Annotated in this window: 67 protein-coding genes and 1 pseudogene (2 of these 68 running past the window's edge); 38 read left to right on the forward strand and 30 right to left on the reverse strand. The window is 56.5% G+C overall.

Annotated features, from left to right (window positions below):
• Nucleotides 1–966, forward strand: the 3' portion of a protein-coding gene (holA, locus tag Pla52nx_RS28710; protein ID WP_146521389.1) for a DNA polymerase III subunit delta. The gene continues 78 nt to the left of window position 1, outside the view; 966 of the gene's 1,044 nt are visible here — the last part of the coding sequence; its start codon lies beyond the left edge, outside the window; the stop codon is at nucleotides 964–966.
• A 237-nt stretch (nucleotides 967–1,203) separates the two neighbouring features.
• On the opposite strand, the gene Pla52nx_RS28715 is transcribed toward holA, so the two are convergent.
• The 4 genes from Pla52nx_RS28715 to Pla52nx_RS28730 all read right to left on the reverse strand — a co-directional run bounded on the left by Pla52nx_RS28715 (nucleotide 1,204) and on the right by Pla52nx_RS28730 (nucleotide 7,152).
• Nucleotides 1,204–3,261 (reverse strand): suppressor of fused domain protein, encoded by a 2,058-nt coding sequence (locus Pla52nx_RS28715; protein WP_146521390.1) that lies wholly within the window; start codon nucleotides 3,259–3,261, stop codon nucleotides 1,204–1,206.
• A 265-nt stretch (nucleotides 3,262–3,526) separates the two neighbouring features.
• A complete protein-coding gene (locus tag Pla52nx_RS28720) occupies nucleotides 3,527–4,465 on the reverse strand; it encodes an ABC transporter ATP-binding protein (protein ID WP_146521391.1) in 939 nt (312 codons plus the stop codon).
• Between the two features lie 66 nt (nucleotides 4,466–4,531).
• The gene (locus tag Pla52nx_RS28725) at nucleotides 4,532–6,790 is read right to left on the reverse strand and encodes a hypothetical protein (protein WP_146521392.1); all 2,259 of its coding nucleotides are present in this window, start codon (nucleotides 6,788–6,790) and stop codon (nucleotides 4,532–4,534) included.
• A 44-nt stretch (nucleotides 6,791–6,834) separates the two neighbouring features.
• The gene (locus tag Pla52nx_RS28730) at nucleotides 6,835–7,152 is read right to left on the reverse strand and encodes a MazG nucleotide pyrophosphohydrolase domain-containing protein (protein ID WP_146521393.1); all 318 of its coding nucleotides are present in this window, start codon (nucleotides 7,150–7,152) and stop codon (nucleotides 6,835–6,837) included.
• Nucleotides 7,153–7,447: 295 nt separating this feature from the next.
• Between Pla52nx_RS28730 and Pla52nx_RS28735 the strand changes: the two genes are divergently transcribed.
• From Pla52nx_RS28735 to Pla52nx_RS28745, 3 genes are read left to right on the forward strand one after another with little or no spacing between them, the layout of a single operon-like run.
• Nucleotides 7,448–8,710: a sulfotransferase family protein gene (locus tag Pla52nx_RS28735; RefSeq protein WP_146521394.1), complete on the forward strand. Its 1,263-nt coding sequence runs from the start codon at nucleotides 7,448–7,450 to the stop codon at nucleotides 8,708–8,710.
• Nucleotides 8,711–8,722: 12 nt separating this feature from the next.
• Nucleotides 8,723–10,048: a 3-keto-disaccharide hydrolase gene (locus tag Pla52nx_RS28740; RefSeq protein ID WP_231742141.1), complete on the forward strand. Its 1,326-nt coding sequence runs from the start codon at nucleotides 8,723–8,725 to the stop codon at nucleotides 10,046–10,048.
• A gap of 20 nt (nucleotides 10,049–10,068) precedes the next feature.
• Nucleotides 10,069–11,400, forward strand: a complete 1,332-nt coding sequence (locus tag Pla52nx_RS28745; RefSeq protein ID WP_146521396.1) for an MBL fold metallo-hydrolase — start codon at nucleotides 10,069–10,071, stop codon at nucleotides 11,398–11,400.
• Nucleotides 11,401–11,678: 278 nt separating this feature from the next.
• Here Pla52nx_RS28745 and Pla52nx_RS28750 read toward each other — a convergent pair whose 3' ends face one another.
• From Pla52nx_RS28750 to ispH, 3 genes are all read right to left on the reverse strand, one after another.
• Nucleotides 11,679–12,326 (reverse strand): metallophosphoesterase family protein, encoded by a 648-nt coding sequence (locus Pla52nx_RS28750; RefSeq protein WP_197454782.1) that lies wholly within the window; start codon nucleotides 12,324–12,326, stop codon nucleotides 11,679–11,681.
• A gap of 181 nt (nucleotides 12,327–12,507) precedes the next feature.
• Entirely contained in the window at nucleotides 12,508–13,986 is a 1,479-nt protein-coding gene (locus tag Pla52nx_RS28755) for an RtcB family protein (protein ID WP_231742142.1), read from the reverse strand.
• 80 nt (nucleotides 13,987–14,066) lie between these two features.
• The gene (gene ispH, locus Pla52nx_RS28760) at nucleotides 14,067–15,035 is read right to left on the reverse strand and encodes a 4-hydroxy-3-methylbut-2-enyl diphosphate reductase (protein ID WP_146521398.1); all 969 of its coding nucleotides are present in this window, start codon (nucleotides 15,033–15,035) and stop codon (nucleotides 14,067–14,069) included.
• Nucleotides 15,036–15,125: 90 nt separating this feature from the next.
• Between ispH and hpnC the strand changes: the two genes are divergently transcribed.
• The 9 genes from hpnC (at nucleotide 15,126) to Pla52nx_RS28805 (ending at nucleotide 28,913) form a co-directional block, all read left to right on the forward strand.
• Complete coding sequence (gene hpnC, locus Pla52nx_RS28765) at nucleotides 15,126–16,061, forward strand: squalene synthase HpnC (protein WP_146521399.1); 936 nt, start codon at nucleotides 15,126–15,128, stop codon at nucleotides 16,059–16,061.
• Between the two features lie 43 nt (nucleotides 16,062–16,104).
• Entirely contained in the window at nucleotides 16,105–17,109 is a 1,005-nt protein-coding gene (locus tag Pla52nx_RS28770; RefSeq protein WP_146521400.1) for a phytoene/squalene synthase family protein, read from the forward strand.
• The gene (hpnE, locus tag Pla52nx_RS28775; protein ID WP_146521401.1) at nucleotides 17,106–18,560 is read left to right on the forward strand and encodes a hydroxysqualene dehydroxylase HpnE; all 1,455 of its coding nucleotides are present in this window, start codon (nucleotides 17,106–17,108) and stop codon (nucleotides 18,558–18,560) included. The genes Pla52nx_RS28770 and hpnE overlap by 4 nt, the downstream gene beginning before the upstream one ends.
• Before the next feature lie 134 nt (nucleotides 18,561–18,694).
• On the forward strand, nucleotides 18,695–21,136 hold the full coding sequence (locus Pla52nx_RS28780) for an FAD-dependent oxidoreductase (protein ID WP_231742143.1): 2,442 nt from the start codon (nucleotides 18,695–18,697) through the stop codon (nucleotides 21,134–21,136).
• A gap of 113 nt (nucleotides 21,137–21,249) precedes the next feature.
• Complete coding sequence (locus tag Pla52nx_RS28785; RefSeq protein WP_197454783.1) at nucleotides 21,250–22,077, forward strand: TylF/MycF/NovP-related O-methyltransferase; 828 nt, start codon at nucleotides 21,250–21,252, stop codon at nucleotides 22,075–22,077.
• A 78-nt stretch (nucleotides 22,078–22,155) separates the two neighbouring features.
• Nucleotides 22,156–23,025: a hypothetical protein gene (locus tag Pla52nx_RS28790; RefSeq protein ID WP_146521402.1), complete on the forward strand. Its 870-nt coding sequence runs from the start codon at nucleotides 22,156–22,158 to the stop codon at nucleotides 23,023–23,025.
• 275 nt (nucleotides 23,026–23,300) lie between these two features.
• Complete coding sequence (locus Pla52nx_RS28795; protein ID WP_146521783.1) at nucleotides 23,301–24,911, forward strand: glycine--tRNA ligase; 1,611 nt, start codon at nucleotides 23,301–23,303, stop codon at nucleotides 24,909–24,911.
• Between the two features lie 42 nt (nucleotides 24,912–24,953).
• On the forward strand, nucleotides 24,954–26,246 hold the full coding sequence (locus tag Pla52nx_RS28800) for a VWA domain-containing protein (RefSeq protein WP_146521403.1): 1,293 nt from the start codon (nucleotides 24,954–24,956) through the stop codon (nucleotides 26,244–26,246).
• Nucleotides 26,247–26,363: 117 nt separating this feature from the next.
• Nucleotides 26,364–28,913, forward strand: coding sequence for a CehA/McbA family metallohydrolase (locus Pla52nx_RS28805; protein ID WP_146521404.1), 2,550 nt, complete (start codon nucleotides 26,364–26,366; stop codon nucleotides 28,911–28,913).
• 394 nt (nucleotides 28,914–29,307) lie between these two features.
• Here the strand turns inward: Pla52nx_RS28805 and Pla52nx_RS28810 are convergent, their stop codons facing one another.
• Together Pla52nx_RS28810 and Pla52nx_RS28815 are read right to left on the reverse strand one after the other, a co-directional pair.
• Complete coding sequence (locus tag Pla52nx_RS28810) at nucleotides 29,308–29,637, reverse strand: Uma2 family endonuclease (protein ID WP_197454784.1); 330 nt, start codon at nucleotides 29,635–29,637, stop codon at nucleotides 29,308–29,310.
• 193 nt (nucleotides 29,638–29,830) lie between these two features.
• Nucleotides 29,831–33,811, reverse strand: a complete 3,981-nt coding sequence (locus Pla52nx_RS28815) for a tetratricopeptide repeat protein (RefSeq protein WP_146521406.1) — start codon at nucleotides 33,809–33,811, stop codon at nucleotides 29,831–29,833.
• Nucleotides 33,812–34,272: 461 nt separating this feature from the next.
• Here Pla52nx_RS28815 and Pla52nx_RS28820 point away from each other — a divergent pair, with 461 nt between their 5' ends.
• Nucleotides 34,273–35,211, forward strand: coding sequence for a DNA adenine methylase (locus Pla52nx_RS28820; protein WP_146521407.1), 939 nt, complete (start codon nucleotides 34,273–34,275; stop codon nucleotides 35,209–35,211).
• A gap of 1,200 nt (nucleotides 35,212–36,411) precedes the next feature.
• Here Pla52nx_RS28820 and Pla52nx_RS28825 read toward each other — a convergent pair.
• The gene (locus Pla52nx_RS28825) at nucleotides 36,412–36,537 is read right to left on the reverse strand and encodes a hypothetical protein (protein WP_261344262.1); all 126 of its coding nucleotides are present in this window, start codon (nucleotides 36,535–36,537) and stop codon (nucleotides 36,412–36,414) included.
• Between Pla52nx_RS28825 and Pla52nx_RS28830 the strand changes: the two genes are divergently transcribed.
• A complete protein-coding gene (locus Pla52nx_RS28830; RefSeq protein ID WP_146521408.1) occupies nucleotides 36,526–36,909 on the forward strand; it encodes a hypothetical protein in 384 nt (127 codons plus the stop codon). The genes Pla52nx_RS28825 and Pla52nx_RS28830 overlap by 12 nt on opposite strands.
• A 697-nt stretch (nucleotides 36,910–37,606) precedes the next feature.
• Here the strand turns inward: Pla52nx_RS28830 and Pla52nx_RS28835 are convergent.
• The 4 genes from Pla52nx_RS28835 to Pla52nx_RS28850 form a co-directional block, all read right to left on the reverse strand.
• Complete coding sequence (locus tag Pla52nx_RS28835) at nucleotides 37,607–38,827, reverse strand: hypothetical protein (protein WP_146521409.1); 1,221 nt, start codon at nucleotides 38,825–38,827, stop codon at nucleotides 37,607–37,609.
• Between the two features lie 396 nt (nucleotides 38,828–39,223).
• Nucleotides 39,224–43,270, reverse strand: coding sequence for a cadherin-like domain-containing protein (locus Pla52nx_RS28840; protein ID WP_146521410.1), 4,047 nt, complete (start codon nucleotides 43,268–43,270; stop codon nucleotides 39,224–39,226).
• A gap of 253 nt (nucleotides 43,271–43,523) precedes the next feature.
• Nucleotides 43,524–46,142 (reverse strand): dockerin type I domain-containing protein, encoded by a 2,619-nt coding sequence (locus tag Pla52nx_RS28845; protein WP_231742220.1) that lies wholly within the window; start codon nucleotides 46,140–46,142, stop codon nucleotides 43,524–43,526.
• A 143-nt stretch (nucleotides 46,143–46,285) separates the two neighbouring features.
• Entirely contained in the window at nucleotides 46,286–62,911 is a 16,626-nt protein-coding gene (locus Pla52nx_RS28850; RefSeq protein WP_146521411.1) for a GEVED domain-containing protein, read from the reverse strand.
• Between the two features lie 432 nt (nucleotides 62,912–63,343).
• On the opposite strand from Pla52nx_RS28850, the gene Pla52nx_RS28855 reads away from it, so the two are divergent.
• Both Pla52nx_RS28855 and Pla52nx_RS28860 read left to right on the forward strand, forming a co-directional pair.
• Nucleotides 63,344–64,159, forward strand: coding sequence for a tetratricopeptide repeat protein (locus tag Pla52nx_RS28855; RefSeq protein ID WP_146521412.1), 816 nt, complete (start codon nucleotides 63,344–63,346; stop codon nucleotides 64,157–64,159).
• A 59-nt stretch (nucleotides 64,160–64,218) separates the two neighbouring features.
• On the forward strand, nucleotides 64,219–65,055 hold the full coding sequence (locus tag Pla52nx_RS28860) for an alpha/beta hydrolase (RefSeq protein WP_197454785.1): 837 nt from the start codon (nucleotides 64,219–64,221) through the stop codon (nucleotides 65,053–65,055).
• Between the two features lie 254 nt (nucleotides 65,056–65,309).
• Here Pla52nx_RS28860 and Pla52nx_RS28865 read toward each other — a convergent pair whose 3' ends face one another.
• The 4 genes from Pla52nx_RS28865 to Pla52nx_RS28880 form a co-directional block, all read right to left on the reverse strand.
• Nucleotides 65,310–67,766, reverse strand: coding sequence for a DUF1592 domain-containing protein (locus Pla52nx_RS28865; RefSeq protein WP_146521413.1), 2,457 nt, complete (start codon nucleotides 67,764–67,766; stop codon nucleotides 65,310–65,312).
• 4 nt (nucleotides 67,767–67,770) lie between these two features.
• Entirely contained in the window at nucleotides 67,771–69,060 is a 1,290-nt protein-coding gene (locus Pla52nx_RS28870; protein ID WP_146521414.1) for a DUF1552 domain-containing protein, read from the reverse strand.
• A gap of 252 nt (nucleotides 69,061–69,312) precedes the next feature.
• Complete coding sequence (rlmKL, locus tag Pla52nx_RS28875; RefSeq protein WP_146521415.1) at nucleotides 69,313–71,571, reverse strand: bifunctional 23S rRNA (guanine(2069)-N(7))-methyltransferase RlmK/23S rRNA (guanine(2445)-N(2))-methyltransferase RlmL; 2,259 nt, start codon at nucleotides 71,569–71,571, stop codon at nucleotides 69,313–69,315.
• Nucleotides 71,572–71,601: 30 nt separating this feature from the next.
• Entirely contained in the window at nucleotides 71,602–72,849 is a 1,248-nt protein-coding gene (locus tag Pla52nx_RS28880; RefSeq protein ID WP_146521416.1) for a rhomboid family intramembrane serine protease, read from the reverse strand.
• A 194-nt stretch (nucleotides 72,850–73,043) separates the two neighbouring features.
• Between Pla52nx_RS28880 and Pla52nx_RS28885 the strand changes: the two genes are divergently transcribed.
• A complete protein-coding gene (locus Pla52nx_RS28885; RefSeq protein WP_146521417.1) occupies nucleotides 73,044–73,427 on the forward strand; it encodes a hypothetical protein in 384 nt (127 codons plus the stop codon).
• 306 nt (nucleotides 73,428–73,733) lie between these two features.
• Here Pla52nx_RS28885 and Pla52nx_RS28890 read toward each other — a convergent pair whose 3' ends face one another.
• The 3 genes from Pla52nx_RS28890 to Pla52nx_RS28900 all read right to left on the reverse strand — a co-directional run bounded on the left by Pla52nx_RS28890 (nucleotide 73,734) and on the right by Pla52nx_RS28900 (nucleotide 78,111).
• On the reverse strand, nucleotides 73,734–75,110 hold the full coding sequence (locus Pla52nx_RS28890; RefSeq protein ID WP_146521418.1) for a DUF1559 domain-containing protein: 1,377 nt from the start codon (nucleotides 75,108–75,110) through the stop codon (nucleotides 73,734–73,736).
• A gap of 51 nt (nucleotides 75,111–75,161) precedes the next feature.
• Entirely contained in the window at nucleotides 75,162–76,940 is a 1,779-nt protein-coding gene (locus tag Pla52nx_RS28895; RefSeq protein WP_146521419.1) for a DUF1559 domain-containing protein, read from the reverse strand.
• 151 nt (nucleotides 76,941–77,091) lie between these two features.
• A complete protein-coding gene (locus tag Pla52nx_RS28900) occupies nucleotides 77,092–78,111 on the reverse strand; it encodes an oxidoreductase family protein (RefSeq protein ID WP_146521420.1) in 1,020 nt (339 codons plus the stop codon).
• A gap of 250 nt (nucleotides 78,112–78,361) precedes the next feature.
• On the opposite strand from Pla52nx_RS28900, the gene Pla52nx_RS28905 reads away from it, so the two are divergent.
• Complete coding sequence (locus Pla52nx_RS28905; protein WP_146521421.1) at nucleotides 78,362–80,686, forward strand: PSD1 and planctomycete cytochrome C domain-containing protein; 2,325 nt, start codon at nucleotides 78,362–78,364, stop codon at nucleotides 80,684–80,686.
• Nucleotides 80,687–80,691: 5 nt separating this feature from the next.
• Nucleotides 80,692–82,125 (forward strand): DUF1501 domain-containing protein, encoded by a 1,434-nt coding sequence (locus tag Pla52nx_RS28910; RefSeq protein ID WP_146521422.1) that lies wholly within the window; start codon nucleotides 80,692–80,694, stop codon nucleotides 82,123–82,125.
• 174 nt (nucleotides 82,126–82,299) lie between these two features.
• Here Pla52nx_RS28910 and Pla52nx_RS33055 read toward each other — a convergent pair.
• Nucleotides 82,300–82,754, reverse strand: a pseudogene (locus Pla52nx_RS33055) (IS200/IS605 family transposase).
• A gap of 319 nt (nucleotides 82,755–83,073) precedes the next feature.
• Nucleotides 83,074–84,501, reverse strand: a complete 1,428-nt coding sequence (pyk, locus tag Pla52nx_RS28925) for a pyruvate kinase (RefSeq protein WP_146521423.1) — start codon at nucleotides 84,499–84,501, stop codon at nucleotides 83,074–83,076.
• 305 nt (nucleotides 84,502–84,806) lie between these two features.
• On the opposite strand from pyk, the gene Pla52nx_RS28930 reads away from it, so the two are divergent.
• The 4 genes from Pla52nx_RS28930 to Pla52nx_RS28945 all read left to right on the forward strand — a co-directional run bounded on the left by Pla52nx_RS28930 (nucleotide 84,807) and on the right by Pla52nx_RS28945 (nucleotide 89,218).
• Entirely contained in the window at nucleotides 84,807–85,628 is an 822-nt protein-coding gene (locus tag Pla52nx_RS28930) for an SDR family NAD(P)-dependent oxidoreductase (protein WP_197454787.1), read from the forward strand.
• Nucleotides 85,629–85,690: 62 nt separating this feature from the next.
• Nucleotides 85,691–87,103 carry a sulfatase family protein gene (locus Pla52nx_RS28935; RefSeq protein ID WP_146521425.1) on the forward strand — a complete coding sequence of 471 codons (1,413 nt, stop codon included), beginning with the start codon at nucleotides 85,691–85,693 and terminating at the stop codon, nucleotides 87,101–87,103.
• Between the two features lie 124 nt (nucleotides 87,104–87,227).
• On the forward strand, nucleotides 87,228–88,547 hold the full coding sequence (gene xylA / locus Pla52nx_RS28940) for a xylose isomerase (protein WP_146521426.1): 1,320 nt from the start codon (nucleotides 87,228–87,230) through the stop codon (nucleotides 88,545–88,547).
• An 89-nt stretch (nucleotides 88,548–88,636) separates the two neighbouring features.
• Nucleotides 88,637–89,218 carry a Uma2 family endonuclease gene (locus Pla52nx_RS28945; protein ID WP_146521427.1) on the forward strand — a complete coding sequence of 194 codons (582 nt, stop codon included), beginning with the start codon at nucleotides 88,637–88,639 and terminating at the stop codon, nucleotides 89,216–89,218.
• 185 nt (nucleotides 89,219–89,403) lie between these two features.
• Here the strand turns inward: Pla52nx_RS28945 and Pla52nx_RS28950 are convergent, their stop codons facing one another.
• The gene (locus tag Pla52nx_RS28950) at nucleotides 89,404–90,387 is read right to left on the reverse strand and encodes an ROK family protein (protein ID WP_146521428.1); all 984 of its coding nucleotides are present in this window, start codon (nucleotides 90,385–90,387) and stop codon (nucleotides 89,404–89,406) included.
• 177 nt (nucleotides 90,388–90,564) lie between these two features.
• Between Pla52nx_RS28950 and Pla52nx_RS28955 the strand changes: the two genes are divergently transcribed.
• The 8 genes from Pla52nx_RS28955 (at nucleotide 90,565) to Pla52nx_RS28990 (ending at nucleotide 99,579) form a co-directional block, all read left to right on the forward strand.
• Entirely contained in the window at nucleotides 90,565–91,122 is a 558-nt protein-coding gene (locus tag Pla52nx_RS28955; RefSeq protein WP_146521429.1) for an RNA polymerase sigma factor, read from the forward strand.
• 31 nt (nucleotides 91,123–91,153) lie between these two features.
• Complete coding sequence (locus Pla52nx_RS28960; RefSeq protein ID WP_146521430.1) at nucleotides 91,154–91,729, forward strand: hypothetical protein; 576 nt, start codon at nucleotides 91,154–91,156, stop codon at nucleotides 91,727–91,729.
• Nucleotides 91,722–92,417 (forward strand): hypothetical protein, encoded by a 696-nt coding sequence (locus tag Pla52nx_RS28965; protein ID WP_146521431.1) that lies wholly within the window; start codon nucleotides 91,722–91,724, stop codon nucleotides 92,415–92,417. The genes Pla52nx_RS28960 and Pla52nx_RS28965 overlap by 8 nt, the downstream gene beginning before the upstream one ends.
• Nucleotides 92,418–92,488: 71 nt before the next feature.
• Nucleotides 92,489–95,332 carry a DUF1549 and DUF1553 domain-containing protein gene (locus Pla52nx_RS28970; protein WP_146521432.1) on the forward strand — a complete coding sequence of 948 codons (2,844 nt, stop codon included), beginning with the start codon at nucleotides 92,489–92,491 and terminating at the stop codon, nucleotides 95,330–95,332.
• 166 nt (nucleotides 95,333–95,498) lie between these two features.
• On the forward strand, nucleotides 95,499–96,803 hold the full coding sequence (locus Pla52nx_RS28975; RefSeq protein WP_146521433.1) for a DUF1501 domain-containing protein: 1,305 nt from the start codon (nucleotides 95,499–95,501) through the stop codon (nucleotides 96,801–96,803).
• Nucleotides 96,804–96,896: 93 nt separating this feature from the next.
• Nucleotides 96,897–97,514, forward strand: a complete 618-nt coding sequence (locus tag Pla52nx_RS28980) for an FkbM family methyltransferase (protein WP_146521434.1) — start codon at nucleotides 96,897–96,899, stop codon at nucleotides 97,512–97,514.
• Nucleotides 97,515–97,532: 18 nt separating this feature from the next.
• Nucleotides 97,533–98,219 carry a hypothetical protein gene (locus Pla52nx_RS28985; RefSeq protein ID WP_146521435.1) on the forward strand — a complete coding sequence of 229 codons (687 nt, stop codon included), beginning with the start codon at nucleotides 97,533–97,535 and terminating at the stop codon, nucleotides 98,217–98,219.
• Nucleotides 98,220–98,322: 103 nt separating this feature from the next.
• Nucleotides 98,323–99,579: a hypothetical protein gene (locus tag Pla52nx_RS28990; protein ID WP_146521436.1), complete on the forward strand. Its 1,257-nt coding sequence runs from the start codon at nucleotides 98,323–98,325 to the stop codon at nucleotides 99,577–99,579.
• A gap of 265 nt (nucleotides 99,580–99,844) precedes the next feature.
• Here Pla52nx_RS28990 and Pla52nx_RS28995 read toward each other — a convergent pair whose 3' ends face one another.
• The 4 genes from Pla52nx_RS28995 to Pla52nx_RS29010 all read right to left on the reverse strand — a co-directional run bounded on the left by Pla52nx_RS28995 (nucleotide 99,845) and on the right by Pla52nx_RS29010 (nucleotide 104,528).
• Nucleotides 99,845–100,528 carry a hypothetical protein gene (locus tag Pla52nx_RS28995; protein WP_146521437.1) on the reverse strand — a complete coding sequence of 228 codons (684 nt, stop codon included), beginning with the start codon at nucleotides 100,526–100,528 and terminating at the stop codon, nucleotides 99,845–99,847.
• A 231-nt stretch (nucleotides 100,529–100,759) separates the two neighbouring features.
• Entirely contained in the window at nucleotides 100,760–103,390 is a 2,631-nt protein-coding gene (gene glnD, locus Pla52nx_RS29000; RefSeq protein ID WP_146521438.1) for a [protein-PII] uridylyltransferase, read from the reverse strand.
• Nucleotides 103,391–103,429: 39 nt separating this feature from the next.
• Entirely contained in the window at nucleotides 103,430–103,768 is a 339-nt protein-coding gene (locus tag Pla52nx_RS29005; RefSeq protein WP_146521439.1) for a P-II family nitrogen regulator, read from the reverse strand.
• A 211-nt stretch (nucleotides 103,769–103,979) separates the two neighbouring features.
• Nucleotides 103,980–104,528, reverse strand: coding sequence for a cob(I)yrinic acid a,c-diamide adenosyltransferase (locus Pla52nx_RS29010; protein WP_146521440.1), 549 nt, complete (start codon nucleotides 104,526–104,528; stop codon nucleotides 103,980–103,982).
• A 72-nt stretch (nucleotides 104,529–104,600) separates the two neighbouring features.
• On the opposite strand from Pla52nx_RS29010, the gene Pla52nx_RS29015 reads away from it, so the two are divergent.
• Complete coding sequence (locus tag Pla52nx_RS29015) at nucleotides 104,601–105,059, forward strand: bis(5'-nucleosyl)-tetraphosphatase (protein ID WP_146521441.1); 459 nt, start codon at nucleotides 104,601–104,603, stop codon at nucleotides 105,057–105,059.
• Nucleotides 105,060–105,063: 4 nt separating this feature from the next.
• Here the strand turns inward: Pla52nx_RS29015 and Pla52nx_RS29020 are convergent, their stop codons facing one another.
• Nucleotides 105,064–106,824 carry a transglutaminase domain-containing protein gene (locus tag Pla52nx_RS29020; protein WP_231742146.1) on the reverse strand — a complete coding sequence of 587 codons (1,761 nt, stop codon included), beginning with the start codon at nucleotides 106,822–106,824 and terminating at the stop codon, nucleotides 105,064–105,066.
• 418 nt (nucleotides 106,825–107,242) lie between these two features.
• Between Pla52nx_RS29020 and Pla52nx_RS29025 the strand changes: the two genes are divergently transcribed.
• Nucleotides 107,243–107,947: a hypothetical protein gene (locus Pla52nx_RS29025; protein ID WP_146521443.1), complete on the forward strand. Its 705-nt coding sequence runs from the start codon at nucleotides 107,243–107,245 to the stop codon at nucleotides 107,945–107,947.
• A gap of 138 nt (nucleotides 107,948–108,085) precedes the next feature.
• The gene (locus Pla52nx_RS29030; RefSeq protein ID WP_146521444.1) at nucleotides 108,086–108,616 is read left to right on the forward strand and encodes an NADPH-dependent FMN reductase; all 531 of its coding nucleotides are present in this window, start codon (nucleotides 108,086–108,088) and stop codon (nucleotides 108,614–108,616) included.
• A 116-nt stretch (nucleotides 108,617–108,732) separates the two neighbouring features.
• Here Pla52nx_RS29030 and nadD read toward each other — a convergent pair whose 3' ends face one another.
• Entirely contained in the window at nucleotides 108,733–109,356 is a 624-nt protein-coding gene (nadD, locus tag Pla52nx_RS29035) for a nicotinate (nicotinamide) nucleotide adenylyltransferase (RefSeq protein ID WP_146521445.1), read from the reverse strand.
• 267 nt (nucleotides 109,357–109,623) lie between these two features.
• Here nadD and priA point away from each other — a divergent pair, with 267 nt between their 5' ends.
• The 3 genes from priA to Pla52nx_RS29050 form a co-directional block, all read left to right on the forward strand.
• The gene (gene priA, locus Pla52nx_RS29040) at nucleotides 109,624–112,038 is read left to right on the forward strand and encodes a replication restart helicase PriA (protein WP_315855008.1); all 2,415 of its coding nucleotides are present in this window, start codon (nucleotides 109,624–109,626) and stop codon (nucleotides 112,036–112,038) included.
• A gap of 113 nt (nucleotides 112,039–112,151) precedes the next feature.
• Complete coding sequence (locus Pla52nx_RS29045) at nucleotides 112,152–114,125, forward strand: WD40 repeat domain-containing protein (RefSeq protein WP_197454789.1); 1,974 nt, start codon at nucleotides 112,152–112,154, stop codon at nucleotides 114,123–114,125.
• A 121-nt stretch (nucleotides 114,126–114,246) separates the two neighbouring features.
• On the forward strand, nucleotides 114,247–115,343 hold the 5' portion of the coding sequence (locus tag Pla52nx_RS29050) for a tetratricopeptide repeat protein (protein WP_197454790.1). The gene runs 5,095 nt beyond the window's last position; the window shows 1,097 of its 6,192 coding nt (coding positions 1–1,097); it begins with the start codon at nucleotides 114,247–114,249; its stop codon lies beyond the right edge, outside the window.

Consider the following 115,343-nt stretch of genomic DNA (forward strand, 5'->3'; position numbering starts at 1 on the left):
GGCCCTGATGCCACCTTGGCCTCTTGGGTGGCTGGACGTTTGATCGGCGACGCCGATGTCACTCAAGTCGATGGGGACACGGCGCGGTGGAGCGACATTCGCGACGACTTAGCCACGGCGTCTCTGTTCGACATGGGCGAAAAACGCACGATCATCATTCGCGGCGCGGACAAATTTCTGTCTGCCAATCGTCCTGAGATCGAAGCCTACCTTGCCAAGCCCGGCTCGGCCGCACGTTTGATCTTGCTGTTGGAATCGTTTCCATCAAACACAAAAGCCTACAAGATGATCGACAAGTCACACTTGTTGATCGTCTGCAGTTGCGAAGTGGAAAAGAAGTACGGCGTGACCGCCGCATCACGTCGAAAATTCTTGACCGACTACGTTGCCCCACGCCATCAAACCAAACTGACCGGCGGGGCCGCCGATGCGTTGATCGAGATGCTCGGCGCCGACACCGGCTTCATCGACACTGAGATCGCCAAGCTGGCTCTGTACAAGCAACCAGGCGAAACGGTCGACGAAGCTTTGGTGCGTGACATCGTTTCCGGATGGCAAGGAAAAACGATTTGGCAGATCATCGAAGCCATCAATGCCGGAGACGCGGCCGAAGCGATTCGGCAACTCGACAAACTGATGGAAGGCGGCCAACCCCCGATCGCCCTGCTGCCACAGATCGCGTGGTCGCTCAGACGACTGGGATTGGCAACGGCCGCCATCGAACACGCCGAACGCACAGGCAAACCTTGGCGAATGGACGAAGCGTTGACCAAGGCTGGCATCAAACCCTTTGAAGCGGCGAAGGCCGGCGCCAGTTTGAAACGGATCGGACGCGTCAAAGCTCGCCAGTTGTTGCCATGGCTTCTCGATGCCGACTTGCGACTCAAAGGCACCCACAGCGCCGACGGCCGCGATCGATTTCTACTGGAGCAATTCGTTCTCCGCCTGGCAAAACCACCGGCGTAGCCACTCATTCCAATTCCAACGGAGTCAAGGTCAAGTCAAAATCGCAACACTAGCCACGGGCTTCGAAGGTGGGGGCGGTCATCATAAGGCTGGGCGAATGCGAGGAAGGGGGCCTGTCTGCGCAAGTCAATGCGCTGGAAATGGCAAAACGCTTGGCGGGGCACGCTATCGACTTGGAAAGTCGAGCGACAATAGTCATTCGACTTTCCAAGTCGAAAACGAACACCACCATCCGCCCTAACGCCGGAACCAACCTTTTCGTTTGACGTAGCATTCTCTCGTCGCGTCATAATAGATTGGATGGTGATGCTTTTCCAACAACGGCAAGAATTTATGGATGCCGCTGAAATCGATCAGTTTTCGTTCGGCACTGGTGATCGGGACCAACCAGAACGGCTGAATGGAGTTGGCACCGGAGCGTAACCCCGGCATCGGCTTGGAATCGTTGTCGATCACCGGCAGCATATAAACGCAGTTATCCAGCGCACTGCCTTCCACTCCCGATCCCGGTATGTCCGCAAGCGATGTCGTGGATCCGAACGTCAAACCGTTCTTGCGTATGTAGGGTAACATCGCGGCGCTGCGCAGCAATGCGATGCTGTTGTGATCCACATGGGTCACGTACAGCAGCAACTCGCCCAGCACCGATCGCTGACCGTGAGGCATGGCCACGGGATAATCGCTCATGCCATTGGTCGCCAAAGTCGTGAAGTCGCGTTCTTCGTGCGGGGGAAAAACAAGCACATCGATCTTCATTCGGTCGTCCTGCAGTGGCGGTTCGACCATCGAACAAGGACCGAAGCGAGACTCAAACTCTCGCATGCGATGCTTCCAAAGTAGACGGCTCGTGTCCTCCGACGGTTGACCGACACCGCGTTGATCTACCGCCCGAGAGTCGGCGTTGAATTGCTGTGTTGCTCGCGTGTCAGCAGAGTGATGACTGACTGCGAATGACGCCGACGAATCGGACCCGATGGGTTGACGATTCGACCGTCCACTTCGCTCATCCGTTCGAACAACCACGGTTGGCGGCAGCGCCGATCGGACATCGACGACCGGAACGTCGTACTGATTTGCACCGATCGACGGTTGTCCCAAAATGGATTGATCCAGCGGTGTCTTGATTTGAGCTGACAAGTAGGATGAACTGTGGGTCGAGCCCGAGACGCTGCCGGTTCCCCGGCGAACGAAATCGGATTCTCGATCCAGCAACTCACGTTCGCGTCGCGCTAATTCTTCTTCACGATTGGCCATCGACAGCAACAACGCTTGCTTCTCACTGAAAACGGACTCCTGTCGTTGTCTCAGCGTCGCGATCTGCTTCAGCAACACCTGCTCTCGCGCCATCATCTCGGCATCACGTTTGGCCAAGATCTCCTTCAATTCTTCTTCATCAATCCCCATCAACGCCATGTCGTCTAACTGATCTTCACGACGTTTGACCTCTTCCTCACGAGCGACGAGGTGATCACTACGCAACTGCGTTTCGTTCTCCAACGTCTCCAATTGTGATTCACGCTCCGCAAGGGCACGTTGCGAGTTCTCCAACTCAGTCTGCTGACGCATCATCTCGCGTTCACGCTGATCCAGTCGCTGCTCCAACCCCTCCAACTCTCGCTGACGTGTGGCAAGCTGCGATGACCTAGCCTGCATCTCCTGTTCGCCCACACGTACGGCTTCGGCACGGCCCGCGAGATCCTTTTTCCGCTCGTCCATCCCATCGGTGGATGCCTTGAAAGCTTTCAGCTTTTCCTCCAAAGCCGCTTTCTCATGCTGCAAACTCACCTTCAACTCATTGAGCTCACAACTGCGTTGCTGCAAAGCATTCTCTTGCTGTTGAAGCTCGGACGCGCGTTGCTCCAGTGTTGCGGCTCTGCCCTCCAATGCTGCTTGCTCAGCGGTCAGCCGATTGCGTAGCTCCTCGACCTCCAACCGCCGCTGCTCGGCTTGTTGCAGTATCTTCTTCGAATCCGCTTCAGCCCGTTGCCGCGTCTGCTGGGCTTGCAACATCAACGCGTCCGCGTTGGCCTTGACTGCCCCACCGGTACGCGAGGATTGCGGCCCGTGACCATTGACGGGTGCATTGACGACTTTGGCTTGTTTGTGACCGACAGACGGATCATCGTCCGAGAAAACCAAACCAGGTATCTCTGAGGCACTCCGCCAGTTGTCTTCGCCTGATCCGATGGCAACATTCGCATGGATCGCACCACGATCTGCGAACGCCTGCAACTGGTCCATCGTAAACGGTCCGCGTTTTCCAGACTTCGTTCGAATGAACCACTCTTGAGGCATCGCGAATGAACACGGTTCTGAACAAACCGCTCTTTGAGAGATCGAGGACTGAATGACGAGTCGATTGATGCCGCGTATTTGAGCATCCTGACCCGCACTTGACCACCATTTTATCGGGTGGATCGGCGATCGAATCGAAGACTGCCCCCTCGGCAATGCGGATCAGCGGGCACCCACACAAGCATCATCGTTTACGCAAGCCCCCCAAAGCAACATCGCTGAGCAACATCGCTGAGCAACATCGCTGAGCAACATCGCTGAGCGTCTACATTCGAGTGCTGGTTCCCTTGGTCAACGCCATGAATGCCGACTCCAGATCCAGCTCTTCTTCGTTGAACCGTTTCAGATCGACTCCATTCTCGATCAACAGCTTGGGCAAATCACTGTAGTCGTCGACCTCTTGTTTCAACACCACTCGAATCGCATCGTCACCGGGCTCGCAGCCTTGGACTTTTTCGTGACCGCTGAGCAACTGTGAGATGCGTTCAAGCTGTTCACGTTTGCCCGGCTGAATGACGAGCACGGTGTGTTGACGAACCATCCGGATCACTTCGGTGACCTTTGCATTCTGTTTGAGTTCGCCGCGATCAATGATGCCGACTTTGTTACACACGTCGGCCAACTCGGGCAAAATGTGACTGCTGACGATCACCGTTTTTCCCATTTCGCCGAGCCGTCGCAGCAGGTTCCGCATTTCGATCCGCGCCCTCGGATCGAGCCCCGAGAGAGGTTCGTCCAACAACAGGACCTGTGGATCATGCAGCAATGTGCGTGCGAGTCCCAACCGCTGCGTTTGACCTCGCGACAGCGTGTTGGCGAAGGCATCCCTCTTGAAATCCAAGTCGACGATCTCCAGCATCTCGTCGACACGTTTGCGTCGATCCACTCCATTGATTCGATAGGCGGCGGCAAAGAACTCCAGGTACTCCACGACGGTCATGTCGTCGTAGACGCCAAAGAAGTCGGGCATGTAGCCCACCAACCGGCGAATCTCTTTGGGCGCCGTATGTACGCTGTAGTCGCACACGTAGGCTTCGCCCCAACTGGGCTCCAACAACGTGGCGATGATTCGCATCGTGGTTGTCTTGCCCGCGCCGTTGGGTCCGATGAAGCCGAACAAGTCGCCTGCTTGCAAGTCCAGATCGATGCTGCGGATGGCAAACGCATCTCCGTACTTTTTCGTCAAATCAACAGTCTTAATCACTTGGACAGTGTGCTTTACAAAGGGGGGCTGAGAGAATGGATGAGGATGTGATCAAGCCGATGCAACTCAATCCAAACGTGTGACGCGAACGGGGACCACCAAACGAATGATCGACAGCGTTTCGCCGGTTAACGCAACGGCCGGCCCCACGTCATCGGTGCCTCCGGTCTGCACTCGTTCGGCCGAGGTTTCGATCAAAGGTTCTTCCGTGCGACCGACCAACAAACACTGGTCTTCGACCAACGCATGACTGAGGTCCAACATCGATAGTGGATCGTCCGTCAGACCGGTATAAACTTGGCCGCCGGCGACTTGATAGAACATCAGTATCTCGGCGATGCGCTGCGGTGAACGGAAGTCCCCAGGTGCCCAGATCTCCGTTTCGGTTTGGTTCTGTTCGAACGATTGTTGTCGCGTCAACTGACGTCGAAAACTCTTCTGGCGAACGGAATCGATCGACGCAATTCGGCTGCCCGCCTGCAATCGCTTGGGCAACAAGTAAACCGAGTTTTGATACACGAGCATCCCATCGAGCAAATCGAACGGAAATGGATTGATCAGTTCGCCTCGCAACTGATCGCTACCCGGTCGACGCAGCATTTCCAGACTCTCCGGAAACTCGCAACGAATGCTCATCCGCGTCGCAATCGACTTGCTCCCTCGCGGCGGCAGCGACAATCCGTCCACCTTGGTCGCTGAATCCGCTGCGGCAAACGCGGGCGTAACCGAGTACGGCGGCATCAGAGTGTTTTCGCCGGCCAACTGGATCCCGCCGAACTCGCGTCCTGGATGTCCGAACGGTGCCGTCTGCGCCCACTGAATACCACGAGTGATTTTCTTCAGACTTTCGGACGGACCACTCAGCACTCTCAGGCGAGTCGCGTCGTGCGAATACAAATAACTCCAAGTGAACGCCCGGCCACCTTGATCGACCACGTTGAGATCAATGATCTGCACCTGATTGAGCGACACCTGTTGCTGAGTCGAATCTCTACTTGTCGTAGACTGCCCATCGCTGGAATCGACTGAATCCGCATTCGTATGACGCGGCGCCGCTTGGGTGATCAAAACCACCGACAGCCCGATCGCCATCAGTGGAAACGTCAACCAGCCCAGCAACGGCTTGCCCAGCACGCGATTGACCAAGAAGTAATCGATCGGGCCGATCGCTGCAATCAAGGCCAGCAGGACGATTGCCAAGAAAGAAAATCCAAAGGATCGCTTCACGTCAAACTGATCGAGAGCACCTCGCATTTGACCGGCCAAGTCATCGTAGGATGTGACTCGATTGCCTGCTCTGACCGATTCGTTCTTCAAACGAAAATCGTTGCCGACCAACTTGTAGATCAAGTCCATCCGGCTGGGCCACTGCGTAAACGGAGCGTCGTCCAAATCGGCTGCCATCACAATCGCACGCCCCAACCCCACGGCATACTCCGCCGCGATCGTCACCGGTATCCGACGAGTGGTTCGACCGCTCAGCAGGACACGCCCACGACCACGGGGCAACGTGGCTGCATCAAACACTTCCAAGCGAGATTGACTGGTCGTCCAAGTCTCAACGGCGGAGGGATCCACTCGGACGACCTTGTCCGACTCCAACGGCAACAGATCGAGCAGCCATGGCGCAGTGGACTGAAACTGCGGCAACGATCCGCCCAGATTCAACAGCACGTTGCCACCCAAGCGGATCCACTCGGCCAATGCGTCTTGCTGAGTCGGACTCATATCACCCAGCAACGGCAATCCCGTTCGGTTGATCACGATCCAATCCACTCCGTCATAGCCGATCGATTGATCGGGCAACGACCGCGCCGAAGAGGGAATCGTCACCGTCACGGTGGGGTCTCGATCAAGCAACTCATTGGCGCCGATGGTTTCGATCCCCAGCGGATCCCCCAAAGCGAGCACCCAAGGCATTTCGGTCGGAATCATCGACGGCTCTTTACTGGGCCGTCCGAACTGAGGAAAACGTGTTTCGACTCGAACCGCGCCGCGCAAAACCGTCAATGGAGCTGCTTCACTGCCCGGCACGACATAAACAAATCGTCCCCCGGCATCGTCTGCGTCATCGCGTTTGATTTCAGGCGACCAATAGGTCACTCGGATGCCGTCACCATCGAGGGTTTGAACCTGCAGTGGTTGGTCGGATGAGTCCTCTCCCGCTGCAAGCCCGGCGGGCTCAGCAAGCTCCCCAGAGACATGGACTGCCGTCCAACGACCGACACGATAGTGCCCGTCGATCCCCACGGTCACATTGCTGGGAGGGGGCGATGCGTTCTCAGGAACGCCGTCTTGCGCCGCCCATGCGGGTGCAACAGACATCAACACCATCAAAAAAGCGATCTGAAATGAAAGGCGACCCACGATCACGGTTTCTCCGAATCGGGGCATTCACAAACCAAACGCTTGCAACCGGGACACCCGTGTCCGTACTTTGCGACCAAGGCGGCATTCAGATCGACTCCAGCGACGTTGGCGATCGTCGCGAGCCAGGCAATCACGTCGGCGAACTCCTCCGCCAAATTTTCTTTGTCGTTGCCCCTCAGCGCCGATGCCAACTCGCCAACCTCCTCCATCAGCCACATGAAGGTGCCATCGACCCCCCGTGCAACGTCCTTCTCGTAGTACATTTGGCGGATATGCTGCTGCAAATCTGCCACGGAAAGCTCGCTGTTAGATGACATGGATGCGAAACGGGGGACAATTGAGTGGGTTGGAATGCTAAAAAATGCCGTAATGGACACGAACCGGCGTCGATGATTGGCACGAGGGGCCTCGTTTCCGATCTGTGCGGCACGGATTGTAGCCACCAGACACGTTGGCGAGACCAGCGGGTGTCTCGACCTGCTAAAAAACGAACCGAAACACCTGAAATCGACTAACCTGCACGATCGCCTTGCGTTGCACTACAGTGTAAACACCTGTTTGGTTCCGCCATTCTTTTCCAGACCCTCGCGAGCCGCTTCTTTGTCCGAGCCGATGCACAGTGACCGAACCTCCCATTCCGAGGCGAAATTGCCGGTCGACGTGAACGCTCACACCGGGATCACTTCTGGGTCGACCGAGAAATCGGCTCAGGAACTTGCTGGACCTAACAAGCCCGACAAATCTGTCCCCAGCAAACCGGCACCGGACAAACAATTTCATCCCTACCCGTTCTGGGCTCCGCGGTTTTGGCATGGGATGAGACCGCTGACATGGATCGGCCTGCTGCGTGAAGGTGGATTTCGAGTTCATCCCAGTCGCTGGAATCATCTCTGGGGTGTCAGCACCACCGTCGGCTTCAACACCCTGCTGACCCTGATTCAGAACGTCTGGATGCGCCGACGCTTGGCCAATGCGGAGTTACACGGACCGCCGGTGTTCATCGTGGGACACTGGCGCAGCGGAACAACGTTGCTGCACGAGTTGATGGTTCGCGATGAACGCTACAGCAGCCCCTCCACCTTCCAGTGCTTTGCCCCACATCACTTTCTGGTCAGTGAGTGGGCGTTTCAACGATTCGGCAGCTGGTTGCTACCGGGCAAACGTCCGATGGACAACATGAATGCGGGCTGGAACCGGCCACAAGAAGACGAGTTTGCACTCATGAACCTTGGCCTCCCCTCACCCTACCGACGCATTGCGTTTCCCAACAACGGGCCGGTCGATCTGAATTATCTGGACTTCGAGAACGTTTCAGAAGAAGACATCGAGACGTGGTTGGCCGCACTGCGACGTTTCATGCTGGCGGTCAGCACGGTCACAGGCCGACCGCTGGTGATCAAGAGCCCAACGCACACAGGTCGCATCGGAGTCCTGGCCAAAGCGTTTCCCGACGCTCGATTCATTCACATGACCCGCGACCCGCGCGCTCTGTATCCCTCGACGTGCCGGCTGTGGCGAAGCCTCAATGAGATCCAAGGCTTGCAAAAGCCTGACCACTCAGGCGAATCAGAGTATGTCGTCGAATGCTTGGCTCGAATGTATCGGGCGTTTGAAAGAGACCGCAAAGAAATCGAGCCCCATCGACTGATCGATGTACGCTATGAAGATCTGACGGCGAATCCCGTTCAGACGATGCAAACCATTTATGAAACGCTACACCTGAGCGATTTTGACTTCGTTCGCAATGAGATAGAAACCTGGGCACAAAACGAACACCAGGACTATCGCACCAATGAACACCATTTGTCACCCCTTGACGAAGCCATGCTGAAAGAAGCCTGGAAAGAATATTTCGAAAACTATGGCTATCTATAGGACCTCCTCATCGTGAAACATACTTACTTTGCCGCCATCACCTTGGCACTGCTGATTCACTGCGGTTGCAAACAACAAACGGCAAACACGGATCCTGTTGCCACGGCAACTGCCGACACAACGCGAGGGGAAAACGAACCTTTTGTGTTCGAGCCACAGGCTTACGAGGCGAGCGCGGAACAACTGTTGGCCGCACGATTGGAGCCCGCCGAAGCCGCAGAGGGATGGGTACGCTTGTTCGACGGACACACCTTGTTTGGCTGGGAAATGGCCGGCCAAGTCAACTGGCACGTCGAGGACCAATCGCTCGTGGCCGACAAAGGAGAACAGGGACTGATCTGCACGTCCACCACTTGGCAAGATTTTGAAGTCACGGCCGAATTCAACGCGACCGAAACGACCAACAGCGGAATCTTTGTCCGCACCCCTCTGGAGCCCATGGACCCCAAGATCGATTGCTACGAGATCAACATCGCTCCGGACTCCAACGCCTTTCCGACAGGCAGCCTGGTTGGTCGACAAAAGGTTGATGCGGAAAAGGCTGGAAAGCAGACTCCCGGTCAATGGCGACGCATGACCATTCGCGCTCAAGGCAACGAAATCACCGTCATGCTGGGCACCGAAATCGTTTGTCAGTACACCGACACGGTCCCCGTTCCCGCCCGCCGAATAGGACTGCAACACAACTCCGGACGCATCGCCTTTCGCGACATCCGCATTCGACCACTGGGATTAAAATCAACCCTCGACCCTGAACTCTCCCAATGGACCAAGTACCCGGAGATGCCGGGCAGTTTTAGCGTCAACGAAGACGGTGAATTGCATGTCCAAGGCGGACGGACGCAATTGGAAACCAAAGAGCGCTACGGTGACTTTGTCCTGCTGGCGGATTACAAGATGCCCGATCCAAAGATCAACTCGGGGATCTTCTTTCGATGCATTCCCGGCGATGAAATGATGGGCTATGAATGCCAAGTCAGCAACGAAATCAAGGATGGCAACCCGCTGACTCCGGTGGATCACGGCACCGGCGGAATCTTCAAACGACAGACCGCCCGCGTGGTCGCAGGCAATCCGGACGACTGGTCGACGGTGTTGCTGATGGCAAACGGCGACCACATCGCAGCCTGGGTCGGTGGCGTCCACGTCAGCGACTGGCAAGATACACGCGAACCTCACGAAAATCCACGCAAGGGCAAACGAACCGAGCCCGGCACGATCATGATCCAAGGTCACGACCCAACCACCGATGTGTTGTTCCGTCAAATCATGATCGCTCCGATCACTGTGCCGACACTCGACGCAACGGATGATTCGACCAACGACGAATCCAAGTAACTCCGAACGGAACGGATTTCATGCATCTGCAACATCACGGCGGACATCAGGGCGTCACGGGTTCGTGCCACCAACTGACCTTCTCCTCGGGAAAGTCCGTGTTGGTCGATTGTGGGCTCTTTCAAGGCTCCGATGCCCGGCGACATCCGAACTTGGAGATCGAGTTTCCGCTCGATGGCATCGAAGCCCTGTTGTTGACACACGTGCACATCGACCACGTCGGACGATTGCCGTATCTGATGGCCGCCGGTTTTGACGGTCCGATTTATTGCACCCAGCCGACAGCCAAGATGCTGCCGCTGACCATCGAAGACGCGATCAAGATCGGATTCACTCGCAAGGAACGCATGATCGACGCGTTTCAAGAAACCGTCGCAAAACGATTGCGTCCCATCCCCTACCACGTCTGGACCGAAATCCTGCCAGGCGTCCAAATCCGAGTCTCACCCGCCGGACACATCCTCGGCTCGTGCTACTTTGAAATCGATGCCGATGGCCGACGCGCGGTGTTCTCCGGTGACTTGGGCGCGCCACATGCACCGCTGCTCAAAGATCCCCAACCGCCCGAGCGTGCGGACCTGCTGGTCCTCGAATCGACCTACGGGGACAAGTGCCATGACGGACGCGAACATCGACAACAGACGCTGGAGAACATCCTCCGTAAGACACTGGAGGACAAAGGCGTCACGATCATTCCCGCTTTCAGCCTCGGACGCACACAAGAACTGCTGTACGAAATGAACGGGATCTTTGAACGGATCCAGCAACAGTCAGGACGCAGCATCATGAAATCGGTCGATGTCATCGTCGACTCGCCACTGGCATCGCGGTTCACCAAAGTCTACGAGGACTTGCAGCCGTTCTGGGATGCGGAAGCACAGCATGTGCTGACCTATGACGACCAACCGCTGATGTTCGAGAACCTGACCACGATCGATGACCACGACGAACACCAGTCGACCCTGGACTACTTGGCCCAAAGCGATCTGCCGGCGATCGTTATCGCGGGCAGCGGGATGTGTACCGGCGGCCGCGTCGTGAACTACCTGAAACGTCTGCTCGATCGCCCCACCACCGACGTCCTGTTCGTCGGTTATCAAAGCCACGGCACACCCGGTCGGGACATCCAAGCCGGCCGCAAGTCCGTGCGAATTCACGGTGAGGAATTGAAAATCCGCGCCGATGTCCACACGATCTCCGGCTACTCGGCTCATGCGGACCAACAAAACCTGATCGATTTCGTCACCGGCATGGATTCACCGCCACAGGAAGTCGTGTTGGTGCACGGAGAAGATGGCCCGAAAAAAATCCTCGGTGAAAAACTCTCCGAACACGGCATCAACGTGCGATGAACCGTAAAACGATTGTCACTCGGCGTTCCAAGTCGATGGCGTTCTCCGCTGTACGTTGTCGACTCAGAGAGTCGAACGACAATCCGCAAGCGGTAACTTATTAATCGCACGTCCCCCGAGACGCGAAATTCGAACCTCGGCGGGTCTCGGCTAGAGCGAATGCATCAGGTAAGGGTGAAAAGCCGCGGTCATCGGTAGGGCTGCTTGGCGGAGTTGGGGTTGGTGGCGGGGCTGGTTGCGCTCGTCAGAGGGCAGATGGGACGTGAACTGAAAAAAGTTCACAGCCAACCATCCAGCCAACCGTCGCGGACTTCGCCGTCTTGGTTGGTTTGAAAAAACTGTCCACTGCCGACGTCCAAACCGGTTAACCAACCACCACGGCAACAGTTGGTGTCGATGCACACGGCAAAATCATTTTGCAACGGCACACCGCTTTTCTGCGCCGTGTGCCCGCAGATGACTTTTTTGCTGGACTCCGGTCGTGTCATCGATTCAAACGGTTCCCAGTGCAAGATGTACTCGGGTTGCTCGCTCATCGGCATGTCGCCGTAAACACACGCGTGCACAAAGATATGCTGATCGGTCTCGTGATACGGCAGCAACTCACGCAAGAAATCCACATCACCGGATGTCCATTTCTCATCATCAGCCTGGTCCAGATCCTCATCGCTTGACTGACCAGAATGCCAATGCCCGACTTGCTCTTCCAGGAACATGATCTCGTGGTTGCCACGCAAACAAATCCAATCGCGTTGCCGAGTCTGCTGACGCAACCATCGGACAACCGACAGGGAATCCGGCCCCCGATTGATGTAGTCTCCCAGAAAGACGAGCTTGTCCTCGCCGCTCAAGTTCAAGCGATCGATGAGTCGCAACAAAGCATCGAAACAGCCGTGAATGTCGCCGATCGCAATCGTCCTGGACACCAATAAAATCCTTTACCGCGGTATTTCACGTCCGTAGGTCATGCTATGCATGACGCAATCCGTTTAACACAACCGGGCCGCACCGGACGTCACCAACGGTTTTACCAAATCCAGATCACTAAGTGCAAAAACAGGCATATCGTACTTCATCATGCACAGCATGACCTACTCGTTTCATCACTCAGTCATCCGCATCTGACGCGTCTTTGATGACGAAACGTGCCCGTAGTCGCGCGACCTCGGTCGCCAGACCTGCCTTTTCTACACTACGCAGCACTTCGTCGAAATCCTTGTACGCCGCTGGCGCCTCATCTTTGGGGTACCTGCGACAGTTCGTCAAGATATCGGCATCGGTGAACGAGTCATCGACCGTTTTCTGATCCAGCTCCTTGATCGCACGTCGTCGGCCGAGCATCCGTCCGGCACCGTGATTCACACTGTAGCAGCTTTCGCGCGCGCCCTCGCTGGCCACCATCACGCTGGAACCGGCTTGTGGGTTTCCGGGCAACAAGATCGGATGACCGGTGTCGGCAAACGGAGTCTGACGCAATGCGTGATGCCCCGCCGGAAACGCTCGCGTCGCTCCCTTGCGATGCACCCAAGTCGGTCGGTTGTCGACGATTTCTTGGCGGGCGATGTTGTGACTGATGAAATACACCAGGGTCCCTTGTGTTCCGGGAATGACTTCTTGAAACGCTTCCAAGACCAGTTGGTTGATCAACAGATGGTTGACCGTGGCGAAGTTTGCTCCCAGTGCCATGTCGTCCAAGTACGCATCGGCCTCGGGTGTTCCCAACGGCGCATGAACCAGTTGCTTGTCGTTGCCCGGATACGGAATTCCCCATTGATCAAATTTTGCCTCCAACGCGCGAAACTGACCGGTCGCCAATCGGTGCCCGATGCCACGCGAACCGCAGTGAGACAAGAACGCAACGTGCCCGTCACGTAAACCAAACACTTCCGCGGTCGCGCGTGCCTCGGGTTGGTCCACCACATCGACGACTTCGCATTCACCGAAGTGATTGCCGCCGCCGTAGGAACCCAACTGCTGGACACGCTCGCGAAACTTGTTGAACACCCTGCCCTGTCGCAGTTCGTACAAGCGTTGACGCAGCGAATCGACGGAATCGTCGTGTCCGCGATGAAATGCGTCTTCGCAACGCTCGGCCCAACTCGTCGGGATGCCCAACTTGGCCAAGACGTCTGACGATGCGCCTTCGCACATCGCCGCGGCACCGAGTTTCTCATCGACCTTGCGAGACTTCGGCACGTCACGCGCTCCCTTGCCCATCCCCGTCGGAATGCGTCGACAAATCGCGTGAATCAACTCACGCCGGATTTCACGCGTCGACACTGCGTCGGCGGGCAAGTCGGTTTGCAACAGGCTCATGGAACACTTGATGTCGTAACCCACCGGCCCAGGATACACATGCGTGGGCGACGCCAGCACGCAACCGATCGGCGCACCGTATCCACAATGCGCATCGGGGTTGAGCACGACCTGCGTGACCCCCGGCGCCGTCCGCGAATTGATCGCTTGCTGCAAACACAACTCATCAAAGGTCGCGCGGATCGCTTCGGTGCCAAAAACTTTCACCGGCGAATGATGATTGCCCGCCGGCAAAATCGCCGTGGCTTCACCGGTCTCGATCATCTCCATCCTATCACTCCTGTATTTCTCACCATATGTTTGATTCCATTCAGAGTGAAACCGATGACCGGAGGTTCACGCCGATGCGGTCAATTGGAATCGCCCACCACGGGCAGCTCACCCTGTTGCTTGGCAAACTCTCGCAACGGCTTGGGCAACGGGAACTTCACGGACTCCTCTCGCACCACCGACGTCTGGACCGTCGCGTCAAAGGTCTCGACCAACCAGTCGATGGTCGATTGCACGACGGACTCGGGTGCACTGGCCCCGGCAGTGATCAAGACATGATCGTCTGGACTGAAATCATCCTTGCTCAGATCTTGCGGGCCATCGGCCAGAAAAGCACGCTTGCCCGACTCGCGCGCCAATTCTTTGAGTCGCTGAGAGTTACTGCTGTTCTGGCTCCCCAACACGATCACGACGTCCGCATCGGCCGACAAGACACGCACCGCTTCCTGCCGATTCTGTGTTGCGTAACAGATGTCTTCCTTGGGGGGACTTTCGATGTGTGGAAAGCGTTGTTTGAGCCGGCGGATGATCCGGTTCGCGTCGTCGACACTCAATGTGGTCTGGGTCAAGTAAGCCAGTTTGGCACCCTCGCGAACCTGCAACGCATCCACACCGCCCTCGTCCTCGACCAACAAGATCGCTTCGGGGGCCTCTCCCATGGTCCCGATCACTTCGTCGTGTCCCTCGTGGCCGATCAGAATGATCGTGTACCCTTCCCTGGCATACTTGATCGCCTCCAGGTGGACCTTGGTGACCAGGGGGCAAGTAGCATCAACCGCGTTGAGCTTCCTCTGGCGAGCCGCTTGCCGCACTTCAGGCGATACCCCGTGAGCGGAAAACAGCAGCACGCTGGACTCGGGAACTTCGCTGATCGAATCGACAAACACCGCCCCCTCTTCCTTGAATCGGTTGACGACGTACTGGTTGTGTACGATCTCGTGATACACATAGACCGGCGGCCCAAATTTCTTGAGAGCCAAATCCAGCGAATCGATCGCCATATTGACGCCGGCGCAAAAACCGCGGGGTGCTGCTAGGGTGATTTTCATAAGATTTTTATCTGCTCCACTGGATGCTGGCTGAACCTGCCAGAATAACCGCCAGCCCCCAAGTTCGTCTAACCCGTCTATTCGCCTGAAATGACTCCGGAATCCCCAAACGCCCGTGTCGAGCGGACCGCCGAGATCATCGCTAGCGAGTTGGCGTGCCGTCGACTCGCCAAATCGCACTACGAAAACTTCCTGGTCGCCACCGTCTTGCTGCCCCGCCGACTCCGTCAGCACTTTTACAACATCTACGCATTCTGCCGCACGGCGGACGATGCCGCCGATGAATCAGCTTCCCCTCAAATCGCCCTGGAAAAACTGGCTCAGCTCCAATCCTCGCTCGACGCGACTTTTGCAGGCAATCCACCCAGCAAAAACGCCATCGACGGGAAATCACTCGAAACGGACCTCTTCCCCGCACTCCATCATACGATCGTCGTCCATCGCCTCGACCAATCACCCTTTGACGACCTGCTGTCCGCGTTTCGCCAAGACCAGTCGGTCAACCGATACGAATCGACGCCTCAATTGCTGGATTATTGCCGCCGCTCAGCCAATCCGGTGGGCCGCATCCTGCTGAAACTCGCCGACGCCGAGAGCTGCGAGAACGCGGCCTTGTCCGATTCTCTTTGCACCGGGCTACAACTCGTCAACTTTTGGCAAGACGTCGCGCGGGATTATCGCGAGATCAATCGTGTCTACCTGCCCGCCGATCGAATGCGAGACTCCGGCGTGTCTGAAAACATGCTCAACGAATCCACCACCCCGGCTCCGTTGCGCAGCTTGCTGGCGAAACTGTGCGACGAAGCAGAATGCTACCTCAATGCCGGATTGCCACTTGCCGAGAACGTCCCCAAGTGGCTTGCCAACGACGTGCGAATGTTCGCCCAGGGCGGACTTGCGACGGCCAAGGCGATCCGGGCAATCGACTACGACGTCTTGCGCACACGTCCCGTGGTCAGCAAATGGGGTCAACTAGTGATGCTGGCCAAGACAATGCTGGCCAAGACAATACTGGGTCGCTCGTGAGTATCCCCTCAGCGTGCTAGCCGACTCGGCTATCATGGTGTCCATGTCATCGAACAAACAAACCCTGACGAGCTACCGACACGTTCGACGAATCTCCCGTCGCAGCGGCAGCAATTTTTACCGATCGTTTTGGCTGCTGCCCAAGACGAAGCGGGATTCGATGTGCGCCCTCTATGCCTTCGCACGCGTGACCGATGACCTGGGAGACTGCGACCAACCCACGGCGCTCCGCACCCAGTGGCTCAACTGGTGGCGTCAAACCACGGCTCTGAATTTGATCCAGCAGTCATCGCCGCAACACATCACACTGGCACCGGGAATCGCCGAAGACACCTCGGCATGGCCGATCGACTTGAACCGACACGCCCGTGAAATCTTGCCCGCACTGCGAGACACGGTCGACCGTTTCGAAATCCCATCACGCTACTTGTTGGAGATCATCGACGGCGTCTTGGCCGACCAACAAAAAACTCGATTCGACACCTACGAACAACTCGAACACTATTGTTACCTGGTTGCCTCCGCCGTCGGACTGGCATGCTTGCACATTTGGGAGTTCCGCGAACCGCTGCCCACCGACGCGGCGATCGATTGCGGCCTCGCTTTTCAGCTCACAAACATTCTGCGTGATATCTCCGAAGACGCGCGTCGCGGCAGAATCTACTTGCCACGTCAGCACTACGAGCAACACGGGATGTGCGAAGACGACTTGCTCAAGCCGCGTGCCGACGACCGACTGCGTTGCCTGATCGATGATGAAATCAACCGCGCCGAACGTCTGTTCAATTCCGGCTGGCGAGTCTGGGACTCGCTCAGCGACGACGGACGTCCGATGTTCAGCATGATGTGGCGGACCTATCGACGTCTGCTGTCTCGGATCGCGGAAGACCCTCGGGCGGTTGCCACCAAACGCGTGCGTTTGTCGGCGAGCGAGAAACTCGGTTTGGTCTCACGCCATTTCATCTCTCCGATTTTCAGACGCCTGCCCGTGCCTCCCATCGAAGTCGCACGACCCAAGCCGCACATCGAGACGTCGCCCCCCAAGTGATACCGCCTCCCGATTCACACAACAGACAACGCGTCGTCATCATCGGCGGTGGACTCGCCGGGCTCGCAGCAGCCGAAGCACTCGCGCGGCACGCGGCCGCTCGCGTCGACATCACGCTGCTGGAATCCAAACGGAATTTGGGCGGCCGCGCGGGCTCATTCCAAGACCGCGGCACCGATGAAATCATCGACTACTGTCAACACGCAGCGATGGGATGCTGCACTCAACTAATCGGCTTGCTGGATCGATGTGGCATTGGGCACCAAATGCATCGATACGATTCGCTTCATTTTTTGCATCCCGAACACCCGCCCAGCAAATTCGCGCCGTCACGCTGGCTGCCCGCGCCACTACATTTGGCTCGCACGATCAGCTCGCTGCGTTACCTGACCAGCAGACAAAAACGCGAAATACAACGCGGCCTGTTTCGTCTGATGCGTACCTCGACAAGTTCGTTGCGAGACGTCACCGCAGCGGATTGGCTGCAACAAAACGGTCAGAGCACCGCGTCGGTGCAACGATTCTGGGACGTGATCTTGGTGAGTGCGTTGGGCGAGTCCACGCAGTTCGTTGCGATGTCGGCCGCACGCAAAGTGATGATGGATGGATTCGCCGCCGCTCGCGGCGCAAGCGATGTTCTGATTCCCAAACTGCCACTGCAAGAATTGTTCGGCATCGAATTGGCCGATCGCATCCGAGCATTGGGCGTTGAGATCCAATGTTCCAAATCGGTGACCGGTGTTTCCCAAGACAATACCAAACCGACGATGACCACGGCGGATGAAACGCTACATGCCGACCATGTGATTTGCGCCGTGCCGTGGCACCAAGTCTCGCGTGTTTTGGCACCGCTTCGCCAAACCGAGCTGGCGCAGTCGATGGACTTCGACGCGGTCTCCGGCTTTCCCACTTCTCCGATCACCGGAATGCATCTGTGGTTTGATCGCCCGATCACGACGCTTGATCACGCGGTGATGGTGGGCACGCGTGCGCAATGGCTATTTCATGTCGCGAGTCAATCGGAGCATTACTACCAAGTCGTCATCAGTGCTTCGCGACAACCAGAGGGAGAGACCAAATCGCACTTGGTCGAGACGGTCTTGGGCGAACTGCACCACGCGTTTCCGCGTTCCCGAGATGCCAAGCTGCTGCGGAGTCAAGTGGTCATGGACCCCAAGAGCGTTTTCTCCATCCGACCCGATGTCGAAAAGAAACGCCCCGACGCTACCACCGCCCTGCCCTGGCTGCACTTGGCCGGAGATTGGACCAACACCGGTTGGCCAGCCACGATGGAGGGCGCTGTGATCAGCGGCCGACTGGCCGCAGCCAGCGTTCTGCGACAATCAGGCGGTGTTGCCGATGCCCCGCCAGAAGATGACTCACCAGAACAGCCTGTCTCGGTCACGGGACAACCCGCCGGATGGCTCGCCAAAATGCTGATCGTACCGTGATCATATCCCCCCAGTCCTGCATTAGTCTTACCTCCCACTGGTCATCTCGCTACCGTATCGCACAGCAAGAACAGCTTCAATTGCGGAGTCTTTGACGAGTGGATTGCTCAGCACCAAACCATCTTGAACAACGAATGCGGTGGACCCGTCATCCGTCGGATTCGTGTCACGGGCCGGGTGAGTTCGTGCTGTATTGGATGCACAACGCCCTGCGGGCAAACGAAAACCCGGCCTTGGACGTCGCGATTTGCTTTGCCCGCCAAAACGGATTGCCCCTGTTGGTCTATCGTGGGCTGTCGGAAGACTACCCCTATGCCTCGGATCGCTACCATGCGTTCATGTTGCAAGGTCACCGCGATGTGCAGTGTGAATTACAACGACGAGGCATCGATAGCCCGTTTCATCTGCAACGAAACGGCAACCGCGGGCCGCACCTTCGCGACCTGGTGCGTCGCAGCGCCGTCCTGGTAACAGAAGAAATGCCGGTGCATCCGCTGACCGGTTGGATCGATCGGCTGCACGCGAAAACTAAGACACCGATCGTCACCGTCGATTGCTCTTGCATCGTACCCGCACCCACGATGGATCGCTGCTTCACGCGAGCGTACGAGTACCGAGATGCAACCAAGTCAGAGTACGAAAAACGTGTCGGTGCACCGTATCATGACGAACCGGTCGACTGTGAAATCTACGATGGTCCCCTGCCCTTTCAACCGCTGTGCTTGCAGGACGCTTGTTTGGCATCGCTGATCGCGGACTGCAAGATCGATCATTCGATCGGCCCGGTCGCCGACACACCCGGCGGCAGCCGACACGGATACAAACGCTGGGATGATTTCAAAACAAACCGACTGAAACATTATGCGGCTCATCGTAACGATGCGACCAAGCATGATGGCGTCAGTCGTCTGAGCGCGTACCTTCATTTCGGAATGGTCAGCCCTTTTCGAATCGCTCGTGAAGCACATGCGGTGAACGCAGAGAAATTTCTCGACGAGTTGCTGATCTGGCGAGAAATGTCGTTTCATTTCTGTTTCCATCACTCCGACACGATCGACACGATGGAGGCTCTCCCCGAGTGGGCGCAGCAAACCCTTGCCGAACATTGCGAAGACGAACGGCCGGTGTGTTACAGCTGGGAAACCCTTGCCCGCGGCACCACCGGATACGCATTCTGGGACGCTTGCCAGCGAAGCCTGTTGAAACATGGCGAGTTGCATAACAACACCAGGATGACTTGGGGTAAATCGTTTCTCTCTTGGGCAAACACACCCGCCCGCGCGCTGCAGTTGACCATGGACGTCAACCATCGCTATGCGTTGGACGGACGTGACCCCAGTTCTTACGGCGGAGTGCTTTGGTGTTACGGCCAATTCGATCGACCGTTTGAACCTGAACTGGAGGTTTTTGGCAAAGTCCGACCGCGGTGCCTGGAGGATCACGCACGACGCCTGGACTTGGATCGGTATCACAACATCGTCGATCGACCCATCGCAGCAAATCTGCCTCGCGTCGCAATCATCGGCGCCGGCATGGCGGGACTAGCAGCCGCTCGAACGCTCCGCGATCACGGGATCAACGTCACCGTATTTGACAAATCGCGTGGTGTCGGCGGACGCATCGCCACACGTCGTGTCGATCAAGAGGATCCCGGCGAGGCGATCACGCTCGATCATGGGGCACAGTACTTCACGGCACGAGACCCGCGATTCTGTCGTCATGTCAACAGCTGGATTCACGATCAGATCGTCGCGCCGTGGCTCGGCAAGATTGTTCAGATCAATTCCTCCGGTGAAATCGTTTCCCAGCCCAGACGTACACCGCGATACGTGGGTGTTCCCGGCATGAATGCGGTGGCAAAACATCTTGCCAGCGACCTGACAGTGCAATCGGGGACAGTGCAATTAGAAACACAGATCAGTCGCTTGGAACGCGTGGACGACGGCTGGATATTGATCGACACCAGTCACGTACAACATGGCCCCTTTGAAACCGTCATTTGCAATTGCCCGCCAGAGCAGTCCGCACTTTTGCTTGCGGATCACACGGATCTGATGGACCAGATCGCGCAAGTCAAAATGCGTCCTTGTTGGGCGATCTTGGTCGCTTCGCAGTCGCTCGACGGCGTCCCCTTTGACGGCGCCTTTGTCGACGACAGCCCGATCTCGTGGATCGCACAGAACAGCAACAAGCCGGGACGCCCCGGCCCGCCGGCTTGGGTCATCCATGCCTCCGCTCAGTGGTCCGAAGACAACTTGGATCTCGCCAACGACGAGGTCCTGGAGGAACTCTTGCCGCATTTTGAAAACTTGATCGGCAAAAAAATCGTCGACCCGATCTACCTGACCGCACACCGCTGGCGTTTTGCGATCCCCGCTGAGCCGCTTTCCAAGGAATGCCTCTGGGATCACGTCAACGGACTGGGCGCCTGCGGCGATTGGTGCGGCGGACCTCGCGTGGAGGGGGCGTTCTTGAGCGGCATGGCGATGGCCGGAACCCTCCTGCGGCACGTCACCATCGACCGTGCCCCCGCAACTTGCGTAGGACCATGCACGCAACCAAGTCTGTTCAACTGAAACCCTCGACTTCGGCATTGACCGACCGATTCGGATTTTCTTATACGCGTGTTGGCAAATTACGATTCGCGCTCCCCGCGCGTTTAGAAATCCCCCAACAAGCGAACCCTACCGTGATTCATCTGATCTCCAAATGGAACGAAAAACGCCGAGCCCGCCGCCGAAAACGCCACGGCGGCCTGTACAGCGACGCCAACGGTTACCCTTTGGACATGAACTCTGATAGCGTCGAAACGATTCAACGCGTTCGCGAATTCACCATGACCACCCCCGAACGACTTAACGGACTTTGCGAAGCCGTTCGATACATTTCGTCCGCAGGCATCCCAGGTGATGTGGTCGAGTGCGGCGTCTGGAAAGGCGGCAGCATGATGGCCGTGGCCGAAATGCTGAAGCAATTCGGTGACACCCATCGTGAGCTTTACCTCTTTGACACCTACGAAGGAATGCCGGCACCGACCGACGAAGACGTCTCGCTGGTCGGACAATCCGCCAGTGAACGATTGCAGCAAGAACTCGCAGTGGACCCGAGCACCCTATGGTGCGAGTCGCCACTGGATGAAGTCCGCCATCACATGGCGAAAACGGGCTACCCCACCGATCGCACCCACTTCGTCAAAGGCATGGTGGAAGACACCATCCCCGAGAACGCTCCGCAAGAAATCGCGCTGCTGCGTCTGGACACCGACTGGTACGAATCCACACTGCATGAGATGAACCATCTCTTCCCTCGCTTGGTCGATGGCGGTGTCTTGATCATCGACGATTACGGACACTGGCAAGGCGCTCGACAAGCTGTCGATGAATACCTCGCCGAGCACAATATCGCGATCATGCTCAATCGTCTCGACTACACCGGTCGAATCGGAATCCGACATGCCGGAGTCCACCAAGTCCGAAACCTTCAGGGACATCCCGGCCAACGCGCCCAAGCCGCTTGAGCATTCCGGATTCCTTTTGTTCCCTCATCTCTGCTACGCCATCCGCGTGGCAGTCTTCTGCCTGCAGGATCACCAACCATGGGTTTGACCAACCGCATCATTCGCTTGCTCGATCACGGTCGTGAAATCGGCGTCGATTATCAGCAAACACTCATGATCGGTCGACAACAAATCCATCTTTCCGATCCTGAACTGCGTCAAACCATCGACCAATGCGGAATCCCCAACCGCGACGCGCTTGCCGATGAGATCATGAGCGTCGATCGCTATGCCGAACCCCTGCTCCGAGCCTTGGGCGCTCAACGCGTCGATTCATTGGACGCGTCGGACTACGAAGACGCCAACGTGATCGCTGACCTCAACCAACCGCTGGATGAAAGCTACGATCAACAGTACTCCTGCGTTATCGACGGAGGTTCGCTGGAACACGTTTTCTTTTTTCCCACGGCGATCAAAAACTGCATGCGACTGACGCGTGTCGGCGGCCACTTTATTTCCGTCAACGGCACCAACAACTTCAGCGGCCACGGCTTCTATCAGTTCAGTCCCGAATTGATGTACCGCGTCCTGTCACCTGAGAATGGCTTCGAAGTCTGTGACTTGCTGGTCTGGGAGCGAACACCCGGCAGCGTCACCTATCGTGCCCACGACCCCGCCGACGTCCACGCCCGCGTGATGGCCCAAACTCATCACCCGACCTTCATGCTGGTGATCGCTCGACGAACGCACGAAGCAGACATCTTCTCGACCACACCCATGCAGAGCGACTACGTGGTTGATTGGCAAAAAGGCGAACATCGTGCCCCCTCGGCCACCTTCGTCCAACCACCACTGCTCAAACGGATTGGGAAAGAAGCCGAAAAGAAGGTTCGGGCAGTCCGCAAACGCCTTTTCTCTCGTTTTCACCGCGAACATTTCGAGCCGTTTCAGTATCGAAAGAGTGCCTGAGTTGGCCGCGGTCGCTCCCCAGACTCCCATCGTAGTGGGATTCGCCAGAATTCCCCCTAACTCTTCTACTGCTACTCGCACTGGGAAATCCAGCGAATCCCGCGACGAGAATCTCTGCACACGTGGGCCGCACTCCCCGGATCCTCGACACCTAAACCCCAAGTCGACCAATCGGCCCAAAACGCGTACATTTCTCCCTTTCGAACCCACAAACAACCGCGTCTCGCTTCCGCGAAACGCCCAACCACTCCCAGACCGGCATCCAAATGAAATCCATGGACAAGATCGTGTCGCTGTGCAAGCGACGGGGCTTCCTTTTCCAATCCAGTGAGATCTACGGCGGCATTCAAGGTTTCTGGGACTACGGACCGCTCGGCGTCGAACTCAAACGCAACGTCAAGGAAGCGTGGTGGACGGACATGATCCGCGGCCACAACGACTTGATCACTCCCGCCGGCGCCCCGAGCACGTTCGAAATGGTCGGCCTCGATTCGACCATCATCATGCACCCTCAGGTCTGGAAATGTAGCGGTCACTACGACCTCTTCCACGATCACATGGTCGACTGCCGAGAAAGCAAAAAACGGTATCGCTTTGACCAAGTCCGAGGCCGATGGTGTGAACATCGAGATCAAAAAATCTTTGTTTCAACGCTTGCCGAAGTCGAACAGGAACTGGACGAAGTCCGCCGACGGGCGATGAAGTTCTTTAAGCTCCGCCCCAAGAACGCGGACGAACTGACGGTGGGCAACGAATCGCTCACCCTCGACCAACTCGACGATACGCATTCGGTACTCGCCCCCGACGCCAAATCGCTTGACACGCTGACCGAGCCGCGTGAGTTCAACTTGATGTTCAAGACCACCATCGGTGCGCTTGGTGGCGAAGAAGACGCGGCGTTCCTGCGCCCCGAAACCGCGCAGGGCATCTTCGTCAACTTCAAAAACGTCGTCGATAGCAGCCGAGTGAAGATCCCATTCGGTATCGGCCAAATCGGCAAGAGTTTTCGTAACGAAATCACGCCACGGAACTTCACTTTCCGCTCACGTGAATTCGAACAGATGGAAATCGAATTCTTCTGTCGTCCCGACCAATCCCAAGAGTGGTACCGATACTGGCGTGATCGCCGCTTGGCTTGGTACAAAACGCTCGGCCTGTCAGACGAGTCGCTGATCATGCGCGAACACCACGTCGAGGAACTCGCCCACTACAGCGTCGGCACCGCCGACATCGAATACGCGTTTCCCTTCTTGCCACCCGGTGAGTACGGTGAACTCGAAGGCATCGCTCACCGCGGCGACTTTGACCTTCGCAGTCACATGGAAGGAAAACTGGACCCGAACTCGCCACCCGGTGAGCCGATGAAGGTTGAATTGAACGAACACGGCAAGCCCAAACATCGCGGCAGCGGCAAGGACCTCAGCTACCGCGACGAAGTCACCAATGAAAAGTTCGTCCCTCACGTGATCGAACCCTCTGCGGGTGCCGACCGCGGCGTCTTGGCATTCCTCTGCGAAGCCTACACGGAGGACGAGGCCCCCGACGAGAACGGGGAGATGCAGGTTCGAACGGTGATGAAACTGCACCCTCGCTTGGCACCCGTGAAAGCCGCCGTGTTCCCGCTGGTCAAGAAAGACGGTATGCCAGAAGTCGCCCAGGAGATCTACGGCGAGCTGAAACAGTCAATGAACGTGTTCTATGACGAGAAAGGTGCCGTGGGACGCCGCTATCGCCGCCAGGACGAAGCCGGCACGCCGTACTGCATCACCGTTGACACGGACACGTTGACCGACAAGACCGTGACGATCCGCGACCGCGACACCCTGGAGCAAACCCGCGTGAAAATCGACGAAGTCGCCGCCGTGATCCACACTCTGCTAAGATGATATCGTCCGTACCCGCATCACTTGGTTCAAGGAAACCAGCCCATGCGTGCAACGATTTCATCTCTGACCACGATCTTCACTCTGCTCCTGTGCATTTTCGCAACAGGAAATCGATGCCAAGCCGTTGAGCCCGCAACCACCGCAGAGACACAAAAGATCGCCAAGATCCTTGCCGGTCGTAGCGACACCGTTCGTCTGCGAACGGCATTGGCGATCGACCAAAATATCACCTCACGTGTCCAAGCCCTGCCGGCAATGTCGGATGCCTTGAACACGCTGATCGAACGCCTCGATGAAAAGGATCGCGAAGAACCGATCCCGCCTGGCGTGGCTCAACTGATTTCAACGCTCAGTAAAGTCGATCGCGACGATGCAGTCGCCCCTCTCTCAGCAGCGGTCAATGCGCCAAGTATCGCATGGGCTACCTTCACGATCGATGCGGTCGGACAAAACAAACATCACAGCATGATCCCGGAACTGGTCGATGCCTTCGACGGACCACTCTGCTCCAGTCACTATGGTCTGCGATTCGCTCTGGTCCGATCGCTACTGCTGATGCAGCACCCTGATGCCTTGGAAGCCCTCGGACGGTTGCGCACACGCATCGACGGCCAATTGCGTCATAAACTGGATGTGGAACTAGACAAGTTGACGGTCGATGATTTTTGGGGAGACGATCAACGGTTCGCCGCGTGGACCGCGGGCGACTACTTGAAACAGCCCATCAATCGCCCGCTGTCGCCCGACTCGATGTTCAAATCCGCCAGCTACAGCGAATCAGCTAATCGAATGCGTCTGACTCGTCAGAAGTACTACGACATCGACATCTATGCCAAGCGCTTGCTGTTCGTCATCGATCGCAGCGGCAGCATGGCCCAAGTCGGCTATCGCGGAACGCGGATCGCTAAAGCCAAACAGGAGTTGATCGCGGCGATCCGAGGCTTGGAACCCGATACGGAGTTCAGCATCCTGGTTTTCGATACCGACATTCGCGCCTACAGCGAATCGCTGCAAATAGCGACGGACGAGAACAAACAAAAAGCCATCCGTTATGTCAGCGCGCTGAACTGCGGCAAGAAAACGAACACCTACGGTGCGTTGCGTCGTGCGATCGAGTTCGATTATCAACTCGAAGCCATCTTTGTGTTGACCGACGGGCGCCCCACCACCGGACAAGTGGTCGTCCCGGAACTGATCCTCACCGACATTCTGCAACGCAACCAGTTCCGTAACATCACGATCAACACCGTCGCCATCGCCGCCGAAGAATCCCTCGCCGGATTCCTCCAAGGCCTGACCACCCCCAGCGGCGGCGAATATCGCGTCGTCGACTGAACCAAGAGACGGCTTATCTTTCGCCCCGTTTGACCCGTAGCCGAAGGCGCAGGCAGCACCACCATCCGCCAACAACCTCACCGGACCTCCCCCTCCCCGTCTCAGGACCCCGCACCGATGAAGCTCCCCTACCGCCTTCGCATCCCCACCCTGCTGTTTTCGGGGCTCCTGTTCGCCAGCGTACTCGCCTCGCCCGTCGTCACCTCGCCGACCATCGCCGCGGAAGTCAGCGAGATCACGCCGGACTCGCATCCACATCTCGGCGGCAAAGAAGTCGACTGGATTTACGGCGACTACACCATGCACAACGATCTTATTTCGCTGACGATTGCGGCTCCACTCTCCACTCGTGACGCCAACCTGACCGTCCGCGACATCGGCGCATCGATCCTTGATCTGACCCTCAACGATCCTTCCAACGATCAGCTCAGCGCTTTCATCCCTACCGCTGGCCGCTATTACTTTCACGACCCCGCGTTGGTCGAAAGCGGCAGTGACGACAACGGGGCTTACTGGCGTTGCCGCTCGTCTAGCTCCGCCACCAACGATGGCACAACCGCCACGGTCACCTACCGCCTGGGCAACTCCGACGCCTTTGTCACAACCACCGTCTCCCTCGTCGGCGAGAAAGCTCCCTCGCTTACTGCATACGACGGCATCCGCGCCGACAAAACCTTCCAACTCACCAGCCTCGATGGTCTTGCCGTTTGCCGCGATACCTTCTTTCGACAGACAATCGGAATCGCCGCCAACGGCACCGACCCAGACGCCCAAAACAAAAAGGCACTGACCTGGAAAAACGGTCGCCCCTCCCTACTGAATTACGACACATCACAAGTTACAAAAAGCGACGGCGAACTTTCGTGGAGCGTACGAATCTATCCGGCGACCTCCACACTCGATTTGCAAAACGTCATCGCTGCGGGTGATGAAAACTTGCCCATGCAAACGTTTCGCGTCGTCCCCAACCTCGATGCTTTTGACGGCGAAAACGTCATGCGTGCCGAGCTTTCTATCAAACCGATTTCGACAGTACCATCCAACAAAACGCCTCCATTCATCCAAACGGACGATCATGGCGTCGCCCACACCCGGCTGATGCCCGGTCAGTACCAAGTCACGATGTCGGCGATCGGATTCGCGCCGACTCAGCAGACGATCACCGTCGGCGTCGATCCGAAAACTCACACGATCGCCGCAACAGGCTTCAGCGGGTTCATTGCCAAAATCAACGATGGCAACGGGCGTCCGATCCCGGCCAAAGCAACCATCTACGCCTTGTCCGGCGACGCTCCCGACTTCGGCCCGGACAGCACACGAACCTTCGTCAAGAACTGTGTCTACAGCGTCCACGGCCACATGCGTTGTCCGCTTCCGCCTGGCAAGTACGAAGTCTACTTCAGCCACGGCCCAGAGTTTGACCGAGTGATCCAGACCATCCAGATCAGTGCCGAGCAAACTCAATCCGTCAACGTCCAGCTCAAACGCGTCGTCGACACCACCGGCTGGGTCAGCACCGAGCTGCACAGCCACAGCAGTCCATCCGGGGACAACGTTTCCGATCAATACGGACGTGTGGAAAACTTGCTGTGCGAGCATCTCGAGTTTGCACCCTGTACCGAACACAATCGCATCAGCAGCTACCAGCCGCACCTGCAACAGATGCAACTCTCTGCCCTGATGGCGACCTGCAGCGGCATGGAACTGACCGGACGCCTCTTGCCCGTCAATCACCAAAACGCATTTCCACTGCACCATCACCCTCACACCCAAAACGGTGGCGGCCCACGCGTGGACGACAACCCCGTGGTCCAAATCGAACGTTTAGCGATGTGGGACCGCGGCAGCGAGAAACTGATCCAGACCAATCACCCCAACTTGCACCAGATCTACGGCGACCTTGATGTCGACGGCAAACCCGATGGCGGATTTCGCGGCATGCTGCAGTGGATGGACGTGATCGAAGTCCATCCGTTGCAAACGGTCTTCGAAAACATCCCTGACAGCCCGCCGGACGTTCGCGAAATGCGCATCCCGCTGTTCCAGTGGCTGCAGTTGCTCAACCAAGGCATCCGAATCCCGGGCGTCGTCAACACCGACGCGCACTACAATCACCACGGCAGCGGTTCGCTGCGCAACTGGTTTGCCAGCAGCACCGATGATCCGGCTGAGATTTCGACGGCCGAGATGATTCGTCAAGCAGAAGCCGGACACATCATCATGTCCACCGGCCCGTTCCTCTCCGTGACCGCCACCTCCGCTTCCTCCAAGTCGCCCGCGATCCCAGGCGACAACCTGCTCGCCAACGACGGCAAGGTCACGTTGTCCGTCAAAGTTCAATGCCCCAATTGGCTCGACGTCAATCGCGTGCAAATCCTCGTCAACGGACGACGGGTCCCCGAACACAATCGAACTCGCAAAACCCACGGCAACGAATTCGGCAAACTCGATGACGTGACAAAGTTCGACTCGACCTTTGAAATCCAACTGGATCACGATGCACATTTGATCGTCGCCACGATCGGCGAAGGCATGTCGATGGAAAAAGTCATGGGCACACAGAACCCACCGATCGCCGTCAGCAACCCCATCTATATCGACATCGACGACAACGGTTTCCAACCCAACGGCGACGGCCTAGGCCTCCCCCTGCCCGGCGAACATTGATCGCTGGTGGGAAGATCCGCAATCGAGTGAATCGCATGAATGAATGAGCCGACGACGCTAGTGCCATCGACGCAAAAGAGTTCCGCAACGCTCTAGATCAACACCCTGCTTGCCCAGGTGGATGCACGACTGACGGACAAGAAAAAGATGTCCGACGCCTTCTTGGTTCAGCACATCCCGAGACGCAAGCAAGGCATTCATTCTTCCGAGCATTTCATTTTTTTGCCCCTCCATTTTTTCGCCCTTACTTATTCCCGAAACGCTGCAAGCGTACTCCGCAACAAGAATGGAGCACCTCACAAGAAACCTCACCGATCTACTGGAGATTGAATCCCACTTACCGCTGCGGGGCTCTATCCACCTAAACTGTCTTCTTCATTTCACAAGCCATGCCTCAGTCAGAAAACAAACTTTCCACCCCGATTTCAATCTCGCAGGCACCGCACAGAGTGAATGTCAATCGACTCGACACAGCGACAGTCTCGTAACCGCCGTCTTTCCCGAGTGACAACTGCTCAACTGTCTTGGTATCCGGATCAACGATCAGATACGTGCCAACTTTCCGACTGGCGCAAAGTTCTCGTTTGTAGGTCAGGTCGTTCTGTCGCGTTGAGGGTGAAAGGATCTCGGCGATCAACGCTGGTGCCTGCTCAAGATGTCGGCTCGGCACTGCTCCACAGACGACGATCGTGTAACGCGGCGCATATTTAATCGCTGCAGACATCCGAAAATATCTCCCATGAATTCGTTGCCACGCCGGAGCCTGATCTTTCATCGGTTGGCTCGACTCTGCCTCCATTGTATGCACAATCCAAAGAATACGACCGAATCTCAAACGACGAAAGAGAAAAGTATCGACGTTTTTATCTTCAGTGGAGCAGGCCGGAATGTTGCCTGAAAGCAAAGCGAATGACCAATCAGCAGGGATCGTTTTCCTGAATGCGACGCATGATCACTCGCAGGCAACGTTGAGTTGATTCTCGCATGTGCGGTGCAAACTCTTCCGCAAGACGATCAGCCGATTGAGCAATCATTCGAGCTTCGTTGAGGCGGCCAAAGTGATCGTCAAGGCTGGCAGCGACGTTCGTCAACGCAACGATCCGGACTTCAACAAAGTCTGCGGCCTCCGCAAGTGACGCCGCTTCTCGATGCAACGCCAAAGCTTTTTCATGGTCACCGCTTTCGCTTAGCACAACACCCTGCTGACCGCAGAACCTTGCCAGATCGCCCACCAGCTTGTGCCTTCGACACCACTCAATACCGCGTTGGCTGATTGCTTTTGCCCTCTCCCAGTCGCGCATCATGTGTGCAACCTCCGTTTGCGACATGAGCGCTTCGACCATCAAACAAACGTCTTGCCCAGCGGCACAGGCGTTCTCCTGTTCCAGCAACAGCGATGCGACCCGATCGTCGGCCCGAATCGACTGGTAGACGTAGACCAGCACTCGTAACGTCTTAGCCCATTGATCGCAGTCGCCCCGTCGACCTTGCGCCTCCAGTTCGTTGAGGCATGCAATACCGCCCTGCTGGTCTCCGCTCTGGATTTGAACGATCGCCAAGTTGCTCATCGCGGTATTTCGCAAATCCCATTCGTCTTTTGGGCAAACGTCGACTGCATGCTTCAGGATGCTGAGGGCACCATCCAGATCATTACCACGTTGGCGAACCTCTGCTTGAGCCAGCAGTGCTTCGGTCATTCCCGCATCATTTCCGTCATTCCGGTTAACCCGAACGAGACAATCGAGAATTTCCAACTCTTTCTGCAGACCAAGGCTTTTTCCATGCGGCAGCAATTGCTTCAGCAACGAAACGGCGTCCTGATGCGAATTCTGCTGCATGAGAACTTCTGCTTTGGTCTGCAAGATCGTCAATTGTTGGTCTTGATCGGGTGGCTTGCACCGTTGACAAGCCTCCAATGCCCGGTCCAGCGTTTCGTGTGCTTCATCAAATCGATCCAGCTCCGCGAACGTGATCGCCAAGTTGGTCATGCAAACCGCTGCTTCACGCGGGGAATGGTGGCCGATGGACAACGCGCGTCGATACATCGACTTGGCCCGCTCAGGATCGCCGCGATGCCGACAATGAATGGCATAACCATTTAGCAGGTGGGTTAGCATAGGAGATTCGGGGCCGACCATTTCTTCCATCTGAGCCAATGCTTCGGCGTGCAGACGCTCGGCCTCGTCAAACTGCTGTTTGCTGCCGAGGACCTGAGCGAGGCAATGCAATGCCAGAGCCCGTTCACGGCTGACGCGTCCATGAATATGCTCCCAGAGCTCAAGCGACTCACGCAGATGATTCTCCGCGGCATCACGCTGGCCCTGCGAAAAGGTTGCTTGACCGAGATGAAAGAGAGCCTCCGCGATTTTCACGACACTCCCCTTACCAGCTTTCATCAATTGCAATGCGTACTCGTAACGATGAATTGCTTCGCCATGCCTGCCTTGCAGTCGCAACACACGCGCCATCTCGCTCACCAAGTCGGCCTTGAACACCAACCCCGCCGGCGTCTCTTGCGACGGGCCCTCCTTCTCCGGAAAACACTTTTCGGCAAGCATCCAAGCCTTGTTCAACACGGGAACCGCTTGGTCAAGATCAGCAACGGCAATATGAACTCGAGCTTCTTCGAGCCAAGCGTGAAGTAGAGCCTCAGGAGAAAAGTGCCCCGAGTCCTCAGGAACTTCGTCCAGAATATTCAGAATCGGAGATGCCAGATCGGGGCGTCCCATGACATGATGAATGAATTGCAGCAAGGGAACAATCGCGTTCAATTTGGTGTAGTCATCGACCGGCATGAACTCACCGCCTGTTAGCGAGTCCACATAGGTTTGCACCATGTCGTATCGACCACCGATCGCCTCCCAATACCCTTTGAGCTCCTCGGGCTCGTAGGCAAACATGTGAGTGAACATGCCCAATCCCGCCAGCGACTCCCTGAGTTCAGACCAGCGTTCCGCCTGCAGCAGTTGCCACGGCAACTCTTCGCTGCGACGCGCCCCCATCGCCAGGAATTTGAAATAGTTCACGAGTTGCAGTCGAGCGGCTTGCTCGACTGCGACATCGGACAGAAACATTCGCTCGATCGCCTTGATGATTTCATCATTCTCTAAACGGAGGAGTCCACCGCGACGGCTGATTGCATGTTCGGCCCGCATCAATAGCGGTGACCATTGAGCCTGTGGCAATGGCGAAAACAGCGCCGAGGTCCCCGCCATGGTCATTAAGCTCGAATCTGCCGAGATCTTGCTCAGGCATTTGAGCATCTGGACGCGTCCATAGTCTTCATGCTCCTCACCAATCTCTCCTCCCAACACATCACGCAGTTCGGTCTCATGTAAACCATGACGAGAGACAGCGAGCAAACACAGCGTGTCTCTAACCAAACCGGGCCGGTCAATGCTGTAGTCTTCCTCCCACTGAGTGATTGCCAACTCATAGAGCGACGATGTATCGACGGCTTGGAGGTAATAGTCCAACCGCTCGTCAATCAATTCGTGGACACCAAACACACGCAACTCGTCAAGCAAGGTTCGCAGGAAAAGAGGATTGGAGGCGGGCTCATGATCGACGACACGCTGCGCGCGTTGATCCCCCAGTGACTTTCCGTAGCGTGACAAATACAAATCAATCAGCTTGCGACGATCTGCTTTTTCGAGCGACGGCAGATGAAAGACTTTCCAGTTCTCGCCTTCCAACGCGTCCGCGATCTCCCCCGGCCTGCAAGCAACCACACAAGAAACATTCTTCATGTCCTCTCGAGGCAACCACGTCGGCAATCCCCGCGAGCTAAATCGATCGACTCCGTCGAGCAACAAGACCACACCGCCTCGGTTCGCCGCCTGCGCAAGCCACGTCTGCAGTACTCGGGGCCAACTCGCTTTGTCGCGAGGAACATTCTCCGCGAAATGAAAGTGTTCGTTGAGTCCTTCCAACAAGTATTCCAAAGGTGACTGACGATGCGCAGCCAACGCGACGCCGTGATCTGACCTACCCAAAGTCTTCGATTCATCGGCATTCAACGTTGTAGAACTGTCGGCATAGTACAAGACGTAACGATTGGGCTCCTGTTGCTGCAGGCGTTCTTTCCAATTTGCCAGGAGCGCTGATTTACCCATACCGCCGTCGGCCACGACCGCCAGCCTCGCGATTTCGCCGCTTGACACACGCTGCAACCATTCATTGGCAATCTTTCCCGGAACATACGCGGTGGTACGGTCAATGGCAAACTCTTGCTGCCGCATCCTCGCCAATTCCAACGGAGAGGGAGTCTCCTCCGCAGAGTAAAGTTCATCGATCAGTGACGTGATGTCTGTGAGAACCATCTGGCCAAGTTCTTGCGGCGTGCGAAACCCTTCTCGCACGGTATGTCTTGATTCTCGAATTCGCTCTTTCAGCTCTGCCAAGGCATGTTCTGCTTCAGCGTCCTCAGCGGCGCACAAATCTCGCTCAGTTGCATCAAACTGCTCGGCATAATGGGAATCACGAAAGTAGAACTGTGCCCTTGCCTGCGTCTCTTCCCGCAATGCCCCGTGAATGATCTCCATCTCAGTCACTGAACGACCAACGCACTGACTCAACCAAGGATGGTCATTGATCAATTCGCTGACGATGGGCTCGGGTCGCCACCCGTAACGCTGACCAAGGATCCCGATGAAGAAAGGTCGGCATCGATCGATTTCTTCGAGACAGACCGACAATACCTCTCCCCTTTGCGACTGCTCTTCGGTAATGCCCCACCGCAGATCGATCACCGACCATTCCAGTCGCCTGCTTTCACACAGCCGCTGCAACTGCGGAAAGATCACCTTGGTAAGATGCTCTCGTTCAGCCTGCATGTCCCGAAACGTCGATGAAACAAAGAGACGAATCTTTCGCGACGAATTCGATGGATCACTCATCGGTACTCTCGGTTTCGCGTGAACGGGTTCGTAAGGAATGGCCTATCAATCTCTGGCGAGTTACTTGTAATGAGATTCGCCAGAATCCCTTTCGCACAGGTTTTCCGGCGAAATCCACTACGCCACGATTGGTTCGGCCGGACCCAAGCGGACCGCTGGCCGCCTGCGGTGAACAGCACCAATGCTAACCATAGCGTTCCTTATCAGTCACCTGCAAACCACAGTTTCGCGTTTGGATCCCGCACCGGTGCCTCACCAGCGAGTGGACGCTCCTGTCCTGCTCGCGTCCATTCGTGTGGTTGTCGGCAATACGTCTGCACAGACGCCATTGACGCGAAACCATATCAGACGTCGGGCTGTTCCTTCAGCCTGACCAAGGGAACTGGCTCAGAAGCCTGCAGACCGATATGCTCTCTGTTTTCCCGAAACACCCAAGATCCAATTCCCACCTCAGCTGATTCATGAAGAACCTGACCCAACCTCTCAAATGGCACGGCGGCAAGTACTATCTGCGGAAGTGGATCATCGGCTTGATGCCGCCCCACCTGCACTACGTCGAGCCCTTCTTTGGTGGCGGTGGGATCCTGTTGGCCCGTGACCCCAATCGTGATTGGATGGCGACCGACAAAAAGAAATTGCCTGCGGCCGATCAAGGCAGCAGTGAAGTCGTCAATGACCTCCACGGCAACCTGATCAATTTCTGGAGAGTCCTGCAAAACAAGAAACAATTCGAGGAGTTCCGACAACGGATCGAGTTGACGCCGTTTAGCGAAGCAGAATTCGAGAAGGCATTGGAACTGTCACTGGACACAGATGCGGTGAGCAGCGAGTCTCCCGTCGAGCGTGCGGTCCAGTTCTTCATTCTGGCTCGACAGTCACGCCAAGGACTGATGAAGGACTTTGCCACCCTGTCGCGAAATCGCACACGGAGCCGAATGAACGAACAAGTCTCCGCATGGCTCAATGTGGTCGAAGGTTTGCCCGACGTGCACCAACGCTTGCGCAACATCGTGATCCTGAACCAACCTGCCACCAAAGTCATCCGCAAACAAGATGGCCCTAAGACGCTGTTCTACTGCGACCCGCCCTACGTCCACGAGTCTCGCAGCACCACCGGTGAGTACGAGTTCGAGATGACGCTTGAGCAGCATGAAGAATTGCTGGAAACACTGGCGGGCATCCAGGGTAAGTTCATGCTCAGTGGATACCCCAGCGAACTGTACACCAAATGGGAAAAAGAACAGGGCTGGAAACGCCACGACTATCTGATCGACAACAAAGCCGCCGCCGGGAAGGTCAAAGAGAAAAAAACGGAATGTCTGTGGTGCAATTTCGATGCACCTGCGCCACGGACCGCTCCGCCGGAAGAGACCAAAGAATTCACCCTTAAGATGGACTGATCCGTGGGTGAGCTTCGCTGGGGTCAGGCCTTGCATTGGGTTTTCGACGGTGATAGATTCGACAGCCGTCTGATCCTCCTCCGCTCCAGAGTTGACCATGCCTCGGGAGCGCACAAAGGGGAAGGGGGTAGTTAACGTGTCATGACCGCGACGCACACGAAGTGTGTCGCAATCTTCGGGCACGATGCCGCCATACTTGGCTGCCAGGCGTTGGACCGGAGACCATTCAATCGGCAACGCCGATGGCGGCGGTCATGGACGCCGCCGCTGAAGTTAGCCCGGCGACAGTAAGTGTTACCGGCCTTTTTGATGTCGCATTTTTGGCCGAATTGAGACTGGGTTCATTTTTGGTTCTCTTGAGAGGTGCGTGGCCGAATTGTTGCGAAGATTGGAGAGACCTCTCGACGGCGCTTCTTCAACCAATTCTCTTGGGATGGCCTTGGCCGAATTGAGATCGGATGGTTTCATTGACCAGAAGTGACTCATTGTTCACGGTCTACGTAAGATGGATTTTTTGCTTCCGCCGGGCTTGCCCCGGTTCGGAGCAACAACTGGCAGCTACCCGGTAGCACAAACGCATTCACCTCCCCACCGCCCGCGAATCGCCAAAGGCGATTCGCGGGCGGTGGGGAGGTTTTGTTGGCTTGAGCAGGTAGCCGTCAGTTGTTTCCTCCGCCGAGACAAGCTCGACGGAAGGAGCTTCGAATCAGAGAAAGCAGGATCGAATCATGGGTGGATGTTGGAAATGGGAGGAGTGAAGTTGGTAGTTGGCTTTTCGTGCGCGAAGTCGCTTGGGATGGATGCGTGTTGGGTGAAGCAACGTTTCAGCGCTCAGCCCCCTCATCCCCAGAAAAGCTGGGGGAGAAGTGGACGAGTGGTGCGGATTGTGGTTCGTGCCCCACGACTAGACGCGGCTGATATGCGCAGACTGTTTTCGTGCCAATCCGCGCAAGTCGTTTCGTGCAAACGTATTGCGATGACCGTATTAAGTCGCGTGAATAATCCGCGCCGAGCGGCTTGTTGATTTAGTCCGTGTTGGGGATTTAATGACTGTAGGATGGGCATTCTTGCCCGTCTGTGTACTGAATGTCGGCCAAGAGTGGCCAACCTACGACTAAATCAACAAACCGCTAGCGCCTGAGGCTCACGAGGCATCGAGGTGCGGATTGTGGCACGAGACCCACGGCTAGCGCCTGAGGCTCACGAGGTTTCTTTCCTTCGCATCATGCCGTTGGCCACGGCGTCCAGCAGGCGGGCCTTACCGACCCGGCGGCCACCTTCGTAGACGATCACGACGCCATCGCGATGACGTTCGTGACGCAACACGATCTTTCGGCCACGCAGGCGGATCAAGAACTGATCACGGACCCGGCGAAAGAAGCGTTCGATCTTTCCCTTGCCTGGACAGGCGACAGGGAGATACCGGCAGCGGGCAGCTTTGTCGGCGATCCAAACGCTGAAAGTTTTTCCGCAGCCGTTGGTGTTTCCACGATTGCTGCAAAAGATGCGTATCGCTCGGATGGATTTGTGCGTGAAATTCTGCTCGTCGTAGCCTTTGTGGACGCCGTGTCAATTCAACGTCCCGGTGTGCTTGCCGTGTGGACAGGGGGAACATTTGAGCAAGGCGAGCTGTTGGTCGCGTTGTATTGTCGAAGCAAAAATCCATCGTGTCACCATGGCTCCCCCGAGTTCGCATGAGAAGAACAGTGGGCGAGAAAGGCCACCCATGTGCCCTCCCATTTACGTGCAACGCGTTTGAAAAGGGGCGAGGTAGCGGCGGGGTACGATAAGATTTTTTGAAAAGCGGGGTGCGAGGTGCAGGCTGCGAGGGCGGGAGAAAGTGTACCGAATTCACGGTCTAAGAATTACGCTAAAATACGACCACATTCCGGCCCAAAAAAGGCGAGAACTACGAGCGCATCGAGGCCGGTAACACCTATCCACTGCAAAAACGTATGTAACGATGGGATTCAACGGAGCGGCGATGGCCGCCGTTTTGGCTGTGGTGGAGACGCTCACCGCCGACCGCATATCGCCTGCTGTTAGGTGGACAGAAGAATGACCAAGGACGGACTCGCTGTTTACCTCTCATTGCCTTGGTGCTCGGATGTGTGTCGCCTCATGTGATCCGCAATCACCGAATCAGTCGAGATCTTGCCAATGTCAATTCACTACGGAAAGAAAACGTGACGGGAAAGAAACGCGTGGCTCGATCATACGACGTGAAGCGTAGGCGGCCGGGTCTTGCACCCCGTCGAGCATTCTTTTCAGTGCGTAAAACCCATGCCCTGACAACCAGCGGCCCGACGACCTGTGGCTCAGAATCATGACAGCGTCAAACGTTCTGAAACGCGACTATTTTGAGCTGAACGTGCTCTGACGCGTCGTGGCTCGCTCAAGGACCAAACGTGATGAACATCGCGGGTTGAGTTCGCTTGGCGGGCTTGTCCTTTGCGATCGGTTGTTCGACGGGCTGCACCACGGGCTCCAAGTCTCGTTGCCGTTGGGTCAGACGGGGCGTCGTCGGAATTGTGATTCGAACGGCTCTGAGCCGAGCGATTTCCTGATCGATCCGCGTGCCCAGTTGACGTACAAGGCCGTCGCAGACAGAACCCAGCGTGACTTGAAAGCTGCCCAATGACGCGAGTTGTTGCTCAAGCTCCTGCAACCCCTTGGGGGACTGGATTTCCAGGTTCATCTTGCCAAGAATCGGTTGCAAGATTCCGTCGGCCAACTTCTCCAGCGGCTTCAAAACCACGTTCATGACTTCACCTGGCTTCTCCAGAATCTGACGGATCGTGAAGCTCACCGACTTCTTGGAGAACGGGATCTTGATCGTCAATCGCTTCCCGATCGCTTGGTCCAATTTCGCGACCATTTCCTCCGGCGTACGCATCTTGCGATCCATGTCGTTCAACGAGTTGCCTACCGTTCGAAACTTAGAGGCGTATTGATTCAGCGATTGTAATTTGTACCCCACACCATCCATCTGCTGGCGGGTTTGACGAACAGCGTTGAGTGTGACAGAGGTCGCCTGTCGCAACGTTTGTGCTGTCGACTCAAGTACTTGGCGAGTGAATTGCGTGTGCTGTGCGACCTGAGCGGCTTGATCCAGTTGCGTCATTTTTTCGTCGATGTCTCGTTTGAGCCCGCGGAGCTTGTGCTCGGCGCCGGCGAGAGACTGTTCCAGATCCTGCAAGCGTTTTTGGGTGGGACGAAGCACTTCTTGTTCACAGCGGTCCGTCTTGAGGCGCAGGCTGTGGAGTTGAGTTTGAATGCGTTGCAGGTTTTTCGAGAGCGTCCGTGCAACCGTGCGTACCTTGGGGACCGATGCATAAGGCTTGAGCCTGTCAATCAGCTTGACCAAACGTTTGTCCATCGCGTTGATCGCCTTGGTCACGTCGATCGACTGATCCACGCTCTTTCGTGCACTGCGAGTGGCTTCACGAAGCTGAACGGCCATCTGAATCGTCCGATCGCACTCGGATTTCAGTCCGGCGAGATCTCGGTAAACGGCGGCGGTCTGTGGCAGGCTGCCGGGGATGCCGGCAAAAACCGACGAGCAAAGCAGACAGCAGACGGTCAAGGCGACGGGTGCTATGAAGGAGCGGATCATCGGAAAGTCTCGTGTTTTCGTGTTCAATCCAGCCAGCTCGAGCCGGCTTCACGAGAACATGCGTGAGATCTGCCGTGTCCCCTTAACAAAAAGAAAAAAGTCTGCGCAGATCAGCCGCCACGCGATAGCGTCCGGTTCCGCCACGATTGGGTGTGCGCACAGAACCGGGGGCTATCGCCCGGCGGCTCAGGGCCTATGGCACCACCCAGCGTTTGATAACGCAACCAGCCTAAGCGGATGACGCTCTCTATCTCGCTGCGGCTAATGAATAATCCAGACCTCACAGTTTCCTTTTCGTTAGGTCATGCTAATCAACATGCGGGACACTGGGCAAACAAAAAACGCCGATGCGTTGGCATCGGCGTTTCATGTTTCGTGTTCTAGAACGAACTCGTATTACATCCCGGCGAGCAGTTGATCCACTGCGTTGCGGTAGTTCGCGAACTCTTGTTCAATCAATTCATCGACGTCGGTGGCGAAGTCGAAATCTTCCATGCCACCGAAGAAGCGGACGGCACTGCCGTTTTGATTGAGAACGAACTTGGTTTCATCCAAGCGTGCGGTCTTCACCGTGCCATCCATCTCGACGATGGTCAGCAAGGCTGCGTCCTGGGCCGCATTAAGCGTCAGCTCAGCAAAGCGAATCCCCTCGTAGCCTTCCCCGGCCACAAACAGGGTCTGATTTCCGCTGGCGTCCAAGCTGACCGAACCGCCTTCGCGGCCACCGTCGCTGATCGCACTAGTGGGGATGTTGGCTCGCAGATAGGGCAATGCCAAGATGTCCAGATTTTGCATCGAACCTTGGAATCCGAGGGCACCAATCGACACGCCGCTGGCGTTTTGACCACCTGATCCACCGATGACCACTTGGCTGCTGGTGCTGCCCACGATCATCACTGACTCGGGGCTCTCAACGGACACCGTGTACGTTCCCGGCGGCAGGTTGGTGAATTCATAATGTCCATCCAGATCGCTGAGCACGGTCAGGTTGATCGCAGCACCGCTATCGTTTGACGTGGGGGCCGAGAACAGAGTGACAACCACTCCCGAGAGACCCGACTCGTCTGCGTCTTTCACGCCATTGCGGAACGGTGTCCCGCCGGCGATGACTTCGTGCAGATTCTCGATGTGATCGATGTAGAGGTCACCGGAGATCGTCGATCCGGGCACGCCTGTCTCGTTTGCACCGGTGATCGTGATAGTGGCCGTTTGAGCCACGCTACCGCCGTTGCCATCAACGACGTTGTAACTGATCGTGATCACACTGGTCTCGCCGGCGAACAATGCGTTGTAGGCGTTTGGATTGATGTTCACGTTGTTGCCATTGACCACCACGCCTGACGTGTCGCCGGTCGTGGTGACGTTGGCGACGGACAGTGTGTCGCCATCCGGGTCGGATGCCCCGGTCAACAATGAAAGAACAACCGAGGCGTCATCCTCGCTAAGTGTTCGGGTGATCGGAGCCGCAACAACCGGTGGGTTGTTCGTGGACACTTCGTCTCGACCGTCGATGGTGACGGTTACCGTCTGGCTGACATTGCCACCGTTTCCATCGGTCACCGTGTATGTTGCTGTAACGGTAGCTTGTTGTCCTTGATTCAACGAACCGTAGGCCGACGGTGTGATGGTGAGGATGTTGCCATTGACGGCAGCACCTGCGGTGTTGCCGGTCAAATTCACCGGGGCGACCACGTTGAGAGTATCACCATCTGGGTCGGAGACGTTCTCTCGCAGATCAACTGTAAAGGAACCAGCGTCCTCGTTGGTCGTACGAGTGATCACACCGGAGGTAACGGGAGGATTGTTCGTGCCGACTTCGTCTCGACCTTGGATCGTGATGTTGGCGGTCTGAGCAACACTGCCGCCGTTGCCGTCGATGATGGTGTAGCTGACAACGATGTTGGCTTGCTGACCTTGGTTGAGCGAATCGTAGGCGGCGGGATTCACATTGATCGTGGTTCCCGTCACGCTGACGCCGCTCATCGTATCGCTAGTGATCGAAACGCCGGTCACGTTGAGTACGTCACTCGTGTCCACGTCGGAAGCACCGGTCAACATCGGGACGGTGGTCGCCGCATCGTTTTCGGTCAGCGTTCGCGTGATGACTCCCGTGACCGTCGGTGCGTCATTCACGCCCGTGATGGTAACGGTCACGGACGTGGCAACGTTGCCGCCGTTACCGTCTGAGATCGAGTAATCGTAGATCGCCTGTGCAGACTCGGATGCCGCAAGTGAGTTGTAAGCAGATGGAGTCACATTGAGACGATTGTTCACCGCATCAAACGTGATCCCCGAGGCATCTCCTCCGGTTCGAAGCACTGGTGTCGACGCACTGAGCGTGTCACCGTCGGGGTCAGAGGCATTGGCCAGCAGATTGACGGTGCCGTTGGCATCGTCTTCGGTAAAGGCTCCAGTGACCGGACCGGTCACCACGGGCGGGTTGTTGTTGACGACATCGGTGATACCGGTGATCGTCACGGTCGCACTGGTGTTAGCCGTCAAGCTGCCGTCTGTAATCTGGTAGGTGTACGAGACAATGGATTGCTGTCCAGTATTCAGAGCCCCCTGAGCCTGAGGCGTGATGTTCAACCGGTTATTGGCCGCGTCGAAGGTGATCCCGTCAGCGGTTCCGGAGATGACGTTCACCGTCGGGGTTCCAACGACACTCAGTGTGTCACCTTCGGCATCCGTCGCATTGACCAACAAGTTGAGGAAGGTCGGCTGATCGTCCTCTGTACGCGTGATCGTGGCCGGACCAGAGACCGTTGGTGCGGTGTTTTGAGTCACACCCGTGATCGTGACCGTCGCGGTCTGACTGATCGGCTGGTTGACGCTGTCGCTGATCTGATAGGTGAAGGTAATGACCTCTGATTCACCGTTGTTCAAGCTGGCGTAGGCAGCGGGATTCACCGTCACGGTCGTTCCGTTGACAGTGATGCCTGCCGGGCTGGCTGGATTGGAAACCAGATTCAAAACGGTCAAGGCATCGCCTTCTGGGTCCGATGCACCCTCCAGCAAATCAACAACCTGATTGCCGGCGTTCTCTGAAAAGCTCTTGGTGACGGCACCGGTGACGGTCGGCGGATTGTTCACCGCGCCAGGAGACACAAACGTCACCGAAGCGTCTTCGTCGACCAGGATCATGTCCGCCGGAACTTCTCCTCCACCAAACACCAGCAGATTCTCCAGGCTTTCACCTGGGTTGACATCGGCCACCAAGCTCTGACCGGCTGGAATCGCTTGAGTCAAGATGACGGGCAAGCTGAACGCATCGAACGGCAAGTTCAATTGGCCATCGTTGGACAACTCAGGAATACCGCCACCACCCGATGGGATTCGACCAAGGCCACCGACTTCATCGAATCCGGTGGTCGAGTCAAATGAACCATCTGGCAACGTGTTGTAGAACGGCGAGTTGTTGTTGAACGTACGGCTGAGGAAGTCAATGCTGTTGATGAACAACGCCTTCTGAACCGCTGCACTGGAGTCGGTCGGCGACAGCTCGACAAAGCTGTAGGTCACAGCCGTGTTGAAATTCTGATTGACGATCAAGTCCGGCACGTCGTCGTTACCAAACGCATCGTCGGTGTACTGAATGATGACTCGGAAACCGTCACCATTTGTTCCGAAGGCTTCCGTGTTGACGGTGAATTGATTCGCGGTGTACCCCAACTCCACCAACGCATTGCGAATCGCTGTGTTCGGATTACCAAAAACAAAATCGTTGGCAGTCACGGTTGCCGTCGGACCACCGGTCTCCAGTTGGATGGTAAAGTCTCCCGAAGTCACGTTGGCCAACTCGTCGCCAAATCGCAACTCCTGTGCTTCCTTCAGGAAAGGCTGCAAGTTTCCGCCGGAACTGACACCGATGTCGACAAACATCTGGAACACGCCAAGACGTTCGGAGAAACGACGCAAGTCGTTGTAGCTGATCTCCAACTTAAACGGTTCGTTCAAATTGATTTCGCTACCGACCTCGATCGCACCGCTGGAGTCCGTGTCGAGTTCCTGATCGTTTAACGTCAATGCCCGCAATTGCAGTTCAACGATCTCGCCAATCTGCTCACCAGCGGCCAAAGCATCGATGACGTTCAACGCATCCAAAGCTGTGATGCGATTGTCCGAGTTGACATCACCCATCACCCCGGAGTAGCCGTCGCCGATCAGAGCGCCCAACTGACCCGCTTTGGAATCTTCCGCCAGTCGATTGACCACCGCCAATGCATCCGCTGCGGTGATCTGGAAATCCTGATTGACGTCGTACCGGTCAATGTAATTGTGAGCGGCGAGATAGCTGCCGACATCGCCGGCTAACAACTCTCGCTTCTCTAACGCTTGAGTGGTCAGGCGACGCGATTGGGTGACGCGTTGCGGCTTCGTTGTCGGACGCGATGAGGCGCGGAGCAGTCGGGGACGACGAAGCAAGTGACGCAGATTTTTCATCTGTTATCCCGGTATGATGCAGTAGAACGTGGGGTTGCCGGTGGCGTTCAGTATGGAGCTGCGGAAGAGAACACACCCCTCCGGTAGGGGACGAAGAGGATCCGTCTGAACGACATTCAGCCTCACCATCCTGAGTAGTGGCCCTATCTTATCTCATCCGCCCGGTTTATCAACATTTCAGGCGGTATCAGTTTTCAGGTTCGCGTTGTTCGGCCCTTTAGACCGGTTAATCGTTGTAAAGTTCCGAGAATTCCTAAGGATTTGGACGAATCTCAGTGACGATTTCGCGGCCCAAAAACCCCGAAATTTCAACGCCAAAATTGTTTTTTTCGAATTTCTCGAACGTTAATTCAGATTCGCGACGGTTGCCCCTCGGCTCGTTGTGAACCTGAGAATCGGTATCGGTTGCCAACAAGGGATTACTTTTGATGCTTTGTGCAGGACCCGCAGAGTTGAACATTCTCGCATCTGAATCGGACGCACCAGGCCCCCAAACCTCCCAATTTGACTCATGTGTCAATACATCTTCAGTGATCTGACGCCGTACGGCTGTGTTTTCGGGAATGCTCAAGAACCCAGCCGGCAATTCGCCTTCGCCTTCGGAGTCTCGCGAATCCTGCAGAGCGTTCACGACCAGCAACGCATCCAGCGCCGAGACTCGACCGTCGTTATTGACATCCACTGCAACGCCAGTGGCCTCATCGGCTCCTAGAATCCGTGCACCGCCGCCGGCGGCCAAGTCATTGATGATGTTCAAGGCATCCAAAGCCGTGACGATCTGGTCACCATTGACGTCTTCGGGGGTCTGGGTGTTGTGCCGAGGACTATCGACGCGCGTCGCACCTGCGGCGACGATATTGACAGCACCTTGCTGCACCTGAACGGCAACCGGTCCGGCTGGCCATTGATGAATCAAGTTCTCGGCTGTCAGCTCGGCCAAGTATTCCCCGTCGGGCAGACCGATGCCGTGCCAAGCGCCGAATGCATCGGTGACAAACGTGTGATCAAATCCAAAATCCACGGACGTCAACACAATTTCGGTCTGAGCGTGACCCATCACACGCACGCTGGCGATTCGGCCATCGGGATCATCAAAACGCAACGCACCCGTCTGTCCAGCCAAAACGATATCGCTTGTGCGTCGACCCAAGGAGACACCATTGCTGTCAAAGGCTTCGACTCTTGCGTAGCTGCCATCCTTCATCGCATAGCTACCGGTCGCTAATCCGGTGAAGTGAACTTCAAAGAATCCTACACTTTCGTCGAACGAAACGTCCAGCGTTTGAAACTGCGACCAGCGGTCGACGAAGCCGTTTCGTTGCCCGTCAAAGGCTTGAAAGGATCGTATCCCAGGCACGGTCGGCGAAGGAAAAACTCCGACGCGACCATCGAGCGTCACGCCGTCCGCTGAGAAACTGGCACCCGCGATCGGTTGTGACAACTCGATATCCGCCAAGTCCTCCGCATGGACAGAACCACCGAAAAGCGGACTTCCGTCGGCCGCGAGCAACGTCACCTGCGTGGCACTCAAAAGCGATTCGCCGGCGTCACGTTGACCACTTCCGTCTGTGTCCTCGAATACAAATCCTCCCAGGCCACTTGTAAAGGCGTGTTCATCCTCGGCCGCCGAGATGACTTCGCTGGTGACCTGCGATGAGCGATCGATGGCACGCCACTGGATAGTGGAAAATGGCGTCGTGATCGGAACAACCAAATCAAAAGTGACGTGTTGCTCGCCAAAAACTTGGGCCGTGACCCAGACGCCCTCATCGAGGCGATACTGAATCTCGCTGATTTCATTCAGAGTGATATCGCTTTGGATGCCCGATGAGTTGAGATTCCGCAGGGGAACCGCGCTGGCGGACCCGGTCAGATGGTATTGCGATTGCGATGCGTCAAAATACCCGACCGCCTCCCAATCCAAGGGCACATCCAGCACATCAAAGATGCCGTCGCCATCGCTATCCTGCCATCCAACCGTTGCCAATGTTACTTCGGGGGAAACCATGGCATCAAAGGCATCCGAAGCGATGGTGCCACTGCGCATGATGCTCAGCTCATGGACAAATCCTGGTGTGGGATTGTTAGCCGCATTGAGGTTTTGAGTGTTGTAGTATCCACGTGTAGCGGTCCAACTGGCCCCCCCGGGATACTCGTCGTGAGCCCAGAAAATATGTCCCATTTCATGAGCAAAGGTACTCGCCTCCCGCGTCGAGGGGCTGATCATGTAGAAACCACCGGCGAACGCGAATGCTCCCGAAAAAGCACCACCGCCTTCGAAAAATCCATCGCCATCATTGGACGAATCCACGACAAAGATCGTAAATGCCCAATCGGCATCGTATCGCTGGCGTTGTTGATCGTTGAAAATCTGTACGGCGCGTTCGATCGAAGGCGCATCGTCGAAATCCCGCTCGATCAAAAAGTCGGCGACATAATCCGAATAACGATGGCTGGGATTGGCGATCGGCTCGATTCCCGTCTCAAAGGGATCTCGTGCGTAGGTGTCGTCAATGATGAACTCGAGTGAATGCACCGTGTTTTGGGCATCCAGAAAATCGCTCCACCAGTTCACACCGTCGGAGATCTTTGCAAGCACTTCGCCGATCTCATCTTCGGTCTCATTGACCGTCCAGTCTTCCGTGCTCGGCTCGACCGAACCGTCCGACTCAAAAAAGACCGGGGTAACGACGACTTTTCCTAGCAGGAACTCGGCCGTATTGAGCGGCGTGACGCCGATGGAGTCCGCTGCCATCATCTGACGGCTCTCCAGACGCTCGGCGGCAAGACCGCGACGAACCTTGGGAGCTGAACGCAGCTTGCCCAAGGATTCTCTGCGACCTGTCGCTTTGCGATTACCTGGACGCCACATCACGATTTACGACTCCACAAACACGAGAAAAGCAGAACGGTCACGCCAGGCGACACGATCCGAGCATCGCTTAGATGCGTTTCGGACGAAAGTGTCGCCTGGGATCATTTCATTTTTTCCGATTCCTGGAGTCCAGAAAATCCTTACAACTGTGCGAAAAAGGCATCCAAGGCGCCATTTTCATCGTCGGAGCCGGATTCATCGCGACTGGCGGCGTCTTCGGCCAAGGTGTCGACCAGTGAGTCCAACTGCATGCTGGCTGGCGAATCGAACACGCTTGTCTTGCTAACCGTCTCCGCAGGCAGGGTGGCAACCTCTTGCACCGACTCCTCGGTTTTGGCCTCTTGCTGCTTGACCGCGTCAGAGATCAGACGATCTCCCAGAGCCGTCAAACCAGATGCCATCACGCCGGGAGCCGCCTGGACGTAGCCGTCACCAACCAGCTCGTTGTTAAGCTGACCAGCTTGTCGCAGCCGCCGCAACTCATTGAGCACCTCCAATGCGTCATTGGCGGTCACCACCGCGTTCCCGTTGACATCGGGGAACGGTGGCAAAAAGGTCGGCACATTCGATCCGGACAACGGAATGCTGCGGTCACCATACTCTGCCAAGGCGTTGATGATCTGCAGCGCATCCAACGGCGTGGTTGCACCCGAGTTGTTCACATCAAACTGATTGGTCGGGTTTTGGTAGGGGTTGTTGGAAACAAAGACACGATAGTCTTCGATCTCGCCAAACGCCGGTGCGCCCACGGGCACGTCACCGGTTGGCCCCATCCCCGCAACTTGGCTCAAACGGAACCGAGCGTAGGTCTCACCGTTGACCGCAGAAGGCGGAACGACGATCTCGCCCTGTGACGACAGCGGCAGAACAAACAGTGGTGTTCGACCCGTATCGGCAGAACCAAATCCGGTCCGCTCGCTCTCTTCAAAGACGCCGTCTTGGTCCCAGTCAAACCACACGTCCAGGTAGAATGTGCGTCCGTTTTGGTTGTTGATCAAGATATCGACGGTCGACGTGAATCCGGCTTGGAACACCGACGGCAACACAACGCCGTCATCCTCATCCACGTTGGGCAACTGGGCATCCGGATCCGGATCCACGGTGACACCCAGCGAGAACGTATTGTCGATGGCGTGACGAGGCCCGTTGTTCGCCGCAAGCGAAGCATACGGAGCCGGAGCGTCGCCATAGTCCATGCCGGTTCCGATGAATATGGTCAATTCGGTGCGTCCATTGACTTGGTTGCTTTGCAACTCATTTCCGACTTCGTCACGAATCGTGATGACTTCTACGGCTCCTACACCACTCACACCCGTGGTGCCTTCGAGGAACACACGCACATCAAAGATGCTCGTATTGACGCCCGGCAGAGCAGCCGTATCGATCGCGTCGCTAATGATCTGGACGATCTGTTCCGCATCCTGATCGATCGGAACATTGATCGGAACGGTTGGCTCCTCACCTGGAACGCCCAGCTCGATGAGTGCCGAATTGCTTAGGTCAACCGAGTAGTTGATGTCACCACCCAGGAAGACACGACCAAATCCGGCGTTCTCTGGAACAAGCCCCAATCCCGATCCACCCACGGCTCGAACGATTGCGTCGGCAATATCGTCCAGCGTTGGCACCAATGGAATCGTGACTGGAATCACGTTCGGGTCCAAACTCGTCAGGAACCCATCGTTGTCCAATTCAAAAGTGCGAACCGTGACGGCACCCCGACTGACGACAAACGTTTGACCATCCACGACAGCCGGATCAGGTAGGTTCAACAATGCCGGAACCAGGATTCCAAAGCCCGTTCGTGTGCCGATCTCGCCAACAACATTGATGAAGCCCGTGCTGGACGTGACCGTGGAAAGAACCGTCGGGCCGGACAAAACGATTCGCCCTCCCAGAACATCTGCGGTCAAGCGGAACGTCGGATCGGCATTGATCGCCTCTGCCAATGCGTCCGCCAATTGGGCCGCCGTGGCAGACGGACTCACCGCTACTCGCACATTGGAGCCCGATGCAAGGTTATTCGAATCGAATTCAAACGTACGTTGCACCGAACCGTCAAACAATGTGATCGTGTAGCCATCGGCCCGATCGTTGCCGTTGGACAGCGTACCCGCTGGGAGCGAACCGATATCGATTGCAGGCGGAGCCGCTAACTGGATTCGATTTCCAGCGATGCTGGCGGCCAAGTCGAATCCTGGCTCCGCATTGATTGCATTAACCAAGGTTTGCGCGAGCACGGCTTGGCTGGCGAACGGCGGGACCGGCACGCGAACATTGGTGCCAGTGGTTGAGTTGTTTGAATCCAACTCAAAAGTCCGCTTGCTGGAACCATCGAACAACGTGACCGTGTAGCCATCAGCGGCATCATTCCCATTGAACAACGTTCCAGAAGGAATGCTCGTGATCGCGATCGGAGCAGCAATCGACGGTGTCAATTGCACTCGTCCCTGCGATGCCGTAGCGATGAAATCCAGTGTGACATCGGCGTTGATCGCCGCAGCCAATGCTTGCGCAATCTGCGTTGCATTGGCGGACGGATCAATGACGACTTGCGTGTTCTGAGCCGAGAAATTGCTGTTGGAGTCCAGCTCAAACACGCGTTCTACGGAACCATCAAACACTGTGATCGTGTTTCCATCGGCCACGTCACCCACCAACGTCGTGCTGACATCGATGATGATCCCTGTTTCGTATTCAAACGAAGTCGAATCGCCGTTGGAGTCACGAATGATTAGTCGATCGGCATCGGTGTAATCCACACCATCGACAGCGGCAACGATCGCATCCGTCGAATCGACCATGCGAATGGTATAAGTCGAATCGGGTTCCCAGACGCCCGCGATGGGTGTCAAGCGGATGGTATTGGTGCTCGGGTTGTAACCAAAGCGATAGTCGACGCCCTCCACCAATGGAATCGTGTCCTTGAACACCACCAGCGAGCTGCTGGTGACCGTATTGTCATCCACACCGGTACCCGGAGTCACATCCGCCGGCGCGATACCGTCGACCAACTGTATCTCGAACGCTTGCGGTGCCGCCCCCAGGACCGTAGCAAGTCCCGCCCCCAAACCGATTCCTGGTGCGTATGGCTGCAACAACGTCACACGCGGCCCCGTCAAATCGCCCCGATCCGATGCACCGCGGTCTTTGAACACTCGTTCGCCAAGTCCGCTTGGTGGCTCGACGAGAGGATCGTCGACACGAAGCTGACCGTTGACGTCAAAGCGTGGTGCCAACACGGGCGACGGCGGAATGTTCAACGGATTGCGAACCGTGGTCAGGCTGAAACGTTCCGGCAACGAGTCGATCGAGCTGTCGATGATGGATGAACCCGCAGCGGGGACAAACACGGACTCGGTCGCACTGGCGAACAAGGCTTCCGACGGATTGACGATCTCGGAGAAATTACCCAACGCTGCTCCGGCGACGTTCGCCGTGTTGCGATAGTAAGTATTTGCACCCAAAACGGTGCCCACGGTACCTGGCTCCAATTGAACCGCCGTTTCGCTGTTGGCGATGACGTTGTTCATCAACGTCGGAGCAGCGTTGCCGGTCACATTGATGCCGACTCCGCCTGCGACATATCGATCGACAGGCACACTGCTCAGTGCACCCACCGCATCGATGTCCGCACCTGCGGCTGCCCCCGGGCTGAGTTGGTCTTGACGCAAATCGGTCAAGCGAACGAAGGCGAACCGGTCTTCGGGACCAAATCCGAACGCATCAATGTCCAGTTGATTCGTCAGACCACCGAGGATTCCGACATCAAAGAACGAAACGCCGTCGCGGCTGATTTCCACCAACACCGACTCAATCGTCCCGGTCTCGAACACAATCAAGTCAGCTTGGGAGTCACCGCTACCGGTCAGCAGATTGTCGGTAAATTCCAGTGTCAGAGTTCCGCCCAGTCCCAACGAAACGGCAAACTGACCGTCAACGGGTTCTGCCCCTCGGTTGTTGCTGTCCGGAGCACCCAATGCCGAATTCGGCGTCTGATGGATCGCGGTCGGGGGCGACCCGTCCGCATTGGGTTGATAACTGACCACGCGGTCGGCGAACGAAAGAATCCCTTGATCGAATAACACTCCATTGAAGGTTTCGGAAGGGGATTCCGTACCAGGAGTGATCGTGCCGCCGACAAACGTGTTGTTGACGACTCGCTCGTAAGAAACCGGATCGGACAGCGTTTCGTTCGCTGCGGGATCGATACCTTCGATCTGCAGTCCGCCCACACCGTTGTACGCGAACACATTGCTCTGAATCACCACGCCCGGCTTCAACGAATCGACATTCAACTCGACAAGATTACGTGGGTATCGCAAAGCGGTCGATGTGACTTGACCGGCGACATTCGCGGTCAGATTCTGATTGATGTTGACGCCGTAAGTTTCATTGAACAGGAATCGGGTGTTTTCGACCAGAATGATGCCCTGGCTATCCCGTTGGCGATTCTCGTCGCCACGCAGTCGGGTCTCTTCCACCGCAGCAAGTGATTGCTGCTGATCCACCACCACCACGTTTCCGAACAAGTTGACTCGGGCATCGGTGACGGCATCTACACCACTATTGAGCAAAGCGCGGACGTCCAATACGGCCCTGACGTCCGATCGATTGATCGCGTCTGCGATCGCCCTGGCCACATCGGTTGCCGACTGAGCCTCGATGATTGCAGTACCCGGGATAGGTGTGCCCTCAAAGTCCAACTGCTCGGTCCCTGGTCGAACTTGCAACATCGTGTACGGAATTCCTACGCGTCCTGGCGTGATACCGGTATTGCTCTCGACCAGATCAAACTCAAACTCGACTTCGCTTCGTCCGTCGTTGATAGAGAACGTCAATCCGTCCTGCAAATTAGCGGCTGAATTGGCCACGATCGTGCGACCGGCAACCAGACGCTCATTGGTATCAAAGGTTCGGAATTGATCAGGTGGCACTAGCACCGGCACGATCGAGGTGTCGTAATACTCGCTCGCATCACGGATCTCGACTTGATACGTTCCCGTCTGCAAAGAGCTAACCGGATCATTGGGCACCGGAGTCAACGGGTTGTCGTTGGAGATGAACGCTCCTGAAACCACATTAGACCCTGTCGCCATCTCACCGCGTTCGGCAAAACCGATGATAAAGTCATCCAGGAATACTCCTTCGGAGTTGTTGTCGCGGGCCCCTGCCAGGACGCCGCCACCGAATTGATCGCCGTAACGATCGGACTCGTCGGCAAAGATTCCCGCGTCATCCAAGGTCAGGTCGGGCAGCCTGACCGACAGCCCAATTTGCGGAATATCGCTGAGCTTTCCATCGGTGAATCGATTGGCGATTGCACGTTGAATTTCGACGGCGACTTCTTGAGTGGTCATCCCGATGCTGATGGGAACACCGACACCAGAAATGGGGCGAGTGCCTTCTACGAGCAACAAGGCTGGATCGGTCGGCAATCCGGGCTGACCGACCGTGACCACCGACGAGCCAAAGAACTCCACCAAATTCTCTTGGCGAGTCACTGCATCCGGTGTGTCTACATTGACGACCAACGAATACCCCAACGTGACGCCCACGGCGCGGGTGCCGAGGAACCGTGGATCGTAGTCGTCATTGTTTCGCGCACTCAGACCAACCAACACCGGGCCGTCAAAGGTTGCCGTGAATTCCGAGACGTCCCTGATCGTGTCGTCGACGCTGGCCAACACGTTGCCTTCCTCATCAAAGAAACGCACCAACGGGCCAAGCACCGGGTTGCCGTCGAAGTCCGTGTCGACCTGGATGACCGTACCACGAGTGACGTTCAATCGGTACAAATCGACATCCGAGAATCCGGTTCCCGGGAACCCCTCCAACTGACCGTTGCCGGAGATGATTGCGTCACCACCGGGATAATTCAGCGGCGTTGCCTCGTAAATGAAATCGTTGGTTCCACTGCTGGCTGGTAGGTCGATGAAATCGACTCCCAACTGACCGATCACTGCCGCCGGCGGCAGATTGCCACGCACCGTCGCTTCGACGATCGTTGCGATATCGGCCGCCGTCAATGCGCTCAAGTCAGCCGGTGTCGCTCCGATTTGCGGTAACAGATCGACCGAGATTTCGTTGGGGCCAACGACAAAGGTCCCGTCGTTGAGCACGTAAGTCTGCCCATCGATGGTGAACGTTGCGGGGATGGCCACCGCGTCATAGGCCGCACGCAACTGGCTGCCGCTTGGCAAAGAAATGCTCGGTGCCAAGTCGACTTCGAATCGTTGACCGCCGACGACAAACGCAGCCCCGTCAATCAGATTGTCTGGAGAAACAGCTCGCAATGTTGGCGATGTTGTTTGCGTCGTACCACCGGTGGAATATTCCACACGCAGCGTCAGACCTTTTTGTCCGGCAAAATCACCCAGTTCCACTCGTGCTTGACGCCACGTCCCCGTGTTGTCGAACAACTGCTGGACCTTGATATCGACATCGTCCAGATACGTCCCATCGGCCTGCGGAATCGGATCATCGAATTCGTCATCACCTAAGCCAAGACCGCGGGCGGCATTGTTGGATGCCAACAGGTGAGCCGTTCCATCGGACTGAACCACATAAACTCGCAAGTTGTCCTGGTCTTCCGCGAACAAATCCTGGTCAAACGGCTCGGAGTCGACACCGTCGGTGTTGAGGAAGTAGTTGAAATACAGCACTGGCTCGTCAGCAGCAGCATAATCCTCCAAGCTGAACTCATTGCTATTGAGAACTCCCTTGGCACCACCAGGGAAGTTGTACGTGCCAAACACTCCTTCGCCGTCCAACCGTGGATTGATCACCACACCGTTGGGATTCAAACGGACAGGCTGTTCCGCATTGGATGCGTAGTTGCCGGAGAACGCGCTGCCCTCGTAGTTGAAAGCGATCGAGTTGGTGGGCCCACCGGTATGGCCTGGGTCTCCGCCCCGGCGACCGGTTGTGTGCCAAAGGCTGTAGTCCAAGGTACTGAAGTCCAAGCCCAATGTGCCACCGATTCCGGTGCTGATCGATGATCGACCGCCGGCAAAAACCGGTTGTAATTCGCCGAACGTGTTGAACGCATAAATCTCTCCGGAACTCGTTGTTCCGAACAGCAAATCACGATACGCGGCACCATCAATACTGGTCGGTCCGGCACGCAGACCAGAGAAGTTGATTCCGACTAGGTCCGTCGATCGAGCCACGTACGTACCGACCTGACGATTGCCATTGGTGTTCAATTCCTGTGTCGAAACGCGGAACAATCCACCCGTATCGGTGAGCGCGTAGAGCTGATCATTGATAATCTCGACACCTCGTACAAATCCACCAGTTGGCACACCGCCCGCGGTCAAGTTTGCAGTGGTGCCCACGATATCGGCACCCACAATCTGCAACGAACGGCCTTGCGGGGTCGCGGTAATGTTGCCACCGGTCGCGGCATCCACGGCATCGGAGATCCGTTGCGCGATGACGGCGGCCGAATCGGTGGGCAATAAACCGATGCGGATGTTATCGGTGGCCACACCAGGGGCTCCACTGAGCGTGATACCGGCTGAGAACTCTGCCGCACTCGTGCTGCCCACCAAACCGGCTCGCTCGGGCAATGACAATTGATTGCCCGCAGCGGAGACGACGACACCCACGCTTCGCATCGCTTCAGCCAGAGCATCGATGATGACCTCTGGATCGGTGGTTCGTCCGATCTGCACTCCAATGGCGTTCGAATTGCTGATGCCATTGTTTCCAAGCACCGTCACACCGAGCCCGGTAGAGCCGATCTGCCCGACCAGTTCACCAAACTCAATGGTCGTACCATTGAGAATCGCATCGGCGTCGGCGACGTTGGTGTTGATCAAGCCGACAAGATTTGCTGCGATCGTCGCGGCCGGCAACGGGGTCTGCAACTGGTCCTCGATACGCACGCCAATGTTACCGACGGCTGCCGTGTCGCCTTCACCGAGGAACTGGAACGTCGTCACAACGGAGTTCGAACCGGTGATACTGAGTGTATCGCCAGACTGCAAGTTTCCGCCCGGGAAGGCTTCATCGATCGAAATCGCTGCGCCGACATTGAACTCAAATACAAACGCATTGTTGATCACGATGGAGTCTTCGTCCAAGATCGTTCCGCCGTTAGCGGTCAGCGTGAATCCCTGGTCGAACTCGAAGGTGAATGTGTTCGTTCCGTCATCCAACGTGAAAGCATCACCGTCAACGATGGTCGCGGTAGCCAACCCATTGATGTTGACTTCCGTTGCATCGGAAATCCCCAACTGACGTGCCGCCGCAGTGGGTGGAGCGACGGTATTGATCTGGCCAATTTCGCGACGTGTCGTTCCCGCTCCGGCGAATCGCTCGTCCAAGTCATATGTCGGACCGATGATGTCACCGGTCACCTCATCGAACTCGTACAGAATGTTTTGGTAGTACTCCAAGCCACCGATCGCACCGGTACGATCGATCGGACGATTGCCCACCAGGAAACCATCTTCGGAACCCTGGAACTCTCGAATCGCGATCGCTTCCACCGACAAGCCGTCGTCACTGAAGTTATCCAGGATGATGTCAATATCGCCGACGGTGTCGTGGCGTGTTTGAATGCCGCCACCGACACTGATCTCAGTGACCAACGCATCACCGGTGCCGATGCGGGCGTAGCTCCACTGATTGTCCCCGGGAGGACTTTGGAAGTAGTCGGTGTAACCGAACAGCTCGCCATTGCTACGGAACGCAATGTCATTGATCTCGTCTTGAAAACTGCCCACGCGACCATAACTTTCGCCGGTGAACGGATTGACGATGAATAGGTCGGACCCCGTGTTCACGTACAGCAACACATCGTCGAACGAATACTGTTCAATTGAACTACTGTCGAACAGGACCGTTTCCACACTCGGTGGCAGAATTTGCCCATCGCTGAAATCGTCCTGACTTGCGATGCGATTGAGCGCTTGAATCGGCTCCAATCGGAGCAACGGATTGGCCGAGTTTCGATTGAAATACTGGTCCAATGGCTGAGGCAGTTGCGATGCATTGGAAATGGCCATGAAGTACGTGCCCTCACGCAGTTCCACCGTCCCGATATAGGGGTCTTCGGTGCCCGCGCTGCCGCGTCCCAGATCGCCGGTTTCGTTGCTCGCCGCATCGCTGGGCAGGTCGTCCGCGATGTTGCTGTCGTCTCCGGTAAAGATCAATTCGCCGGCGGCATTGAAGACGTGCAGTGCGACGTTGCTACGCGCAAAGTTTGACGCGTAGTCCAAGTCGAACACCGTCGAGAAATACTCAGGTGAGTCAACAACGTCGTCATACCGAATTTCGAACCGATACCAGTCCACATCGGTCGAACTGTCGATCACGCCCGCAATCGATTTGGCCAATCGGTCACTTTGCAGTGGCCCCACGTCGAGCGAAGTCGCGTCGTCGGCCGTTCCGAAGTAACCCAGTGCCTGCGCATCGGCCAACAGATCGTTGGTTTGCGAGGTCTCGTACTCCTCACCGGTCAAGGGCGAGTGGAACGGCTGTCCGATGATTTGCAAACCGTTGGTCGCATAACGGATGTCTGCCAATTTCACCTGGGTACCGGCCGATTCGTCCGCTTCACGCAATCGAACCTGCAGTTGATACGATCCCTTGGTCAAACCGTCAAAAATCTCAATGTCGTTTGCGGGGTCACCGAACACCAGGGTGTTGAAATCCAACGGATTGGCTGTGTTGCTACTGCGGACACGAATGTGATACAGATTTCGCGTGCCTGTTTCACCCGGCAAACGAACTCGCATCCCCGCGTCTTTCGCGTTCGTCGAGTAAACGTCTTGCAATTGCGAGTTGAGCAATACCGCAGTGGTTGACGTCGTCACCGTCGTGCCGAACACACCAACGCTGGAGAGCTGGATATCCGCCGGTTGTCTGCCGACAAAGAATCGATCGTCAAAACGAACGTCCAAGACAAATGCACCACCCGCCGCCAGAACGGTCGTTCCGTTGGGACCATAGGTTCGCTCGATCCGTCGTTGCAAGGTGACATTCACTACTCCCAACTCTTGCGCAAAGCTGTCCAGCGCCCGCTCGATTGCTTCGGCCGGATCCGCCAAGAAGACGCTGACGGGAATCAAAACGGCGTCCTCTGGCTCAGCGCCATCAATGCTGATGGTCAAATTTCCACCGGTCGCATCAACGATCGATTCGCTGATGGTCAAACGCTGAGTGACCACACGCTGTTCGACCACCGACAAGGGACGCGCCGCGTCTGGATCGATTCGTGAGTCCGAGTAAATAGCCGCCGAATTGGTTTCGGCGAGGATTGAATCGTTGGATGCGGCCAAGACAAGACCGTTTGCATCCACCAACTCGATGACCGAGTCCAAGCTTTGGGCCGTACCATCGATGTCAAACCAAACCTCTGTTCCGCTCTCGGCGATGAACGAGTAGACATCCACGTCGGTGCGTGTGCTGATCGTTCCGTCGACGACAAAGCCGAGTCGACGATTTTCGTCCCCCGCTTGCTCACGTGGTGCCAACTCTCCCAGGAACTGAGACTGACTGGGGATCGAATTGGAGTCAAAGACCGTCGTGCGAACAGGCTCGGTTTCGGTGAACGCTGCCACATTGCGATCATCGGCACCTTCGCGAATGATCACACCTTCCCAAAGTCCCGATGCGATTTCTGATCCTGCAGGAGTGGAGGTCGGATCCTCCGCAATCAATTCCAGGAAACTGGTCACGCGTGCCGTCGTCGCGTCTGGATCAACACTCCATGCCAGTGCCGTGGTGACATCGTTGGGTCCCCAGATGGTCCCAAAAATCGGATCTGCGGTGGCCGGCAAATCGACCAAGTCGATCGTACCTGGCACTGAGAAGGCTTGGTTGCCGGCAAGGATGGCGGTTTGCAGGTCGTTGAATTGGTCGGCTGCCCATCCCAGGTAAGTCGCATTGATCTGATTGACACCATCGTTGGTGTAATAACCGCCTTGCGAAAAACCGATTCCTTCGACACCGTCAATCGTGAACACACGGAAGTCGGCAGCACCCGGCGTTCCCGTGATGAACATCAGGTCATCGTTCGGCAGATTGACGTCTTCATCCAGATACGACGCAACTTGGATATCACCGAGTCCGTTTCCGCCAACGGGAACACCAAATTCCAGCGAGGTGAACAGAATCGGTACGCCATCCATGAAGGTTGACGTGGCGATCCAAGTGACCGAGCCGTTGGCTCCCTGAAAGAACCCGCGACTCTCGACGACATCATCGGCAATCAATGTCGCGGCCTGAGTGATGTTCGTCCCGCTCAGGGGCAAGGTGGCGCCATTGGCGGTGATGAATGTGTTGTACGAGAAGATCAAATCTTGAGCGAGCAACGCTTGCCCAGTAACCGAGTCCGTGACCGTCACATCGGAGTCACCGATTCCCAATTCATTTCCGTCACCGACAGTGGCTTCAAAGAATCCGGGCGTGTTGGGGTCCACGTCGTTGTCGATGGTCGTTCCGTTGTTGACTTCCGGTCCGGTGGGCAAGCGAATGAATCCGCCGCCGGTCTGCTGGGATTCGATTCCCGCGTCTTGCAATCCATCGTTGTTCGTGTCCAGTTGTGGACGACCATTGATATCGAAACCGGCCCCGGACGCATCGTCCGCCAAGGTGGTCAACACGACAGGGAAATCCGCGTGACCCATGATCTGCAACGATCCGCCAATCCGATCGGGGATGTCTCGTAGCTGATCTCCAGAGCCCAAGAGATTTCCGCCCACGACGATACTGGCCGGCTCGTCACCCGAGAGGAACTTGACCACCAAACTACCGCGCGCGTCACTTTCCAAACGCAATCCGCCGTAGATGTGCTGGTTGGGGACTTCAATGGTTTCCGTCACGACGTGCACCACGTCGACGTCGTCCCACACGCCTTCAGTTGTCAGTTGACCGCCGCGGACCGTCATGCCGTTGATGGCGTTGCCCGTCATCGTGTTTTCTTGAATCAATGGCCCCGAGTTGCCCGAGACCTCAAACAAATCGATCTGACCGATCGAGCGGCCATGGTCGACCACTTCGCCCAGACTCAGCGAGTTGACGTCGAACGACAAAGCTTCCGCCGTTCCGGTCAAGAAATCGTTGTCCACGATGATCGGCTGCGAAGCTCGCACGAACACGGTCCCCGGTGCATTGTCGTCACGACCGACACGTGTGCCGTTCTGAGTCCCGTCGGCGAACCGACCGCTGCCGTTTTGCTCCAAACGGCTGTTTGTCAGCCGCAAGTCCGCTTGATGAACCTCGATCGCATTGAACGCAGCAAATCCGCCTTCGACACGCGTTGTACCGCCACCACCGGCGATCACCGCATTGTCCAAACTGGCCGATGCACCTTGGCCGATGTACAAACCGCCCCAGTCACCGGGGTTGATTTCGCCGAACTCGCCTCGATCATTGGTATCAAACGTGCCGCTGCCGCCGTAACGCTGGTCTTCCAATCCGGTGATCACGATCGGCAGGGAGGGTGAACCTTCGGCTTTGAAGTTCGCCCCGAAGCGAGCTTCGATTCGCGCGCCGTCGATTTTCAGGACCGTTCCTGGATCGATCACCAGGCTCGCATCGAGCCGACTACGCAACACGTTTGCGTTGTCGTTCAACAACAGCGTGCCGATTGCCACGCGATCGACAAAACTGGTGCTGCTGGCATTGAGCTGCGACACCAGTCGATACTCGCCAGGCAATTGAGTCGCTGGATCGACCAACGCGCGATACAAACGACGGGAAACGAACCCGCTGTTTTGAGCAACCGCGGGCAACTGAGTCAACTGAATCGCGCCCGTGCTGGTCAAGGTCGCGGTCACGGTCGGCTGGCTGGCCGCCGATTCCAAACCATCGGAACTGACATTCGTCAATCGGTAAACGTAGGTCCCCGGTGCAACATTGCCGTTGGTGGTCGGAGTCGTTCGAATCAGGAACGATGACGGCGCATCGGACTGAATGATCGGTCCGCCCGGCGATCCATCGATCACCAAGTTTTCCGTCAATACGTGCGCAATGTCGGTGTCGTCAAACCGTGCATTCTTGCTGACGGTTTCCAATGACTGACCACTACGTGTGGAGAGCCGTATGAACAAACCGTTGATCGAGTTGTCGATCACGGTGTTGCCGTGGATCTCTGGACCGATTCGTGTGTAGTCCGGTGTGAACGGACTGACGCTCTGGAACTGATTGTCGGTGAAACGGGTCTCGGCAAACGTGTCCGGAGTCGCTGCCATCGCCGCGTCCGCACTATTTCTGATGTCCGTGTTGATGATCGTTGGTCGTGTGATCGACATTTCGACCGGCGAAATCACCACCTGCTGGCCACCGATCGAAACCGCTCCACCACCGTATCGCATGTCTGCGTACTGCAAGTGATTCAAGAAAACGGCTTCGTTCTCTCGATTGCGTCGCAACTCGTCGGCAGTGTCCAAATCTCCACGGAAATCGATTCCACCCCAATCACCGGGCCGCGGCGCGGGCGTGAACTGCGAAACATTACCCGCACCGACGGTATCGTCGTTGATGCTGGTGAAATAAACGCTACCAGGGATGATCGCGTTGGCCGCGTCGCGTATCGGTAAACCGTTGTTGGAAACGATCGAAGGCGTTCCCAACACTTGCAACGATGAATCGCTCAAATCGATCAGCGGTGAAACGCTGCCGACGCCCACGCGGGCACGATTGAATTTCAACACCGCACCGGAATCGATCACCATGTGCACGCCTTGAGGCAAATCCAACGTCGTACCGTCGGCTAAAGGCAACGCGTTGTTGGTGAATCCGATTTGGTAGCTGAAATTGTCGGCAGGCGTTTCCAGCTTGCCATCCAGACCGCCGTTGCCCACCACGCGGATCGTGTCTCCGGGCTGGGCCGCTGCAATGGCTTGATCGATTTCGCGATATGGGTTTCCTACCGTCCCAATCAAACCGCCGGGCACCGACACCGCAGCCTTGTCAACGTACAAGGTGTTGTTGGGATCTGCCGGGACGAACCAGAAATCAAAGTCGCCACCGGGTCGGCCGTCACTGTCACCATCCAGGGGAACGCCGGTTGTGTCGGTGATGAAGTCCGCTGTGTCGGGCGTGAACTCGACACGCAACTCATAGGCACCCTCGGACAATCCGCCAAAACCGGTACCCGGAATCGTGGGATCGTACTCGTCATTTCCCTTGGCACTGACGCCGATCATGTACTCACCGGGTTGCACCCGAATACGAATCAGCGAGTCATTGCTGAAATAGTCATCGTTCTGCGCAAGCTCAACGAACGAGCCTGTCCCGTCCGCGCGATAAAGCCTCAAATGGCTGTCCAGCAAACTTGGGCTACCCAAACGCTCCGCAATCGTTTCCACATTCAATTCACCAGCCGTGTCGACCGTGAATCGATACATGTCGATGTCCAGACTCTCGGGACGATACAAGTACTGGCCATGCAGGATGTCAGCGATACTTGGATACGCGGGCTCGTTGTCCGTACCGGGAGTGAAAATGAAGTTCGTGCTCTGGGTCACCGGTTGAGGCAAGTCATTGGCATAGCCGTATCCGAGCAACTGTCCCACAGCGAACATCGCCCCGCGAAAGAACTCACCGCCGAACTGGTCGTCGATGGACTCGTCAAAGTCCTGGAAGTCCATCACGGCCAAGTCGTCAATGCCGTCGCCATCGCGATCGCCCGTCACCACCGCGACGCCGCCGTCACCGCTGAAGGCACCAGGGTCGCCACCGTACAAATCGCCGACGGAGAATGTGAAGTATGCGTCGCTGGTCGGCTCCCCATCGACTTCGACAAACGTCACGCCGAGGTATTCGCTGAACAGCTGAATCGCCTCGCGAACCCGAACCTTCTGCTCTTCACTGATGATATTGAAATACGTCGTGTCGTTGACGATTCCAGGACGCGAGGGATCGTCACCGAGATAGGACGGGGCAAAGTCATACTGAATGACCGAGATCCCATCGATGGTGTCCGGACCGCCTCGGACATAGTCCAATGGAACCGTGCGGTCCAAACGCCCGATGTCTTCCGGGCGAATCTCTCGGACGCCGTCGACGTTGGGGCCGGGCAAGTCCAAACCGTAACTCGTACGATTGACAATCTCGCTGGTCAATCGAGCCGAACGCGTCGTCGTGGCGTTGGAGGTACTCCATTGGCTGTTCAGATTGAACGCGGTGCCGAAACTGTCGCCGGGCTCGACCACATTGTTCTGATTGAGCACCAAATTCACTTCGGTCGGCCGCGCCGGCAAGTTTTCTCTCGTACCGATTCGCAAACGCGCCGCGCCGGGCAAGAACCGCGGGGGAACATTGGTGTCGTTCGGATCAGGAATCCGTGACAGTGGCCGCGAAAAGTTCAGCGTCGCAATGTTGGTGATGTTGCTGTACACCACCGACGTCGGACGAATGATCGTGTCGTCCGTGTTGTCCGCCGTGTCGTTGGTAAAGATCAGCTGATAGAAACTGGGATCTTGCGCCAGCGTTGCATTGAGTTCGTCATCGTTGAAGTGGACTTCGATCTTGCCCGTTTCAGGACTCAACGTCCCATCGGGATTTCGACGAATCGGCTCAGGCACCACCGCAGCGACTTGCGTGCCCAGATTGATCAAGAAACGGCGTGTCAAGTCGGTGCCATCTTGGAACGCTTCACCCGCCTCGTTTCGCAACGCAAATTGACCGGTACCCAAGATGTCGATCTGGTAGATGTCGTCGGGCAACGGCTCCTTGAATCGGAAGATGACCTCCCGTGCCGTATCACCCAAGCCGACAAATCCCGGAGTCACCACGACATCACTCACACCGCTGAGTGTCAACGGCGAATAGGCAGTCGACAACGCACCGATGCCGAATGTTTCGTCTCCTTCCTGAAGCGATGCTTCGACCAGCAAGGACGCTTGTGGGTTGTTGTTGATCGCGTCGATCAAATCTCGGACATTGGTCGGGTCGGCCGCGAAACTGTTGAGCTGAATCCGGATCACCTGATCAGTCACCACGATGACCGGGTTCGCCGTTGCACCAAAGTTACGCTGCTCAAATCGCAACTCGATCCCGCGACCATCCTCGCCCGGAATCTGAGATACAAACCTCGCACGCACCGCACCATTGGACCCAAAGTCCGTGACCGCTTGCGCAGCGTTGGCACCACTGAGCACCAACGACTCGCCCGCCACCTGAGCGGCACTGATTTGAGTCAATCCGGCTCCGCTGACTTGGATCACTTCGATCAACCCGCTCGCTTCGGGATGATTGGCAACCGCAGAAATCAATCCGCCCACCGTGCTCGGACGCTGGGTGTTGCTGTTGACACTGATCGTGACCGTCCGGCCGTTGACCGTGACGACGGGAACCGATGAGTTCTGGCGAAAGGATGACTCAAAATTGACGGTGATGCCGTTGCCCAAACTTCCTGTCTGAATCGCGCGAAACTCCACCAACGCCGCGCCGCCCGTGCCGACATCGCTGCTCGCCGATGCAGACTCAAAGACGCCGTCCTCGCCAGCACGCGTGATCCGAATCGCGGACAACGTGTCAGGATCCAAGATCGAATTGTCGTCGAACTGGAACACCAACTCGCGTGGCGTCACGTTCAAAACCGTGCCGTCGTTGAGCAATGCTCCCTCATTGGGCTGTACGCCCACGAGCTCCGGACCAGCAAGCAACTGCCGGGTTTCCAAATTCTCAACCAGTGATCTTCGCTTCTCCAATCGGGAGCGTCGCAATCGATCTTGGCTCACCCGCCGTGCGGTGCCTTGAGCGAACAAACGTTTACGAGAGGGCGAAGGTTTGCGGAGCGTCATCCAGGGGCCTCGTCTATCTGCCACGGAGGGCAACCAGTCAGGTGAACTGAGCGCGGAGAACAAACGCCGACGACTCACCCACCCATATTTCTGTGCGGAAGGAGCGATTTGATAAGCTGGAGTATTTGCGGCAAATGCGCAAATACGTGGTTCGGAGTGTAGTCCGAGCGTGTGGTTTCGCAACGTAAAACGCGTCCGGGACGCGATTCTGGTTGCAGTGGGGGGATTGTACGGAGCATACCGCCTGACCGAAATTCCAGCGACCTTGGACGGTCATGCATCGGAAAAGTTCCTCTCTTGCAAGGTTTCGCCACTCGCTGGTACCGTCGGCACGCCATCGTGCCCGCGCAACCACTAGCGAACCCCGCCAGCGGCTACAGCCATCTACTCCGTTGGTGGTTGGATTTCACATCAGTCAGGAAGACGAACGTTATGGCCACAACCAATCATTGTTTCGGACATTCACCCAGCGAAACCCAAACACAATCGGGCGGGATTCATTCTGGACGCAATCTGGTCGTTGGTCTCGGCGGTTCCTATCGTTGGGTCGGACTTCTCTGCCTATGCCTTACCCCCCTAACGGGATGCCAATGGGCCAACAGTGGAAAGAATGCTCAGGGAGCGCAGCTTTATCAGCAAGGCCAATACACGGCGGCCCTGCAAAAATTCCAAGAAGTCATTGCGGCGGACCCCTCCAATCCCGATGGCTATTACAACCTCGCCGCCACGACTCACCGACTGGCCAAACAACGCCAGGACGCCCAGCTCTTTGCCCAGTCTGAGGCCCTGTACAACCAGTGCCTGGACCATTCGCCCAACCACGTGGAGTGCCACCGCGGCTTGGCCGTGCTGCTGGCCGACACCAACCGGCCCGATCGTGCCTTTGCCCTGATGAAAACTTGGGCCTCCCAGAACCCCGCTCTCGCCGAACCGAGAATCGAACTCGCCCGGCTGTACGAAGAGTACGGCGAACCGCAGACGGCACTGAAATACCTCGAAGACGCCGTTTTGACCGATGCCAATAACTCTCGCGCCTGGTTGGCTCTGGCCCGGCTGCGTGAATCGTCCGGTGAGCTGACCCAAGCCCTCCAGAATTACCAGCGAGCCCTGGCGCTCAACGGAGCCCAACCAATGGTCGCGGAGCGAATCGCGGCCATCAGTCGTCAACTGAATTCCAACCTCGACGCGGCCCGCTACGGAAACGGCACCCAAATCGCCACCCAAGGCCCACTCAGCACCCGCTATTAGGCGAGCGTGTAGACTTTGTGCTGGTCCCGCTTGATCCCGCCAGCCATCGAGTCGTCTTCGTGAAACGTCATTGGTCCACCTGCCTGCTGCTCGCTTTTTTGTTCAGCAGCCTACTGCTTCCCACCGCGGCCTATTCCGCCGATCCCCAGTCGTACGCGACTGTCACGGACATCTTGTATCGCGCGAACAACGACTCCTTGAGCGACTACGCTCGAGAACGATGCCGGTTGGACGTGTACCATCCGACGGACAAGACCGGGTATCCGACCGTGGTCTGGTTTCACGGCGGCGGACTGACCGGAGGAAACCGCAGTGTGCCCAAAGCCTTGCAAGACAAAGGCATCGCGGTGGTTGCGGTCAACTATCGTCTTTCGCCCAAGGTCACCTCGCCGACTTACGTCCAAGACGCAGCGGCCGCTGTCGCCTGGACGATCCAAAACATTTCGACCTACGGCGGCGACCCCGACAAGGTCTTCGTCAGCGGCCATTCCGCCGGCGGCTACCTGACCAGCATGGTCGGTTTGGACAAACGCTATCTGGCCGAGCACGACATCGACGCGGATCGGCTGGCCGGTTTGATTCCCTACAGCGGTCACACCATCACGCACTTCACCGTCCGCAGCGAACGAGGGATCGATGGCAAACAACCGATCGTGGACGAGATGGCACCGCTATACCACGTCCGCCCCGACGCGCCACCGATCCTGTTGATCACGGGCAACCGCGAGCTGGAGATGCTCGGACGCTACGAGGAAAACGCATACTTGTGGCGAATGCTGAAAGTCGCCGGCCACAAGGACGTCGAGTTGATGGAACTGGACGGCTACAACCACGGCCAAATGGCCGAACCCGCCCACCCGCTGCTGCTGAGATTCATCGACCGCGTGGTGAAATAATTGTCGTTCGACTTTCCAAGTCGAAAACGAACACCAACATCCGGCCAAACGCGAACCATACGCTCTGCGCCGCTACTGATAACCGTCACCTCCACCAAGGAACTAGGCGGAGGTCGAGCAGAACCATTCAGGCAAATGCGAGGAAGGGGGACGGTCTGCGCAAGTCAACGTTTGGGGATTGGCAAGACGTTTGGCAGCGCACGCTATCGACTTGGAAAGTCGAGCGACTATCGACTTGGAAAGTCGAGCGACGACTACCTTCGCCCAAACGCTTCGCTCAACACGACCGCTTCGATCAGCGATCGCATCGGATAATCCTTCTCGCGTACCCCGTCCACGATCGCATCGATCTCGCCTCGGTCGCTCGATTCGATTCGACGTCCCAACGCGTAAGCCATCAACTTCGTCGTCAACATCCGGGCAAAGAAATCCTTTCGCTCCAGCAAAATCTCTTTCAATCCCGATACATCCTCAAACGAACGTCCACCGGGCAATTGCCCCGATGTGTCGATCACCGCTTTGTTCTCGTACCGTGACCGCAATCCACCGATCGGGTCAAAACATTCCAATGCAAAACCCAGCGGATCGATCTTGCGGTGACACGCGTTGCACGTCTCGGTGCTGCGATGCTTTTCCAACAAGTCACGGATGGACTTCGCACCGCGGACATCGGGATCAATCGGTGGAACGTCGTCCGGCGGCGGCGCGGGCGGGGTGCCCAAAATATTTTCCAACAACCACACACCTCGGATCACCGGCGATGTCTCGATTCCGTTGGCCGTCACCGTCAACACACTAGCTTGTCCGAGCAGTCCGCCGCGACGTTTGTCATCGAACACCACCTTGCGAAACTCTCCCGCCGACTCCGACGATACCGCATCGGTGATCCCGTACAACCGTGCCAGATCTCGATTGATAAACGAATAGTTGCCACGCAAAAAATCCAAGATGGAAAGATCGTTGTCGATCAAATGCCGCGTGAACATTTGCGTCTCACGCTTCATCTCATCACGCAGCCCGGCGGTGTAGTATTGCGAGAATGCATCGCGATCGGGCGGCATTTCACCCAACGCACGCAGATTCAGCCAACTGTCGGTGAATCCCTCCACCAATGCGTCCGTCCGGGGATCAGCCAGTAATCGCCGGGCTTGCTGACGCAACACGACCGGATCGGACAACTGCCCCGAATCGGCGACCGCTCGCAACTGAGCATCCGGCATGGAACCGATCAAAAAGTACGACAAACGCGACGCCAAGGCGTGCTGCGACAGTTTCGCGTCTCCCGCGTCTGGCCCTGGTTGCAAATACAGAAACGCGGGCGAGCACAATGCCGATTTCATCGCATCCTTCATCGCATCCAACGGCGACCGCCCCTGCTGGACACGATACTCATAAAGTCCAATCAACCGGGCGACTTCCTCATTGTCCGCCGGTCGCCGAAATGCGCGATCGGCAAACCGTTTCAGCAAATCGGGAACGCGGTCTGGAGCAAACGGCTGGCCGCCCAAGAGTTCGCTCCGCCCCGCCGGTGGCCATTGCTCCACGATCGGACCGCGGATCGAGACCTCGTGAATCCGAATATGCGGCAACTTGCCGTGATGAATGACAGCGATCCGTTCCAAGAAGATCCCCTTGGCCTTTTGAGCTTTCTCGGGCAACGTTTTCCGGTACGACTTCATCACACGACCGTACGTCGGACGCACTTCGGTCATCCCGTTTTGAAAAGTAAACCGAGGCGAGAAACCCCGATCTAGTGGAATCCGAAACGTATACCACTGCGGCTCACCGTCGGTCAAAGTCGTCTCGGCCAACAAAGGCTGAATCGGTTGTGTGGTGTGCATGTCGCCGATGGCGGCGTTGCCCGGCACAACCCCCAATCGAAAGGGTTCGTCCAAATGGATCCTGAGCACCTTTTCATCGTACGGAGTGTCACGATTGACTGCGTGGGCGAGCACTTTGACTTCGTAGATCCCGTCGGCGTGAACCCCCTCGTGGAAATCCTCCAGCGGCCCATACGCTCCTTCGGGTCGCTCGGCCAGCGGATTGTCATACAAACACAAATAGCGATAGTTGAACGCTTCCTTGTGTCCGGGGTTCAACTCGGGTTGCTGGCGAAAGTTGCCGTCAAATGTCCACGACTTTTCAGCCGGTTGCTTCAAATCCGCAAATGTTTTTTCGACCACGGCATCGGCGGCGATCAAATACTGTTCTAACAAATAGCCTGACGTCACCAACGCATCGCCCACATTGTCCAATTGCTCGACGGTATTGTCACGCGGGAAATTCACCGTTGGATCAAACATCGTCATGTCGATCCCCATCAGATCGCCCACCGTGCGCAAGTACTCGCGTCGATTCAATCGTCGCAGCACCGTTTGTCCGCCGGTGCTGACCATGCTCTGCCGGATCGATTTCAGCGACCGCGTCAGCCCATCGATTGCTTCGCGTTTTTCAGCCGTTGTCGGTTGCTCGGCATCCTCGGGCGGCATCTCGCCAAGGGTCAACTGATCGATGATGTCTTGCAACATCACCACGGTGTCTTCGTCGACACGGTCCAACTTGAGTTCGCTGAAATCGCGATCGCCGTCGGGTTCCGCACCACTGTGGCAATCGACGCAGTACTGCTGGACCAATTCCAGCGGCTCGGCAGCCCCCACCAACGACATCCATCCAACGACGGCGACGGCAGCAATCAAAGTTCGTCCAATCACAGCTCTAAACCTTCGCCTCAAATCCACTCAGCGTGCCGGTGCTGGTCGCGAACTGATCGATCTCCAATCCGAATTGCTGCAGCATCGAAACGAACAGATTGGCAAGCGGCGGTCGATGCTTGTCACTCTTTTCGTAGCGAATCATCTGTCCGTGTCGGAAACCGCCACCAGCCAAGACGACGGGCAAGTTGGTGTTGGTGTGCGAGTTGGCATTGCCCATCCCGCTGCCAAAGAGCACCATCGTTTGATCCAACAGGCTCTCACCACCAACCTCCAACGCCCGCAGTTTGCTCAAAAAACGTGCGTATTGCTCGACCTGATACGTCTCGATTTTGATTAACGCATCGATGCTTTCTTGACGTTGACCGTGGTGTGACAGTCCGTGATAGCCACCCTTGATGCCAAAGTCACGTGTCTCGAACGAACCACCCAATTCCAACGTCGCCACTCGCGTGGAATCGGTTTGCAGGGCCAATGCGATCAAGTCGTACAGCAGCGGCAAATCCTGCACCATGTTGGTGTTCTGTGGTTCGGCAATCGGCGGCTCGGGCTTGTCGATATCGACCCATTGCTTGCTCAAGTCCAACTTGCGTTCAACATCACGGACAGACGAAAGATACTCGTCGAGCTTTCGCTGATCTCGTTTATTCAGTTTCCTTGACAACGCGTTTGCGTCGCCCAAGACATTGTCCAAGATCGATTCTTGCAAACGAAACCGATCCGCCTCGCGTTGTTTGTCCTGTTCACTCACGCCGACAAACAGCTTTTGAAACAACTCACGTGGCCCGGGAATCGGAGGCACCCGAGTCCCGCTGCGTGTCCACGACATCTGGCAACCACCGTGGATGCCGGATTCGCTGCCGATGGTCAAAGACGGAAACCGTGTCTGTCCGCCCACAGTCTCCGCCGCACGTTGGTCGATCGTAATGTTGCCCTCCGGCATCGACTTGGCATCAATGCTGCGGACGCCCGACAGAAACGCGTGGATAGAAAAGTGACCGCCTTTGAGCCCGTGATCCAATCCACCGACGATGGTCAATTGATCACGATGAACCTCCAATGCCTGGGTCGTTTGCGAAAGCTGATATTCGGCACCTGCACCCTCCGGCCAAAACGCCTCGGGATAAAAACCGAGCATGTTCCCGATGCAAACCATACGCTTGGTCGGACGATTCGCAATTGCCTCAGATGTTTCTGCGGCGATCGCTCGCGGCATTGACTCCAATGCGGGCAACGCCAAGGCGACGCCAACCCCACGTAACAGCGATCGACGACCAAGGGATTTCGAATTCATAGCGGGACAGTATCCAAAAGGTGGGCTGGAATCGCTGCGTGAGAGTACGGTTGACCGGTGGCGTTGAACGCAACCAGGTTGCGATCGGCACGTAGTCGCGTCTCTCCGAGACGTGAAATTCCGAGCCTCGGAGTGGCTCGGCTTCGTGAATCGGCTTCGTGAATCGGCATGAACCCACGCATCTTCACGTTCACGCCCTGTGTAGGCGGGGACCTCATTGTACCCCACCCGCCACCAACACAAAATCCGAATCTATTTCACGATTCGCCAACATCGGTGAATGCGGCGATTGCGAAAATCCTCGGGAACGGTTTGCTTGGAGATTTCGTGGATTTCGCCGACCGCCAACGCCTCCGTGTCGAACTTAAAACGCCGAAAGTTGCACGAAAAGAAAATCACACCGCCTTTCCGCACCAGCGGCAGCAGACTTTGCAGCAGCGGCACCGCCTCACGTTGAACATCCCAGTCCTTCTCGGTCCGCTTGCTACGAGAGTAAGTCGGTGGGTCGAGCACGACCAAGTCATACATCTCGCCGGGCGGATGTTCGTTGATGAACGTCTCGATGTCACTGGCGACCAAACGATGCGCATCGCCGCTGAACCCGTTGCGTTTCAAGTTGTCTTCCGCCCACTTCAGATAGTTTCGTGACAGGTCGACGGTCGTCGTCCGTTTTGCACCACCCGCTGCGGCGTACACACTGAACGACCCCGTGTAGGCGAATAGGTTCAAGAAGTTCTTTCCCTCGGCAAGTTCACGCACCATGCCACGCGTGACACGATGATCGAGAAACAATCCGGTGTCGACATAGTCGGCCAAGTTCACCAGGAACTTCAAGCCGCCCTCGTGAACCTCCAAGCGATGGTTGGTTTGGTCGATCTTTTCGTACTGTGTGTTGTCCCGCAATCGGCTGCGGCGTTTCAAGAACACGTTGCCCTTGGGAATCTCTAACGCTTCCCCGGCCGTCCGCGCCATCAGCTCCAGCCAGTTTTCATGTTGAGCGGGATCACGGTCGTGTGGCCGTTCGTACTCCGTAATGTGCAAGTGATCTTCATAGCGATCCACGACGAGCGGAATCTCGGGAATGTCGCGTTCGTAGAGCCGAAAACACGTGATGCCTCGTTTGGTCGGCCAGCGACGCAAGTGTTTCTGTCGTTTGCGCAAACGCACCGCAAACAACTCGGCTTGCTCCATCGCCTTGTCTGTCAACGCACCGAATGCGGCTTGACCAACGGCGTGCACGTATGGCTTTGCGACGGGTTTCTCTGCTCTCTGAAGCGATTGCTCGTCTGAGACAACATCAGCCTCGGAGGGCACCTGGTCGGTATCGACGGCCGGCTGCACAGCTGGCTCACTCGCCGGCTTGCCTTCGCCGACCACCGGCTTGGGTCCGTGGAATTGAAAGTACGTGCATTGATCCCGACCGTTGTACAGTTTGCGGCGACGATCAGCCTGCCGCCCCACGATGGCTTCGAATTTTGGATGCGAGGTCAAGAAGTAGTGCGACCAGGTTGGAAAGTGGGCCAAAATGCCGGGCAAGGATCGGTACAATTCATCCAACTCACGATCCGGTCCTGTCGCCCGCGGCGATGGCAGATGCGTGATCAGGCTGCCGAAGCGTCTCTTGCTGGAAACACCACTCACTGGTTTGACGTCAAAGTGGATGTCTTTGTCGACGCCGGCGATCGCAGCGTTCTCACGCGCCGCACGAACCACTTTGGGATCGCTGTCGCTGGCCAAAATGCGCTCGCCCAATTCGGGGATGACGGCCGCATTGGCCTGCGAAATGGTGTCTTGCCACAAGTCGGAATCCACCCCGGTCCATTCTTGATAAGCGAAATCACGCAAGATTCCCGGCGCGATGTTGCGTCCGATCCGGGCGGCCTCGATCGGGATAGTTCCGCTGGCACAAAAGGGATCCAACAGCGGACGATCCGCCCGCCAGTAGCTCAACATCACCAACGCCGCAGCCAATGTCTCTTTGACCGGTCCGCCAGCCACCGTGGAGTGATACCCACGCCGATGCAGACTTCGCCCGGTCGTGTCGATCGTGATCGTCGCGTGATCCTTGACCAACGCCGCATCGACTTTGTACAGGGCACCAGTCTCCTCCAGCGACATCGTCTGATGATCGCGTTGCATCGCATCGACGATCGCCCGTTTGACACTGCGTTGGATCGCCGGCACGCTGGACAATTGTGACTTGATCGATCGCCCCGTGACGGGAAAGCAACCATCGGCGGGCAACCATTGCCCCCAGGGCAAATCACGAACGGTTTCGAACAGGGCGTCGAAATCCGGAGCGGGGAACTCGGCGACGCGAATCAGAACACGATCGGATGTCCGCAGCCACAGATTGGTTTGCACCACGGCGGCCAAGTCACCGCAAAAATTCACGCGTCCCGGTTCACCGACCGCAGCCTCCAAACCCAACGCCTGCAGCTCCCTTCGCAGAATCGCCTCCAGCCCAAAGCCGCACGTGGCAATCAAATCAAAGGTGGTTTCGGAGTTCAACGGAAAGACCAGTTCGGTGTCATCAGGGAATCAAGTTGGCTGGTCAGTGTATCCCGTTGACTGTATTTGGAGAATGATCTGATTGCGTTTCTGGTTAATCTTCGGCGCCCAGGGGGCTCTCATCTCTGAGAGCACCCGCTGGGCAGCCTTGGAATCTCGCAAGACCCGCAGATAGATCTTGGCCATCCGCAACGCTGCCAAGTGCCCGATCGTGCCCCGTCGTCGAGCAAGGATGGAAAGCGGTGCAAGGCTGTCTCGATATCGTTTGTGTGATGCCAACAAATCAACGAACTTCACCAATGTCGCGATGTCGATTTCCCCAGTGCGATCCAGTCGAACCAGTTCGTCGTAGTTTCGCTGCGCGCCATCCAGATCACTCGCATCCAAAGCCCAACAAAACTGAAACTCGAATTCCACATCGCACGGTGCCACCTCGGGTGTCCACTGCTTCGCGGCCGCCGTCGCTTGAGCAGGTGGATTGAACGCGGCGGGGTTGCTGCGGATCAGATTCAACGCCTGCTGACCGCTGGCGCGTTCGCGGGCCTCCCCCAAAATGGTTTCCAACTTCTTAGATGAACCTTTGGTTCGATCGTGATACCGTGAAAACAAGTCCCAGCCTTCACAGTCCACCCAGCCGCGACGCAGCATCACAATCGCAAAAGGGAATCCCACCGACATACCCATCAAGTGCAACAACTCGGACGACATGCGAACGCCAAAGATCGCCAGTGGAATCAACTGCAACGCAAAATAGAATCCTGCAAACGCGTAAATGGGAAGGTCGACCTGACGAGTGTACAAGTAACGCCACCAAAAAACACAATGGATGTCATTCTCTGGTGCCCAGATCAACGCAACAGCCATCAACGCAAAAATGACTCCCGATGCACCCAGTGCACACCCCTCGCCACTGATGAAATACATCGGGATTTGGCCGATGGCTCCGTCCGCCAACGCAATGCACAGGTACAGTCCGGCAAACTTCAACGCTCCGATCTTCCCTTCGACGACAATGCCGAAGCACCATAGGAACACCATGTTGCCAACCAGATGCATCCAAGAAGCATGCATGAACGCGGCGGTGACCCATTGAATGGGATTGATCTGGTCAAACTCAAGGGCGAGGTAGCGAAAATCGGATTCGGTGAGCAAAGGACAGAAGCCGAAACTTTGCCCCATTCCTGTCACCAGGAACATGGCGACATTGATCAGGATGCAAACCACCGTCGTGACGGGGTAGTGATACAGCGGCGCGTCGGTTCCGTACGGCAGCAGCATGATGTAGCGTGGTGTTCCCTAGACTCATGAAGAACTCGGATCGCCGAGAGTTCTCTAGGCCGGTAAAACAACAAATCAGGGCGCGAGATTCGTCCGAGGAATGTGAGCACGAGACCAAACGGCCATCAGCGATGGCGAAAACGCCCAATCGTGAACCGAACGACCTCATCAATAATCGCCTGAAGGGGCAAACCATGCATACCATCCGACTTCGCGGTCCGTGGAAAAAAATTCCACTCGGAGAAAACCAGCCGATCCGCGTCACGATTCCAGAAACGGCCGCGGCAAGCGGTAGCGGTGCAACCTACCAACGCTCGTTCAACTGCCCGACGGGAATCGATCAAAGCCGAGTTCAGGTGGACATCGAGTCATGGGACGGCTCGATGATTGGAATATTGCTGAACGAAATCAGCCTGACACTGCCGTCGCAACCAATCAGTTGCCCGCTGTCGTTCGACGTCACGGATCACCTGCAACCCCACAACACGCTGGTCATTGAATTACAACCCAAAGAGAAAGAACATGGTTGTGTTGGGCTTACCGGCGAAGTCAGCTTGAAGATCGCCCCATCGCCCTGATGCGTAAGGGGTCATCTGAGAAGAGTCGAGCCATTGTCGTTCGACTTTCCAAGTCGAAAACGAACACCACCATCCGGCCAGACGCAAACCATACGCTCTGCGTCGCTACTGATAACCGTCACCTCCACCAAGGAACTGGGCGGAGATCGAGCAGAGCCATTCAGGCAAATGCGAGGAAGGGGGACGGTCTGCGCAGGTCGACGTTTGGGGATTGGCAAGACGTTTGGCAGCGCACGCTATCGACTTGGAAAGTCGAGCGACTATTGGGCACGCCCTATCGACTCGAAGAGTCGAGCATCAAAAACGCTACTTCAACTCCCGCATCATCTCCATTTGGACAGCGCGGTGGATGTGTTCGGATTTCAGAGAATTCAATGGGACCTCATGAATCGTGCCGGAACCGGATTTCAATCGAACGGTCTTTTTGTCCTTGATCTCCAAGAACTCCGCCCTGAGGCTCACTTTTCCATCGCGATCCGTCCAGATCGGGGCTTTTGTGTCTTCGCTACGCCGAGAGTTTCCTCTGAATCCGCCACCAACATAGTCCAAACCGTCCTCCAAGGTTTCCCTGGACGCACGAGTCCCCAGCGCTCCCCACATTCCATACGGACTCGGACTTCCCGGTGGTGTGTAATCATCGCCGAAGGACACTCCCGGCTTGCTCAAGTCTCCCGTGTCGATCGCGTCGCTGATGAAGGCGACCGCGCCGTCGCACATCAGCACGTGAACGCCATCGGCGTGTGCACTGCTGGCCGATGCGATCACGTCTTCGATGCCCAGTTCCGATGTGCATGAAGGAGAATTGGGTGGCAACACGGTTTGAAAACCAGTGATGATCGGCGACCCTTCCGACCAACGTGCCCCGCGACCAAAGCCCCAAAACTCGGGCTTTCCTTTGGCCGCATCAAGACAGAGTTGCGGCTCTTTGCTCAAGCCAGCAACGTCCTTGATGATTTCGCTCTTCCCTGGATCTCGTTTCTCGCTAGCGACGGTCTCCGAATACAAAATCGTGTTAGAAGTACCGTCAAGAAAATCTCGCATCTTCAGAGCTTGACTGGTCATGAAGGCACCACGATTGGCCGCACGCCGGCGCATCTGAACCTCGTGATCATTTGGATCGTCCAAAAATTGACCCTGCATCACCGTTCCGTCACCAAAATTGGCGACGTAGTTGGTCAGCGAGTCAACACTGCCTTGGGGAGACTCCAGCGTGTAAAGCACTTTCGGCACATCGACGGGCTCGTCGCCTCCGGCATCAGGGCATCGATACACCGATGGCGCCTTCCCCCAAGGCTCATACGCACTGGCGTCATAAGATGGAATCGGCCCCATCGGCGGAAACGACTTGCCGGTTTTTGGATTGCGGTAGGGATTCGCGATCTGCTCCCAAAGAGCTTGATGTTCGACAAAGGGCAGCAGCGCAACCAGGGGGCTCAATCGACCGGCGTTACACCCCGCAGGATCGTCGCTGCCGGTTGTACCGCCAGTGCCAAAGGGAAATGTTTTGTACGCAGCGTGGTAGTTGTGAAACGCCAACCCGATGCTGCGAAGGTTGTCGGCGCAGGCGCTGTTGCGTGCGGCAGCGCGTGAACGCGACAAGGTTCCCAACAAGATCGCCGCGATCAAGAACGTGCAAACGAGCATCGCGGCGGAATTTGTGATGCTTTGAAGACGACTATTCATTCCGACTGCCTCTCACCTGATAAAAACGTACTGTCAATGCCCGACACACCATCACCGCTGCTCCGCTTCCATTGCCGCCTCGTACTCTTTGATTTCCATCTCCATCACCGCGTCGATTGCGGGTTGATTGCCGAAACGGCGTGCACGTTGCCGGCCTTGGCCGCCTGGCGATATCCGCCAGCGACCCTCGGAATATCGCAAGTACATTCTGCCTGCGGGAGACCTTTCACCGATCTGAATCCCCAGGTTGTCCTCATCGACGGACATTCCACTCATATCCTTGGTTTCAATTCCTCGAATCGCATCATCGAATGATTGAATCAGCATGCCTCGGTTTCGATAAATGTTGGTGCTCATCGCAGGGATGTCATCAACGTTCTCTGGTGCGATGATGATGAACTGTTGGATGAACCTTGGAAATTCTTTTTGTTCCAACAACGCAACAGCTTCCTTGAGTTGCGGCAACAATACCATACGAGCTTCGACAGCGGCCTTCACGGTCGACTCGACGATGGAATACGCGTCTTCGCTGCCAAGATCCGAGAGCGTCAAGTACTTCCGCTTCCCCTCTTCGTCGACCAACAAGACTTCGCCACTGGGTCGGTAATTGGCTAGCCAGCCATCGACCGTGGTCTTTCCGTCACTCATGGTCCACGTCCGCATCGGTTTCTTCTTGATCTCGGCCAACTCAATCGCCGTCAGACCACGTCGAGGCGTCGTGATCGCAGAGTCGTCTGAGTGGGGATTCATATCGATGACTTCTGCGCTGGCTCGTGTCCCGAGCGCTCCCCACAGCCCATAGGGACTCTGAGAACCTGGTTTCGCAAACCCGCCATTGTTGGGCGGATCGCCGATCGCCACGCTCGGCCGAGTCGTGTCACCAGTATCAATTTTGGATGTCACAAACGCGACCGCTCCGTCACAGTACAACACGTGTGTTCCGGGACCGTGATGGCTGGATGCCGACATGACCGCCGTGTACTCGCCGTCGTCGGATGTCGCCGAAGGTGAATCCGGTGGCAGGATGGTTTGGAAACCTTGGGAACGAATCGCACCGTCGGCCCAACACGCCTGACGCCCCTCCGGCCAAAACTCCTTGCCCTGCTGAGCTTCAAACACCAGCGACGGGTTCATCGGCAAACCCGAGACGTTCTTTGCCACCGGCTTTCCAGCAATCTGGGACTCGGCCATCATCAACGTGTTGGACAGCCCGTCCAGAAAATCGCGAAAACGCAGCGCCCTTTGTTTGCAAAACGCACCTCGCTGCGTGGCTAGCTCCAGTTGTGTGATCGCAGGTTCCGGCGGCTTTGGCGAGTCGCCATGCCCCGCACCGACCCTCAAGATCCCGTCGCCGTAGTTGAGCACGTAGCTGCTGGCGTTGGGATACTGTTTGCTGGCCGGATCCTCGGGGCAGACCAACGGCTCTGGACGCTGTGACCAGGGCACGTATTTCTGTGCGTCGTACCAGGGAACCGGCCCCATCGCTGGATAGGAGACACCGTTGAGTCGCATCGGGTTAGACAGGTATTCCCACAGACGCTGCTCTTCCATGAACGGAGTCAGGCCGACAAACGCGCTGAGCCGTCCCGCATTGCCCGCCAGGGGCTCATCCACAGACCCTTGATCGGTCCCGCCCGCGCCCATCGGCATCAGCCGGTATGCAGAATGATAGTTGTGGATGGCGAGTCCGAGTTGCTTGAGATTGTTATCGCACTCGAATTGCCTGGCCGCATGCCGATGCCTCTGGACCTGCATCAGCATCAATGAGCTGATCAATCCACAGAGGATCAGCCCCACGGCACAGTCGGCCACGCACCATCGTCGTATCATTTTCGCACCCTTTCGGATCGCAGGTCTACCGGATTCCCATCGCCCCCTCAGGGTAGCGAATCACGCGATGTGCTGCTGAAAAACATGACTTTTCAAAAGGCTTTTTTACGATCCTGATCAAATCAGAGCCTGCACAGAACTTCAGGTCGCGCTACCGAACGATTGCTTTTAACGCTTGATTCACCATTGCTGAACTGAATCCGGTCAGCTTGGCGTGCGACGGACACCATCCCATCAGGAATCGATGAAAATCCGCCCAGCCGATCGAAAACAAGTCACTCCATTCCTGATGCAATGGCGTCCAAATGGATGACTTTCCGCTCCGGACTAAACTCTCCCGCAGCATTTCAAAGTAGTCATCCAGCAAATCGTCACAGCGATCCTGCAGCACCGCTTCGCTCAAACAACTGCCCAGGAAATACGCGACGTCCTTCATTCCGCAACCGCCACCGACGTACTGAAAATCAACCGCGGCGACCTCCCGTTGCGACAGACTGAAACAAAAATTCGCGACCTTTGCATCCCCGTGCACCAACGTTTGAAACCGTGCGTCACTCAAGACTTGATCGATCCGCCCCGCCGCACGCTTCAGGTCACCGTTCTCCATCACGGCAAGCTCATCAGGTCGCGTCGCCAGATGCCAGTAAGTCCCGACCGGCCACAGTCCATGCCAACTTTCCCTAGCGTTTTGACTTGGTGAGTCGGTCCGGTCCTCAAGAAACGTCGCGTGAAAACTTGCCAGCCATCCCAAACAAGCGTGTACACCAATATCGGTCAGCCGGTGATGTCGACCGGCGTAACCGACTGCGTCCAAATCTTCCAAGACCAGCAGATGTCCCGTGTCATCCGAGCGAACGGCCAGACAACGCGGCACCCGGCACGGCGACGCTGGATCACATCGATCACTCCAGTCTCGATACCAAGCCCGTTCGACTTCGTAGGATCGCATTTTTCGACAGTGGGAAATGTCGGTGTCCCAACCTCGCGGATGCCCAGCGGCATGCGATGGCGGCGAGACATGCTTGACGATCACTGACGGAACCGGCGCGTCGACAAGGCCAACGCGAACAATTTGTCCATACCCGCTCCAAAGCGTTTGAACGAGTTCTGCGGAGTCGACCGCCTTCGCAGCAACCGCTTCGCAAACATAACTCAACAGACGATCGTCCATCCGTATTCCATGCATCCTTTTGTGATTGAATCTTTGACGCGTCCACAATCTATCACTGTTTCAAGAATGGCTCCCCTCTCCCCCAAGGTTTTCGCGCGAAGGACTCAGCCATTGCCCAAGTCGACATCGCGAAACCTTGGGGGAGAGGGACAGGGGGTGAGGGGGAATTCAGTCCGGCGAGCGAGACTTTCGGATACACTCATGATTAGCCATCCCGCTCCGTCCCGCCTCACCGAGCTCTCATCCCGCTATGCGTCCCGCTACCCTCGTCATCCCGTTCCTGATTTGCAACGCATTCGCATTGTCGCCACCGCACACCTTCGGCGGGTCAGACACAATCCTGTTCAATCGTGACATTCGTCCGATCCTTTCGGAGAACTGTTTTCATTGCCATGGTCCAGACCGGGCCACTCGACATGCCGACCTGCGGTTGGATCAACCAGAATCCGCTGCGAACGTTCTTGCCGGCGATTCACCTGATGACAGCGAACTGGTTCGCCGCATCTTGTCAGACGATCCCGATGAACAGATGCCACCGCCTGATTCTCGCAAGGCCCTGACGCCGGATCAGATTTCGAAACTCACCCGTTGGGTCGAACAAGGAGCAAAGTACCAAGGTCACTGGGCATTCATCTCACCACAGAAAAGCTCACCTCCGATTCATGCTGATGACTCATGGTCTCGCGGCACCATCGATCGCTTCGTCTACGATCGCCTGTCAAAGGAAAACTTATCCCCGTCTCCACCTGCGGATCGCAATACGCTGATTCGACGCATCACGCTGGACTTGACCGGACTGCCTCCCACACCAGCGGATGTCGACGCGTTTGTGAAGGACCACTCGGCTGGCGCGACGGAGCGATTGATCGACCGCTTGATGCAATCGCCTCAATACGGCGAGCATCACGCCCTGCCTTGGCTGGAGGCCGCACGCTACGCCGACACGGACGGCTACCAGAACGATCGCTATCGCTACCAACACGTTTGGCGTGACTGGGTAATCGACGCGATGAACAACAATATGCCGTACGATCAATTCATCATCGAACAACTTGCCGGAGACATGCTGCCCGAAGCGACCTTGCGGCAACAAATCGCCACCGGCTTTGGTCGCAATCATCGCATCAACTCCGAAGACGGCTCGATCCCAGAAGAATGGCGAACCGAGTACGTCGCCGATCGTGTCGACACCTTCGGCACCGTGTTCCTTGGTTTGACCGTCGGCTGCGCCCGATGCCACGATCACAAGTACGACCCGATTTCACAAACCGAGTACTACCAGCTGTTCGCATACTTCAACAACATCGCTGAATGGGGCGTCGGCCCGAATAACGGCAACAGCCCCCCGTTCATCGAAGTCCCCGCAAGCTGGCCCAACTTGAGCCCCATCGAGAACCGCCGGATCGTGCCTGACCCGGTCAAGCTGACGCGGGCACGCAAGGAAGCCGGCAACGGTCTGCAAAGACCTCAGGCGGGTTCCCCCAAGACCGTGATGGTGATGCACGAGTCCGACCAGCCGCGCGAAACCTTTGTTCTAATCCGCGGACAATACAATGCTCCTGACACCGACCGTCCGGTCTCCCCGGGCGTTCCAAAATCACTTGACGTTGCCCCACGCGATGAGCAGCAAATTCCCAAGACAAGGTTGGACTTGGCAAGATGGTTGACCCGGCCCGGACATCCGCTGACCGCTCGTGTCGCCGTCAATCGGCTTTGGCAACAACTCTTCGGTACAGGGCTGGTCGAATCCAGTGACAACTTCGGTGCCCAAGGATCACCGCCGTCGCACCCCGAACTGCTCGACTACCTTGCGGTTCGCTTGCAAGAAACCGGCTGGGACCTGCGCAAAATCGAGAAAGAAATCCTGCTCAGCGCGACCTACCAACAGTCTTCAGTCATCACAGACGAACTTGCCCAACGAGACCCGAAAAACCGCTTGCTCGCGCGGGGGCCACGCGTCCGCATGTCGGCGTACATGCTGCGTGATCAAGCTCTCTCAACCAGCGGCCTGCTCGTCCACCACGTCGGCGGACCGTCCGCCAAACCCTACATGCCGCCCAAGATTTGGTCGTCGATCTCCAACAACAAGTACACACAGGACACCGGAGCAAACCTGTTTCGACGCAGCCTCTACACGTATTGGCGTCGGACAATTCCACCGCCAACGATGATGAACTTCAACGCTGCGGCGCGCGAAGTCTGTGCGGTGCAAACCGAATCCACCAATACGCCGCTGCAAGCGTTGACGCTGATGAACAACAAACTGTTCGTTGAAGCCGCCCGTGTGATGGCCGGGCGAATGATTGATTCCAACCCGGAAGACGTTGTCACCCAAATCGAACACGGGTTCAAGCTCGCCACCTCACGTCTGCCAAATGAGGCAGAACTCAAAGTGCTACGCAAAGCATACGATCAGTTTTTACAGCAGTATCAAACCGACCGAGCGGCCGCGGAAAAACTGCTGTCGGTCGGCAGTTCTCCACCTGCCAAAACCAACGAAGTCGACCAACTGGCGGCGATGGCAATGACGGCTTCCCTGATCATGAACCTTGACGAAACGATCACCAAGGAATGACGACGATGAATCACTTGAACCCCTTCTCGCGACGTTCCATGCTGCTCGGCTCACTCGGATTGGGCACGCTGCTGGGCAGCGAATTGACTGCGAATTCGTTTGCGGCGGACACCAACCCGCTGGGCGGCCTGGCATCCTTGCCTCATTTTCCGGCCAAAGCCAAACGGGTGATCTTTCTGTTTCAATCGGGCGGTCCCGCGCAGATGGACTTGTACGACCACAAGCCCCACCTCGCGGATCGTTTCGGCGAAGACGTCCCCAAAAGCGTTTACCCGGACGATCGCAAAACGACGATGAGTTCGGCCCAAGCGAACTTTCCCGTCGCGCCAAGCATCTTTAAGTTCTCGCAACATGGCGAAGCAGGCACGTGGATCAGTGAGCTGCTGCCCCACATCGCATCGCACGCCGATGACCTGTGCGTCATTCGCTCGATGCACACCGACGCGATCAATCATGATCCGGCGATCACATTTCAACAAACGGGATCGCAAATCCCCGGTCGCCCCAGCATCGGTTCTTGGCTCAGCTACGGCCTGGGCAGTGAAAACGCCGACTTGCCCGCGTTTGTCGCGATGAGCAGTCGTGGCAGCGGCAAGACCGGTCAACCACTTTATGATCGACTCTGGGGCAGCGGATTCCTGCCGTCGAAACATCAGGGAGTAAAGTTTCGCAATCAAGGCGACAGCGTCTTGGACATCTCCGATCCGGCCGGCGTCTCTCGTGACATGCGTCGCACGATGCTTGACTCCCTCAGTGAACTCAACACCATCAAACACGCCACGGTAGGCGACACCGAGATCCACTCTCGCATCGCCCAGTACGAACTCGCATTTCGCATGCAAACGTCTGTGCCGGAGTTGCTGGACCTGTCAGATGAATCTGCCGAGACACTGCAGCAATACGGCGCCGACGTTCAGAAACAAGGAACCTACGCTCACAACTGTTTGATCGCACGCCGGTTGGCAGAGCGTGGCGTCCGGTTCATTCAGTTGTTTCATCAGGGCTGGGACCAACACGGAAACTTGCCCGGTCAAATTCGCAAGCAGTGCGGGGACACCGACCAAGCCACCGGCGCACTCTTGGCAGATCTGAAGCAACGTGGAATGCTAGAAGACACGCTGGTCGTGTGGGGCGGTGAGTTCGGTCGTACGATTTACAGCCAAGGCAAATTGACCAAGACCGCTTACGGGCGCGACCATCACCCCGGTTGCTTCACCATGTGGATGGCCGGCGGCGGCGTCCGCGGCGGAACCAACTATGGTGCCACGGACGACTACAGCGTGAACGTTGCCGAAAACCCAGTCAGCGTCCACGACTTGCACGCCACGATCATGCACCTGCTGGGGATCGACCACGAACGATTGATCTACAAGTACCAAGGACGCGATTTCAGATTGACCGACGTCGCGGGGAATGTGGTGAAAGAAATATTGGCGTGATGAGGATAAGAGTTCATCCACAAACCCAGGGCCACCATGTCGTGTCCCTCCAGGACGGGCATACATGCGTTGCCCCGAAGGGGCGTTACATGAAAGCCCAGGGCAAAGCGAAGCGACGCCCTGGGTATACATACAACCAGAAGACAAAAAGCCCTGAAGGGGCGTTACAAACCTTCAATCCCAAACGTAACGTTCATCAAGTTCAATTTCGTGCCGACGAAAAAACTCTCGCAACTCTACCTGAAACGACATGCGACGATGGTGCTGCTCTTGATTCTCGATGTATCGCCGCACCGCTTCCACTTTCGATTGACTTACAGAGAACGCGGCGTAACCGGATTGCCAACTGAAATCCAAGTTCCCGGTTCCTTCGGTGGTTTTCATCCACTTCGAACTGGACTTCTTCACTTCTTGACAACTTTCTTGAGCGCATGATTCTTTGACAATGAGAACAATGCGTGCACATGGTCGCCGACTCCACCAATAATCAGAGCTGGGCTTTCCCACTGCCGAAAGATACCGGCTTGATATGCGTAGAGTGGCTGTCGAATCGGCTCTGGTATCCAATCCATTCTATGCTTGGTGCTGTAGATGAGATGGACAAGGTTTCCGACAAGAGATTGCCCCATGAGAATGCTCCCTTACTGAATCTACGCGGGTCTCGAAGCCGCGATTGTTTTAACGAATGAACCTCACAACCCATCAATGTAACGCCCACTTCGGGGCTTGTGGGGCAACTACGCACAAGAACCCAGGGCGGCGCTGCGCTCTGCCCTGGGCTATTTTGTAATGTCCCTTCGGGACGGAATCTGTCACATCCCTTCGGGACGGAAATAATGCTCACCGCCCCGAAGGGGCCCGACATGAAAGCCCAGGGCAGAGCGCAGCGCCGCCCTGGGTAACCGAACACGCGATTACCACCTGGCCCGGAAAGGGGCAAAAGGGTCGCTACTCGACCGTGTGCACCAACACCAAATTGTGCGCGCGATCGACCACGCCGCTGCCGGTGACAAACACCACGCGGTCGCCCGGCTTGAGATAGCCAACCTGCTTGCCCCAATCACAGATTTCCGTCATCAACATTTGTGTGTCATCCAATTGCGATGTCGCAATCGGTTTGATCCCCCACAGCAGATTCATTCGTCGCAACGCGTCATTGTTGTCGCTCGCGCCCAACGTCGGAATGCGACTTCTGGACTTGCTCTTGACCCAAGCCGTACCGCCGCTCCTGGTCGCGATGACGATCAAACTTGCGTGAATCGCTTCGGCAATGTTCGTTGCCGCGTAGGTCACGGCCGTCGTGATGGGGTGCACTCGATTGGTAATCGTTCGATCGAACATGTCGTGCGACAACGCTCGCTCGGTTGCCGTCATGATCCTGCTCATCATCTCAACGACTTTCACTGGATGATCACCAATCGCCGTTTCACCGCTGAGCATACACGCGTCCGCGCCATCCAGAATCGCATTGGCCACGTCACTGGCTTCGGCGCGCGTGGGCCGTGAATTGTGGTGCATCGATTCCAACATCTGGGTGGCCACAATCACCGGTTTGACCTTTTCCTTACACATCGCAATGATGCGTTTCTGCGCCAAAGGTGTTTCCGCGACATCGATCTCAACGCCCAAATCTCCACGCGCAACCATGATGCCATCGGCGGCTTCCACGATCTCCTCCAAGTGCTCCAACGCTTCGGGCTTCTCGATCTTGGCGATCACCAACGCGTTGCAGTCATGGCTGGTCAGCAAGCTTTTCAAGGTCCGAACGTCCTCGGCTTTGCGGACGAACGACAGACTGACAAAATCGATTCCGTTCTTCGCCGCCCACATCGCATTTTCGATGTCCGCGGGTAACATTGCTGAAACCGACAATGCAGCGCCGGGCAAGTTGATTCCTTGACGGCTGCGGATCTCGCCTGGTGCCGTAACACGGCAGACCGCCCGATCTTTCTGGACAGACTCAACTTTGAGTGAAACCGTCCCGTCGGCCAACATCACGCGATTGCCAACGCTCAACTCGTCCACCAGTTTTTTGTAAGTACTGGTCAGTTCATTGGGTGCATTGGATTCGCCGCGGACAAAGGAAATCTCCATTCCCAGATCACAATACAACGGCTCCTCCCGCAACTCGCCCAAGCGAATCTTGGGGCCCGAGAGATCGAGCAACACGCCGACCGGCACACCGACGCGATCCGATGCGGCGCGGATGTTGTTGAGCTTGAACTCGTGATCGGCCTGCTTGCCGTGTGCGGTGTTGATCCGAAAGACGTCCACGCCGGCGGTGATCAGGGCCGCGAGCATGTCGATGCTTTCACAAGCAGGACCGACCGTGGCAACGATTTTTGTACAAGCCTGCTCAAGCGATGGACGCGTCATGCCAACATTTTCCCTGGTTCGAGGTCGATATTCCAGCGGTTGTTGTATCGACCATGGCTTCGAGAATCCAGATAAACTCACTCAGATACGGGAATTGCACCCCGTACCGACCCTGCTAAGGCCGATGCCGATCCGCTAGGCGTTCGACTTATCCTTGAATTTCGTCTGCCTCATGAACGCTATCGACCGTGAAACGTCGAGCGACGGTCAGCATGGCTGTGCATCCAACTGACCTGGGTTAAACTTCATCGGGTTGATCGACTCACCGCCCTACCCTGCTCTGCCCTGCTGACACCGTCGACCCATTGAACGCTTCCCCCTCTCCTCTGCCGACTGCGATCATCACCGGTGGCTCCGCCGGTTTGGGCCGGGTGATCGCGGAGACATTCTTGCAACGCGGTTACCGGGTCATGATCGTTGGACGCAACGAAACAAGATTGCAACGTGCGTCGCAGACCATCAATCATCCTGAACTGCACACGGCACAGTGTGACTTGCTCAACACGGAACAAACGCAATCCCTTGCCGATCGTGTTCAACGAGAATTGGGTCGCCTCGATGTCCTGGTCAACTGCGTCGGCGCCAGCGATCGATCACTGGTGAGTGAACTCACCCCCGATCGATTGCACGAATTGATCGATCAAAACGTCGTGACGATGCTGCTGTGCAGCCAATCGATGGCGGGATTGCTGGAGCAAAGCTCAGGTACCATCGTCAACATCGGGTCACTCGCGGGCAAAGTCGGCGCGAGGTATCTGGGCGGCTACAACGCGGCCAAACACGCACTGACTGGGCTGACCCAGCAAATGCGTTTGGAAATGCTGCCCAAGAACATCCACGTAGCGATCGTTCACCCCGGCCCGATCCGCAGAGACGACGCAGGTGCACGATACGACGATCGGGTCAGCACTTCGATGCCTGCCCAAGCGGCCCAGCCAGGTGGCGGCACCAGCGTCAAAGGACTGGACCCCCAACGCGTGGCCGACGCCGTGCTACGCTGCGTCGAGCGAAAAAAACGCGACATCATTTTGCCCGCCCACATGCGGTGGATGATCGCGCTGGGCAATGCGTTCCCCTCACTAGGCGATTGGTTGCTGCTCAAGTTCACTTCCAAACGCGGGGAATGACTGGGTTACAATGGTGGACGTCGCAATCCTTCCAATGAATCCCCTTCCATCGGACTCCCACCATGTCTCGGTTCCGGCCCTTCCCTGCCCTGCTCTGCCTCTTTGCTTGCGTCCTCCTTTGCCCATCGAGCCATGCTGCTCAATCCGGCAAGCCAAACTTCGTGGTGATCTTTTGCGATGACCTGGGCTGGGGCGACTTGTCGTGCTATGGCCACCCCACGATCTCCACACCCAACTTGGATCGCATGGCGGACGAAGGAACCCGCATGACCCAGTTCTATGTCGCCGCTCCCGTGTGCACCCCCAGTCGTTCGGCGCTGATGACCGGGCGCTACCCCGTTCGAACCGGGATGTGTGGCAAGCGGCGTGTGCTGTTCCCCAATTCGATCGGCGGTTTGCAGGCAAGCGAACACACGGTCGCCGAAGTCCTGCAGTCAAACGGCTACGCGACCGGCATGGTGGGAAAATGGCACCTCGGCCACCTGCCCGAGTACTTACCCACGCAACACGGATTCGACAGCTACTACGGCATTCCTTACAGCAATGACATGGACAACGTCGCGCCAAAGGAGATGAGACGCACAGTCTTCGAAGATCCGGACTACCATCATTTCAACGTTCCCCTGCTGTCAGGCTCCGGTGACGACGTCAAACAAATCGAACGCCCGGTCAATCAAAACACAATCACTCGGCGATACACCGAAAAGGCCACCGAGTACATTCGCGACAACAAAGACAAGTCCTTTTTCCTTTACCTTGCCCACTCGCTGCCTCACGTCCCACTGTTTCGCGACAAACCCTTCGAAGGTCACTCACGGGCAGGCCTTTACGGAGACGTGATCGAAGAAATCGACTGGAGTGTGGGCCAAGTCCTGGACACACTTCGCGAGCTGAATTTGGACAAGGAAACGCTGGTTGTTTTCACCAGCGACAATGGGCCCTGGCTCTCCTTCGGCGACCAAGGCGGCTCCGCTGGACCACTGCGTAACGGCAAAGGCACCACGTTCGAAGGCGGACAGCGTGTCCCCGGGATCTTTTGGATGCCCGGTACGATCCCAGCCGGTGTGATCAGTCGAGAACTCGCCAGCACCCTGGACATGCTGCCGACGTTTGCCGCCATGAGCGGCACGCCGCTGCCCGAAAACGTGGTCCTGGATGGCTATGACATTTCCAAAACACTCATCGATGGAGAGCCATCCCCCAGACACGCGATGTTCTTCTATCGCGACACGCGATTGATGGCCGTTCGCTACGGACGATACAAAGCACACTTCTTGACACAAGACAGCTATGTCCCCGGCAGCAATGTCGTCAACACCCACGATCCACCACTGCTATTCGACTTGGAACTGGACATCAGCGAAAAACGGGACGTCGCCGCGGCCCATCCCGAAGTGATTTCCGACATCCAACGAATCGTTGCCGATCACAAAGCCAACATGGTGATGGCCGAAAGCCAATGCGATCGCAAGTGATGCTCTAGCGCTTCAGAACAATCCGACGCGAGGTGGACTGCGTCGGGTTGATACGGCAGGTGAGGAACGCGATATTGATTGGCCCAATTCCTCTCCGCCATTCCCGCTTACTCCCAAGATCGCCATGAGTGCATTTCCCGATATCCCCACGGTCCAGTACGAAGGCCCCGAAAGCGACAATCCGCTGGCGTTTCGCTGGTACAACCCCGATGAAATGGTCGAAGGAAAGTCGATGAAGGACCATTTTCGGTTCTCCATCGTCTACTGGCACACCTTTCGTGGCACCGGTGCCGACCCGTTCGGTCCTGGCACCGCCGTGCGACCTTGGGATGACGGTAGCGAATCGGTCCAAAACGCCCAGAATCGCGCCCGCGTTGCATTCGAGCTGTTTGAGAAACTGCAAGCGCCCTACTACGCATTTCATGATCGCGACGTCGCACCCGAAGGCAGCTCGTTGGCCGAGACCAACGCAAACTTTGACGCCGTCGCGGATGTCCTGGCAGAAGAACAGAAACGTAGCGGCGTGAAATTGCTCTGGGGCACCGCCAACATGTTCAGCAACCCGCGTTTCATGCACGGAGCTGCCACGACCTGCAACGCCGACGTCTTCGCGTACGCGGCAGCCCAAGTCAAAAAGGCGATGGAAGTCACGCATCGACTGGGTGGGGAAAACTATGTTTTCTGGGGCGGCCGCGAAGGCTACCAGAACTTGTACAACACCGACATGAAACGCGAACTGGATCACCTCGCTCAGTTCTTTCACATGGCCGTCGACTATGCCAAACAAATCGGATTCACCGGTCAGTTCCTGATCGAACCCAAACCCAAAGAACCGACCAAGCATCAGTACGATAGCGATGCCGCCGCCTGTTTGAACTTCCTGCGTGCTTATGACCTGACGGATCACTTCAAACTCAACCTGGAAACCAACCACGCGACGTTGGCCGGGCACACGATGATGCACGAGATCGACTACGCTGGTCATCAAGGTGCACTGGGCAGCATCGACGCCAACACGGGCGACATGCTGCTTGGCTGGGACACCGACCAGTTCGGGACCGACTACTACCTGACCACTCAGATGATGTACTACATCCTCAAACACGGTGGCCTGGGCAGCGGTGGCGTGAATTTCGACGCCAAAGTACGACGCGAGTCGTTTGAGCCGATCGATTTGTTCTACGCACACATCGGCAGCATGGACGCGTACGCAAAGGGGCTCAAGATCGCCGCAGCAATCCGCGCCGACAACGCTTTGGAGAGCTTCATCGAGAAGCGTTACAGCAGTTGGGACAGCGGAATCGGAGCTAAGATCGAATCCGGCTCTGTCGGCTTTGCAGATCTGGAAGCCTACATGCTGGAAAAGGGCGAAGCCGAAGCCAACATCAGCGGTCGCCAAGAACTACTCGAGAACGTCGTCAACAAGTACATCGACCGAGTTTGACGAAGTAGTTTGACCTTTCGAGGCTGGGCCACTTTTTGCAAATCGTCTCATCGTCACTTAAGCTGGCCTGAGACGATTGTCACGATTCCATGCACTCAGGTGAGCCCGCCCTGGCAATGAGCAACAACCTGCTGAAACTATCCGCTGCCGAATACGATCAAATGATCGCCAAGGGAGCGTTTGACGGCATCAATCGCCGGATCGAGATGATTCGCGGAGAACTGCGAGAAATGAACCCCGCCGGTCCGTTGCACTGCGACTACGTCAACTTCCTGAACCGATGGTCCACGTCCGTGACTTTGCAAAGCAACCTGGTCATACAAGTGCAAAGCGGAATTGATTTACAAGACAGTCGCCCCGAGCCGGATATCACTTGGCTAAAACCAGGTCGCTACTCCAAGAAGCATCCTGGTGCTGACGATATTTTGCTGCTGATCGAGGTAGCCGATAGCAGTGTTGACGCCGACTTGGGTGAAAAGGCTCGTCTTTACGCCGAGCACAGAATCGTCGAATACTGGGTCGTCGATATCGCCGCAAAATGCGTCCACAGTCATCGGGACAGCAACGGCCGAGAGTATGCCACGTACCAAGTAGTCGACGCTGGAGGCGAAATCGCACCAAGCTGCCAACCCGAGATTGCGCTCAAGCTACCCGAACTGTTCGTGGGGTAGCTGCAACCGGGCTAGTCGCGGCTTGCTCGGACTGATGCGAAAACTGTCTGCGCGGATCGGCCGCCACGCGATAGCCACGGTTTTCGTGACTCAACCGTGGCTATCGCCAAAACGGCTAACCCCAAAATCAAGACTGAATGATGCGCGAGAAAGGAATTCTGGCGAATCCCATTACGGGGTGCGATTCATTTCTGATCGGCCAACTGACGTCGTGCCCACGCCGCAGCACCTTTCGCTCCGGCATCATCGCCGAGTTTCGCAGCCACGACCTTGAAGCGATCCTTGTAGACGCTCATCACGCCATTTTGTGCGGTGCTGGTGACCGTGTCGACGAACAGCTTTTCCATCGCTTCGACTAGACCGCCGCCCAACACGATCGTGTCGGGACACAGGATGTGAACGATGTTGATCACTCCGATTCCGATCGTCTCGGCTGCTTGCTCGACCAATCGACGAATCGCTGGATCGTGTTCAATCGAATCCGCCAACGCACCACTACGGATATCGGCAAGGTCCGTACCGCATTCCTTCTTCAATCGTGGTGCGTCGCCACGGTACGCCGCCTTGGCCGCTTCCGCTGCAATCGACAATCGGCTCGCTTCGGCCTCCAACGTCCCCAACAATTCGATTCCGCTGCCCCGGCCGCTACTACTGATCCGGGTGTGACCAACTTCCATGCAACTGACGCCGGCTCCGTGCAAGATGTTGCCTTCGTAAACACATCCGCCTCCGACACCGGTACCAGGAAAGATTCCGACCACACATCGCGCACCTTTCGCAACGCCGAATTGGTACTCGCCGTAAACGCCGGCGTCGACGTCGTTGAGCACCACCACGGGACAGCCAAACTCTTTCGTCAGACTGTCGCCGACCTTGACGTCGTCCCAGCCCAAGTTCGGCGTCGTCAGAATGCGTCCCTTTTCGATGTCGATCGGTCCAGGGCAACCGATGCCGATCCCGGCGATCTGCTTGGGATCAAGCTCGCTTTCCTCCAGCAACCGATGGATCGTCGAGATGATCCGGGCAGTCCCGCTGTCACTTGCGTCGCGACCGCGTGTCTTTCGACGGCGACGCCCCAGCTCTCGCCAGTCGTTGTCATAAGCAATGGCCAGCATCTTCGTGCCGCCCAAGTCAAATCCGATCCAGTATTTCTCAGGGTGATCCGTCATGATTCCTCGCGCACAGAACGGGTAACAAGTCATTAAGATGACGCGTTGCCCTACCACCCCACAACCCGACTCTTTTTTTGCGTCTCACGTCCCAGCGGCCACGGTGATGAAAAAATTGCCGCAGCCCTGAAATAAGACGCCCTCCTTGCGCATCCCACCTTCGCGACAGCGAAAAACATGAACGACCTGCCGGCCCCACCAGACGATTCGACTCCCCAGTCGACACGCGATCGGGCGGACATCGCCGATCAGTGGAAGGCCCTGTTCGAGGAAATTCGGCCGGGTTTGCAAGCATTTCTTCGCAGTCGACTCAGCCAGTCCGCCGACGTCGAGGATTGCCTGCAAAGCGTTTCCGTCACGATGCTGGAAAAAGGACTCGATGTCGCACCACCCGCCAGAAGGGCATGGTTATTCCAGGTAGCTGCCAACGAGGCCGCAAAATTCTGGCGAAAGAAAGCGACCACGCAGCGAGTACTGGAAAAACAAGCCACCTACACCACCGAATCGACCGACCCTGATCCCGCCGACTGCCTCAGCCTCGACGAAACCAACCAAGAGATCCAATCCGCTCTGCGAAAGCTCCCCACAGACTGGCAGACGATCATTCGAATGCGAATTCACGATGGAATGACGTTTCAAGCAATCGCCGACGAACTGAACATCCCACTGGGCACCGCCCTGACCCAAATGCGACGCGGACTGCAACGAATTCGCGAGCAAATCGAACCCGAATGAACACCGATCCAACAACTGCGACCTTCCCGTCATGAGACACGAACCCCACCACTGCACCAAGACTTTGGATGATCAAATCCAGCAGGATTGTTTGCTGTATCTGCTAGGCGAACTGTCCGCCGATCGCCAAGCCGATTTTGAAGCCAGTCTTTGCGATTCGGCCATTGCCGATGAATTGAATCGACAGAGCGAACTGCTGATCCGTGTTTCTCATTGCAAGTTCGAGACACCGGTCCATGCAGAGACGAGCACAAAAACAAATCTGGATCGCAACCCTCACTCCCCTGCCCTGCCCCGCTGGCGAGTCGCTGTCTCGCTATTGGCGATTGCCGCAACCGTGTTGATCCTTGTGACATTGAACACTTCGCCGGGCAGCAACTCGTCGGTAATCCGAACCTCGCAAGCCGAACAACCATCGGTGGATCTGATGATCGCCAAAGCATGGGTGGAGCAGCCCGGTTCCATGGCAATGGATGACGTGCCCAACTTGTCAAGTGATTGGCTGACGCCGGAAGAGTTTGAAACTCAGCCGACGGAAGAATCCCTTGACGAATCATTCTCGTGGATGGTGGTCGCCGTCGCTGCAGGAGACGACATTGATGGTTAGACACACTAAATTCCTCGTATGCGCATCAATGCTGATCGGCTGCTCATTTGCCGGCGCCGTGGAACCCGCCATACGCCTTGCGGACGCACAAGCAGACGCCTCCGGCAAAAGCAAAAACGTCGAGCGTTCGTCAAAACAAAACAACGATGCGCGTGAAGCTCCCCAAGTCGATGAGACCACGGAAGAACGTGTGCTAGAGATGGTTCAATCTCATCTCCCTGAGTTGCAGCGTTTGTTGGATCAATTGCGAATGAACGAGCCGCGTCAGTATCGAGTGGCGATTCAGAACTTGGCGAAATCTGCCAAACGCTTAGAGATGGCCGCCAATCGCGATCCTCGTTTCTTTGAACTCGAACTGACGGTGATCAAGTCACAGACCGCAGTCAACCTGTTGATCGCCAAACTCAAGGTGCGAGATAGCAAGAGCGATCGCCAAGCCCTGCAGAAGGCGACCGAACAGATTCACGACGCCGAAACGGCGCGTGCCCAGTATGACGTCGACCAAATGCAAGAACGCTTACAGCGTGCACAACAACAACTTGCTGCTGCTCAAAAACGTTTGCAGTCCCGTCAAGCCGACCGTACTACTCAAATCGAACGGTCTTTCGCCGGCAATCTTCGGAAAGCCGGACGCAAAGACGCCCCCGCCCCCGTCAAGAAAACCCCCGCTAAAGAATCCTCGCCGTAGTAGCTTGCTTGGCAAATTCGTTTGCCTTGTCCGCTTTGCTGTTGCGAATTCACCCACCGGAAAAAGTCCCCATGAAACGAAACGTTCTCTCACTTTGCTGCATCGCCTCGATCATGGCACTCGGAGTCCTGACCGGTAGCGACCTGATCGGTAGTGCCAGTGCAGACGAAACTCTTGTGGCCACCAGCGTCTCGGCAACAAAAACAACCTCCAATGCCTCGCCCTTGATCGCACCGATCGATCAACGTTATGCCCCCGCGACGGCAACGGAAGTCCCCGACTTTCAAAAGCATGTGGTGCCATTATTGGGCCGCTTGGGATGCAACGGTCGCGCCTGCCACGGTTCGTTTCAAGGTCGCGGTGGATTCCAGCTTTCGCTCTTTGGCTATGACTTCAAAGCCGACCATGATGCCTTGATGGAAGAAAACTCAGGCCGCGTGGACACCGATGATGTGGCGGAAAGCCTCATGTTGGCCAAGCCGATCGATGCCGACGTTCACGAAGGCGGCAAGCGCTTCGATGTCGATGGCTGGGAGTATCGCGTCTTTAAAAATTGGGTCGCCGACGGGGCGAAATTCGAGAAGACCCAGTTGCAGAAACTAGAGCAACTGGAAATCTTGCCCGCTGAAATCCGATTCGCCGACACCGCCCAATCCGTCCAACTCCAAGCCATCGCCCATTGGGCCGATGGCACTCAAGAAGACGTCACACCGCTGTGCCGCTTCAGCAGCAACGACGACTCGATCGCGGACATCGACTCGATCGGCATCGTCAAATCCGGCGACCGTGGGGACACTCATGTCGTGGTTTATTACGACAACGCCGTGGTCACGATTCCTGTGATCCGCCCGATTGCCAAACCGCTGAATATTGCGGCCAGCAGCAACAAGCCGATCGACCAACTCGTTCAACAAAAACTCAACAAACTCGGTGTCGTCCCAGCACCGCTGTGCAGCGACTCGGAGTTCATCCGCCGTGCTTCGCTGGACATCACTGGAGTCCTGCCGTCTGCCGAAACCGTCCGGGACTTCTTGGCCGACGGTTCGAGCGACAAACGAGAACGCTTGGTCAACAACCTGCTGGAATCTCCCGCCTACGCTGCTTGGTGGGCGACGCGAATGAGCGACTGGACCGGTAACAACGACGAGCAACTGACCAATGTCCTGCCGGTCCGCAGTGCCGCGACGAAACTCTGGTTCGAATGGCTGCGTGAACGACTGGATAACAACGTCCCCTACGATCAAATCATCGAAGGAATCGTGACGGCACAAAGCCGCGAAGATGGCGAGGATTACTTGGCCTATTGCAAGAGCATGACGAAAGCATGCTCCGGCGAGACTGAAGAATTCACACAGCGATCCGGCATGCCGTTGTACTGGGGACGTCGCAACTTCCAAAAACCGGAAGATCGTGCCATCGGCTTCGCCTACACCTTCCTCGGCGTTCGAATCGAATGTGCCCAGTGCCACAAACACCCGTTCGATCAATGGTCCAAACAAGACTTTGAGGACTTTGCCAAACTGTTCGCTCCCATCCGAGCAGGCAATGCGAATACCGTCGCTGACGACGCCAAAGAACAGCACAAGGAATTGCTGGCTGCGATCACGGGCGGCAAAAAGCTCAACGGCGGTGACATGCGGAGGGCCGTAACAGAGGCCGCCAGAAAAGGCGAAACCGTTCCGTTTGGCGAACTGCTGGTCAACACCCGCCCGATCAACGACAAGGCGATGAAAGCCCGCGAACAGGCCAAGAAGAAAGGTCGCAAGGTTCCACCGCTCAACATTCCATCGGGCAAGATCTTGGGACAAGAACAAGAGGTCACTTTAGACGCCGACCCTCGACCCGCATTGATGCAATGGCTACGAGATGTGGACAATCCCTATTTCGCCAAAGCCATCGTCAACCGAGTCTGGGACAACTACTTCGGCATCGGTATCGTCAACCCCACCGATGACATGAATCTGGCGAACCCACCGAGCAATGGTCCACTGCTGGACCACTTGGCCGCCGACTTTATCTCGCATGGTTACGACCTGAAATGGTTGCATCGCGAAATCGTCTCCAGCGACACCTATCAACGAAGTGCTCAAACGAACGAAACCAACCAATACGATCGCGTCAATTTCGCCCGACACATCCCACGCCGATTGCCTGCGGAAGTTGTCTACGACATGGTGGTGCTGGCGACAGGATCGAGCGACAAAGCCGCCAAGGTGCGAGCAGACCTCGACCAAATGGCGATCGCCGATGGCAAGCCCCGTCAGCGAAATCGCGCCGACTTTGCTTTGGAGGTTTTCGGGCAATCCATTCGAGAAACCAATTGCGACTGCGACCGCAGTGATGCACCAAGCTTGCTGCAGTCGATCTACTTGCGTAATGACGCCGAAATGTACAATCGCATTTCAGATCGAGACGGCTGGGTCGCCGAAGCCTGCAAGGATCTTGGCATCGCCGGTCCCAAAGGCATGGACGTTGACCCCAAACAGGTCGCTCGTGATCGCGCCGCCGATGCCATGCGTCGACAGGTCATTGGTCGAGTTCGCGGTTTCACCAAAGCTGACGAAGCTCGCCAAGCCAAGATCCTGCCACAACTGGAACGCGACTATCAACGCATGACCAATAAGATGGTCGGCTACGAAGTCCCGGAATTGCAGGACCTCATTGCTGATCCGGATTCATGGACCGAAGTGAAGACGGCAAATGCCGCCTCTGGATCAGCCTCCAAGAACGCAGACGCGACCACGCTTAACGACGTCATCAAGGAAGCCTACCTGAGAACACTCAGTCGCTACCCCGACGACGAAGAAATCAGCATCGCGACATCTTACGTCAACGAATCCGAGAAACCCGCATCGGGAATCGAAGGATTGCTGTGGGCCTTGGTCAACACCAAAGAGTTCATCATTTCTCACTAGTGACAACCGCTAGGCCCTCCAAGCCGGGCAGCTTGGGCACCGGTCGTTTTCACCGCTGCTCATCGCAATCGTTTCTCCAGCCATCTTTCCAGTCTTTCCTTCATCCCTCACTTTGCCAACCGCTCGGCCGTTCAGCCCAGCTTCCCGCCACAAGGAATCCAACGCTATGAAACTTCACCGAACCTGCGACGGCGTCCAGCGACGCGACATGCTTAAAGCCGGAGCGCTGACGGTCGGCGGATTGACTCTCGCCGGATACAACCAACTCGCCGCCGCCGGCCAGATTCAATCCGGTCGCGCCGAGCGAGCGATCTTTATCGAGCTGCCCGGTGGTCCATCGCACATGGACACCTTTGACCTCAAACCGGACGCCCCGGACACGGTACGTGGAACGTTCAATCCGATCGCAACGAACGTGCCCGGTATTCAAATCTCCGAGCACTTGCCCAAGCTCGCTCAGTGCATGGACAAGTTCGTGATCCTGCGAGGCGTCAGCCACACTCTTGCCGCCCACCGATTGGGCCAAGAATACGTGAACACCGGCAGCAAGCCGATCCCGGCACTGGAATACCCCAGCCTGGGTGCCGTGTTGAGCAAGGAACGACCGTCGGATCCAAACATTCCTGACGCAGTCGCCGTGCCGCGTGCCAGCCATGGCCCAGGGTTCCTTGGCATCCGTTACGCATCGCTGGAAACCAACTCCAGCCCGTCCTTCGGACAACCCTACAGCGTCCGCGGCATCTCGATGCCCGGTGGCATCGGAGTAGATGAAGTCAAACGACGTCAGGGATTGCTCAAGAAACTCGATCGTCGCTTCGCCGAACTGGAAAAGAACGAGCAACTGCTCGACGGCCTCGGACGCTTCGGCGATCAAGCCTACTCGATGATCACTTCGTCGCGTGCCCGCGAAGCGTTTGACATCAGCAAGGAACCCGAAAGCTTTGCCCGTCAGTTCGGCGAAGAATCGTTCGGACAAAGCTGCCTGCTCGCTTTGCGATTGGTCGAGTCCGGCGTCCGATTGGTCAGCGTTCAACTCGGCGGCTGGGACACTCACACCGATAACTTCACCAAGCTCAGGGACAACAACCTGCCCAAGCTGGACGCGGGTCTGAGCGGATTGCTCAACGGACTTGCTCAACGCGGTTTGCTGGAGTCCACCGCGGTCTATGTGACGGGCGAATTCGGTCGTACGCCAAAGATCAACAGCCGCAGCAGCGAAGGTGGTCGGGACCACTATCCGCGTTGCATGTTCATGTTGATGGCAGGCGGTGGCATCAATGGCGGACAAGTGATCGGCGAAAGCGACGACACCGCATCGGGACCACGCCACGAAGGCATCTCGCCGGACGATGTCGTGGCCAGTTTCTACCACAACTTGGGCATCGACCCCACACTGGAATATGAATCCAGCACCGGTCGCCCGATCACCCTGGTTCGGGATGGTAAGATCATCCAACAGCTGTTTAGCTGATCCGAATCCTGACCACAGAACTCAAGCAAAACTCTCGGTCGCCCAGCGCCCGAGAGTTTTTTGTTGTTTCATCTCCCTTCTACTCCCGACTCAATGCACTTTGATTTCATCCAAATCGGCAGCCATATCGGCCGCACCTTCAACGACCCGCTGTACGCATCGGTCACCAACGGTCAACGCGGCATCTTGGTCGAGCCGGTGCCGTACTTATTCGATCAACTGGTGGCCAACTATCGGGGGCTCGATCAGAATTTGATCCTGATCAACAAAGCCGTCGGCGCGCAATCAGGCACATTGCGACTGTTCATCCCATCGCCAAAAAACGATTTTACACAGTTCCCGCGTTGGGCGTCACAACTCGCCTCTGCCGTACCGGGTCACGTCGAAAGTCACTTCGCGGACCTGATCATCGATACGATTGAGGTACCGATGACAACGATGAACGAATTGATTCAGGAACACGACGTCGATCGTTTGACAACGCTTTTCGTCGACACCGAAGGAAACGATTTCGCGATCCTGATGTCGATGGACTTGAAACACCTTCGTCCGCAGCGAATCCATTTCGAAAACAAACACACCGACGGCCCACATCAACGTGGTGAGAAATATCGTCAGTTGATCGCCCACTTATTGGAACAAGGCTATCACATCGAGTCAGAAGACGATAAGAACACAGTGGTCATCGACGATCATCGATCCATTTCTTGACACTCATCTCTAAGAGCCATGAAACTCCTGACTGCCCTTTTTTTCACCGTGTCATTCTGCAGCTTCTCGTTAGACGCAACGCCATCCTTTGCCCAACAGTTTTTTAGCGAGGACACTAACGGCGACGGAGTCGTTGATCAAAATGATGACTGGGAAGCCATTGAAGCTTACCATCGCAAACTCGAAGAGCTTGCCTCGAAGGAGAGGGACACGGCGGAAGATACGAAACTTGTCCCAGGGTTGTATGTGAGTTTGAAAGATGACGTAGCAACAGGCAGATTCCTAGCCTACCTGCACGCGATATCAGGGAACTACTGCTATCACCACTTTGGAATCGATAAACAATGGATGGACGTCGGAAAATGCGATGTAAAGAACGGTTGGCTCAAGATCAACGCAGGGGGAATCGGCTCCCAGGAAATCTACTTGCACCCACAAAAACTTTCCGGCCGCGACGTCCTACTGACGCAATCGGGATGGGCGAGTTGGAACCAGAATCGAAAGTTGGGCACTTACGATATCTTGATTCGCATCGATAAATTGGACATTGGCAAGGTCCTTGCTGCTTTGCCAACGGTTGAAGAGTTTTACGACAATGAGCATCCTGACCAAATTGGTCCCGACACTTTTGACCAAAGTATACGAGGACTAAAACGTGACAAGGAAACAAAATCGCCTGCGGAGTCCAATGCAGAATCCCCCTAGCAAACAATGATTGCGTGCCGAGGCACGAAACTTAATCAGTGAGCTTGGGGGAGAGGGGAGCCAGAGCAAGAATTCTCATCATCGCTCGCGAGAATGCTTTAACATGAACGTGGATTCACAGACCACTCTTCGCGAGCTTCGCATCCCCATGAAACACGCCTCGAACATCCGGCGAATGCTCCGCTTCCTGGCGTGCCATCGGCTCGCTTGCCTGGCGGTCATCCTGACCACCATCCCTCTGGTCCTCATCATCGTTCCGGGTGAGTTCACCTACCCGTGGACAGACGAAACGGGCGAGCTGAACGCTTGGAAATTGCGATCAAACGATTTGCGACAAAGGGCTCACGACAACCACAAGGAAGAGTTCGGTCATCGGGCGACCACGCTGACGGTTTTCGAGCACGGCTGGCCGAGGCCGTTTCTAGCTCGTGTTGTCATCTGCAACTGCAATGATCGAGGAGTCACACGCAGTCGCTCACAGGCCAAACTTCGCGTGAAAAGCTGGTTTCTCTACTGGGGCGGATCCAGGTTTATTCCGGTCTCCTGGAGCAACTATGACAACTGGCCATTTCATTCGGACGACTGGATCATTGATGTTTGGGGCACGCTGATCGACTTACTGGTCGCGGCCGCCATCGTCGTTTTCGTTGGTGGATTCACTTACTGGTGGTTTAGAAATCGAAGCGGTCGATTTTGGACATTCCAACTCCGTGACATGCTACTGCTCATGACCTTCGTCGCAGTCGGATTGGGAGTCTATGCGTATCACCATCACGCGAGAATTCGCGAGGGACTTGCCCCCGCGACCAAAGCCCCCGGATTCTCGCTGCATGACGGTCACATGACGGCGGGACAAGATTATTGCGGCCCCGAATGGATACGGAAGCTCGCCGGAAATCGCTATTTCCCTCAACCATTTCATCACGTCACGCGCGTCTATATTCGCGACAACGGGCAATGGAGCGATTGCTACCACGAACTCCTAAACTTTCCCTATCTGGAAACACTTCACTCCGGCGTCGAGATCCCCGTGACGGCGATGAAGTCACTGCAGCAGTGCAAGAGCCTGAAACACTTGGCCTTGAACTTCAATTCGTCGCCGAAACAGTCGCCCATTCTCACGATGGGTGTCGACCAATTGAAACTACTGGAACAATTGCAACTGGAATCCATTCAGCTCTACGGCGAGCAAATCAAGCCCCGCCACGTTGAACAACTAGCTTCGATACCAAGCATCCGCCGGATTCTGTTGCATGGAGCGGACGTCAACGAAGAGCAAGCGATGCAGATCCGGCAGCGGTTCCCCACGCTAAAGATCATCATCCAGACCGACTGGGAAAGGCTGTTCAGTTCGGGCTAGCACCTCAGCCGAAGAAATAGCTTGGGTATAAATAGAGAAGGGCCATGGTGAAGCCCTCCCTGCCTCACCATGGCCCATCAGTGCTGGAACGATGGCACCGATCGTTCCACCCTCCCAATCCATGGTACAAGAGGTATCGGCACGATCGACAGGAAACCTGCAGTGGTTTCGCGGTGAGTCAGAAGTTTTTTTTCGATCATCCCCAACGCTCTTAGAAAACGCTGGGGATCGATCGTCATCGAATCAGATCCGAGGAGTGAAACCCTCAATTTCCGTCGCAAGTGTCACACGACGATTTCGTCCAGCAAGCGGGAGCGGGCCCGCAATCGACGGGATGCTCGATGCAGCATGAACCCATGTCACACAACTTCTTGCGCGGCTTGAAGCAATCACATTGCCCCATCGTGTGCTTGCTCGCCTCACAGCACTTGTTCTGATACCCGTCCCAAACTCGCGTATTGCAAGCATTGGAGCGCCAGTACTGGTAGAAACTCGATGATGGCAACTGAGGAGCAACATAAGGCGTGCAAGTTGGGCCGCTGCATCCACGGTTGCATCCGTTACCGCATCCTTGGTCGCAACCCGATGCGCAACTGCTGCAGTTTGGATCCACGTTGTGGTATCCCTCTGCGGCGACGAACTCGTTCTGCTGCACCGAACCAGGTGCGTAGGCATCCACATGTGTGGTGACCGGCTGCGGTGCGGGAACCTGCTCAGCCATCGTGTCCGGCGGCAATTCCATTCCGGTCATTGGGGGAACAGACGACGTTTCCGGTAAATCAATTACCGGGCCTGCATCGGCGACGCGGGCGGCTGGCTGTTGCGCCAACGCGTTGGGGAAGGTCAGATCGCTCAACAAAGCAGAGAAGTCATCTTTCGCGTGTGACGAAGAAACAGCGGTGGCCAGTGCGAGTGAGGCCAAGATCCCAGTGAAAGCGAATTTACGCATCGTAAACATCCATGTGGTCGAGAGTCGGGACGGGAGGTCATGCCGATTCGGTCGAGCCGAATCGCAGCGGGTGCTAGAAATCCAGATCCACACCCAGTCATGACAACTCTTGCCGCGCGGCGCAATGAAAGCAAATCAGTTGCGAGAAAACTCTTGTGTTTCGATCACACCACGTGTGGATGTTCGATGCAACAACCAAGGTTTCGTCAAACGCGACAAACCGAATTGCCCTCAAGGTTTCTCCAACACGCTCAAGATCGCTTGACGCAGCTCTTCCTGGCGCTCTTCGCTGCGAATCTGACTGCCATCGATTTCGGACAGATAAAAGACGTCCGCGATCTGATCCAGGTGCGTATCGATCTTGGCAAAGTGCAACTCGAGCCGCAATTGAAAGAACGTGGCAGCGATCCGCGACAGCAACCCGTCTTGATCGTACGCAAACACGGACAGGATCGTGTAGCGTTTGAGCGTTTCGTTATCCAGTTCCACCTTGGTCGGCAACAGCTTGACGGTCTCCGGTTCTCGATTGCGAGTCATCGCCCAAGTCTGTCGCTGCGGTGGCAGTGGCGCATCAGGAGTTTCCAGCAGATGCCGCACACTCTCACAAACCTTCTTGACCCGAGACTCGGGCGGCTCGCCGACATGATCGGGATCGGACACCCAAAACTCGTCCCACACGACATCGGCAACGGTCTCGATTTCCGCCCGCAAGATATTCAGCCCCGACGCTGCCAGCGCCGCGGTGACCCGAGCGAAGGCACCGATCCGCTGCTTGCCTTGTCGAAACACAACGGTGTACCGCACGACATGAGCCTCGGAGTCGTAGGCACCGAAGCACCTGGAGCGTTGGCCTGCCGCGAACGCTTTGCCGACTTGAACCAACTCCTGCCCAATCTCCTCTGGGCTACTACGTCGAAGCAGTGAAAGCGGCAGTTCTGTTAGCAACTGAGAACACACGGGCTCCGCATCACAATCTCTCAGCAATTTGGCGATCTCATCTCGAATCCGGTCCAGCTTGGCATCCTGTTCGCCTGGCAGGTTTCCGGTTTCAAAGTACCGGCGAGTCCGTAAGTACAGGTCTTCGATCAAGTTGAGCTTCCACGAAGTCAACGTGTCGGGCCCCACTGCGGCCAAATCGGCCACGGCGTGAACGATCAACAACTCCAACCGCCGAATCGACCCAACCTCTTTGGCAAACGACAACACGATTTGAGGATCGCTCAAGTCATGGCGAAAGGCGATGGTGTTGACGGCAAGATGTTTCAGGACCAACCACGACAAGATATCTTTACTGGAGGCATCCAGTTCCAAAAAGTCCGCCGTCTCCTCCGCGATACGTGCCCCAACGATCGAGTGATCTTCCTCATAACCTTTTCCGACGTCATGAATCAGTAACGCCAAGTGCAATAGCGTCTTGTCTTTCAGTCGACGATACCTCCTGCCCATCGCAGTGGGTTCGTCTTGCAAATCCGTCGCCGCCTCGACGGCACGAATGCAGTGCGCATCGACCGTGTATTTGTGATAAGCATTGAACTGCAATAATCCCCGTGTGCGTTTGAAAGCTGGAATCAACTGCTCGATGATCCTTAATTCGTGCAACCGACGCAGCAGCGGGGCGAGTCGACCAGGTCGACTGAGCAAGGTCAAAAAGGCACCGATGGATTCGGCGTCCGGAGGCACGGGCTGGCGATTGAGCATCGCTTCACGGATGGCTTCCCAAGTCCGATGACCGATGCGTTTGCAGTGGTGATTGGCCAAGCTCATCAGCCGCAAGACTTGAGGCAAGCTCTGCGCAAAACTCTCCAAGTGTCCTTTCTCCACCCACACATGCGTCGGGCCCATCAACATGTGATCGCCGACACGGCTGGACAGGAGGCGTTCCCCCAGCTGCTTGATCCAAGGACGGCTGCGATTGTCGTCGCTAAAAAAGGAGACCGCATATCGGACGCCGCGGGTGGTATCGAAAAAGTCCTGCATGAACTCCTCCACCGGCAGCATTCCCTCAGAAGCCGCGTATCCCCACGCATCGGCGATCTCCATTTGCGTGGGCCGATCCAGAACGTCCTGGGCACGGTTGTTGCGAAAGTGAAGCTCGTTGCGTAGCCGCAGCAAAAAGTCGTACGCCTTGCGTAGCATCTGATAGTCTTCGCTGGGCAATACTCCCAACAACAACAAACGCTCCAGGTCGACTTCGCCATAGCGTGCAAACCCGATCCAGCGAATCAACTGAATGTCGCGCAACGTCCCCCGTGAACATTTGATATTGGGCCGCAGCAAGTAGTTGGTCTCACCCCATTTGTGCTGCTCTTCTTTGCGTGCCGCGATCACCGAGCGAACCAGAGAGGTCGCCCGACGCATGGCACCGTGGCGAAGCGACCGAAAGAACTTGGTGTAGAGTTGCAGACTGCCGGCCAAAAAACGCGACTCGGTCTGCGATGAAAAGATTTTGGGATCCAGCCACGACAACGCACAGGCTTCGCCAACAGTTCGCATGGCAAAGCCGACCTGCAGACCGGCATCGGCGAGGTCACGTGTCAGAGCACCGCCGATCATCTCCGCGTCGCGAGACGATCCACGCTTGACCAGTAACAACAGATCGACATCACTGAAGGGTGCTACGTCGCGGCGGCCGAAACCGCCGGTGGCAACCAGTGCGATCCCCGAGGGCGCGACACCATCGAAATGGCACTCACAAGCAGTCTGCCAAACGTCGGAAACCACATCGTCGTACAACTCGGCCAGACGCGTGGAAATCTGGAACCCGCCCGAACCGCTGTCGTGTTGCTCGCGACAACGCTGACGACCTTTCTGCAACCGCTCGCGGCTGCGCAATGAAACCTCCGAAATCGAAGGAGCATTCATAGGTCATGACCTGCAAGCGGGCGAATGGGACGACAGCGACTACAGCGCTTCTTCACCACGCTCGCCGGTTCGGATTCGGATCGAGTCCTCCAGGTTGGTCACAAAGATCTTGCCGTCACCGATTTGCCCGGTTTGGGCCGTCTGCAAAATCGAGTCCAACACGGTCTGCAAATTTTCGTCGGTGCAAACGACTTCGATTTTGACCTTGGGTACAAAGTCGATCGCGTACTCTGTCCCCCGGTAGATTTCTGTGTGCCCTTTTTGCCGACCAAACCCGCGCACTTCACTGACCGTCATGCCGTGAATTCCATGATCGGTCAACGCATTCTTGACGTCTTCCAACTTGAAGTGACGAACGATGGCTTCGACTTTTTTCACGATCCTGCCTCAGAGTATTACATCAGATAGAAAACGAGGGGTAATTGCGGAGATTGGGTTGCCGGACCGGCCGTGCGAATCCGCCCAAGCCAGTCCGCCCAAGCCATTCCGCCCGTCCTTTCCCGCCCGTCCGTTTCGCCGGACGGCTCCGCCCCCCAACCGCGATATTGTACACGTGGCTGGCTGGCAACCACAGTGCCCCATTTCGCCGCTATGGCCGGACCCATTGGACTTCCGCCACACCCGATTCGTGGTTGATCACCCGTGAAAGCACGAACAAATAGTCGCTCAATCGATTCAGGTAGACGATCAGGGTTTCCGATATTCCCGCTCCCTCGTGCCCCGACAGTGTCACCACCCGTCGCTCTGCCCGTCGACAGATCGCTCGTGCGAGATGAACCATGGACGCAGCGGCGGTTCCGCCGGGCAAGATGAAGTGCTTCAGCGGCTCCAGTGCCTCCTCGTGCGAATCAATCCAGCCCTCCAGACGCTCGATATGGGACGGGCCGATCAGTCGCATGCCGTGCTGGTCGGGATCGGGCGTCGCCAGTTCGGCGCCGATCGAGAAAAGCTCGTGTTGAATCTGATCCAATTGCCGGTCGATTTCCGATGACAATCCCGCCGCCCGTGCCGCCCCCAGCGTCGCATTCAATTCGTCCACCGTACCGTAGGACTCGATCCGGTCGTCGTCCTTGGAGACTCGCGGGCCGCCAAATAGTCCGGTGCTGCCGGCATCACCGGTTCGCGTGTAGATTTTCATTCGTAGGAATCTTTGCCAGAAAAAACGTCGAGTGTACCAGACGTTTTAGGCGTCCCGCCCGATAGGACAAGTATGCCCAATCCAGGAAAATCGAAACGCGACCCCAACCAACCCGTCCGCGCCGCAGGAATCCTGTTGATGACGAGGTGCGACCCCACAGAATTTTTGTTGATGCGGCATCCCGATCGCTGGGACTTGCCCAAAGGACACTGTGAACCCGGTGAGTCGTTCGCCGAGGCAGCTCTGCGAGAAACGCAAGAAGAAACCGGGATCGATGCCGATCAAATCTGCCTAGACGATGATTTTCGTTTCGAACTCACCTACCCCGTTCGCTACAAAAAAACCGGCGACCAAGAGTTCACCAAACACGTGGCCTACTTTCTCGGCTGGGTCAAAGAACCACATGCCATCCGGCTTACCGAACATGATGGATTCCATTGGATGCAGTGGGCTCCACCCCACTGTATCCAAGAACAAACAATCGACCCGCTACTGGCCGCCGTGCAAGCTCATTTGGCTTCGTCGCACTGAACCTTTAGTACTGAGCTTTCAAGACTTGGATATCCAGTCGCCCCAGCATCTCAAAAGCGCGGCCGACATCGGTGTATTCGTTGGCCCCGCCCAAATGAGAAGTCATCAGTGTGATTCGATCTGGCGATGCAATATCGCCCGTGGTGGCATCCAGCGCCAACCATTGCCCATCGACGAATGCGACCGTCCAGTAATCGATGTCCATTCGTGACGGACTGGCCTTGGCAACGTCGCTACGATCCGCATTCTCGATGGATGAATCCGACGGCTCCTGCAGCGATTCGTACTTCACTCCGATCGCAAGCCGGGCTGGAATATTCAACGATCTCAACATGGACGTCAACAAAATGGCATGCTGGATACTCCCGCCACCTGCGCGACTGGCAATCAACGACGCCCGCTCGATCACCCCGTCGTCGCTCCACCCCAATACGCCATGAACCACCTTGGCGGACTCCAAGGCCGCTTCCTTTTTGGGCTTGTCCGCCAAGGCGGCCGTCATCCGTGCCACCAGAGGTTCCTGATGATTGAAAACGGTGGTGGACGCCAAGTCCTCATCGCTGGGCTGCTCGGTGAACGCGTCAAATCCGTCCCGGTTCTCAGGATCTCGCGAGACCAAAACCTGATACCCGCCCTCCACCTGCCGCACCAATTGATGCGGTGCCGGCAAGATGACCGGTGACTCATCAGCCTGCTCAGGGTCAGCCTGCTCAGGGTCAGCGGACCTGGGTTTGATCGACACCGAGAACGCAACACGCGAGGCATCGTCGGGACGCTCGATCTGACCTTGAACATCCACAGTTGCGGTAAACAGATGCCTCGGTGCAGCTTGCTCCGGCTCCATCGATCGATCCGGTCGAATCGATGTTTCCCCCAAGGCCGCCAACGCAACACTCTTTTGTGTCCGGTACGACTCCAGTCGCGTCGATGGTTCCAACGTCTTCTGCACGATCCCTTTGTCGTCCGTCCAAATCATGTGTTCGGCAACGATTTGATCGTCAACCCGGATCCGACAAGTGATTTCGGTCAACAGTTGGAATTGTCCATCCAACATCGGAATCGCTGACTGCCCGCTGCAAAACAATTCCGCGATCGCCAATTCGTATCGCCAAGGCAGCAGGTAACGCAACTTTCGTGTCTCATCCTTCTTCATCGGATTGCGGCGCAGCGATTGATATCGTGCCAGCAGTCCGCGCGTGGTGGACGCCCAAGGCAATGTCCGACTGACACGTGACGTTCCGCGAATCGTTTCGATCGCCAGCAAACGCCCCGCCGAATTGCCCGACATCAGGGTTTGCATCGGCCCGACACGCAGATCCGCATTGAAACTTCTCAGCTCACCCTTGGGCGTCTCCAGACTGGTTTGCGACAGCGACTGAACAAATCGCAAATGCCCCTTTCGAAACAACACTTCGTCCTGCAACGTGTAACGAACCTGGGTATCACCACTGGCGATCAAATCTCGGTCGAACTGCGATTCCGCAGTGATGTGCCGATAGCCGACATTGCGGCCAGCAATCCGGTACACCTCCCACGTCTCCCAATCGCCCATGAAAGCATCTTGCGGAGGCTCCACAATCTCGACCTCCTCCTGCGGCTCCACAGACGCGGCATCACTGACCGGCGCACGCTCGATCGGCGGTCGCGGAGGCATGTCACATCCGATCATGCCCATGACGGCTGAAATCATCATCAGTTGGACGACTCGCGCCAGTGGTCGGGCATCTGAACCTGACGCGTTGTCTCGAAATACTGTGATTGCCAAGAGAAGAACGCCTATGAATGAATGATCGATCAGCACCACTACCAAATCCTCCCCGCCAGCTCTCCGTTGAAAGTCACCTTAGCTTCAACGGAGCTATCGCTCGCCCCCCTGGTTCACTCCCGTCGTCGAGATGAAAACGCCATCCCAAACGTGGTCATCCCATGAGTATACAAGCAGCGAGGCAATCCGGTCCCACGAATCCGGCTGTACCGATTATGGCAATCACACAGGCTTTAGGTGAGCGAATCTGGCCGTCAGACGGTCTGTGACTTTGAAACAAACGAACAGGTCAATGAAGTGACCTAGCGTTCGGTGTAGACAGCTTGGTCATGAGGCCGGGCCGACGACCGCCCGTTCTCTTACGGATCAGGCGCCGGCGCAAATTCGCATCACAGTAGGTTCGTCTGGACGACACGACATGGGTTTTTTGAAACGCATCCTTCGCAGCACGGGTGGGGATGAGACCAATGAAGTTCTCTCGCCGGGAAGCTTTGAAACGCTCTCGGAAGAAGAACTGCAAACTCACATGGGCATCAACACCTATGGCGTGTTTGAATTGACCGATGCCATTCGACCGTCGTATGACTTGCAAGTCGTACCGCGGCAAGGCTACCGGTTTGATGAATACATTGACGACGTCAACAATGTCCGGACTCCGGTCCTGATGGCATCGGCCACACGCCGTCAGTTGATGGAACTTTTCCTGGACCTGATCGACGCGTTGGGGGACGTGGTCGATGTCGTGCTGGAAACAAGTCATCACTCCAACGGCCATCACCAGGATCTCTATCGAGAACACATCGACATGCCGGTGCTCAAGAGCATCCTGCTGGAACACGAGGACCTGCTGCTCAACGACGGCTGCACCGGTATCGCCGTCATCAATCCCTCCAAGCGGCAGGAAGTCCAACTGGACGAGCATAAACTGCTGATCGTCTACGGGCGGCCACTGGAGCAGTTTGAACAGCGTCTGATCGCCGGTGACGTTTATCCGGACGAGAAAATCAAGTTCATCACGGAAGCCGAACATGTGCACAGCAGCAGCGAATCGTTCTACGATCAATTCAACATCTTGAAAAACCGACTCGGAATGGACAGCGACGATTACGCCGGCGCTTGCTGATTCAAGCTCTCGGACCGAGTCTATCCCGGTCGATTCACATCACGGACCGTCGTGACTCCAGACCGCCCGCTGTCAAAAGCGAGCGGTCTGACTTAGTATTCAGGGACATGACAATCCCTCACTTCGTCGAGTCCACCGATGTTCTTGGTCCTCAGCAGCAGCCTCAATCCGAACAGCCGAAGCCGCATCTTGGGCCGTGCCGCCCTGCAACAATTGCAGGAACAGAAACGTGAGACCACTTGGTTTGATCTGGTGGAGTTTCCCCTGCCGATCTGTGACGGCGCAACAGCCTACGGTGATGCTCACGTCCAGAAACTCGCCGAGCTGATCGAGCAATCGCACGGCATCTTCATCGCATCCCCCGTCTACAACTACGACGTCAACGCCGCTCTGAAAAACGCGATCGAACTGACCGGCAAACGTTGGACGGGCAAAGTCGTCTCACTCATGCTGGCCGCCGGCGGTGGCGTCAGCTACATGTCGGCAATGGGTTTGGCCAATAGCCTGATGCTGGATTTCCGTTGCCACATCGTGCCCCGATTCGTCTATGCGACCGGCGAAAGTTTCGAAGGCAACGAACTGGCAGACGAAGACATCCAAACCCGCGTGAACCTCGTCGTCACCGAAACCCTCAGACTCGCCGACGCCCTCCGCAACCACGACGCGTGAGTACGTCAGCCCAACGTACGTCAGCCCAACGTACGTCAGTCTTTCTAGACTGACACACCCCCAATGTACGCCAGCCTTTCCAGACTTACACACCACACACCCCCACGCTCGCTCACCTAAGGCAGCGGCGGATACAGATCGTTTGCTTCGATATACGTTTCGACCGGACGTGGGACGCGGAAACGAATGCTACTGCCCTGCCCTACTCGCTCGCGGATCTCGCTGCTGGATATCTCGATCACGGGCATCTTGATCACACTCTGACGAAACTCCTCCACACGCGCCGCATCAACCAAACCGTCCAACACCGAAAACTCGATCTCCGGTTGGCCACCTCGCTGCACCACCGCCAACGTCACCTGACGAAGTAGCTTTTCCGGCTCGTGCCATCGCTCCATCGAGGCCAGGGAGTCACTGCCGATGATCAGATACCAATCCGTGTCGGGCATCTCGGCTTGCAATTGCTCCACCGTGTCGACCGTGTAACTGACCCCTTCGCGTCGAATCTCACGATCGTCGACCACCCACCCGTCGCGACCACTGACCGCCAAAGCCAACATCTCCAGACGTTGCTGGTCACTGGCAAGCGGGTTCCGGGCTTTCAACGGCGACTGTGCCACCGGAATCCAATGCAATGCATCCAACTGCAGTCTTTCCATCGCTGTTTCGGCGATCCACAAGTGTCCCAGGTGTACCGGATCAAATGACCCGCCAAAGATTCCGATCCGTTTTCGTCGCATTCTTTCCTCAGTTTCTGCGTGTTTCCGCCCCGCGTTGGACCATACGTGTCGCTCTCTGTTTCGACAATCCTACTCGACACCGCCCCCAAACAGGGATGATCCTTTATGCTTGTTAATTCACCAAACCATTCCCACTCGGCTGCCAACGCGGTTTTCAGCACGGGCGTTGATTCCGATCTCGAAAACCCTGCGTCGCCACCCAACACCGATGCAGACCCCGCGACGAGCCACACAAGTTCGTCGCCAAAATCACCGCATCCCGATTTCATGTCACCCTCCCCTGCCCCGACCGATCCGCCGCCGGAACCAGACCCGCATGGCAGCCTGTCTGCTCCGGGATTCTTTGACACGGACGCCGAGTCAACGGACCCGGATGATGGCACGGTATCCACCCAGGGAACCCTGTTCGACACCGATCCGCCGCCATGGGAACTGGCGGCCCAAGAAGACATCGCGGTGGCCAGCGTGGTATTCAGCGACGCGCCCCACGGTCCCTACGATTACCGCATCCCCGACGCCATGCGAGAACACCTGCAACCTGGCATGCGCGTCCACGTTCCGCTGGCCCGTCGCAAACGACCGACCGTAGGATGGTGCATCGAAACCAAACAAGGCTCATCGCACAACCGCTCGCTGAGTGACGTCGCTGAAATCCTAGACGATGAGCCTCTTTGCGATCCGCCGCTGGTTCGGTTGGTTACTTGGATGAGCCACTACTATCAATCGCCGGCCGGCCAAGTCTTTGACACGCTGATCCCATCCAGCGTCCGCACCAATGCGGGCACCCGCGAAACAACATACCTCTCCCCTGCCCCGTCGACCGACGACGAAACCGTCGTTGCCGCCCTGCCTGCCAAACAACAACGCGTCCTGCGTCTGCTGATCGCCGCTGCTCGTCCGATGACGTCGTCTCAATTGCAAATCCACGCCGAATGCACGGCCGCGCCGGTCAACACGCTGCGCAAAAAAGGTCTGCTCCGCGAAACCGTGCGACGCGAAATGACGTCGGGTTCTTCCACACGATGGCAGATCGATGATGGCGAAAAAAACCAGACGCACGATTTGACCGAGGACCAAACCAATGCCCTACAAAAAATCACCGCGGCACTGGATACCGGCAAAGCAGCCACATTGCTGCTGCACGGCGTGACCGGCAGCGGCAAAACAGAGGTCTACATCAAAGCGATCGAGCACGTGGTGAAGTTCGGCCGTGCAGCGATTGTCCTGGTCCCCGAGATCAGCCTCACTCCGCAAACACGCGGACGATTCGAACGTCGTTTCCCCTCCGTCGCCGTGTTGCACAGTCAGATGACTCCCGCCGAACGGCACTTTCAATGGCAACGCATTCGCAGCGGCGAAGTCCAAGTGGTGGTGGGGCCACGAAGTGCCGTCTTTGCTCCCCTGCCCCGCCTCGGTCTGATCATCATCGACGAAGAGCACGACGGGTCCTTCAAACAAGACAGCCAGCCTAGGTACCACGCACGCAAAGTCGCTTTTGCACGCGCGCAGTCGCTCGGCATTCCGCTCTTGCTCGGCAGCGCTACCCCATCACTCGAGTCGTGGCACGCGACTCGAACCGGACACGCGGAAATGATCAGCATGCCCAACCGCGTGGGCAATCGACCGATGCCCGATGTCCAACTGGTCGACTTGAGACTCAAGGAAGACCGCGGTCGACGCGGAGCGATCAGCCGACAGTTGCACTTGGCCGTCACGGAAGTGCTCAACGAAAAAGGCCAAGTCATCTTGTTGCTCAATCGTCGCGGTTTCGCCACCACGATTCAGTGCCCCGCCTGCGGTCACGTGGTCGCTTGCCCCGACTGCGACATGCCATTGACACATCACCGCGATGGCAGCAAAGCCGTCTGTCATTACTGCGATTACACCATCGCAACGCCACCGTGGTGCCCGGCGTGCAAGTTCGATGGGATTCGCTACAGCGGTCTGGGCACACAACGATTGGAAGAAGAAGTCAAAGCGAGATTTCCCGGCGCACGGATCGCCCGCATGGACAGCGACACGATGCGACGCCCCGGCAGCCACCAGAAAGTCCTGTCCGCGTTTCGCTCGGGGGAATTGGATCTGCTGCTGGGAACGCAAATGATCGCCAAAGGCTTGGACTTTCCCAACGTATTGCTCGTCGGCGTGATCAACGCCGACGGTGCCCTGCACTTCCCCGATTTCCGAGCCGCCGAACGGACGTTCCAGTTGGTCACCCAAGTCGCCGGACGCACGGGACGTGGCAACCGCGGCGGACGCGTGATCGTGCAGACGTTTTCGCCCGAGCACATGGCCATCCAAGCCGCCTCACGCCACGATTACTACCAGTTCGCCGAAGCCGAGATGATCAATCGGGCGAAGTTCAACTATCCACCGCTGGGCAGCGTCGCCCGCATCATCATCCGAGGCGCGATCGAGGAGGTGACCGAAGCGACCGCGGAATCTCTCGTCGGACGCTTGGAAGCCGCCAAGCAATCGCTCGGCGCCGATGTCCGCATCCTTGGCCCCGCGCCGCCGCCCATCGTCAAGCTCCGCGGCAAATACCGCTTCCATATTTTGCTGCAAGCCTTGGATCCGCGGAAACTCGGCGACACGATTCGCACCGCCACCAAAACCTTCAAAATCCCCGAAAAAGACGACGTCCAATACGTGATCGACATCGACCCTGTGGACATGCTGTAGGCTATCGAGATCGAAGGTGACGAACACCGATTCCCCTGATGCCCCGATCGTGAATTGAACTTGATTGGAAATGATGCAAACACGTTTCCACGAAGATTAGAAAAAGAATGATCATGAACGCCAGTCTTTTTTGTCGATTCACGGCACTGATCTTGCTGACCTGCCTGCCCAATCATCTGTCGGGCCAGGAACCGTCCAATCGACGAGAGCCGGTGGAGTTCGATCGGACGCCGACCGTTTGGTCGTGGGAACTGCCGAAGGAAGTGGTCGATGAGACCGCGATCTTTGACGCTTCATTTTCAAGTGACGGACAACTGGTGGCGATCGGCGATTCGCTCGGTCGGATCATGATTCGTCGCCTCGACAACATCGAACCGCTGCATACCCTCAACGACGAACACAACGTCCCGATTCGGCACGTGCGTTTCATCAACAATGATCGGCTGCTCGCAACACTGGATCTCGATGGCAAACTGGTCATTTGGAATGTTGACGAAGGAAGCAAACTCACGGAGCTGACGGCGGATGGCAAACTGCAAGCTCTGGCGGTTGGCAAAGACACGACACAACTCGTCGGCTTGTCCGATCAACCAGCCTTGTGCCGCTGGAGTGTGAACCCGAACTCAGAGATCATGGCCGGCGAGTCGGTCCCGTTGGACCAACCCTACCGGCTTCTTTCAGCAAGCGAAAACTCCGATGTCTTGATGCTTGCAGGCGACAACGACTGGCAACAGCGTCGCTGGCCGAGTCTGGACGTGCACGCAAAGGGTTCCTCCAATGGACCGAACATCAGCGCACTGCGAGCGAGCCCCTCGGGGAATCGTTTCGCTCTGGGACGTCAAGATGGCGAAGTCTTGGTGTACGACGTTCGATCGGGCAAACAAGAATTCAGATGGCGAAAGCACCCCACCGCGGTGACTTGTCTCACTTTTTCTCAATCGGGCAGCACGTTGTTGAGCGGTTGTCTGCGAGATCGCATTCGCATGTGGGACTTGGCAACCGGTGAACACGTCAACGATCGCGACGTGGGGTTGCCGTTGGTGACTGTGCTACAACTTTCCAAAGATGACCAGAAACTCTGTGTTGCCGGGATGGGTCACGACATCAACGTATTTGGCGTCCAAGTACCCTCGGAGCGATTCATTCCCGCCATCCGTCGCCCCAAAGCGTCCAACGACAAAGCGGTTTTCGCGGTGCGATTCTTGCTTGGGACAGACGAGATCGCCGTCGTTCCCAAGTTCGGTACGATGGAACGACTCGACTTGGATGCCATGCTGGTTTCGCGGTGCACGGAAATCGTCCCAGGAAACGACCGGCTAAAACTGGCTGCGATTTCGCCTGATGGAATGCTTACGGCACACGCCTACCAGTCTGGAAACGTACGTGTTATCGACTCGGTCCAATCCAAAGTCGTTTGGGAGTTCAAACATCCGCCGAGCGCCGACGCGATCGCGTTTTCTCCAGACTCCAAACAACTGGCCATCGCCGGCGGTCACGGTTCGACCATCCAACTCAGGAACCTTGACGATGGCAGTCTCCTCTGGAGCGACATCACCGCGGGCCAATCGCTCCGAGGCATCTGCTTTGCCACTGACGGTCAATCAGTTTTCACCGGTGGTCACAAATTGGATGCCGAGAACCGGCATCTTGGAGTGCTCACCCACTGGTCTGCCGACAACGGCAACGAAATCAGCAAGGCTCAATCAAAAGACATCTACGCGAGTGTCGCAATCAGCCCTCATGCAACACGCTGCGTCACCGGCGGCGTGAGCGGACGTATCTGTGTGTTCGATCAAGATCTACAACGTCTACGAATGTTTGACGTGGGCGGCAGAGGTGGCATTCACCGGCTGAAATTGATTGACGAGCGTCGACTACTTGTCGCCACGTACAAGGGCAGCCTCTTGATGGTCGACGTGGAAACAGGCCAGGAACTGGCAAGATTTGAACCGCTCCCCGAGAATCGCCAGATGCCCTTCCGCAGCATCGACTACCACCCCAAAAACAACCTCATCGTCGCAGCAGGCGGCTACGACAACCGCGAAACCATGCGGGTCTATTATTTGGACGAAACTGTGAAGAAATGACCTGAAGGACGTTCAGCTCAATGGAATCGCACCACGGATAAGCACCGACGCGATGCATTTCCGATAAACTATGCAACCGTCTGGATACAAACTTCAATCACATCTGTTTAGTCATTCACCAATGAGTCCCTCCCAGTTTCGTCCACGGGTCTTTGTCTCATACACCGGCAGCGACCTGCGAGAGCACGCCGCAGTGGTCAATGAAGTCGCGATGCAACTGGGCGCCGTCGTAACGGACTACGCGACGTCGGGACCGACTGGCGACCGCGGGGTTGATTGGTGCAAGAAACGTGTCGCCGAATGTGACATTCTTGTCGTCCTGGTCGCTCATCGATACGGCTGGATTCCCCCGGACGATCTTGGAGGGCACGACCAAAGAAGCATCACATGGCTCGAAGTGGAGGCGGCGGAAGAAAACGGTTTGGTCGTGTGCCCAACCGTGATCAATGACTCCGTTGCCGTTTTACCCAAGGACTACGAGGCAATTCAGACGCCTTCCGTTGCTCCACTGCTAGCGGCATTCAAGCAACACCTGTCTCAGTATCATTGCCCTCAATTCAGCGACCTGGAACATCTGCGGCGACTCATCACCAGTGGCCTTCAAACAGCGATTGAAACGGCAAGAACCAATCGTCAGGAACGGGAATGGTTCTCGAGACGTCTTGTGGAGCAGACACCCTTCGTCGGACGCCAGGAATTGATTTCAGAAGTCAAACGTCTGATGTTTGATCAAGGCGAACGTATCATTGGTCTTTACGGTGCTGCGGGTGTTGGCAAATCCTACTTAGCGTATCAATTCGCTTACCAAATACAGTCGCAACTTTCGTCGCCAGGTGTGCTCATTGAAAACTGCAGCGATCTTACCATTTCCAGGATCGCCAACCATTTCTTGACCCAAATCGATCACAACGCTGCCCTCATGGATCTCGCCCCTGGGCGAAAAATGACGAACTTTTTTGGCGACACGGAGGCGTTGCTTGTTTTTGACAATGTGGACGATCCGTCCGTCGGTGAACTCATCCCCGAGGGGCGATGTCGGGTCATCATCACCACTTCCAATCGAAGTCTATTGGACCAGTTGGGCATTTCGAAGAACGCACAGGTTTGCATCCCGCCACTTTCACAGGAAGCCGCCACCGAGCTTCTCGGCATTTCAAAATCCGATGAATTGCTGGACACCGAGTGGAACGCGGCGCAGGAGATCCTCAAGCGAATCGA

It is taken from the genome of Stieleria varia (genome assembly GCF_038443385.1).
GTDB lineage: Bacteria > Planctomycetota > Planctomycetia > Pirellulales > Pirellulaceae > Stieleria > Stieleria varia.

What these genes read in the sequence shown, in the direction of transcription:
- Pla52nx_RS28715 (WP_146521390.1), bottom strand. Translation starts at nt 3,261, where the DNA reads ATGCCTCAAGAGTGGTTCATTCGAACGAAGTCTGGAAAACGCGGACCG.
- Pla52nx_RS28725 (WP_146521392.1), bottom strand. Translation starts at nt 6,790, where the DNA reads ATGTCTGTTGCACCCGCATGGGCGGCGCAAGACGGCGTTCCTGAGAAC.
- Pla52nx_RS28730 (WP_146521393.1), bottom strand. Translation starts at nt 7,152, where the DNA reads ATGTCATCTAACAGCGAGCTTTCCGTGGCAGATTTGCAGCAGCATATC.
- Pla52nx_RS28735 (WP_146521394.1), top strand. Translation starts at nt 7,448, where the DNA reads ATGCACAGTGACCGAACCTCCCATTCCGAGGCGAAATTGCCGGTCGAC.
- Pla52nx_RS28745 (WP_146521396.1), top strand. Translation starts at nt 10,069, where the DNA reads ATGCATCTGCAACATCACGGCGGACATCAGGGCGTCACGGGTTCGTGC.
- Pla52nx_RS28755 (WP_231742142.1), bottom strand. Translation starts at nt 13,986, where the DNA reads ATGGAGATGATCGAGACCGGTGAAGCCACGGCGATTTTGCCGGCGGGC.
- ispH (WP_146521398.1), bottom strand. Translation starts at nt 15,035, where the DNA reads ATGAAAATCACCCTAGCAGCACCCCGCGGTTTTTGCGCCGGCGTCAAT.
- hpnC (WP_146521399.1), top strand. Translation starts at nt 15,126, where the DNA reads ATGACTCCGGAATCCCCAAACGCCCGTGTCGAGCGGACCGCCGAGATC.
- Pla52nx_RS28770 (WP_146521400.1), top strand. Translation starts at nt 16,105, where the DNA reads ATGTCATCGAACAAACAAACCCTGACGAGCTACCGACACGTTCGACGA.
- Pla52nx_RS28780 (WP_231742143.1), top strand. Translation starts at nt 18,695, where the DNA reads ATGCGGTGGACCCGTCATCCGTCGGATTCGTGTCACGGGCCGGGTGAG.
- Pla52nx_RS28790 (WP_146521402.1), top strand. Translation starts at nt 22,156, where the DNA reads ATGGGTTTGACCAACCGCATCATTCGCTTGCTCGATCACGGTCGTGAA.
- Pla52nx_RS28795 (WP_146521783.1), top strand. Translation starts at nt 23,301, where the DNA reads ATGGACAAGATCGTGTCGCTGTGCAAGCGACGGGGCTTCCTTTTCCAA.
- Pla52nx_RS28800 (WP_146521403.1), top strand. Translation starts at nt 24,954, where the DNA reads ATGCGTGCAACGATTTCATCTCTGACCACGATCTTCACTCTGCTCCTG.
- Pla52nx_RS28805 (WP_146521404.1), top strand. Translation starts at nt 26,364, where the DNA reads ATGAAGCTCCCCTACCGCCTTCGCATCCCCACCCTGCTGTTTTCGGGG.
- Pla52nx_RS28810 (WP_197454784.1), bottom strand. Translation starts at nt 29,637, where the DNA reads ATGTCTGCAGCGATTAAATATGCGCCGCGTTACACGATCGTCGTCTGT.
- Pla52nx_RS28815 (WP_146521406.1), bottom strand. Translation starts at nt 33,811, where the DNA reads ATGAGTGATCCATCGAATTCGTCGCGAAAGATTCGTCTCTTTGTTTCA.
- Pla52nx_RS28820 (WP_146521407.1), top strand. Translation starts at nt 34,273, where the DNA reads ATGAAGAACCTGACCCAACCTCTCAAATGGCACGGCGGCAAGTACTAT.
- Pla52nx_RS28835 (WP_146521409.1), bottom strand. Translation starts at nt 38,827, where the DNA reads ATGATCCGCTCCTTCATAGCACCCGTCGCCTTGACCGTCTGCTGTCTG.
- Pla52nx_RS28840 (WP_146521410.1), bottom strand. Translation starts at nt 43,270, where the DNA reads ATGAAAAATCTGCGTCACTTGCTTCGTCGTCCCCGACTGCTCCGCGCC.
- Pla52nx_RS28845 (WP_231742220.1), bottom strand. Translation starts at nt 46,142, where the DNA reads ATGTGGCGTCCAGGTAATCGCAAAGCGACAGGTCGCAGAGAATCCTTG.
- Pla52nx_RS28850 (WP_146521411.1), bottom strand. Translation starts at nt 62,911, where the DNA reads ATGACGCTCCGCAAACCTTCGCCCTCTCGTAAACGTTTGTTCGCTCAA.
- Pla52nx_RS28855 (WP_146521412.1), top strand. Translation starts at nt 63,344, where the DNA reads ATGGCCACAACCAATCATTGTTTCGGACATTCACCCAGCGAAACCCAA.
- Pla52nx_RS28870 (WP_146521414.1), bottom strand. Translation starts at nt 69,060, where the DNA reads ATGAATTCGAAATCCCTTGGTCGTCGATCGCTGTTACGTGGGGTTGGC.
- Pla52nx_RS28880 (WP_146521416.1), bottom strand. Translation starts at nt 72,849, where the DNA reads ATGCTGCTGCCGTACGGAACCGACGCGCCGCTGTATCACTACCCCGTC.
- Pla52nx_RS28885 (WP_146521417.1), top strand. Translation starts at nt 73,044, where the DNA reads ATGCATACCATCCGACTTCGCGGTCCGTGGAAAAAAATTCCACTCGGA.
- Pla52nx_RS28890 (WP_146521418.1), bottom strand. Translation starts at nt 75,110, where the DNA reads ATGAATAGTCGTCTTCAAAGCATCACAAATTCCGCCGCGATGCTCGTT.
- Pla52nx_RS28895 (WP_146521419.1), bottom strand. Translation starts at nt 76,940, where the DNA reads ATGATACGACGATGGTGCGTGGCCGACTGTGCCGTGGGGCTGATCCTC.
- Pla52nx_RS28900 (WP_146521420.1), bottom strand. Translation starts at nt 78,111, where the DNA reads ATGGACGATCGTCTGTTGAGTTATGTTTGCGAAGCGGTTGCTGCGAAG.
- Pla52nx_RS28905 (WP_146521421.1), top strand. Translation starts at nt 78,362, where the DNA reads ATGCGTCCCGCTACCCTCGTCATCCCGTTCCTGATTTGCAACGCATTC.
- Pla52nx_RS28910 (WP_146521422.1), top strand. Translation starts at nt 80,692, where the DNA reads ATGAATCACTTGAACCCCTTCTCGCGACGTTCCATGCTGCTCGGCTCA.
- pyk (WP_146521423.1), bottom strand. Translation starts at nt 84,501, where the DNA reads ATGACGCGTCCATCGCTTGAGCAGGCTTGTACAAAAATCGTTGCCACG.
- Pla52nx_RS28935 (WP_146521425.1), top strand. Translation starts at nt 85,691, where the DNA reads ATGTCTCGGTTCCGGCCCTTCCCTGCCCTGCTCTGCCTCTTTGCTTGC.
- xylA (WP_146521426.1), top strand. Translation starts at nt 87,228, where the DNA reads ATGAGTGCATTTCCCGATATCCCCACGGTCCAGTACGAAGGCCCCGAA.
- Pla52nx_RS28945 (WP_146521427.1), top strand. Translation starts at nt 88,637, where the DNA reads ATGCACTCAGGTGAGCCCGCCCTGGCAATGAGCAACAACCTGCTGAAA.
- Pla52nx_RS28950 (WP_146521428.1), bottom strand. Translation starts at nt 90,387, where the DNA reads ATGACGGATCACCCTGAGAAATACTGGATCGGATTTGACTTGGGCGGC.
- Pla52nx_RS28955 (WP_146521429.1), top strand. Translation starts at nt 90,565, where the DNA reads ATGAACGACCTGCCGGCCCCACCAGACGATTCGACTCCCCAGTCGACA.
- Pla52nx_RS28960 (WP_146521430.1), top strand. Translation starts at nt 91,154, where the DNA reads ATGAGACACGAACCCCACCACTGCACCAAGACTTTGGATGATCAAATC.
- Pla52nx_RS28965 (WP_146521431.1), top strand. Translation starts at nt 91,722, where the DNA reads ATGGTTAGACACACTAAATTCCTCGTATGCGCATCAATGCTGATCGGC.
- Pla52nx_RS28970 (WP_146521432.1), top strand. Translation starts at nt 92,489, where the DNA reads ATGAAACGAAACGTTCTCTCACTTTGCTGCATCGCCTCGATCATGGCA.
- Pla52nx_RS28975 (WP_146521433.1), top strand. Translation starts at nt 95,499, where the DNA reads ATGAAACTTCACCGAACCTGCGACGGCGTCCAGCGACGCGACATGCTT.
- Pla52nx_RS28980 (WP_146521434.1), top strand. Translation starts at nt 96,897, where the DNA reads ATGCACTTTGATTTCATCCAAATCGGCAGCCATATCGGCCGCACCTTC.
- Pla52nx_RS28985 (WP_146521435.1), top strand. Translation starts at nt 97,533, where the DNA reads ATGAAACTCCTGACTGCCCTTTTTTTCACCGTGTCATTCTGCAGCTTC.
- Pla52nx_RS28990 (WP_146521436.1), top strand. Translation starts at nt 98,323, where the DNA reads ATGAACGTGGATTCACAGACCACTCTTCGCGAGCTTCGCATCCCCATG.
- Pla52nx_RS28995 (WP_146521437.1), bottom strand. Translation starts at nt 100,528, where the DNA reads ATGCGTAAATTCGCTTTCACTGGGATCTTGGCCTCACTCGCACTGGCC.
- glnD (WP_146521438.1), bottom strand. Translation starts at nt 103,390, where the DNA reads ATGAATGCTCCTTCGATTTCGGAGGTTTCATTGCGCAGCCGCGAGCGG.
- Pla52nx_RS29010 (WP_146521440.1), bottom strand. Translation starts at nt 104,528, where the DNA reads ATGAAAATCTACACGCGAACCGGTGATGCCGGCAGCACCGGACTATTT.
- Pla52nx_RS29015 (WP_146521441.1), top strand. Translation starts at nt 104,601, where the DNA reads ATGCCCAATCCAGGAAAATCGAAACGCGACCCCAACCAACCCGTCCGC.
- Pla52nx_RS29025 (WP_146521443.1), top strand. Translation starts at nt 107,243, where the DNA reads ATGGGTTTTTTGAAACGCATCCTTCGCAGCACGGGTGGGGATGAGACC.
- Pla52nx_RS29030 (WP_146521444.1), top strand. Translation starts at nt 108,086, where the DNA reads ATGTTCTTGGTCCTCAGCAGCAGCCTCAATCCGAACAGCCGAAGCCGC.
- nadD (WP_146521445.1), bottom strand. Translation starts at nt 109,356, where the DNA reads ATGCGACGAAAACGGATCGGAATCTTTGGCGGGTCATTTGATCCGGTA.
- priA (WP_315855008.1), top strand. Translation starts at nt 109,624, where the DNA reads ATGTCACCCTCCCCTGCCCCGACCGATCCGCCGCCGGAACCAGACCCG.
- Pla52nx_RS29045 (WP_197454789.1), top strand. Translation starts at nt 112,152, where the DNA reads ATGAACGCCAGTCTTTTTTGTCGATTCACGGCACTGATCTTGCTGACC.